The following is a 115,343-nucleotide window of genomic DNA, read 5'->3' on the forward strand; positions in this document are numbered from 1 at the left end:
CAATTCCTCGGATTGAGCCATTTGTTTTTTCAGCGTAGCTGTCAGTTCGCTCATTTTATCCTCGAAGTGGATACCATCGTCTTCCTCTTCTGCTACGCCTACATAGCGACCGGGAGTCAAGACGTAGTCGTTGGCTTGGATTTCGGAGAGGGTGGCGGATTTGCAGTAGCCGGGGATGTCTTGATACCCCCCTTCGCCCCCCTCAAGGGGGGAATCGGGTCCCACTTCCCCCTTCAGGGGGATTGAGGGGGTATAATTACGCCAAGAATGATAGGTATCTGCTATTTTAGCAATATCCTCTTTAGTAAGTTCTTTTTGGGTGCGGTCGATCATGCTGCCGAGTTGGCGGGCATCGATAAAGAGGGTTTCGCCGCTTCGATCCCGAAACTCCTTTTCTGGATTTTCTGGATGGGGTCGCTTTTTCTTATTCTTGGTCACAAACCATAAACAAACCGGAATCTGCGTGGTATAGAAGAGTTGACCCGGTAACGCGATCATGCAGTCCACTAGATCCTTATCCACCAGTTGCTGACGGATCTCGCCTTCACCAGAGGTATTGCTACTCATAGAGCCATTTGCCAAGACAAAGCCTGCCGTTCCATTTTCGGAGAGTTTGCTCAGCATATGCAGAATCCAGGCATAGTTGGCATTTCCGGCTGGAGGTGTGGTAAAACCCGACCAGCGGGAATCATCTTCTAGTTCGTTCTTTTCCCGCCACTGACTTTGGTTGAAAGGTGGATTGGCCATGATGTAATCTGCCTTTAGATCAGGATGCTGATCTTTAAAAAAGGTATCCGCTGGCACATCACCCAGATTGGCAGAAATCCCACGGATGGCAAGGTTCATTTTCGCCAGTTTATAGGTCACGGCAGTATATTCCTGCCCGTAGATAGAAATGTCTTTGGTATTGCCCTGATGACTTTTCACAAAGTCTATACTTTGCACAAACATCCCACCCGAACCGCATGCCGGATCATAGATCTTTCCCTTATAGGGTTCGAGCATTTCTGCGATCAGGTTAACAATACACTTCGGCGTATAAAATTCTCCACCGCCTTTTCCCTCGGCAGCAGCGAAGCGACCCAAGAAGTATTCATAAATCCTGCCCACCACATCTTCCTCAGCATCGCCTACGGTATCGATGTTGTTGATGGTATCAAGCAGGGCAGCAAGTTTGCTGGGATCTAGATTGAGTCGGGAAAAATAATTGTCAGGAAGTGCGCCTTTCAGCGAAGGATTGTTCTTTTCTATGGTATGCAGGGCAGTATCGACGATCAAGGCGATGTTATCCTGTTTGGCATTGTCGATGACATAGCCCCAGCGGCTTTCTGGAGCGAGAAAAAAGACATTCTTCATATTGTAGAACTCCTTCATCTCCAGGTATTTCTCCTTGCCCTCTGCGATCAGTTCTTCACGCCTTTGGGTAAAGGTATCGCTTGCAAACTTTAAAAAGATCAAGCCCAGCACCACGTGTTTGTATTCTGAGCTTTCTACTGTTCCTCTGAGTTTATTGGCCGAATCCCAGAGGCTTTCTTCCATGGATTTGGTATTCTTTTGGGCTGCTTGTTTAGCCATTGGATAATCTTGATTTTAAATTCTAGCTTAAATCTAAGCTTTTGGGTGGAATTTTGGGGCCCAAAATTGAATAGAGACAATTTTTGTCTGGATTTGACCGCTGGATTAACTAGTAAAATCTTGTTGATCATTTAATTTCTTATCAAATGCATTTTACAAAAAGTATCTCGGAGGAAAATACCCAGTACTGGGTATTTTTTAGTTAAGATCAGCTGTTTATATTATTTAATGATTCGTTTGAACTGGCTTTTATTCCATCTTCTGATTGATTCTATTGCACTTTTACCATTGACTACATACTTATAAGCCCGTTCGGGAATGTTTCTGAATGGAACTACAATCCTTTTATTTCTGAGCAATTTCATTCACCCCTCTTGGAGTACTCCTATTGCTAAGAAATTGGGTAGGATTTGTAATTATACGCTTATAATCAAACCAATACGTAATTGGTATTCAACCGTTCCGCTCCCTCTAATTAGAATCAGAAATTGGCCTAAAATTCTTTATTAGATTTGAAAGGAATATAAAAAATTAAAGAAATTCATCTCTTAGTTTTAATTTGACAAATACACTCATATCCTCTTTCAATAATTCTTTATTTGTATTATAAAACTCTTGTAAATTAGATTTTTCAGAAGGGTTAATTCCGTACTTTTCAATAAGGTTTGATAAATAATAGCTTGGCAATTTCAGTACAATTCCTTTTTCATAATAAGACCAAGGGAAAAGTTTGAAAAACTCCAAACCATCAAAATCATTTTTAAGATTAGCCCCTGAAAATAAAAGGTTGAATTGTTTATCATAGATAAGTAAGTAAGATTCATCACCATTTTTTGAAAATGTTGTAACAAAATTTTCGCCTATTGGGAAAAATGAATCCAACATGCCTACAACATTTCCAATATTTTCATAAAAGCTACCATCCTCTTTCATTCTTAATCTTTTTTGGGGATCCAAATTATATGTCCCAAAATCAAATGTAATCTCACTATTCAGCCAACCATTTTTATCAAATTCAAATACGTTGTAAGATAAAGGTAAATCAATATAATACATTCCTGAATTCATACTTTCCATGAATCCATTCAAATGGGTTAATGAGACTCCAGAATACCCTTGCTTTAAGGGAACAAAATATTTTTGAATGTTATCATTTTTTACAAGAAAATTATAAGAGGAATCGGAAGGTAGATTATTAAAAAAATATAAATCAAAACCGGATGTACTTAAAAAATTTTCTGCAGTGGTGTAATTTCTTCTTTCTGAAAGAAATTTTCCATTTTGATCAAATTCTATAAATTTACCCAATACTGCATCCATAATGGTAATTTTTCCATTTTTTACTTGGAAATCCTGAATTTGATCAAACTCCCCTGGGCCACCTCCTGTTGATTCCAAGACTTTAATAAATTCTCCTTTTGAAGAAAAAATAAACAGATTATCCATTTGTTGATCTTCAACAAAAATATTTTTGTCCGAGAAAATAATTTTATAAGGTTGTACCAGGGGATTTTGATCAGAATCTTTCAATAAAATGTATTCTATTGAATCGAATACATCAGAGTAATTCATACTCTTTATTTTGTCTACCTGAATTGATACTGTTTTTACTTCTTCTTTTTCATCACAGGAAAAGATTATACAAATTAGGAAATAAAGAAAGAATTTTGAATTACCCATTAGAAAGCAAATTCTAGGTTAAAATTATTCTACAGCTTGTTTGAGCTGAAGGATCACATTCTGATTCTTGTGAGGGTCTACATCTTTGTTGAAGTGTACCGTCAGCACATCTTTCATCTTTCAATTTATAGCCTTCTGCAAGGGCTGATGTTTCATTAACTACAAAAAAGGAAAACATATTCGCTAGAATACATCCAAGAAGAAATTTTTTCATAATTAATTAAATTTAAGTTCCCTTAAATATATAATAGATTGACTAATTTTAAAAATTTATGACTAATTAGTTTATTAAAAAATTTTTTAATACTCTAACATTATTTTCAAATTGATTTTCTCACTTAATTTTTTCCTGCTTTAAAAAGTTGAATTGCTTCGCTAAGTATTTGATTCTTGCTTTAACTTGAGATAGGTTAAGATTATCTTATTTCAAGAAGACAAATCAAGAAAGAGGTTGATCTAAACTAATCTTATTTAAGTAGATAGGTGGGGGTAACTTAAGGTTTTAAAAATCCTACTTTAAAGGAATTTTTGGACTTACTACTCCACCTGCATCCTAATAGAACCCATCTCCAATTGCAAAAATTAATTGATTTTCATTACCTCACCCCTTCCCTTCATCCTTATTTATTCTTTTCCTTCTGGGACGCATTACGACATTGCCGTTAACCGCAGGTGAGAAAACATTATCATGGATCAGTCTATGTCTTTGTACTCCGGTGGAATTATGGTAGACCACCAGACCACTGTCCTGCACTTGCTTTTTGATATTGCCATTTTCCAAGTGGTAATTCAGTACCGCATAAGCCTGATCCCAGTCATGGCCGTTAAATTTTGTTATTTCTTCAAAAGTGATAATTGGTTCATCCATGGTAGAAAATTCTGTGGGTTACTTAACTAATATCTAAATAATTAGAAATAAACCAACAAATAGTTAATTGAACTGAAGTCTTAAAAGTATAAAAACAAACTAGATTTTTTACTCTTAAACCTATCTTATTGCAAGGTGTTGCTTGGTTCGTAGAACATAGCTAAGTAAGACGCCTTTAAAAATACAACGGTTCATAGCTATTGAAATTATAGTATTCACCTCTCCTTTCCCCTATTCTAAGCCGATTCACCTGCGATGAATGATCGGAAAAGCATCGTAGAAACATCGAAGTAATATCGTAAAAGAACTGAACAGGAAATTTTTATTGCTTCACCTTCATAATCTCTTGCTCCTGGCAATGCATAAATTACTCCTCCCGGACATAGTAAATAAAGCCAAGAATACTTTCCTTTTCGATATAGTATATAGTATCACCTTCTTCAACATCCTGCCCTGACCCGATGACCTGAATAATCTCTTCATCTTCATTAACCACCGTCAATCGACAAGGGTCTTCTTTACTTCCGAACCTGAACTGTAGTAACGCCCTCTTTGCCAATCCAAATTCATGCTTTTTTGCCAGTACACCTCTATGAACTTCAGTTTGATGATTCAGATTAAAAAGAATATAAGCCGTCCCAATGCAGCAAAGCATTAGAAAAGCTATTCCCAACTTTGATAAATTCAGACGTTCCATATACGATAAGATTCGTTCACTTATCAAAATCCATTAGTGATTTAAAAATAACCAGTATAGCCACTCAAGTTGTAATCTCCTCACTTTTGGGAATAGGTAGAATTTGTAACTACCCCTCACCACTTTTTCTCCTTTAGGAGAAGGCGATCAATCCTGCTCAGACTATTAAATGGCAATATCAGAAAACTAAAGTATTAAAAACTTACCTATTACTAGGTATATTTGGCCTAAGCCCCCGCATTCCCCAAGCGGATAATTCCCGAATCACTTCGTTCTCGGGATTAACATCTAGGAATTTAAATCTCCTGAATCATCAAAACATATGAAATAATAGAACAATAAAGTGCACTTTTTTCAACATTTAACTCAATTGTTCAACATCGCAAACAAAGAAGTACACCAAAATTCACTTTTTCAAAATGAACAGGTAAAACGGTTAAAAAGTAAACTCTGAAAGATGCTTAAATTTGGTCATTTATTCCCCTTCCCTCCTTCTCATTTAGGAAACCATTTGAGTGAAATATCATAAAACAGTAAACCCAAGCTAATTCCTGTCTATTTTTAGATCTGATCCTTGCTTTCTAAATTTTAAATAGCTTTTCCAATGTCCAGTGCCCTTCTCGACCATATCCAAAAATTCATTCCTTTAGCACCGGATTCTGCGCTAAAAGTCCCAGAATATTTCGAGCGATTGGAAGTCGGAAAAAAAGAAATTCTCCTACCCGCTAATCATCTCTGTGATCGTTTGTTTTTTGTCGAAAAAGGTTGCCTTCATTCTTATTTCATAGATCAGCAGGGGGTTGAAAAATCCGTGCAATTTGCTCTGGAAAATTGGTGGATCAGTGATCACCAGGCTTTTTATAAAAAGAAGGTTACCGATACAACGATTCAGACAGTGGAAGAATCACTTGTATGGAGCATCTCACGGGAGAAATACACTGCCTTGCTGAAAGACCTTCCTGAAATGGAGTCCTACTTCCGCCAAATGTATGAAATTGGTTATGGGGCAGTGATTACCCGGCTAAAATACCTTTTCAATTACTCCAAGGAGGAAATCTATTACAACTTCAGTGAGCAGTTCCCTTATTTTGTACAGCGTGTACCCCAGTATATACTCGCCACTTACCTGGGGCTGACACCGGAGTATCTCAGTAAACTTCGTGCAAAAAGACGATCTTAAACCAGTTCAAGTTTTTTCGGAATTGCGGGGAATACCTTTGGTCTATGTTTCAACAAAAATGATAAAAACATGGAAACCAGACTGCAAATTGACAAGGTAGAACCAAAAGGATATCAATCACTTTTCGAAATCGAAAAGTACCTCCAGCAATCCGAACTTACTTCCACTCATAAGGAACTGATCAAGATACGGGCTTCCCAGATCAACAAATGTGCTTTCTGTATCGACATGCACACCAAGGATGCTTTAAAACAGGGTGAAAAAATCCAGCGGATTCTTTTACTGAATGCCTGGAGGGAAACGGATCTTTTCTCCCCAGAAGAAAAAATCCTTCTCCAGATTACCGAGGAAGTAACTCTGATCAGTGAGAAGGGACTCAGTGAAGAGTTGTATATACAAGCGGTGAAGACTTTTGGAGAAAACTACCTAGCCCAGGTGATTATGGCAATTATCGCCATCAATGCATGGAACAGGCTATCTGTCAGTACAAACAAGCCCATTCCCTCCGAGTAGCAAAAATGAAATAGGCTGGATTTCCCCTTCTGGAATCCGGCCTTTTCATTTCTGTAGTTCCAAAGATTTAGGATTAATTCAATTAATCTTCCTTATGGACAGGCTCGCCCATCAGATGATTTTCAATTGCATAATTGAATTCAGCCCCAAGCAGAATAATAAAAGTGCTGATAAAAAGCCATAGCATTAGAAATACGACCGCAGATATAGATCCATAGATTTCATTTAAATTCCAGAAATGCCGGATGTAAAATGAAAATGCCGAAGAAGCCAAAAGCCACAAACAGGTTGCGAAAAATGCCCCTGGTATGACCCACTTAAACCCCGGCTGATTTCTTTTTGGTGCAAAATTATAAATCAGTCCCATACTCCCTACCAGAACAAGCCCCATCACAAGCCAGCGCAACCAACCAAAAAGACTTACCATTTGCTCATTTAAACCAATTTTTTCAATGATTACTGGGAAAGCAACAATCAAGGAGGCACTTAAAATGATCAGGATAATTGCTCCAAACGTAAATAATAAAGTAAGTCCGTTGTTTTTGATGATTCCCCGCTTGTTTTCTGTATCATAGGCAATATTTATTCCCCTGAACAAGGATTTTGTCCCTAGGTTCCCAATCCAAACCCCTAGCAGAATACCGAAAAAAGTACCCCAACCAAGAGACTCTCCTTTGCTTTTAATAAATTGATCCACCCGGTATTGAATGATAGCATGGGTTTGCTCAGGCATCATCGAACTGATTTTGGATATATGTTCCTCAATTTGCTGAGAATCCATCATAAAGCCATAGATGGAAATAAGCGCCATAATCGCAGGAAAAATGGCCAAAAAACCGAAAAACGCCACTCCGGCTGAAACGATAACTACATTGTTTTCTCCAATTCGTTTTTTTACTTCTATCAAAATATGCTTCCAATCTGAAAATGATAAGGTTGAAATGAATTGAACAGGTTTGTGCATCATTATAGCTTCCCTTGGATTGTCCCTTAATATACAGGATGCTTTTAATCTCTCTAACTATATCCTACTTTCTTTTTTGAGGTAGAAAAAAAGTACTATTTCATTCATTGAAAAGCCGGGAATGTTCCCAGTCAGATTATAGTCTTAATTTCCATGGTTTCCTGTATTTGCAATCCCTAACCCTTACCTCAAGAATTTCTAATTCCGATAATCTAATACTTTAAAACAGCTTTGGGATATCATGAAATTCTTCTTTGCCGGCTATTTGAAATGTAGGCATCTTCCCGCAATGCTATTCATTTTTAATAGATGAATTTGGTGAGAGGAAATTAATTGCTGATCTATTAACTGCTAATAGATTTGCCACTCTTAAGTTTATTGGTTTGTAAAGACACAAACCACGGCAGAATGCCCGTCTCGCTGAAGTCTAAATCTCCTAGACTCCTCGTTGTATTCGCCCTAATTTATATGATGTAAATGAAAGCTCAGAAAACCAAAAATGCCATTTAATTGAATGCCTTCCTATATAGCCTCGGAGTGAGATTTTCCAAAAAAACAGGGATTTTGGATTTTTTAACCAACTGTCCATTTTGAAATGTCAAACAATAATCCGGAGCCTTTCCATAACTAGAGCTATTGAATAGATGAAGCGTATCAAAAAAACCAAAATATTCATCCAGGTTACTATACCCATCAAAAAAACGTCTCCTAATTTCAACCTCTGGTACAAAGTGCCCTCCATTTTCAACTCTGATTGCAACTCTTTTTTGGGCTTCTTCAATTGAATCCAAACAAAAATAAATCATGTTGATCTTATATCCCTTTGCCTTGAAAATAAAAGGCCAGTACAAAGGGTCAGAATTAAAGTTGGTCTCGTAAGCAAACGACTTCCCGGACTCAATAGCTAGACCGATTTGCACCTCAAGCTTTTGAAAAGTCATATTATGTGCCATCTGATCTTGGAAATCAGTAGGGATTATCGAAGAATAGATCTCAAGAAAATGCTTATCATAATCAAAGACAGGGATTCCTTCTGGAGCCAAAAGACTTGAATAAGAAGATTTACCCGCTCCATTACATCCCGCTATAACCAAGAGCTGGGGGGATTCCATTAGTTAAACTGTGGAGACACTTTAGGATTCTTAGTCAGTGTACCCATGGCAGCCTTCTGTTCATATATGCGGATCTCTTTTTTAATGCGCGGCATCTGACTTTTCATTTTTTTTGTCAAATCTTCTATTTGCGCAGTAAGCTTGTCTTGTCTCTTACCCATAACCCAAAGATACAAATTTTTAAATTTCTCGAAATCTAATTGAAATTATCGAACTGATTTCAGATACCTGTTCCTCAATTTGCTGAAGGTCCATCACAAACCAATAGACGGAAATATGAGCCATAATCGCAGGAAAAATGGCCAAAAAACCGAAAAACGCCACTCCGGCTGAAACGATAACTACATTGTTTTCTCCAATTCGTTTTTTTACTTCTGCCAAAATATTCTTCCAATCTGAAAAAGATAAGGTAGAAATTAATTGAACAGGTTTGTGCATCATTATAGCTTCCCTTGGATTGTCCCTATAATATACAGGATGCTTTTAAACTCTCTAACTAAATCCTACTTTCTTTTTAGTCAAGGAAAAACGTATTCCTCGAAATGGAGCTATTTTAAAAAATGACTTCCCTTAAACCAGGAACTGAATTTTGTATCCACCTTCACAACCTTTTTAAAATACATTGGACAGAAACTTTATATCCTTAGAATTTTTATTTTCTCAATTTTAAAACATGAGATAGATTAATTCAAAAGGAAATGATTTGGTAGCTGATAATTTTATCATGATTTCGGAGTTAATCTCTTGAAGAATTAAACCACCGGAAAGGCACAAAGCTCAAAAAAAAATTTTTTTAACTATTAAACTATAAGTTTCAGCAATCAAACTACTGTCTTCAATAAAAAACCATTGCCTTTCAACACAAAATACCAGTACAATAATTGACATCTATTTCAACAAATTTCCCTGAATTCAGGGATTACCTTTTTTTATTGTTCTCATTTAATTATAAAAAGTTTTTGAAAGGACGGACATCGAAAACGCAGTATTCATTTTCCATCCAATCAAAGTTGTGCTTTTTTTATGGAAGTTGAAGGAAAAAGATCATCAATGGAGTCTCACTGGTCTTTAGTACAAAAAAGATTTTTCAGTCCAAAAATGGAAATTTTTTCCAATTTGAAGTGCAATAGATCTTTCCAATATTAAACCTCATAGGGATGGTTTTAATTTCGTCAATGACTTTAAGAATAATTTTATCAGCGCATTAGACTGGTAAACTGCTGCGGTATGTGGGGGAATGAGTTAAACTGCATTGGATTAATATTTTTCAAGGAGAGCTATACCTACAGATCTTTTTAGGCCTTCTTGAATATGCAGATAGAGAATTTAAAGACTTCCAAAATGTAAATCAAAGTAAACGTTGGATCAATAATTATGATCATACCGTTTCTCTGATTTTAAAAAAGCCGCATCCTGTAAGTAAAATCAAATGTATCACACTTTCCACCACATTTGGGGGAGGATTTGGGGGAGACAATTGGAACCTTCAACAGATCACAGCAAGGGCAAAGGGTTTGGGAGTCAATAAATTACTCTTTAAAAAAGAAGGAAATCCTTTTTTTCGGTTCACTGGAGATAAAAAAAGTATCCAAATCCCAATAGGATAAAACTGAAGAGGATTTTGAAATCATAAAACATTGGGACCCAAGAAGATTGGAAACAAATTCAATTTCCGGGTCCCTTTTTAATCATTAATGGACGAGTTCTAAACCAATTTTAAGCCTTCTAACGGCACCAATTGCTGCAACTTTTTCTCCTGCTTCCACTTTTCGTATAAGCCTATCTTTCCAGAACATGGGGATGGTAAACTTTTCCACTCCTTGCATGATCCCCTCCCAATATCCAGGCAAAAGTGCTGTACCTCCTCCGATTGCTATTACTTCAGGATTCAGAAAATTTACCAGACTTGCCAATCCCATTCCCAAATAATAGCCTCCTTCGTGGATTTGTTTTAGAACTTCTTTATTTCCCTCCATTGCCTGGATGAACATCTCAAGGGAAGTTAATCCCATTTTTTCAGCTAGAAAATGTCCTCCTGACAATTCATCCAACCTCTTTACTCCCGAATCAACTGGAAAAGGAAAATAGCCAAATTCACCAGCCCAGCCGTTGATTCCATTAATTTCTTTTCCATTTGAAATAAAGGCAGCTCCAATAGCTGTTCCCACCATGACTATTCCTCCTGAGAAGTCTGCAGATAAATTGGAAAACTCTCCGAAAAGAGCCGCTTTTATATCATTAAATACTCCTATTTCAGCAGAAATCCCCTTCCACTCTTCTTTTGGAGACCAACCTGTAAAATGGGGTAACACATCACAAAGAACCACTTGGTTATTTTCGACCAACCCAGGTGCAGCAATTCCAATCAATTCAGGATTTATTTGATGGTATTGAATAAACTCCAAAAAAAGATTCTTCAGCATTTCAGGGGTAAAGTCCCTTCCAGTTTTAGCCCTTAACTGGGTTTTTCCTGCTATAAACAATACTTTGGTACCTCCTAAATCAATTCCAATTTCAGTTACATTCATTAATTTCTTTTCATTAATAATTAATTTAACATCATAAATTACTAACAGATTTTACCAAGAAAAGATATCAAAACTGTTGCAATATTTTTTGACTTTATTGTTCTTAATAGAAAGATACCCTGATTCTTTTTTAAAGATGACCTTTCAAAACCATTTCAGGTAATTTTAAGCAAAAGATATTCTACTACCTTAGTTACCGTAAATGCTTTCTGCAAAAGTAAAAATAGAATTCTCAATAAAAGGAATTACGAGATAAGACGTATTCTTTTTTAAAATTCATTCAACTTAAACGTATGCTTTTGGGTATAGTCAAAAGTCATTAAGATTCGATAGCTCCTACTCGCCATTCTCATATCCATTGGGAAAATCTTAGAAAGAAAAAATATCCCTATTGATCAATTGTTCTGAAAGTTAAATTGACCCTTGATTCAGTTACTTTTTTTGTAGGAGGCAACCTGTGTAACCAATGGCTTTGTGTGGATCCTTTCATTACCATTAAACTCCCGTGTGGCAAGAAAATTTCTACTTTCTCATTGGATGTTTTGTGTTTGAATGAAAATTTTCTTTCCGCACCAAAACTCAATGAACCAATAGCTCCACCTTTTTTCAAATCAGTTTCCCCATCGCTGTGCCAGGCCATTCCTTCACTTCCATCATGATAGAGATTGAGCAGACATGAATTGAAAGTCTCAGAGGAAAAATTTTCTACGAGCTGTTTTAATTCCAAGAGTTCGGTTGTCCAAGGCAAAGCAAATTTCGAGTGGTTTGAATAAGAATATTCGAAAGGTTTGTCAGCATGCCAAGCTACCTTGCGTTTGGTGATAATTTCTTTACCGAAAATTATGGCTTTGTCATTCTTCCATGCGATCGTCTCCAATAATTTTTGGAGATAATAATCTGCTCGGGCCTGTTCCAAAATTGGCCCATAATAATTGACTATCCCGTCATAAGGCAGGAGATTTTTACTATCCAAACTCTGATTAAATAAATCCATCCTTCCAATTAGTATATTCCTTATACATACAATGTCCACATGGTCTATAACCATTTTCAAGAGCTTCATTTTCAGAAGAAAAGAAAACCCTGTTTTCCCTTTTCATCCGTTTTCCTGATTTACAGGTTAGGAGTCCATAGATACCAAGTTTCTTATTACCTCCAAACAAGATTTTTTGAGCTTTGATTTTTTTCCATAAATCGGTATTCGATAATTCAGTATGCAATATCATAGTTAATTCAAAGCATCGTGAAATATGATCCCCAGTGTATGTCTCATTCCAGATTTCACCTCACTTACCCCATGTTTCATTTTTACCCGGTAATATCCTTTAGCACCTTTTTCAGGTTTGAAATTGGTCGTAAAAATCAACATCTCTCCTTTTTTGGGCTTTAAGACAATTGCTTTGGATTGTGCCCTGGGAACTTGTTGGGTCAAAACAAATTCACCACCAGTATAATCAATGTCGGGCTCGTCAAGGAACAGGACAACCTGAATGGGAAAGTAAATATCCCCATAAAGATCCTGATGCAAGGTGTTAAATCCACCTTTGGAGTATTTCAAAATCAGAACAGTTGCTTTTTGTTGTCCCTGACTATGACAAACTTCCAGAAATTCTCTGTGCGTTACAGGGAATTCCGTGTCCATCTTCAGAACCTTAAACCAGGAATTGGCAATAGGGGCTATTTTCGGGTAAATATGAGTCCGAAGAGTTTGTATGATATCCGGCAAGGGATAATTAAAATATTTATATTCTCCCAAACCAAAGCGATGCCGTGCCATGACCACAGTTTTACGGTATAGTTTTGATTGATAATAATCTGTTTTCAGCTGATCACATTGTTCCTCGGAGAGCAGTTTTGGAGTGATGGCATACCCTTTCTGATGAATGGACTCAGTGATATCATGCCATTCCAAACATTCTATATTCTCAATAATGGTCTTCATCTGTCAGGAATTAAAGCAAAGAATTGGTTTTCGCACTTTCCCAACCGATGATGGCAGTTTTCCGGGTGTTTCCCCACTTGTAACCTCCAATTTGACCAGAGGATTGAATAACCCGGTGGCAAGGGATCAGAAAAGCAACAGGGTTATTTCCAATGGCAGTTCCAACAGCTCTGTAAGCATTGGGATTACCTATTTTCTCAGCCAACATTCCATACGTTGACAGTTTGCCAATAGGAATTTTGAGCAGACTTTCCCATACCTTCAATTGAAAATCCGTTCCTTTTAGGTGAAGTTTTATTTCACTGAGTTTACTCCAATCGTTTTGAAAAATGAACAGCGCATTTTGTTGAACCAAATCCAATTTGCGATGAAAGGAAGCATTGGGGAATTTTGCAATTAGATTTTGGATTGCAGTTTCTTCATGGTCTTCAAATGACATCGAACAAATGCCCTTCTGGGTTGAAGCAACCAAGATATTTCCAAAAGGGCTTTCCGCAAAACTGTAATTAATCTCCAAATTTCTTCCTCCGTTTTTATACTCTGCCGGTGTCATTCCCTCAATGTTGACAAATAGGTCATGTAAACGGCTAGTACTGGAAAGACCAGTTTCAAAGGCAGTGTCAAACAAGGAAGCCTTTTCTTCTTTCAGAATTTTTTTGGCATGTTCCACACTGATAAACTGAAGAAACTTTTTCGGGCTAGTTCCGGCCCACTCAGTAAATAATTTTTGAAAATGAGCCGGGCTGACATGGACTTTTTCGGCAACCTCATCCAGGTTAGGCTGGGATTTGAAGTTGGATTGAATGTATTCAATCGCTTCGGCAATCCTGTTGTAATTGATTTGATTTTGTGATTCCATTTCTTTGAATTTTCCTGGTCAAAGATCAGAATGAATTTGGCTCTGAAAAATCCGAAACTTGCGATGATTTATTAGTGGAATGGATATCAAAATAGGGCAATTTGACCTGCAGCTCTGGATTTATTTAATCCATGTTTAGTAATCAAATATTACCCTTAAAAAGAATAACTCTTCTTAATTTTCCTACTCTTATTATTATCAATCAAATGTCCTTTTAATTCAGGTCAGGGTATTTTTCTCCTATTCACTCTTCAATACTTTGGCAGGATTAGTCTGGGAAGCTTTAATTGTCTGAGAACCGATCATTAAAAATGCAATCAAAATAACGGCAATCAAACCCGCAAACAGCTCAAACAATCTCACAGGTTCGTGGTAAGGAAAATTTGTAAGAATATACCTTTCGAAAAACAAATAAGTCAACGGAAGAGCAACAAATGCCGATACTGATAAAAGCCAAATAAAATCCTTTGCCAACAAAAAGATAAGGTTCAGGGAGCTGGCTCCCATCACTTTCCGGATACCCACTTCCTTGACCTTGGTTTCGGTAGTGTAAACCACCATCCCAAATAAACCCATGGAAGCAATTGATATGGCCAGAATGGACAGAAATCCAATAATCTTTATCATCACTGACAATTCGCTATAAGCTTGTTCAATAGCATCCTTGTAAAAACTTGCTTGGAAGGGATGGCTTGGATCCACCTTGTTCCAAGCCTCTTTGATTCTGCCCAATGTGCCCTGTATGTCCCCAGGCAATATTTTGGCATTTATCATCAAAGGATTTTCCGGTGTCCAAAACATAAATGCAACCGGTTCGATCTGATTATCTATTTTTCCGTAATGAAAATCCCTGATCACACCTACAATGGTCATTTCTCTGTCTTGCCAGGCATGATTGCTAAAAGTAACCACCTCTCCGATTGCCTGTTCGGGATTATTTCCAGCTATTTGGAATCTCCTGAGCAATTCCTGGTTCACAATGATTTCTCTGACTGATCCGGGATCAACCGGATACATTTTAAAATTTCCTCCAGCCAATAACTCATATTGATGAAGGTTCAAATAATTCTCATCTACCGGATTGGTCATCACCAAAGCTGAATCTTCCCCACTGCTATATTTCATATAGCCACCCCAAGCATTCCCAATACTGGTCACAATGGTGGATTTTGACAATTCCACCACTTCCGGAATCGCTCTCATTTCCTCCATAAAAGACTCGGGTTTATTCCCCTGCATGTTGATATTCAGGATATTTTCCGTGGTGAAACCAAGATCAAATTCAAGGATATTCTTGTATTGGACATACCCAATTACCGTGGTCGTAATAAAAATCAAGGTAAATGTATACTGGATTACCATCAATGTCTTTCTGAACGACATTGGGTTGAAAACCTTAACAGGTGATACATTTTTAAGGGCATCTATTGCATTTACTTTTGAAAAAATCAATGCCGGTACCACCCCTGCAATAACTCCTACTAACAGCGCAAAACCAACAAAAAGGATAAATACCTTCGGGCTCAGATCCAGTTTTATCAGAGTTTGGAGGCCTGGTGCCATATTGATTAATTGAGGCTTTAGGATTAAAAACAGGATCAATGAAAGGAATAGTGCGGATAAGGAGATCATCACAGCCTCTATCAGGAATTGCTGCCAAACCTGGCTTTTATTGGCACCTATAGTTTTTCGAAGTCCTATTTCTTTGAAACGACGCATGGCCCTGGCCAGAGACAAATTGGTATAATTAAAACAGGAAGAGGCAATGACCAAAATTGCAAGGCTGACTAAGAACCAAAGGACTGCAGTAGAAATATGGGGAACTTGATAATGTAACCCTTCAGACCTAGCCAGATCTTCACCAACAACAATTTCATTCATGGGAAGTAATTCAAGGTGAATATCCCTTACAGAATTACCGTTGGGATCAACCAACTGGTTTTCATGATCTGCAATAGTCTGAAGTTCTGAATCCAATAAACGTTTATCTGCATTCTCCTTGAGCAATACAAACACAAAGTTTGAATAGCTATCGGTCCAATTTTCAAAATCTGGTCCATCAACACCAATTTGTTCCAAAGTCGAAAGAGAGGCCAAGGCTTCAAATTTCAGATGGGAAAAGAACGGAATATCCTTGATGATGCCAGTCACCTGATAATCCACCGAATCCAGGTTTATGGCCTTTCCCATCGCAGAACCGATACCGAAAAATTTGTTGGCAGCTGATTCAGTCAATACAACAGAATAAGGATGATCTAATGCTGTTGCAGGATTCCCCTCAAGCATGGGAAAAGTAAAAATATCAAACAGAGAAGATTCTGCCCAAAAACCTTTGATTGGAAAAGAATTATTACCCAAAAGAACATCCCCTGAAAAATCATCCCTCAAGATTCCCACTTTCTCTATTCCAGAAACCTGTTCCCTCAAAATTTTTCCGGTTTTGAGGGAAGTCGTTGGATATTTGATTTCAGGTTCCCCTTTTAAACTTTCCAAATTGGTAACCCTGTAAATTCTATCTGCATTTTCATGAAATTGATCATAAGAATTCAAGTCCATTAAAAAAGAGATCAAAAGCAGTCCAACGGACATGCTGATTGCAAGCCCAATGATATTGATAAAAGAAAAGAGTTTATTCCGCATCAAACTGCGGCCTGAGGTTTTGATGTAGTTGCCTATCATGATGGAATTGGTTATCAAATTAAAAAATTCAGGAGTTTTCACGGTATAACTTCTGAAGAACTTTAGGGCATCGATGACATAAACCAATTGGGCATAACGAAATCCCTTTGAAGCCAAATTTCGTTCAAAGTATTCGTTTAAATCCCCTAAAAGATCTTCCAGGTATTTTGGCTTGCAATACCAGTTGATAAAACGGGTAGCCCATTTGGGAGGCTGGTGTCGGCTCTTAAGATCCATCCTAAATTTTGCTCCAATTGACAGTAGGTATCCTTTCCCAAAGCTGGTCCCTCATTTCCTTTGCCTGAACCAAGGCATTTTTACCTTGTATGGTCAATTGGTAAAAACGCTTTCTTTTCCCTCCCCTTGATTTGGTTGCTTCCCCCAATTCACTTTTTAGCAGTCCTTTTTCTTCCAACCTGTTCAATACTGCATGCACCACTCCCAATTTTACAGTACGCCCCGTGTGTTCGGATAACTCATCACAAACTGATACACTATAAGCATCTTCCATTAAGGCAGCCACCGTTAAAAGGACCAATTCTTCAAATTCACCAATGTTTGTCCCTTTCATTTACTTATTTTTTACTTAAATGTATGTAAAATATTCTCATAATACATACAAAGTAATAATAAATTGCAAAATCCGGTCAAATTGATCTCCGTTAGCCGGAGCAAACTGACCCCCTTGGGTTAATATTTTTTTGGGAATGGAATAGTGGTCTTGCGAATGCTGTTGGTGCAGGATTAAAACCCTGTAATGATGGCTAACCGACCCTTAACCATGAATAAGATTCGACAGTTTTTGAGAGGCCATTTCGAAGGCCGTGGCACCAAACAGCTGAGCCAGATTACCGGGGTAGCCCGTAAAACTGTTAAAAGTTATCTCAAACGGTTCAAAGAAACAACACTGACTCACCAAGAAGTGGAATTGCTGTCTGATGAAGCACTTTCTGAGCTGATTCTCGGCCCTCCTGCTCCCCAGCAGCAAAGTAAGCGACAGGAAATTCTGTCCGCTCTATTGCCCAAGATCTCCAAAGAACTCCGGCGCAAAGGTATGACCCAGCAGCTACTTTGGGAGGATTACATTGCCAAACACCCCCAGGGGTACCGCCCTAGCCAGTTCAAAGCCTATCTGAGCGAATACCTGAAACGGAGGAACCTGACGATGCATTTTGAACACAAGGCCGGGGATAAGGTATTTATTGATTATGCCGGCAATCCTCTCTACATCAACGACCCGGAGACAGGAGAGCATATCCCCGTGCAGGTGTTTGTAGGAGTGCTTGGGTGTAGCCAATACACCTATCTGGAGGCTACACTGACCCAAAAGAAAGAGGATTTTACAGAAAGTTGCCGCAGGATGCTGGAGTACTACGGAGGTGTTCCCAGAGCTATAGTCCCTGATAACCTGAAGTCGGCAGTTCAAAAGGGCAGTAGGTTTTCCCCTATACTTAACGAGACCTATGAATCCTTTGCAGAACATCATGGCACCGCCATTCTTCCCACACGTCCGCGCCAGCCAAGGGAAAAATCACTAGTGGAAGGCGCTGTTAAACTGGTTTATCAGCGGGTCTATATTCATCTTCAGAACAAGGTGTACTTTTCATTGGAAGGGCTCAATGAAGCATTAAAGCCACTTTTGGCTTCCTATAATGAACGTGCCCTCCGTGGAGAAGAAAGCCGCAGGGAACAATTTGATCAGCTCGAACGGGAAAGCCTACAGGCACTTCCAGCTCTGCCTTACCAACTCATGCAGGTCAAAATCTCCACGGTAATGAAAAACACACACATGGTTCTTCATAGTACGCTCGTGGGAATTTATTTAATATCCATAATTATTTTTAGTATCGTCGCATTGGGTCGACACAGCAGCGGGCCAGCATCCGGCAATTGCGGTGGTAGTCTCCAATTAGGAGTAGAATCTTAGCAAAAGCTTAGCCCCTCGGTAGTCTCTATGCTTTTGTAGTTTTCAAAAAATTGTAAACCCATTACTTTCAGATACCTCTTATAGGTGGAAAAAGAGTACCCCATTCTTTAAAGAAGTCTCATTCTTCATTTTCATTTCATCCCAAGAACATATCCAGTAATCCCTTGAATAATGGCAATTTGACCTATATAACCTAACAATTGACATAATAAGCCAAAGCCTTCAAAATCAGGATAAAGATATTCGGGAAGTAATAAACCCGATAATCATGAAAAAAATCTACTTAACAGTATTGTACTTATTTCTGCTGAGTTTCCCCTCTTGGGCTCAGGGAAGTGAAGGGTCCTGTGGACAATTATCCAAATATCTCTATTGGACCGGGGAACAGAATGATGACTTTTTCAATGAAGCCAATTGGCGAATTGTAAATCAACTTCCAGCAGGCCCATCTCCCTCGGGTCAAGCTGAAATTATTGTACCCAATAGTGCAAAACCTTACTGCCTTCCCGGATCAAACAAACTTCCAAATCAGATTTGTCCATCTGAAATCGACCTTACAAAAGACAAATACCCAGATGAGGGGACTTTGGAACCAGGAATGCAAATCTCTTACAACCTCTGGATAGAAAATGCCAGTATTGATATACCTCAGAGTTTAAGCTTTGTTTGTTCGGAAATTGGTTTGACACTAGTCAATTCAGAAATTGGACTTCAGGCTCCACTTCAGAATGGAGTGATTTCCCTAGACAAAAAATCCACGCTTACTGTCCAAGAAAATGGAGTTTTAGGATCAGATGTCTATCTAAATTTTAATGATTTGGACTCTTGGGCAATCTTAAAAAGCACGAATCCAGATCAGTTTCTTTCAAGTATGCAAGACCAAATATGGATTCAAAATTCTAATGGAACACTTGATTTAGATTACAGAATCAATCAATTCTACCAGTCTGGAACATTAATCCGTCCTTATTCAAGTTCTTATGTAGCCTTAGAGATCTATTCAGGGACTAACCTAAGCGGCACTTCAGCTGATATCCATGAGACTGTTATTTATTCTGGATCTGGTATTCCAAATGATATGAATGACATGACTTCTTCTTTCAAATTGAAAAGAGGATTTATGGCTACCTTTTCAGTTGCTGAAAATGGAACAAGTAAAAGCAAAGTTTACATCGCTTCTACAGAGGATTTGGTCATTGAATCACTTCCAGCAGCGCTTCAAAGCAATGTGAGTTTTATTCGAGTTTTACCTTGGAATTGGGTTATCAAAAAAGGTACCGGTGGTTTTACTGAAGAAGTAAATGCCGGCTGGTATTACAATTGGGGAAACAGTAATGAAAGCCAACCAAACTACGAATATGTACCAATGGCTTGGGGTGCTGGCGCTACAGCTCCACAAGTCCTAAAGCGAATCATTGAAAAAGATAAAGTCAATCATTTACTTGGCTTTAACGAATCTGATAATTGCGATGATCAATCGGGACAATTCAATAACCTCTGCAAGATAGAAGTTGCTGTTGGGTACTATGAAAACCTAATGAAAACCGGAATGCGCCTGGGTACTCCAGCTCCAAGGGAAAATGGTCCAACTGGTTGGCTACTTGAATTTGCGGAATTGGCAAAAGCGAGAGACGTAAGATTCGATTTTGTGGCAGTTCACTGGTATGATTGGGGAAGCAATCCTGCTAACAGTCCAAATGCAGATCCGCAGGTTATTTTTAACCGCTTCAAAACTTACTTGGAAAATGTCCATAGAATTTATGGCCTACCTATTTGGATCACTGAATTCAACGCAAACCCAAACAGAGGGAATGCCATTCAGGCAGCTTTCCTAGAGTTGGCCTTACCTTATTTAGAATCATTGGAATATGTAGAGCGCTATGCCTATTTCGAACCAATGAGTGCTAATTCATCTAATCCTGTAGACTCTGCAGACTTAACAGATGAGAATGGTAATCTGACAAATATTGGGGAGATCTATTATAGCCACCTTTCAACACCTTCTATACCAGAAGCTACTTTTGAGTCAGATGGAAATCTCCAAGGATTAAATGATCCTTTCACTCCGGAAACTCCAGAGATCATGAGTTTTGAAGCTGAATGTGCTCTTTATCTAGGGAATAAGTGGGAAGTTATAGAAGATGAAGAAAGCTCTAACGGAAAATATGTAAGAGGTAATAACACTTTGGAAGGGGCATCAGCTTTAGCCTCACAACTTCACTATGAATTGGATTTAAGCGAGGCCAAAATCTTTAAGATCTGGCTTCGGGCAAAGACTTTAGGCGGAACAGGAATTAAAGTAAAAATCGACGACGGAGAATTTGAGACCATCGGAGGGCTAAATACTTCCGAATTTAATTGGCTTCAATTACCAAGATTTTATTCCCTACAAGCGGGCAAGCATAGAATCAGCTTTGAGTACACAAACAACTCCCTTTTGCTAGATCAACTGGCTTTAATCACCACAAGTGACGAGGTAAACTTGGCACCTTCTCCTATCAACTCCTGTATTGAAACTCAGGATAAATGGGGCCAAACAAGTACTGATATTATTTATTGGTTAGAGGCTGAAGCAGGAATTTATGGGAATCAATGGGAAGTCAACAGTTCAGAAACAGCCATAGGAGGGGAATTTTTAGAAGCAATTCCTTCAAGTAGTTCACTGATTAGTCCTCCAGGAACTGATGGGCAGGTTTCTTTCAACTTCGAAATTGAAGAAAAAGACCAATATAGAATCTGGGGTAAAATTCAATCTTTGAGCACTGAGGATAATTCACTCTGGATCAAAATTGACAATGAGCCATTTAGAAAGTGGGATAACTTAGAAAATGATGCCTTTGAATGGTATTGGAAACTCTTCCACTTCTCAGAAGGTGGTGAAGATAGGGCTTTGCCTTTTTTCCTTACCGAAGGAAATCATATCATAACAATTGCCTATTCAACTCAAGAATTCAAAATAGATAGATTAGCGATTGCCTCAGAAGGTAAACTTCCTGCTGAAGAAGATCCTGATGTGGTGAGAGTATTTGGACCAATGGATTATGAAGCTGAAAATGCAGAATTATTGGGCAATGCCATCGCTGTAAATTGTGGGGCATCTTCCAATGGTCAGCAGGTTAATTTCCGGACCGGATTCTCCTCTGGTGTTAGATTCAACCAAGTCATTGCCGCTGAAGCCGGAGCCTATATCTTATCTGTACATTATATGAGTAAAGTTCAGAGGAACTTTAGATTAATAGTAAACGGGGAAAGCTTAGGCTATCAAAAAGTAACTCCATCTGGGAACTGGTGCTTCGAAGGAGGAAATACAGCCATCTATGAGATTACTGTTAATCTGAATAAAGGGGTAAACGTCATCGAAATTTTACGAACAGAAACTGATGCTCCTTTCCTTGACAAAATAAGTCTGAACAAACAAATAGCCTCACTAGAGGCGGAAGAAGCAAGATTGGAAGGTTCTTCAGCTATTGCTAATTGTTTAAGCGCTTCTAATGGAGCTTTGGTAAATATGGGTTTCTCCTATTCCAATGCGATTATTTTCGAAAATGTGAAAGTAACTACTGCCGGAAACTACCAATTAGAAATCTCCTATATCTCAGCAGTGGATAGAACAGCACGGGTGATCATCAATGGTACTACAAGTCAAGTTTCTTTCATGGATTCAGGAGAATGGTGTGGTAACGGCGGAGTTCCAGCTACTAAAGTAATTGAAGTAGAGTTATTGGCTGGAGATAACCAAATCGAAATCCGACCAGCAATGAATGAAGCTCCCTTGATCGATAAAATTGAAATCATTGAGGTAGCAAAAGAGCAGGAAGACTTAATTTCTGCACGAATACTTACAACAGAAGCAGTTGCTACTGTTCCATCTGAATTACTCCTTTCTATAGAAGACTTTAATGTCTACCCGAATCCTGTAAGAAGTTATGAAACAATTAACATCAGCCTTCCAAATCTTCAGGAAAATGGAACATTAAACTTGAGTATTTCCGACATGTACGGAAGAGTTTGGGTGTCAGAAAATCACATAGAGGCTACTGGACAGAAAATTGAGTTAGAGAACAATTTAAGACCTGGACTTTATCTGATTATTATTCAAAATGGCAACCAATTGATCCAGCATAAATTACTTGTAAAATAAGCAAGCATTGGGTTAGAAGTGAAAAATGCGGATCTATTAGATCCGCATTTTTTTTGGTTCATTGACTCTATAGTCCATGAATTTTCAATTTTTTGAAATCCAAGACTGGTTTTATATGAAGATATATTTCACAGTAGCTTAATGATTGCGCAGGAAAGGTGATTCGGTTAAGCAATCATTTGAGGTAGTTATTGGATTAACCTTAGAGGCAATAATAGACTTGATTCATATTTCAAGGTTGATAAAAACAACCCACCCCAATAGCTATAAAAACTCTATATCTTCTACTATCAAAGGGTTAAAGACTGTAAATCCCTATTTATTAGGGCAATAAAAAACTCCCAAAGCGATAGATTAAAAAAAATTCTAAATCAAATCGACTTGGGAGATTATCAGTACTAAGCACCAATTAATTCACACTAGTTTTACTTCAATTCCAATTGTTGAATTTGTCTGTTATTCTGTCCTCTTATCGCCTCAAAACTCTTGACCATTTCGGTTAGTTTCTCAGGATTAGATTCAGCTAGATTCGTTTGTTGTGAGGGATCCTCTTTCAGATTATACAATTGATATTCATTGGAATTCCCTAACTCAATATTCACGTTTTTCTCTACTTCAGGTCCTTTATAAGGTGGGATCATTACCCAATCTCCCTTTTTGTAGGCAGTTCTACTGGTCGCTTCCAAAACGAAATCTTCTCTTCCCTGCTGACTTTTCCCCATCAAAACATCCAAAAGATTTTCACTGTCTCCTGTTTCCACATCACTTCCTACCAATGCGGCCAAGGATTCCAACAAGTCTATTTGGGTAATCATCGCATCAGAAACTGCAGGCTGGATTTTACCCTTCCAATAAGCAATAAAAGGAAGTCTTGTTCCTGCCTCAAACAAACTATATTTCCCTCCGCGATAAGGTCCGGCAGGTGTATGATCTCCAATTTTTTCTACAGCATCATCGTAGTAGCCATCATTCAAAACCGGTCCGTTATCACTCGAAAATATGATCAAGGTGTTTTCCAAAATTCCTTGAGCTTCCAGTTCCTTCAAAAACTCACCAACAATCCAATCTGCTTCCACTATTGCATCTCCTCTAGGTCCCATTCCTGAAGTTGCTTCAAACCTTGGATGTGGAGTCCTTGGCACATGTGGCTGCTGCATTGCATAGTATAGAAAGAATGGTGCATTCTTTTCTGCTTCTTCTTTCACAAAAGCTTTTGCTTTCTCCAAAAAGTGATCTGCCATATCTATATCAGACCATTTTGCTGCTTCACCACCTTTCATAAAACCGATTCTCGGTATTCCATTGACAATGCTATTATTATGGCCATGGTGCCATTTCATCGTAAGCATTTCAGGATTAGTAATTGCAGTGGGTTCTCCATCAAAATTCTTGTTGTAATCTACAAGGATTGGATCATTTGGGTCTAGTCCTACCACTGTTCCGTCTTTGATATATACTGTTGGAACGCGATCTTGTGTAGCTGCCATGATATAGGAATAATCAAAACCGACTTGGTTTGGTCCAGGAGAGATTTCTTGGTTCCAATCTACATTTCCACTCCCCAAACCTAGATGCCATTTACCCACCACACCTGTATTGTATCCAACTTGCTTTAGCATTTTTGGAACCGTCATTTGAGCAGTATCGATTAAAAGCGGAGCTGTACCTGGAAGAATCTTTGCATTTTCATTTCTCCAAGGATATGTACCTGTTAAGATCGCATACCTACTTGGCGTACAAGTAGCTGAGGATGCATAGGCATTGGTAAATCTTATTCCACCATTGGCTAATTTATCAAAATTAGGTGTCTGAAGAGTTCCAGCCCCGTAAGCGCTTACATCTCCATAGCCTAGATCATCCATGTAGATAAATATGATATTGGGATTTTGAGGCTTTTCTACAGTTGTTTCTGCTTCATTTGATTTACAGGCCACCAGATAAAATGAGCAAAAAATCAGTAGGTAAAGCAAACCGAGGTTTAATTTGTTAGTCTTCATTTATAGATCAATTGTTTCTGAAGAATTCAGATATAATATTATTGTGAAAAGCTGTTTTTAAAGTCTATTGAATTTCTTTGACTTGAATGGCACCAATTGAAGGAGTTCCAAAAATTTGATTTCCTAGAATGTCCTTCGTTAAATTCAAGCCTTCCATCAATCCAAAATCATCATTTGGTATAAATGGAATGGTGATACCTTGTTGAACAAGTTCTTTATTTAAAGGGATGTAGTCTTCTAATGCCAATCCGCCAGGATTACTAAAAGATGCATTTCCTATTAGAGATTTATTTTCTAGAATAGCCGCGGAACTAGGCCAAATACCATTTTTCAAGAATAGGTTATTCTCAAAAATTACGTCGATCACTTGTCTGCTTTCGCCATCATCTGGCTTGTACTGATCACCTTCTACCAAAGAAGCTCCCCCCATCAAATGAAAAATATTATTTGCTATCAAAACGCCTCTTGAGCGATTATCAATTGCGATTTTGGAGACATGTTTTTCATTGACAAAAATGGTATTGTTATAAAAATAAGAATTAACAGGACCCTTTCTTGCTTTTTGGTTTCCTTGATACCCACTCAACCAAAACACTTTTCCTTCTTGAAAAGCACCACTTTTGCCCTTCTCACGAAAGCCATCGTTGATGCTTATATTATAGCGATAAGCACAGTTATAATTATTACCTAGAATTTCGCAAAAACCTCCGGCATTATAAGCACTAAGATTATATTGTAAGACGATGTTATCGCAGTTAAAGTCAATATGTGCACCAGCAGAATCACCTGGACCATTGGCATACATAAACTTGTTTTTTTCAATCAAGACCATAGAAGATCCCCAAGTCCATAATCCGCTACCTCTACCCCATTTCCTACTATCGTCATTACTGCCAGAATAGGTCACTTCATTTTCGGAAACATAGACGAATTTCACACCGGACATCTGGATTCCAGGTCCACCGGTTTTTGAGACAGTATTTCGGGAAATGGTCACATTTCTTATGCCTTGATTACTACCACCGGTCAATTTTATTCCGGTATGACTAAGATTGGAAATACGGCAATCTAGAATTTTCACTTCCTCTATCATCCCTGATTCGGTTGAATTCAATAAGCGTATTCCCCAACCATATTTCTGGGTTCCATTTGCAGATCTCACCTCATCTTTTCCTCTCTGAAAACCTTTGTTTTCGTAAAACACATCTTCTATTTCAAGCTTTTCGAGTATGATTCCACGAGCATTTAAATCTTTGGTAACTGATATTAAAACCCCGATTCGCATTGTTCCAGTAGGAGAAGAATCATCGAATCCTGCAGCAGTTATTTTTAAGTTTTTGACAGAAATGTAATTCGAGTTCTTGATCAGTATTCCATTTTCAAGGCCTTTGGCATCAATCTGACTCTTCTTACCCTCTTGAGATAGTGGCTCATAATAAGAATCAATCAAAATTGGATTTTCTACACTTCCATTTTTCCCCGTTAGATCCAAGGTCTCGTAAAAGATCTCACCACCAGCCAACAGAAGCTTATCGCCTCCTTTCAAATCAAGTGAAGCAACTTTCTTCAAACTTTTAAATGCCTGATCTCTAGATTTACCAGTGTTTTGATCGTTTCCCAGTCTCGGATGAAAATAATATTCAGTCGCAAAACTGTTGAAGTTCACCAAAAAAAACAGCGCAACAAGCTGTAGGAATTTGAACCATTTAGGATTTACCAGGCAAGAAATAATTTTAGTATTCTTGTATAAACTAGTCATTTCACCTTATTTGTTAAATCTGTCCGGGTTTAATTTTGAGTACTCTTTATCCTCCATCAAACCCATAAAAACTGGATCCATGATAGATTTTTTCCAGATTTCAATCATTTGTTTTAATTCTTCTACACGATTAGACTCAGTTAAAGCAAGGTTTACTTTCTCCGAAATATCTTTCTGAATATCAAACAGATAATCCTTGTCTTTTTCAAAAATGAGTTTGCTGTCAGAGGTTCTGACCGCAAATCGATTGGCAGAATAATTTCTCCAATACAATTCCTCATGTGGCAAGCCTGAATTTTCACCTGTCAGAAATGGTATTAGATTCACTCCATCTAACTGGTTTTTAGGAGTTACTTTAGCAAGGGCTACTGCGGTAGAAAATATATCCAGAGAAATAACAGGATGATCATAAGTTTTTCCTGCCGGAACAAGGCCTTTCCATTGCATAGCAAATGGAACTCTAATACCTCCTTCAAAAAAATCTCCTTTAAATCCTCTTAATGGGGAATTATCCGATGCATTTGCACTAGTGGGTCCTCCATTATCTGATAGGAAGAAAACCAATGTATTTTCATCAATTCCCAATTCCTCCAGTTTAGTCAAGAGTGCATCCACACCATCATCCACGGCGCTAACCATAGCTGCATAAGTCTTACGCTTGTTGTCTTTTATATTGGGAAAGCGACTAAGGTATTTCTCAGTAGCCTGCATAGGAGCATGAGGAGCATTATAGGCTAAATACATAAAGAAAGGTTCTTTATGATTTCGTTGAACAAAATCAACTGCTTCTCTGGAGAATGCATCCGTAAGATATTCTGTCTCCACTACCCTCTCAGTATTTCTGAGTAATTTTGTTTTATACCCATCGTACTGGGTCTTTGCCTGCTCAATATCCTGCAAGACCAGATTTTCTGGAAAATAATTGTGACCACCTGAGAGAAAGCCATAAAACTCATCAAACCCTCTTTCATTTGGTCTAAGAGTCGGATGTGCACCCATATGCCATTTGCCAATCACAGCAGTAGTATATCCGGCTTTTTTCATCACATCTCCCATTGTCTCTTCACTAAGCGGAAGCCCCATCAAGGGATCCTTTGGAGCCAGAAGTGGATTTTTAGAGAAACCGAATTTATCCTGATATCTACCTGTCAACAAACCTGCTCTGCTTGGTCCACAAACAGCATAGGACACATATCCTGAGGTGAAAACAACTCCATTTTTTGCAATACGATCGATGCCTGGTGTAGGAATTTCAGTGCTTCCATTGAAACCTACATCTGCATATCCCTGATCATCTGTCAAGATGATAATCACATTAGGCTTATCTAAAGCAGACCTATTTTGTGCCTGAGCATAAGTCAACAGAAAAAAAAATACTATAGCTAAGTTTTTCATATAAGATGGAATTAAAACAACACTCCCACCAAAGTTCGGTGAGAGTGATGAATCACTATATTCTATGTTTACTATCTTAATTCCAAACTGGATTTTGCACTAGATTCGGGTTGGCATCAATTTCAGATTGAGGAATTGCAAAGACTTCTGATTGTCTTCCCCTGTACTCAGGATTGTAAGGTCCAACAGGATCAGCACTTGCTCTAGCATAAGCTTCCTCTACTTCTCCCCATCTCTTTACATCAAAGAATCTTAATCCCTCAAATGCCAGTTCAACTCTTCGCTCCAGTTTAACCATTTCCATTAAATCAGCTTGGCTTAGATCTGTCCCATTTACTTCTGTGACAGTTGGCATTCCAGCTCTGGTTCTGATTTGATCAAGCAAGGGATAAACCTCTGCTAACTGACCTGTTTCTGCTAATGCCTCTGCTCTCATTAATAAAACCTCTGCATAACGAATCACATAAAAATCCTGGCCTCCCGGAGATGCCGGGCCAATTCCATCTGCAGATTGATCATCCCTGACATATTTTTTTAAACCATATTTTGTGGCAGTATTACCTCTGAATGGTCTATTTAAATACTTGATGAATATATCTCCTTCGAAATACACAGATGCTCCTAATCTTGGATCTCTGTTTTCCTGCTTATTTGCAGGATCATAAAGTGGAGATTCTGTAATAGGTAATCCATCTATCGCGAGGTATGCATCCACCATATTTGGCATGGGTTGCACATTAACTTTAGGTATTCCTAAAAAGGTTGCAGAGAAAGTTTCCCCGTTGTTTGACTGGTCCTGAATAAAACGAACTGAAAAAACCACTTCTTTTGAAAGTTCCGAGGCCGGTGTAAAAAGCTCCGCATAATTCGGGTACAAATCATATCCCAATCCCATGATTTCTGTAGTCAGCCTTACTACTTCAGGGAAGTTTTTATTATATAATTCAAATCTTGCCAATAAAGCCAAAGCGGCTCCTTTTGTGGCATAACCAAATTGGGAAGCTGGGTAGGCAACCGGAAGATTATCAATTGCCAAATTTAACTCGGTAATGATAAATGACTTCACCTCGTCATATGTATTCTTAGGCACATAAGCTTCTTCCAGAGTCTGAAAGTCTTGAATCAAAGGCACATCTTCGAAATATATGGCCAAATTGATGTAGAATAAAGCTCTCAGAAACCTAGCTTGACCAATTAATTGGTCTCTGGTTTCAGGGTCAATGTTCGTATCAGGAATTCTACTGATATTATCAATGGCAATATTAGCCCGAGCTATTCCTCTATAATTGGATGTCCAAAATGCATTGAAAAATCCGAAGGAAGGATCTGCTCTACCCTCTACAAAATTCCCAGGACCTTCAAACTTGTAATTATTAAAGGTATTATCTGCAAAACTATCGTGCTGTGGCAATCCAGCGGTACCGTTTAGATTTCCACTATAAAGAACTCTGTCCTGTAGATTCTCATAGATTCCATTGATCCCTAATAAGGCATCTTTTTCATTTTGCCAGAAATTACCTTCTGCTAGTTGTGTTAATGAACCTCGTTCTAAATAATCCTCAGAACAAGAAATCAAACAAAATGCACTAAGTATATAGATTAGCTTTTTCATGATGATTAAAATTTAATGTTGATACCTGCAGAAATCACTTTGTACAATGGCGTGGTCTGATCTGTATTACCACCTCTCTGGCGCTCAGGATCAAAGTTTTCCACCTTTGTAAATGTTAGCAGATTTTGTCCGCTCACGAATATTCTGGCTTTTTGAATCAAAACTTTCTTAGAAATAGTACTTGGTATCGTATATCCCAACTCTATATTTCTCAATCTCAGATAGGACATATCTTGAATATAAAAAGTAGAGGTTACTGAATTATTTACCCCACCAATTCTTGGAAGTGTTTCAGATGGATTTTCAGGAGTCCAACGATCAATCCAATAAGAAAGGGCATTATTTCTATCACCATCCATTGGTAACTGTCCGTTACTATTCAATAGTCTGTCAACTTTTCCAATTCCTTGGAATACCATATTCAAATCAAATCCACTGAATTGAAGGTTTGCATTCATACCATAGATCCATCTTGGAAATGGATTTCCAATAATGGTTCTATCCATCGCATTCACTACTCCATCTGGCACGCCTTCCGGCCCTGAAATATCAGCATACTGAAAATCACCAGGAGCAGTTAAATTACTTCCAAACTGTTTTGGTGCATTGTCAACTTCTTCTTGAGTCTGGAAAATTCCCACTACCTGATAGCCATAGTAAGAGTTGAATGGAACGCCAATTCTGATAATCGTATTTCCTCCGATTGTCTCTTCGCCGCCTGGACCCAAATCGGTTACTTTATTATCCGCCATACGAGTCAGGTTGGCAGAAACATTAAATTTCACTTTGCCAATATTCTCTCTATACCCTAGGGATAATTCAAATCCTTTGTTTTCCATTCCAGCTGCATTTTGTGCTGCTAAGTTGGTCACACCAATTGTGTTAGGAATTGGGAAATTGGTATAAAGAATATCTGAACTGGTTCTTTTAAAGTAATCTGCAGTAAGGTTTAACTTATTGGAGAAAAACGATGCATCCACTCCAATATCAAATTGCTCTATGGTCTCCCAAGTGATCAAAGGATTAGACAAAGATGTCAAAGCAACAGCAGGTACAATTACATCCTGACCTAATTGGTAATCAAGGCCTGAATTATAACTCTGTTCGAAGATGTAATTACCAATTCTATCATTCCCACTGATTCCCCAACTTGCACGAATTTTCAATTCCGTTAAAGTTTCTGAAGTATTCAAGAAGTTTTCTCTGGCGATATTCCAACCAGCACTTAATGAAGGGAAGGTTCCATATCGATTAGTTGGACCAAATTTGGAAGATCCATCTCTTCTGACATTAGCTTCAAATAGATATTTCTCTTGGAAATTATAGTTGACTCTAGCAAAAAAGGATTGCCAAGCTTCTTCATTGGCCCCCCCACTTACTGAAGGGTTCAAAACTCCTCCTCCATCAAATTCCTGAATAGCATCCGAAGGGAATCCTTGAAGTGAGCCTGAAAATCCATCCACTTTATCATAAATTACAGAGTGACCAAGCATAAAGCCCAGGTTATGAGAATTATCAATTGTAAAATTGTACCGCAGAATATTCTCATTCATTAACCGATAGTTGAAATTCAGGTTATTGTTCAAATCATTCACATCATTCTGCCCGACAATGTTCCCTTCCCAATCACGAGTAACAAGCGTTGGTCTAAAATTGGAAATATTTGCAAAGTTGATAATCGCACTTCCACTTGTTTCGAAAACGAGTCCTTTAGCGATCTGAGCACTTAGCCCAATTCTTTCACTGATGTTTATGTTGTCGTTTGAGTAGTCACCATAAGTCCCAGTCAATAACACATTGTTGATAGGATATGAAAAATTAACATTTTGATAAGCCCCATCCACAACTGCCAACTCTCCATTCGAATAGTAAACCGGGGCAACCGGAGAGGATCTTTGGAACTGATTGATGATACCAGTTTCACCGGTAATCGCAGATGCACCCCCACTTGGACCTACAAATTTTGACCAAAAGGCATTGGTAACATTAGAGATTGTCAACCATTCATTTGGCTTAATGCTTAGATTAATTCCAAGATTGTATCGATCCGATTTGAATTTGCCTCTAACAACAGCCTCCTGGTTCAAATAACCCAAAGAAAGTCTGAATGTAGTCCTATCAGTTCCTCCAGAAAAAGACAAGTAATGGTTTTGTATAGGGGCATTTCTCAATGCGACATTTGACCATTTTGTATTGGAGAATTGGTCAGGGTTGGTGCCATTTCTAATGGCCTCGATATCAGCTTCCGAAAATCTTAGAGCAGCATTTGGTCCATTGACATTTAAGTCCCGCTCATTTCTAAGCAAAGCATAATTGACAGCATCCAAATATTCGGGAATCACTGTTACTTGCTGAACTCCAAAATAATTATTGTAATCGACTGAGAACTTACCCTTAGTTCCTTTTTTCGTAGTAACTACCAAGACGCCATTAGCTCCTCTAGCACCATAAATCGCAGAAGCCGAAGCATCCTTTAATACAGAAATACTCTCAATATCAGAAGGAGCTAAATTATTGAATTCAGCCAGTCCATCATATTGAATGTTATCGATCACAACAAGTGGATTAGTACCTCCAAAAGAACCGATACCTCTAATTACAATAGATGAACCATCAGAGCCAGGTAAGCCGGTAGACTGTGTCAATTGAACACCGGAAAACTTTCCATACATCAGTTGAGCTGAATTAGTAACTGGCTGATTGACGGCATCATCAAACTTGATGGTTTCCACTGATCCGGTAAGGTTGAGCTTCTTTTGCTCACCATAACCTACTACCACTACTTCATCCAAGAGTGACTCGGACTCTGCCAAAATCACATTTATCTGACTTTGACTTCCCACAGTGATTTCCTGTGATTCAAAACCAATCAAGCTAAAAATCAGTACAGATTCTGCTCCTGGTACTTGAATAGAATATTTACCGTCAACATCTGTAACTGAGCCTTGTGAAGTTCCTTTTACCAGAACTACGACACCCGGGATCGGCAATCCATCAAAATCAGAAGTAACTACACCGGTCACTTGATTTGATGTTTGAAATGCATTTACAAAAGACACTTGAAATGTCAATAGTAAAAGCATTAACAAGGGAAGCTTTAAGGTAAACTTCTCCGACCTTCCCCTCTTTAATAATTCATGCTTTGTAAATGATTTTTTCATTTGAGTTTATTTTGGGTTGTAGACTTTACAATTGATTCAAATTTTACCAATTAATACTTTTAACCGTGGGGGTAGACAGATCAATCAAGAGGTGAAATGGTTCAAAATGAAAAAAGACATCTTGTGGATGTCTCTCTTAGATAGCATAATATGCTCTATTAGGCCTTTTGAAGTATCTTTTGGCGGTACTCTGATGGAAGGCATTCAAACTGCTGCTGAAAACACTTCGTGAAATATTTGTAGTCATTGAAACCAACTTCAAATGCAACTTGACTTAATTTAATATCAGATTGCAAAATCATTTTTGCAGCATGTTTCAACTTCAATGATCTGATAAAACCGGTAAGTGAAAGTCCTGTTAGCGCTTTGATCTTTCGGAAAAGTGTGGACTGACTCATATTGAGTTCATCTACCATCACTTCAATTCCAAAATCTTCATTCTGTAAATTATCGTTTACTAAAGCGATTGCTTTTTCAATAAAAAGGCTGTCAAGGTTATTATCTGAAACAGTAGTTGTTTCAGGTTCGAACCTAACTTTATTTAGAAAATGCTCCCTTAGAATTTTTCTATTGGCCAGAATATTCTGAATCCTGGTTTTTACAATTCCCGGATTAAATGGCTTCGTAATATAATCATCAGCTCCTTCCTGCAAACCATCCATTTCATAGGTCAATGAAGCCCTTGCTGTCAAAAGAATGACAGGAATATGAGAAGTATTGATTTGATTTTTAATCTCATGACATAACCTGATCCCGTCCATATTTGGCATCATCACATCACTGATCACTAGATCCGGAAGCTCTTTCTGCACTAATTCCAAGGCCTTTTGTCCATCTACAGCCTCCATCACATCATATTCCTCAGAAAGGAGAGATTTGAGATATATCCTGATGTCCTCACTGTCATCAGCAATCACAATAGAAAACTCTTTTTTAGATGAAGTGATTTTGAGCAGCTGTTTGTCCTCTAAATCCAATTCACCAGAAAGCTGTAATCCTTGTCCTTCCACTAAGTCATTTGTGGATATTTTCTGAATAGTCTGAATCACTGGCAAAACAATTCGGATACAAGTTCCCTTTCCTTCTTCACTTTCTACTGAAATCACTCCTTGATGCAAATTCACAATGTTTTTTGAAAAAGCCAGACCTATTCCGCTACCCACCAAGTTGGAAGTCTCAGAGTTCTGAACTTGATAGAATCGGTCAAAAATCTTTTGAGATTCGAGATTAGACATGCCAATACCAGTATCAGCGACCGTCATGATCAAATTTTCCTCCTCCTGATGTATTCTTACGTGAATTTTACCATCCTCCTTTGTGTATTTAAATGCATTTGACAATAGGTTCATCAGGACTATCTCCATTTGATTTCTATCGAAATCAAAATACAACTCCTCCAATTCAGTTTCGAAAGTGAATTCAATATTTTTACGAATTGCGAGACTTTTAAAACTAAGGTATACTTCTCGGGATAAATCGATAAAGTTGGAACGGGTAACTTTTAAGAGTAATAGGCCATGTTCTGACTTTCGGAAATCCAATAGCTGATTAATTAATTTCAGCATTCGCTTGGCATTCGACTCTACCAAAAGCAATTTTTCCTTGATCGTCTCTTTCAGGTCATTTCGCTCAATAAGTTCAGTGACAGGACTTAATATTAAGGTAAGTGGAGTTCTAAATTCATGTGAAATATTGGTGAAGAAAGTAATCTTAGCTTCATTCAGTTCATGCTCTTTCTCTTTCTCAATTTGGATAATCCTCAACTCCGCCTTAAGTCTAGCTTGTCTGACAGAAATATATCGGATAATTAGAATAATCCCGATCACCAAAATGAAATATAAAATGAAAGCTATTCCGGTTAACCAAGGCGGAGTTGCAATATGAATCTTCAGTGATTTGACAGGGCTCCAGTCAATGTTGTTTCTACTTGCCCTGAGTAAAATTTCATAATCGCCATGTTGAAGTCCCGTGAAACTCAATTGATTTACTGTACCAAGATTCACCCAGGAATCATTCATTCCTTTTACCTGATAGCTATAAAAGATATTTTCCGGACCAAAAAAATCATTTACAGTAAATGTTAATGAAAGGTGATTTTGGGAATAACCCAAATCAATTTTATCAGTATTATGAATTGAATTCTCAAGAATTACTTTTCCATCCACCTCATCTCCCACATTCAAAGATTTATTATTTACAGTAAGTCTTGTCAAGATTACTTCAGGGATAGTAAAATCATCTGAAATCAATCGCGGGTCAAAAGATATCAAGCCATTTGATCCTCCAAAGTAAATTTTACCATCGCTATCAACAAATGAAGCTCCACTGTGAAATGAGTCTATCATCACTCCGTCTTCCCGGTCAAAATTGACAAAGGTCTTATCCCCAGGTCTGAATCTTGTGATAGAAGTCATGGTGCTCAACCATAAATTCCCTTTGGAATCCTGCTCAACTGCACAAATAAAATCATTGGATAAACCTGAGCTTCTATCAAATGAATCTATAATTTCCAATTTATCTCTTGAATTTCTCAAGGAAATCAAGCCTGTTGGAGTTGCCAAATAACAGGTATCACCTTGGAAATAGAGATCATTAATAATGATGGCTGATAGGTCTTTTACCTTCAGTTCATTTTGAGAAATGAAATTCTGTTTATTCTCATCAAATAGATTGATTCCCGAGTAAGTCCCTAACCAGATTTTTCCAAATTTATCTTCTTTGATCTGGCTAATTCGATTATTTGTTAGGGTATGATTAACCTCAGTTTCTGAAAAAATTGTCCAATTCATGAGTTCAGGGTCAGAATCTAATTTGGTCATTTTCAAACCATACTGTTGGGTTCCCAACCAAAGCCTATTCTTACTATCCTGTAAGATTGCGGTGATTTTTTGCTGCCTGAATAAGTGTTTTGGGTTATCAAAATCCCTGTTTTTGATCACATAAAGCCCTTTTCCAGTACCTACATAAAGGTGATTCCCTTTTTCAAAAACACAGTTTATCCTGGTTTTTTCTATACTTTTTATCCAAGAATAGGAAGCTGATTTATTATCAGAATAAAGTCCTTCCATTAAAGTTCCTTTGTAAGAAACCCCTTTACTATCTTTAAAAAAAGTAGTGATATTATGATCAGAAATCTGCTGATCTGAGGCATTCCTTGCTATTTCGAAGCCTTTATTGGGATACAAAATTAATGCTCCTCCCTGAGAAGTTCCCAGCCATGCAATCCCATTATCATCAATATCTATACTCATGATGATAGAGTAGTTGATATTATTTACATCAGCACCTTGAGGGTTGGTATTTACGCGCTTAAAATTTTTAACCTCTGAATCACTGATAAATAGTCCATCTCCCCAACTCCCAAACCATAATCTATTTTTAGCGTCTAACGCAATGCTTTTGACAAACCTCGCTTCAATCGATATAGGCACTTCTTTAACTTTTTGATCTTCATAATCAAAATTAGATAAGGCAACCCGATTGATTTCCTGATTTCCAATCAACCAAATCTTATTCCGATGAATGTCTTCCACCATGTTGTAAAACGTTTTGGAAGTTGGAAATCTCAGGACACGGGATTCGGAAGGATCAAATTTAAATAACTGTCTACCAGACAAATACCAAACATTTTTATATTGATCTACTAGAATACTGTAAATAGGTGAATTGGACTTGTAATGATGAATTAACTCCTCCTTCAAGGGGTCAATAACGTATAAGCCACTGTTCCAAGTGCCTACCCAGATCATTCCATCTCCATCCTGATTAATAGAAATGACTCGTAGTTTTTTATTGAAGTTGGTTGAAAAAATATGATTCATGTTCTGGATTCTATTCTTTTTGGAATCCAAGACCGATAGTCCACCACCTTTTGTACCTATCCAGATTAAGTTATCCCGATCTTTAAAAAGCGTTTCTATATTTTCATTTTCCAAACCCTGAAAACCCACTCCAGGTCTGAAATCAGTGAAATTATAACCGTCAAATTTCGAGATGCCCCCCTCGGTAGCAAAAAACTTCAAGTTGTTTTCATCGGAAACCACTTTGGTGACAAAATTACTAAGCAATCCTTTTCTGACATTGATCACATCGATGGAAAATTCCTCTTGAGAAAGAATTTCCTGCTCTGCCTTTAAAGCATTATTAAGGGAGAATACGATAAGAAAAGTAATAATTAATCTCACGCTTATTTGGGTCATTGTTTGGTGCATAAGAAGTATCATTCAAAAATCAACCTCCTAACAGTTTTAAATTTAAAACTTTCAAATTGTTATTAGCATTAAAACTATTCATGATAGAAAGAAATTACATGGTTCAATCGGTCAGATAGAAGGACAAAACATTCATTCTATTAAAAATTGTAGCTTTTATAAGCTTTATAAATCAAAGAATTAAACAGAGATTTTATCTCTATCAATTTTCCTTCTACTGAATTCTGGCCTGGTTAAGATAGGTTAAGTGTAAATGGCTATAAACCTTTCTAAATTATGTATTCTCTAGGAAGCCAATTGTATGAAGATATATTTCCTCCAGAAGTCAGTTTTAAATTATTTAAACAGTTGTATCTATTGAAGTTTTACTCTGATGAAGTTTTCTCTTCATGATTAATACTTTATACCTAAAGTCATCGTAAAAAAGGCTGGCGATTAAAATCAAAGCGGCTACAAGCAAGGTTTTTAATCCAAGTTCCGTCTTGGAATAAAGAAATCCACCGATTAACCCACCTAAAAAAAAGGATGAAATAATAGATATCCTGAGTTTAATACCTGCTTTAAGTTTTTCTCTATTGGGATATTCCTTTGGAAAGAATAATTGGGAAATATCAATGCCTAAATCCGTAAAAAGTCCAGTTAGGTGGGTTGTTCTCACCACTGCATTTGAAATTTTGGTTACGTAGGAGTTTTGAAGACCCATTGCAAAAAGTAAGCAGCAAACTAATAAGTCCGGATAAATTTCAACTAGTGTATTACTGAGCCCTCCAACAATGATTAAAATCAGGCCTTCAATCAATGTTGGGATCAGAAAAACATTCAATTTTTTATTTTCCTTAAACTTTTCAATTAAGAAACCAGATAAAAAAGAACCCAGAAGAAAGGAAAAAATATAAAGAAAATAGATCAATCCTTTCCAAAAGGCAAAATCCGCCACATCATTAATAAACAGCGCAAAATGACCTGTCACATTAGTCGTTAATTGCTTAAATGCAAGAAAACCTGAAACGTTTACAATTCCGGCAACCAAAGAAAGAACAATTGCAATCCGCAAGTTATGTTTTAAAGTCCTGCTCTTTCCCTGGTGTCTAAACATTTGGCAAATACCTTCCTGTTTTCTTGAATAATAAAAGTAAAGCTAATTCCTAAGACTGAGTATTTGAGCTTCAAGATAACCAAACAATCACATAGAATTTGAGAAGAATATCTATGTGAAAAATTCAGTCAATAAATGTATTACCCAAGTGAAAAGGGAAACAGGATAAATATTAAAAATTTATTGATTTCAAATTACCTTCTTCTGCCATAAGGCACCCATGTGAAATGCCTCAATGGTATAATTTTTTGATATTTTAAGAACAAAATGACCATTTTTTCTACACTAAAATTATAATTATTCATTCAAAAACTCCATTTAAGAGGTTTTTAGGTGGTTGGCATACCATTGGCAAATAGATAAACAAGTTCTGATGGTAATACATCGGGATCAGGGGTCCGGACTCCAACTAATTAAATTTCAAACACTAATTAACCAACTATCATTATGAAAATGACGCTTTTAATGTCCGCTATGTTATTTGGTGGCGTGGCCATGGCAACTCCACAAATAACGCTTGAGAATCCTCACTCAGAATCAATCTTGTTTCAACAAGAAAAGGTAAAAATTGAAGCTGAATCTTTGCCTGATGCAGTAAAAACCACAATCGGTAATGATGAAACTGTAAAATCATTAAAAATTGCAGAGGCATTTCAAATTACTCAGCTTGATGGAACCTTCCACTATGAAGTGGTCTTTGACGACGGTACCGAAGAAAAACTAACCAAAAAATATGATCAGGAAGGAAATGAAATCAAAGAGGTATAATCCTTTTCCTGCTTAATAGAAAGCATCGGGTTATTCACTCGGTGCTTTTTTTGTACCCCATCCATTCCCCTTATCTATCCAAAAGTCTGGAACAAGGGATATCCATCCTGCTTCAGAAAGTTAATCAATAATTTTAAACCCAAGATTTTTCACTCTTTCTCCATTTAGAAGAGAATAGGGTTCATCAGAGTTTCACCACTTGTTCTGAAAACCTTTTTATGGACTATTATGAGAAAGAAGCAAAGCGATCGAAGAATACATCAATGAAAAAGCAGACATCAATCTTTCTTCAGTTTTTGATCAATACCATAGAGATATCAGGATCTCTATTTCCAGCTATATGTCAAGGATAATAAACTATACTTCCTTAGGCAAAACGTCATTCAAACTTTCAAAATACGCGTAAAAGTAACTCTCAATTCTGGAGAAGAGATGCTTGGCTAAAAGCCACGACTAGGTGGAGTTCCCAGGATCTTCCAAACTCAGAAATACATTTGATCAAAAGTTTAATGTTGGAACTTTAATTATCCCCGGAAAGCAAAAAAGCGGCCCCAAAATGGAGCCGCTTTTCCTTTCAACAAATCATCAACAATTCTATCAACTGATAAGGAGCTTGTACTGTATTGACTTTGTCGTCATTGATCTCCTTGTGAAGCTCATATTCCAGATCGAAAATCAAACCGGATACAAAGACTTTATCCATCTTTAGATCTTGCTCAAAGCGATCGTATTTTCTTTTCCCTTTAAGTGATATCCCATATTGCTGAAATACCTTTTCTATCTTTTTTAGCTCATTATTAGTTTTCATAAGCTTCTTATTTCGGGGAATACCCATTTGACAAATATTCTATTAAACGTATGCTGCAGCCTCAGATTCAAACTCCTCAACATTGGTGTCTTCCAATGCGATATGCGTCTTCTCGCCCTTACCGATTCTTGCCATAAATCGGTCAAACAAGTAATAAATCACAGGTACGACGATCAAAGTCAGGAACATGGATGACATCAATCCCCCGATAATTACCCAGGCCAGACCGTTTTTCCACTCTGCTCCTGCTCCACCTGCCAAAGCAATTGGAAGCATCCCGATCACCATTGCCAAAGTGGTCATCAAAATCGGTCTGAATCGGATCTTCACAGCTTTTTCCAATGCCGCTTTGACCTCAACTCCAGCCTCTTTCAATTGATTGGTGAAATCCACCAAGAGTATCGCATTCTTTGCTACCAACCCCATCAACATGATCAATCCCATGATACTGAAAATACTCAGTGTTCCTTTGGTAAGTGCCAAAGCAAGCAAGGATCCAATCAAAGCCATTGGCAAGGAGAACATAACCACCAAGGGATAGATATAGGAATCATACAATGCGACCATGATCAGATAAATCAAAATAATCGATGCCAAAAGGGCCAATCCCAAACTTCCAAACCCTTCACTCTGGTTTTTCATATCTCCATCATAATTGATCTGAACTTGCTGAGGTAATGTCATTTGATCTATTGCAGCAGTTAACTCTGCTCCGACGGTTCCTGAAGGAACGCCTGCAACTTGGGAAGTGATTTTTACAGAGGAAACCCGGTCTCTTCTCTCCAGCTTGGTAGGACCTTCTGATTGAGTGACGGTAGCAAATTGAGAAAGCTTTACCTGTTGTCCTTTTCTGTTCAAAAACGCTAGATTCTCTACATCCGAAATGGATTTTCTGTCAAATTCATTCAGCTTCACCATGATGTCATATTCGTAGTCACCATCCGTGTATTTGGAATCATCATTTCCATTAAATGCTACCTGAAGGGCTCCTCCGACCATGTCCATGGATAAGTTCAACTCATTCATTTTATCCCGATCCACCTCGATCTTGATTTCTGGGTTACCAGCTTCCAAAGAACTTTCTATTTTCCTCGTCCCTCTTAAATTTGCCAAGATGGACATAATCTTTTCTGAAGTCACGCGAATACTGTCCTTGTCAGGCCCAGAAACAATCACTTGGATCGGAGCATCATTCGCAGTACCCATGATGGAAATCGGGACAGCAGTGTATTCCGCTCCTGTAATGGTTTCTTCCAAGGTATTTTCCACTTGTCGTGCATAGTCAGGACCTGAAAGGCTTCTATGTTTGGCATCTACCAATTTCACCGAAATCTCAGATGTATAAGGAGAAGATTGGGAACCTGTAAACTGCCCACTGGAAACCCCAACTGTGGTAAACACTTCAGTCACCTCTGGAAGTGTTCTCAAATAGTCCTCTACTTCACGAGTCTTGAAGTTAGTCTGCTCCAATGTGGCATCTTTTGGCAATTCCAATCTCAGAATAAATTCTCCTCGATCTCCTTCGCTGACAAATTCACTTCCTATAAACCCTTTGATTACCAAGAAGAAAGAGGAAATAAACAAGACGAAAGTCAAACCGAGCAGTGCGAATTTATGTGCAAAACCCCATCTCAAAATATCCACCAACCAATCCACAAAGCCATCCAATGCACTTTCGAAACCATAGACAATTTTTCCAAAAAAGGAATTCTTATCCAAATGCTCCAGCTTAGAAAAGCGGGAAGTCAAGAGCGGAATCAAGGTAAATGCTACCAACAACGAAATCAATGTAGCCGTGGCGACCGTGATACTGAATTGGGTAAGAATCCCCGCGATCAGACCACCGGTCATTGCCAACGGTACAAACACAACAATAATAACTAGGGTGATAGAAACAACTGTTGATCCTATTTCTCGAATACCATCATAAGAAGCCTGAGCAATGGATTTACCCATCTCCAAGTGACGATAAATGTTTTCAATTACCACAATGGCATCATCGACAAGGATACCTACGACCAAAGACAAGGCGAGTAAGCTCATCAAATTCAAAGTAAATCCTGCCAGATACATTACCGTGAAAGTAGCCACGATAGATGCTGGCACCGCAATCATCACAATGATGGCATTTCTGATGCTATGAAGAAACAGTAACATGATCAAAGCCACCAATAAAATGGCAATTCCAAGATCTTTAATCACATCGTTCGCTGCCTCTAAAGTAAATTCAGAGGTGTTTTGGGAAATCTCAAAAGAAAGACCTTCCGCTCCATAGATATCTTCCAAAATGCTCAATTCATGCTCGATCAATTCAGAAACCTCCACCGCATTGGCATCGGATTGTTTTTGTATTGTCAAACCAATCGCAGCTTTACCATTCAGACGGGTCAGAATCTCTTCATCTTTGTAATCGTCCATTACCTCAGCCACTTCTTTCAATTGAATGGGAGACTGATCGTCACGATAGGCAATGATCAGGTTTTCGATCTGCTCTACGGAAGAAAACTTCCCGGCCAAACGAATCAAAATCTGACTGCTCTCATTCTTTAATCTACCAGTAGGAAAATCAAGATTACTTGCATTGATCGTCTGTGCAATAGTGATTGGCGAGATGCCATACGCTTCCAACTTGTTTCTATCCAGATTGACTTTGATCTCACGCTCTGTACCTCCCAGCATATTTACCTGAGCTACACCACCGATTTTAGCGATGGAAGGTTGGATTTTATTCTTGATCAAATCATAAAACTCAGAAGGATTCAGATTGGAATACACCGCCATTTGCATGATCGGTAAATCATCCAAATCGAATTTCCCAAGACTAGGCGGATCGGCATCTTCCGGTAAATCACCTAAAATCGCATTGATTTTTCTTTGGGCGTCTTGAAGGGAAAGGTCTACATCCTGACCTGCTTCTATTTCTATCGTGATGATGGAGATACTTTCCTGAGAAATGGAATTCATTGATTTAATTCCTTCCAGCGAAGCGACGGCATCCTCTATTTTTTTGGTCACTGAGGTTTCTACCTCAGATGGTGCTGCTCCCGGATACACCGTGGATATGGTGACTACATTGGTTTCCATTTTCGGCAAAAGCTCATAAGACAATTGCGAATAGGAGAATATCCCAAGCAAGGTCAAAACAGTGAAAAGAACGACGACCATGGTCGACCTTTGTATGGATATTTTGGTAATCTGCATCTTACTGAACTTTTACTTTTGTTCCTTCTTTGATATTGATCAAACCGGAGGAAATTACTTCCTGACCTTCGGTCAAACCTTCGATTACTTCGACAGTGCCTTCATCCAAGGTATTGATGGTCACTGGTTGATACACTGCCACTCCGTTTTCAATTAAGTAGACACCTGGGTCTTTCAAACTTCCCACAATGGATTTTCTACTGATTTGAAGCACTTCCTCATTTTGTGCAAATTCAAATTTTGCAGTTCCAAACATACCTGGTTTGATCACATCAGCATCTTTTCCGGTCATTTCCAAAATCACCTCATATTTGAATGAATCATCTGCTTTGTCAGAAATAAAATCCACTTTTCCGGAAAACTCCTGACCATTGATAGCATTGACCGCGACCGGAAGAATATCCCCATTTTTCACCTTGGCTATCTCACTTTCGCTTACTCTTACAGCCAGTTTCAAGGGGTTTTTATTGATGATATCAGCGATCGGCATCCCAGGAGAAACCAAAGTTCCCAGCTCGTAATAGTCTTCATTGATAAATCCTGAAATCGGAGCAGTGATCTGCGTATCTGCCAATCGTTTTTTCAATGCATTAAACTGTGCATCTGCGATTTTGAAACCCTTTTCATTTTCCTCGTATTGCTTTTTTGTAATTGCATCCGTTGCTGCCAAATTTGCATAGCGCTGCAAATCTTTCTCAGCCTGGTCTCTGTTCAATTTTGCGATTTCATAGTCAGCCCGGATCAATCGATCATCCACCTGCACGATCAAGTCTCCACGTTTCACGTAGCTACCTTTCTTCTTCAGGATTTTTACAATAGATCCGGATGTTTCTGACATCAGTTTTAATTCCTGATGTGCTTCGAATACCCCATTTGCCTCAAAATCCCTGTTCACGGTTTTCTTGGCCACTTTTTCAGTCGAAATTGAGATAAACTCACTGGACTTCATCGCCAAGTTTGCCGCCTCATTCATTTCAGTTTTATTGTTATACAGCGTGTAGGCAACTGCCCCTACTGCCATAAAAAGAAAGAAAATAATAATTGCCTTTTTCATTGTTGTCCCTGTTTCGTCTAGTTTAATAGGTTGGTTATTTTTCCAGTGGAATTCAAAATCTCCAATTGGGCTATTCTCACCTGAATGATTTGATTATTGTAGTTTGCCTGAGCGGTTCTTTGGGTGGTTTCAGCATCTAATAAATCTGTTAAAGGACTCAATCCTTCCTTATACAGCAGTTCAGAATCTCTCAAGACATCGTTGGAAAGCTCCAGATTGTCTTTAAGAGAAGAAAGTGTACTCAGAGAATTGTAGTATTTATTGACAGCCGTGTTGTACTCCAACTCAGCGGCATCTTCCGCTTGCATCCTGTCAAGGTTTAATTGCTGGGCACTCACCTTGGACTGAGCAGCTCTAGATTTGGTTTGTAAACCGTCAAAAATTGGGATTTGAAGTTTTAATCCAATCAGAAAACCTTGATACCAAACTTTATTCTGACTCAAGAAATCAAACTCTTGGGCAAATGCATTTTTATTCCAATCTGCAAAACCCACGAGCTGAGGTTGATGCTGAGCTTTGATGTTTTTGTATTCGTACTCGTACAAGGTCTCCTGAACACCTAAAAGCTGAATGTCTTTCCTGTCGAAAATATTGAAATCTGCCACCTCAAAATTCTGGACTCTTTGACTCATATCAGCCACAGATTTATCCAATTTCAGCTCCGTATCAACTGGAATGCCCATGACTAACTTGAGATAACCTTCTCTCTGGTAAATTGAGATTTCAAGGTTTTCCAATTCGCTTTTGACAGAGCTCAAATTCACCTTCACTCTGTTTAGATCCACCTTTCTTGCAAGATCATTTTCGTATTGGGATTGAAGGATCTTCTCCAAACTTTCCAATTGATCGATGTTTGCCTGAAGATTTTCTCTTTGAAGATGAAGCTGAATAGCCCCCAGGTAATTCATGGAAATCTCATGAATGACATCTTCTTCAGATTGCTGGGCCAGAAGTCTATAAAACTCCTCCCCTGTTTTGGCTGCTTTCAATCCTATCAGATATGAATTGCTGTAGATCAACTGGCTCAATTCAAATCCTGCTTTTAAGGATTGTGGCACTCCCAAAGAAATCACTTGAATCTCATTTGGATCTCCACCGAAAATCCCTCCAGGTACAGCTTGAGGAAACACATCAATAAAATTGTTGTACTGGCCATAAGCAGAAAACTGCGGTAATCCAGCACCTCTGATTTCATCTCTGTTGTACTTGGCTTTGCTCTCATCCAAAATGGCCTTTTTCAAGTTCCGGTTGTTTTCAAGACCGATCTCGATGCTCTGCCTCAGTGTCAGCGTATCTGGGTATGCGACCTTTTCTGTATTTAAATCCCCTTGACCAAAGGCTCCTAAAGGACTTACCAGAAACATCAGATATGTAAAATATTTTCTGAACATGGTATTAAATAATAGTTGATTTATAATAATAAAGTTGGTTCTGTTTTTAGTGAACTATAAGAATAAATTTTTTTAAGCCTGTTGTTTTTTAAACCGTTCAAATAAGGCAGGTATCTCCTTTTTAAAGAAATCAAGGAAGTTTGAAAAATCTCTCATTCTACAATTGAATTCAGGGGTTTTATCAGTTCTAACTTCCAATACTTCATCTATAAATTTTTGGATCTCAGCAATGTTTTCAAGCTCTTTGGTAAAATCCTCTTTCCAATCACTCACTTTTAAAGCAAAATATCTTTTTCGGTCACCAGGTCTGGTAGAATAAACACATCTTCCCTTTGCCTGAAGAAAAGTCAGCGCATTACTTACCGCACTTTTACTTACTCCTAATTGCTCAACTATTTCATCAAATGAAACTTCACCTTCGTCATGAACCAAGAGCAGACCGATTATTCTTCCAACCAAAGGTTGCATTCCCTTGTGCTCATGGAAAACTCCGATTCGCTCAATTAATTCCTTATGTTTTTCAGTTAATACCATCGCTTGGATTTACAGTTTTGGGTTTATAACGACACAAATATAGAGAAAGTTCTGTTAGTTCTGCAAATACAGAACTAAAAAAATATATTTTTTATGAAAAAACTTCCTTTCAACATGTTGAAATAGAGCAATACTGGGATATACTCGCCTTTATCAAGATCCCTGAGGTAAAGAGGCTAGCAGAACTAAACAATAAACATTTGATCTCCGGCCTTATGCTAAAAATGAATCCTCTGGCTCTTGTGTTTTAGTTTTTCCCTCGATTTGACTTTGAACTTGCTTAGGCGAAACTCCTGTGATAAATGGCAAGATATGCATCATAAATGAGCGTTTGGGTCATGCCTTTGTATCGGAGCTCTTTGGCAGTATTGGGAAAGGGTGATTATAAGCAGGCTAGAATTTAATGAATAAATGATTCCGAGTTTGATAGAATCTTCTGCAAATAATGGGTCTTATAAGGTGAGGGTTAGGATGTCTCATTCATCCTCAAACTCTTTTGATTTATTATTGAATCTGCTATACCATAAAAAAATGAAAGGTGTGTAAAGGAAATAGGTCATTCCCCCTACTACTGACGCCCAAATAAAAGAAAATTCATTGATAACTAAAGTCAACAATATTGATAGCAACGGCACCATAAACATTATTAACATTCTCGATTTCATTGATTTAGTATAGAATTCCTCGTAGGAATTGAGGTTCAATTCTGTTTTTAGTCTCAAAGCTCTGTGGTAGAATAGATACAAAACAAAATAGAGCGCAAATGCAACAAAGCCGTAATAAATCATTAGGTAAGGAACTTTGTCCCCCGGAATATTTACTGCTATTTCAGTATAAAAAAAGAAGTTGGTAAGGAACAAAGTCAAAAATCGAAGCGGATAAACATAAAAAATAACCAAAGCAATAAATACCGTATTTAGAATGGTAAGTAGTGAATCCTCAAGTCTGTATATTTCCGAAAACCTTAAATGCTCCTTCCAAATTAAAATAATGAAAGAAATGCTCATCAGAAATGCTGGTAGTGTTTTTGTGAAAGTCAATAAGTCTTGGAATGAATTCGGATTTGTTAAATTAAAAATGAGTAAGGTGATTGCAATTCCAAAAACAGCATCAGTCAGGTTGTCAAGCCTTGATGCAGTTTCACCTCTATATCTTATTCTGGGGTCGTGGTTTCTATTCTATATTAATCCATTTCTCATTACTATCTGAATTTAGCATTTTTGCTACTGTTCTTAGTATGGTCTCCTAGCATTCCAAAGGGCACTATGCACCATAGTTTCCATGAAAAAATCCTTTTTGTTATTATTTATTTTTCAATTCATAAATTTTGTCCAAATGTCAATAAATTTTTGTCTGGGTCAAGAATTGAAAATTCCTTTTGTCCCCAAGGTTTGATTTCCAATTTTCCATTTGGGTGAATTTCAATCTGTTTTTCCAATAATGATTTATAAAATTCTTCAATGTTGTCCGTCCGAATATAAACTTGACCATAATTTTCATTTGGGTCTAACTCTTTAAATTCAAAGAAATGAATTTGAATTTGGTCTTTTTCCATCATCAAATAACCCTCAAAATCAGCATGCCCAAATTCCTTAAAACCCAATCGGTATGAGTAAAATTCCCGAGTCACTTTCTTGTTCCGCATAGGTAACTTCGGATTGATGTCGGTTAGGATAGTATTATCTTAAAGTTTAATTTTTCAGTTGTTCAAATCAGTACAATACCCGCAATTACTTTTCCTCATGGAAAAACTTCCCAAAGGACCGCCATTGATTTTGAGTAAGGGTTAGAAACGATAAGTGTTCTAATAATTTCCGTTAATGTACTCAATTAACAAAGCGAGTTGAATGAAGGATTAGGAAATTTAGCCTATAATCCGTTAGAACTTTATTATGGTGAGTTTACCAATGGATAAGAATTATTACTTATTCAGTTGATCAAGAAATTCTTTAATATACTTAATAATCAATTTAGGATCATCGCGATACTCATATCCTACTATTTGAGGGACATCAAGTTTTATAAGTTTTAGATTATCACCGAATGCATTGACAAATTTATTCTGTGCTTCAAAAATCGAAGGGTATATATTTTCCATATGATACTCATAGATCTTTCTCTGTAAACTTTTATCTGCTACGAGATTAAGGAAGTAGTCTCTTGCCAAAGAATCACTGATACTGTTAATTTGTTCCAGTCTGTAAATTGAATCATTCGCCATTCGATCTAAATGAGTTTTTAATAATGATGGAGGGAAAGTCTTTATAACATCATCCATCAATTCTGATCCAATAAAGACCAAACTAGTCACTCCGTTCTCATGACCTTGTCTTCCATTTTGAGCGACAAAAGTTAAGGCCGGCACATTTATTTTAATAGAATCATATTTAAAATGTTTTGGCAGATAAGATTTTCTGGCATTCGTAATAGCTTTTCTATTATTTTTCTCTGAATTCGCTGTTGGACTTGCTCTACTAAACATTTCATCAGCTTTGTATTTATCTGAATTCATTATCCCCCAAGAACCTGCAAGACCACTTAAATAAACTAAACCGGCAGTTCTTTGGGGATAATTTTCTGCAAGGTAAGTTAGTTCAGATGTGACCGATGAATTTCCAATGAATATTGCTTTTTCAATATTCAATGCATCAACAAAAGCGATTAAATGATCACCTTGGAATTTCACCGAATAATCCCCTACATCCGATTGCCCATATCCAGGCCGTGTCATCGCCAAAACCTTATTATTTTGTGTTAAAAGTGGACCAAAATCTTTAAATGTATAGGCATCCCATGCTTCTGAATGAATTAGGATTACCGGAATCCCTTCTCCACCAAAATCAAGGTAATGGGTTTGAAGGCCATTAACCTCTATATATTTGCTTTTTAAACTTTTATCATCCTCATTTTGACTAAAGCAATTACCGATTGAAATAACTAGAAGGGTTGAAATTAATATTTGATTTTTCATCTCAGTTTAGTCTAAAGAGTTAATTTTTAAATACACTAAATCGGTTAAAACATAAAATTTAGCCTAATTATAGGCTGCTTGGATTATATTTATAATGTTGTTTTTTCATTTTATATCACATTCTTTTTCAATCCTTTTTTCTTCATAGCTGATAAAAATATAAGTCCTAAAAACACACCAATCATTCCAAAAAAAGCGTCTGTTTTGTCTGGCGTGTTAAGAATTGAAATAAATAATTCAAAAATCAGGTTTACGATTCCAAAAACGATTCCAATGAAAATTATGTGCTTTAATTTTAAACCTACCATTAAACCAACATATCCAACTGTCGCGAAAATCATTAAAGTCAAAGAAAAGTTTGAAATGTGATAGTAAAATCCCGGCATCATATTTACAAGTGCTCCTATTCTTATTCCCTTAAAGTTTCTGCCAAAGAAGAGAAGTAGGGAAAAGCCCAAGATAGCTAAATAGCATAATGCTGACCATATCTTAGGGACGTATTTTAGCGATTTGATAAAGTTTTCCATTTAGTAACTTCTTAATCCAATCATTCATATTATTGAAAATAAATGGCTTGAATTTGGCCTATGGAAGTTTCGAAGCATTTTCCGATCCATCAAAAGAGGAGATGTCTTAGGAGAAAAAACCTTGGAGATAGCCATTCCCCTGCGATACCTACCTTCATTGTGTTGCAGGTTTTTTAAAGTTCTTTGTAATGTTTAAATACTCCGGTAAGGTAAATAAACCCACTAGAAGCTGAAAGTACCATAAAGAGTAAACTAAAATTCCTCCAAGATTTACCTAATTCCTTTAGCTCTAAGTCAATTGCATTTGAAAATTCGGTTGATAAAAATTCTGTCTGTGTAGGGCTTAACAAAACAAAGCCTACCACTCCAGATAATATCCATACTAAACCTCCACTAAGAACCCACTTTCTTAATGAACTTTTCCAGTTGAATATTAAAGTTAGTACCAGAGTTAACAAAACTAAAGATGGAAATTTCTCCCAAAATATATCTGGATTAAAAGCATAAGGACCTTGGGCAGTAATAAGAGATGCTGGCGGAGATTCTATTAGTATTGAAATATTAACAACAATCGCAAAGAGACTTGCACCTGCTTGCATGAAAGTCAATCCTATTAGCAAAATATATGTTACTATACCTATTTTCTTCATTCCACATTGTTTAATTGTGCTAACAGCTCTGGCTTTAGCAAATAGCAGTTTTAAAAACGTCTTTGTCCACCTAACCAAACCAAGTAACACGATTACTATTGGTCAACACTTTCATTTACCTTTCGACATGCCTGTTATTGGCAACTGCTATATTCTCACTTGAATTTCGCCATTTTTCTCCAAATTGTCAGGTAGCTGGAGTTTTGCCAAATGAAGGAAAAGGGGGCAATTGTTTATCAAAATTTTGTCAACAAAAAATCCAACCAACTCAAGTAAGTTAATTTCCAAGGGCAAATATAGGAGTCAATTTAATCGGCATTTTCATGATTTCAACATGGCTTCCTCTTACGCAACTCAATAAAGGTTATAAAATTACTTTCAAATAGACCCCTAGAAAATCAGCCTATTGTTTCCCACTCCATGTACCATCTATGGTCATGGTCAAATAATAAAACCCTCCTATTTCTGGTCCTCCAGTATATTGAGAGTATCTCTGATTCAATAAGTTTGTTCCTCCGACTTTAAACACTGACTTTATCACCGGTAATTTATAAGTGATCTGAGCATCCAGAGTTTGGTAAGCAGGGACTTCCCCATTTGCTAATGGAGCTTTCCACTCAAAGGCGCTTTGCCATCTCCAGGCAATACTATATCCGATTCTTTTGGTCAATTCCCGATCTGTCAGGTTAAGATTTAGAATGTGTGTAGGTGTATTAAAGGGCGTTTCCAAACCACTGTCTCTATTATCCAATTTACTAAGTTCGGCATGGCTGTAGTTTCCGGAAAACACCATTTTCTTAAAGAAATTGTATGAACTTCCCACTGAAAACCCGAAATTTTGATAGGTACTTTTTGAGTTGGTCCACATTCGATACCTGGTTTGCGTAGCATTGTTATCCATTTCAAACCAAGTTGGATCTACTTCTCCTTCAACATTCCCAATCGTACCTATTTTAGGCACTGCTATCTCTATTTGGTCTATAAAATTCCTGTATTGATTGAAATACATATCCATGTCAAAAAAGAGTCTATTTCCAAGCAGACTCGCTTTATAGCCTAAATCAATTGCTTGGATTTCCTCCGGTTTTAGGTAAGTGTAATCATTTCGTACTAGCAAGCCGGAATTCTTAACAACAGCCTCCCTTGAGTCTACACCACTGTTGACATCCGCAGTATTAGCCTCCTGAAATTTATCCACAGAACTTCTCAGATAGGAATTTTCAAACAGCTGCTGATCCTTGGACATCAGTTCGATTCCCCCATAACGGATTACCCCGCCATTGTTAACTGTACTAAATCCTTCAAAAAGTGTCGGAAATCTAAAGCCATTCTGGATTGAGGCACGGATATGATGAGTTTCACTCGGAGAAAAAACAGCTGCCAATCTAGGATTAAATTTTGCATCAAAATATTGTGTTTTGTCAATTCTGCCAGAGCCTAATATTTTGAGTTTATCTTGTGCGAAACGCTTACTTACCTGAGCAAAACCGCCAATTTTTTTATAGTGCAAGGTTGCAAAAGGATCCTCCCCAATAGGATTGGTAAAACTGTTGCCTTCAGGGTGAATATTAAAATCACGGAAATCAGCCCCAACCAAAATATCCACTGTTTTGATAAGATTTTTAAAATCATACTGTCCTTCGAAGTGATAAAAGCTGTGCTCCATGACCAATTGTGCACCTGTATCCCAATTATTGATATGAGCCAGCTCATCTAGCTTCTTGTCAAAAGAACTAGTTCCTGGAACGAACCGCCCTAAATCTGCCGCATTTCTAGCAGCTAAATGAGCTGAAGCAGCATCTAAACCATTGGAAAAGGATGTATTATAAGAATTGGAATAATCTGAATACCATTCCGCGTCCGATTTGAATGCGCGATCCATATTTTCACCTATAGGACGAAGATTATAAGAATCCAAGGTATGCTCCTGAGTCAGATAGCCCTGAAGGAAGTAATTGTCCCCTTTCAGCGAAAGCTTGTGCTGTTGAATTCGATAATTGTCAAGCCTGATTCTGTTACCTCTTTGATAGATCGCATCAGTGGTGCCTATTCTGTACACATAGGCTGCTTCGGTTTTCTCAGTTGGCTTATAGTGTAAAGCGACGTCAGCCTTCAAATTGCCCACTCCATAATCATTATTCACCAGATCCTGTTCATAATACCCTGTCCTACGAACTTCATATCGTTTGCCATCCGCAAGAGTTAAAGTTCTTCGGTTTGAATTTTCATTGCCATAGGAGTTTAAAGGATCAGATCCTGGATTATCTGCTCCGTAAAGTCCAGTAGAGGCATTTGCATTGGGATTGAGCTCCTGGCTGCTATTTGCCATCCAATCTGTACCCTTCATCCATCCCAGATTTACTTTAAATGCCCATTTCTCATTTATTTTTTGAGCGTAGCGCACTGCAGACTGATTGAAAAGCCGGGGACCAAAAGCACTACTGTTGATATGGTTCACACCAATTTGTCCATAAAAACTAAAACCAGTATATAGAAAAGGAGATTTCGTAATCATATTGGAGGTGCCGTTCAATGCATTCAGCCCGTATAAGGCCGAAGACGCTCCAGGAATGATCTCAATACTTTCAACATCAAGTTCTGTTGGCCCAACAGTATTTGCTATGGAAACTCCTAGACCCGGAGCCTGTGTATCAGCACCATCCACCATGGAAAGGAATCTTGCATTGGTAGTATTGGCAAATCCACGGGTATTTGGCACCTTAAATCCCATGCTCAGTGTTGTCATCTGCACTCCCTTCACTGATTCTATTGCATCGAAAAGTGAGGGAGTGGGTGATTCCCGTAAATCCCGAATGGTAAGCTTCTCAATGGAAATTGGGGATTTCATCACAGACTCTTCCACCCTTGAAGCCGTTACAACTACTTCATCAGTGTTCAGAATCGATGGCCTTAGCTTCACATGAATTTCCTGGCTGACTTCAGTGATTTCAAACTCCTTCAGCAAATATCCCAATCCGTATATAACTAAGGTTAGTGGCACATTTCGGTTGGATCTTAAGGAGAATTTTCCATCTAAATCGCTTGAGGTTCCCTGTTGGGTTCCTTTTACCAATATGGCAATTCCCACAAGGGCTTCTTCAGTATCACTGTCTATGATTTTTCCCTTGATTTCAAGTTGTTGGGAATAGACTGAAGCAACGGTAAAAAACAATAGGGCTAGGTTTGTAAGAGCTGTTTTCATTTTATATCATATTAATTTGGTATGAATAGAATGATACAAATGAAAACAAGAATTTATTTAATTCCTATTATTCCTATTATTTTGGTAGGAAATAGATTTTTATCCATTAATTTTGAATCGAAAGAATTTCAGATAAGCATCATGGCATGGAGAAAATATTAATCAGATTAAAAAGTGAGCCTTTCTGGGCCATGTTTTTTGGTTTTTCACTAATGATCTTTGTCCTGGTGGTAACCCAAACTTTTACTGAAGCGATCACAAGTTGGGATCTGGATGTGGAGTTATTCTTATGGTTTGTATTAGTAGGTTTCTTGGCACAAAGCATTGATGGTGCCCTGGGAATGGCCTATGGTGTGAGTTGTAATTCGATCTTGCTTGGTATCGGCATCCCTCCTGCTTCGGCATCTGCCTGGGTCCATTTTGCCCAGGTCTTTACCAGCCTAGCCTCAGGGATTTCACACTGGAAAATGGGAAATGTGGATTGGAAACTGGCTAAGAAACTTTTGATTCCAGGCGTACTGGGTTCGATAGCTGGCGCTTTTTTACTTTCAAATATTGACGGGGATTTGGTAAAACCTTTGATAGCAGTATACCTTTTTGTGATGGGATTTGTGATTTTAAGTAAGGTGTTTAAGAAGAGAAAACCACAATTTGATCCAAACAGTAGAAGTCTGCCCCTGCTTGCCTCTTCAGGAGGTTTTGCAGATGCAATAGGCGGAGGAGGCTGGGGTCCCATTGTCAACAGCACACTACTCAGTAAGGGAAAAATCCCACGCTATGCTATAGGGACAGGTAATTTTGTAGAATTCTTTGTATCACTAGCCAGTGCCAGTACATTTTTGTTCTTTGTGAAAGAACTTAGCTTAGCTCCAGTTTTAGGATTGATTATAGGAGGAATTATCGCAGCACCCTTTGCAGCTTATATTTGTAAGCTGATCAAACCTAAATACCTGATGGTGATGGTCGGTCTCCTGATAATTTTCTTAAGTATCCGAACCATGTATTTGACACTTGCCTAAACAAGTCTGTTCATTTGATGGATTTTTGTAATTTCAGATTATAAAATCTTTCAAATGCTTTCAAAACGCGCCAAGTACGCTATCAAAACTATTCTCTACCTGCAAGATCATGTAGAAGACAAACCCATCTCTGCAAAACTTATCGCATCCCATGAAAATATCCCCTATAAATTTTTGGAAAATATTTTACGTGATCTGAAAACCCATCAGTTGGTAAAAAGTGTAAGAGGTGCAGAGGGTGGCTATACTTTGGCAAAAGATCCATCTGAAATCACAGTGGCCAAAATTATGAGAATCGTGGATGGTCCCATTGCGTTGACTCCTTGTACATCAGAACGGTTTTATGAATCCTGTGCCGAATGTAATGACGAGGAAACTTGCCGTATCCGGAAATTATTCGCAGAAGTCAGATCCGAAATGATCCCCATTCTGGAAAGACCTATTACAACATTAAAAGAAAAATAACTAAGCTTGTCTTCTTTCTAACTAAGGATAGGATTTTTCAATAACATTAAAAAGATAAATGGTGGAATCTTCAGTCAACCTTCTCAGAACCCTGATTTCTTCTAGTATCATTTAAACCCTTTTTCTCTACTTGCTTTCAAAAAATAGACAAAAAAGACCTGATTTTTTATAGAAAGCAAAGCTGAACTATTGGAAAAAAATTGATCAAATCTTAACTGAATAAAGGGTTCAGAGAATTCTAGACCACGTTTCTATTCTTTATTTTCTTCACCAAAGTATTAATATAAACCCTTCTTTCGATTAATTCATCCAGTTTTGCCTCAAAGGTTTTGGTGTCACCCAATTTAGGCCATGTCCATTTTCCTTTAGCCAGAGAATAGGAAAACAAAAGATTGAAGTAATTATAAACTAAAATGCATTTTTGTAAAAAATCGGTCTGAACGACCTGAAATCCTAATTTTTGGGCAGTCCTCTCATTCATGATATAACTGGAACCACGAATGGTTAGCTTTTCTATTTCCTCCTTTTCAAGGTGATTGATCATATGATCCAACCCTTCAAGATACTGCTGCAGGATAAAATTCATTCTCTTTCTTCCATTCATTTTTCTATCAATCACAAAGACATAATCAAACAAAGTTCCCCCATGGATGATCATTTTGCCCTTCTTTGTTTTTTCGGCTAAAAATAAAGGAGAATAATAGACCAAATCGCCAGTTCTTTTTAGAGCTGGCACATCAAAAAATGGAGCAATGATAGATATGGTTATCGGGATGCAAATAATCAAGGGCAGAAAAAAACTGGTTTTCCAGCAAATCAGAAAAACCAAAAGAAGTAGCAGAATAGAAACAATTCCTATTTTTACCTGTATCCAAACCTGTTCTTTATTGGACTTCAGATAAAATCCATGATTTAACTTCAAGATCGAAAAGTTTTATTTTGATTCATCAGTTGACAGCCTAAAACTAAGCAAGAAGTTGGATAAAGCTTGCCTATCCTTAAAGATTCCATTGTCCAAACGTGGAAAAGTCACCAAAACAATAGAGGATATCAATAAATAAAACACCATCTAAAAATGGAGATTTATCTGCTTACAAGAAGCCTCCAACCAAAGATCAAAATAAACAAGACTTTCCTTTTTTAATCTCCCATTTAACTAGAAATCAATTGACCAGACAGATCATATGCTAGGCAAAACAGCAGGTCAAAAAAGGAATACCATTCAACAAAAAGTCACGATTGAAATTTTAAATGGCCCTTTTCGAAAAAGTAGAAGAAAATTTTAAAAGACACTCATCTTACATTTTTTCAAACTTTAGGAAGTCTTTGAGATGTTTATTGGATCCATATAATACCAATATATCTGTGACCTCGAGTTTTTGATCGGGTGTTGCCAATCCTTGGATGTTCAATTCAGTCTGATTGGATCCAAGTCTGCTTTTTACCTCATGTTGCTTCATAATTGTCAAAACCAATAAGTTGAATTTGCTCCTAAAACCAATTTCCCGGATGGTTTGTCCAACATATTCACGAGGCACCTTGGCCTCAACTATACTAAAGTGTTCATTTAATTCAAATGAATCCACCACGTTTTTTATGCAGAGCTTTTTTGACCATCTCTCAGCAGTTTCTTCTTCGGGGTGGACTATTTCATCCACACCAATTGCTTTCAGGACTTTTTCGTGAAGCGGATTAATCGCCCTACTGATCAGCCGTTTGACTTCCATGTTTTTAAAAATAGCCGTCGACATAATGTTTGCTCCTTGATCCTCGCCGATAGCAACGATCACAATATCGGTATCTTCCAAGGGAAGTCCTGAAACAGTAAACTCATCCGTGGCATCCATGCAGATGGTATGGGAAATTTTCTCTTTATATAAATCCACCTTTTCCATTCTGGTATCTATACCTATTACTTCATTTCCCTGAGCTGTCAATTTTTGAGAGAGGGAAGCGCCAAAGTTTCCAAGACCTACGATGATATACTTCATTTCAATTTTAGTTAATAGTGATTTCTTCTGTTGGGTAGCGATAGTTTTTATGCTTCACCTTATTGAAGACAGCAATGACGATTGATAGCATACTTACCCGACCTACAAACATGATGACTACTAAAACCAATTTGCTGGGTTCGGAAAGAGAAGCTGTGATTCCTAAACTTAATCCAACTGTACTGTAGGCAGAGAAGCATTCAAAGGCAATATCCTTCAAATTCATTCTACTGTCGAATATAGAAATTAACATTATCCCTAAACCAATGATGATTAGGGAAAGAGAAATCGTTGCAAATGCCCTTTTAACGGAGATATCAGCTATTTCTCTTCTAAAGACCTCCAGCCTGGTTTTTCCTTTTGCCAGACTTAAAATATTCAAAGTGGCAATTGCGAACGTACTTGTCTTTATCCCACCTCCTGTAGATACCGGAGAAGCTCCAATCCACATTAATAAAAAAACCATCATGGTAGTGGGAAAAAGCATGGCTGCAGGATCTATTGAATTAAATCCTGCTGTTCTGGGTGTGGTTGCACCAAATAAGGCGGTCACAATTTTTCCAAACCAACTATGTTCCTCCAGGGTATTATGAAATTCCAACACGAAAAATAGCACAAAGGCAACCAGTGAAATACAGGCCGTGGTAATTAAATTAATCCTGCTGTTTATGTTTAAAACCCATGGTCTGGATTCAAAATTCTTGTTCTTGAATAAAACCCTTTTTGATTTATACTTCAGGTAATTTAAAATATTTGAAACAATGGAAAACCCCAGTCCACCCAGTACAAACGTGGCAATAACTATGAGATGAAGAGCGTAGTTAAATTTAAACCCGGATTCATACAAGCTGTTTGGTAAGGTTGAAAAACCTGCATTACAAAATGCGGAAATAGCATGGAATGCAGAGAAAAAGACCTTGCTTAATTGGGGAGGGAAATTCTGCGTATCCAAACTAAAAAAGATTAAAACTGCGGAGAAAAATTCAATTCCAAAGGTAATCAAGATCACATTTTTCAAGGTTGAATAAACCTCTCCCAACTTCTTTGAATTATTCATATCCCCCAATACCAACTGATTCTCATAGGTGGCCCCACCACTAAAAAAATAACTGAAATAGCTGGCGAAAGTCAAAATACCCAATCCTCCTATTTGTATAAGCAACATGATAATTACTTGCCCAAATTCAGTGAAATAGCTTCCTGTGTCCACCACAATCAATCCTGTAACGCATACTGCACTGGTAGAAGTAAAAAGCGCGTCTACAAAGGATAACCCTTCATGGGTGGCATTTGGCAACATCAGCATTCCCGCACCAAAAAAGATGATCAGGAAAAAACTTCCGACAAATAACTGCGCAGGATTCAAAAAAGTCCTGTTGTAAACTACTTTTAATTCAGAAAACTCCCTAATGAATGTTGCCAGCACGGCTACCCTGACCCAGATTGGATTCTCAAGGAGCAAATCCGTTTCAAAAGGAACTCCAACAAAAAGATACATGTAGTAGATCCACAAAGTGAATCCAATTGAAAGTAAATCAAATACAAATACTTTCTTCCTGATTTTCCTCTTTTTACTGAGATATCGGGAGACAGTTGAAACAATACCAACAGCAAGAACAAAAAAGAAAAACCCATCAAAGAATCGTTGGGTTGCCCTTTCCTGAAAAAAACCAAAATCAGAAATGATGGCAAAAATCCCCAGGGTACTAATCCAGAATGCAATTCTGTTTAAATACTTCAAATCGAATTTCATCCGCCAAAGGTATTTAATCAGCATAATTTTCCAACGATAAAAACATTGGTAATTTGTTAAATAGGCGTGGCTTCCAAGAGTAGACTTAAAAAGGAACTAACAAAAATATTATTTATGGCCTATAAAATGGGAGCTTTAAACCTTTCTATCAGACTGAAAAGCATTCATTCTATTCTTGCATTTTCAACTTCTTTTCATTGGTAGTCCGACATTTTATTCAAGTCAATACTTGTATTAGGTCAATTCGCTTATGGAAAATGTGACCCAGAAACTCGCCCCTACACCAAAGGATGAATTAACCCTAATTTTTCCTCCCCTTGCCACCACAAATTCTTGGATATTGCAAACTCGAATTTTGACATTTTCGCAAGTTGGGATCCAGAACCGTCTATACTTGAGAAAATCAATTTCTATACCCCCCACTAAAATATAAAATCACGAAGTTAAAGAGGGAACACTTACTTACAGTTTTAAAAAACCAATCAATCTAGTTTTCAGATCAGATTTAATAATCATCTATAGGCTGATTCAATTTGTTAAAAAAAAAACTGATTTTCTCTTCCTATTGAATTCTAGTGACCTCGTGATTTTTTGATTTTATTTTCACTATCCGGTTCGAGAACAAAGTGACATCCAAATTATAGAAACCAAGATATGGATTGTATGTAATTTAAAGGAAAAAGGATTGGCTTAAAATAATCAGATAAATAGAAATTGATTGTAAAATTTAAGCCACATAACAATGATATTTTTTTGTCTAAAATAATGCATAACAAAAATTTTAAATCACTGTAATCCAAGGCTCTACAACTTAATAAAGGAAAAAAAATCTCAAATAAATTAATAATGTGGTTATAATTTATCTGGGAAATACCATAAAAAATTAATAAATACTGACATATTTATAGATAGGTCTCATAAACAGTCCAAAAAATGAACTTATAATTTCATAATTCCTTTTTATCAAAGAAAAACTATAAAATGCATCAATTCCTAAGTTAATTTGTATGGTCTATCCTCTTCAGAAATTCTTAAGATGGTTAAATTCCAACCTTTCTAAAATTTAAAATTTTGATGACGAAGGTTTCGCTTAAATTTTTCTGCTATTTGCTGTTTTTGTTCCTTTTTGCAAAGCAACCTGTATTTTCCCAATCGGGACCAAGTACTTCATTTGAAAACCCTGAAGTTGCCCAGAACTATGTGATGGAAATTTGGAATAACTCCAAAGGCTTGCCCCAAAATGCAGTTTTTGCCATGGAAATGGACAATTTTGGGTATTTATGGACTGCAACTGAGGAAGGTTTAGCCAGGTTTGACGGGAAAATTCTAACAGTGTTTGACCAGGATCGAAACCCGGAAATGCTTGAACAGACTTATTACAATTTTTTCAAAACTGCTGAAGGTATTTGGGCGGCTGGAGACCGGAGTATTGCATTACTAAACAAAAACATCAAAACAGTTATCGACTGCTCCGAAATAACTGATAATGCTTTAATCAGGGCAATAGCTGAAAATGGAAATGGTGGTTTACTAATAGGAAATCAAAAAGGTCAGATTTTTTCTTTGGATAATGGAACATTCACAGCTCTACCCTTTTGGAACCCCGATGTACCACTTGAAATATTCGGATTTTATCAATTGAAAACCTCAATCTTATTAGTGGGAACCTCAAAAGGAATATATGAACTAAACCAACAGACAAGTCAAGTAAAATTGGTCACGAGGAAGGATTTTTCTGCACTAAAAATTTTCGGCAATTCAAATAGGATTTATGTGTATGCTGATGATGAAGGGATCTTCCAATTAGATGAGGATTACCGTCTGGAAAATATACATTCTTTTAAGCAGTCAAATATGATCTACCCACCAAGTCTCATAGTAGATTCGGAAAATTCAATCTGGGCTAGCTCCATTGAAAGCGGACTAATTAAATTGACAGATGGAAATACCACACAGGTTTATTACCCAGAACTTCAAACATATACTGTTAGAAAAATAATCAAGGAAAAAGAAAATCTTTACCTAGGTACTTTGGGTAAGGGATTTGCAATTGTAAAACCCGCTAAAATCAAGCAATTGAACAGGGAAGTTTTAAAGGAAAAAAACATCAAGCCAATCTATCAGACTTCCGATAGCAGCATTTGGATAGGAACCAAGTCAGATGGAATTTACCGGTTAAAGAATGGAAAAATAAATTCCTGGAAGGATAGTGACGGCTTATTACAAAATAGAGTCAATACTATAGGATCTGCCAACAGAAAAGTTTATGTGGGAAGCATTGCTGGGGTATCAATTATTGATCAGCAAAAAGGTCAAATCATCGGTTACCTAACAAAGGAAAATGGACTTCAAAGCAATTACGTCTATGCCATCTTCCGTGATTCAAAAAATTGGCTTTGGATCCTGACCCGTGCCGGTGGTATTCATTACATCGATGAAAAGGGCAGTTTTCACCAAGTAGAATTGCCCGAAAGATATTCCAGGACCAGTTTTATAAGTATCATGGAACTGGATAACAAACAAGTACTGATCGGATCTGTCAATGAAGGATTTTTTAGGTTTGAAAATGAACAATTAATTGAAAATCAATCCTTGCCCTTACCCATGAGCGAAAACCTTATATACAGCATGTATGAAGATGATGCTGGAGACCTGTGGTTTGCTACCCACGGAGGCATAGTGCTTTACCAACGGGGAGAATTTAAGATTTTGAAAAAGCAAAATGGGCTTAAATCACGTAGTGTATTCAGTATCATTGCTGATGACAAATCTGGTATTTGGACTACTAATAATTTTGGAGTTCAATACTTCCCAAATTCCGAGCTAGAAAAGTTCAAAAACAATACCGAAAAGGATTTTTTCATTGGCAACAACTATTACGATGATAGCCATGGGATGCCCAATTCGGAGACTAATGGCTTGATTTTTCCTTCGGCATTAAAAGACTATTCTGGTGAAATCTGGATCCCCACTGTTGAAGGGGTTGGAATCATTCAAAGTTCATCATTAAAAGATGAAGAGTCCAAGGATTTCCTCTTCACTTGGGATTACGTTCAGGTTGGTGGTCAAAAAATCGATATAGAAAATGAAATTGTCATTCCCAAAGGAGAGCGGATTTTTCAGGTAACCTTTAGCCTGATTGACATAGAAAGTCCGGATAGGTATTCATTTTTCTATCGAATCAGCAAAACCTCGGAGGAATGGCACCCCATCAATGAAAATAGGCTACTAAATTTTACCGGTTTAAAGCCTGGTAATTATACCCTTCAAGTAAAAGTACTTACCCACGGAAAAATTGAACAGATATATTCTTTGCCCATCCAGGTAAAAGCGACTTTGTTTGAAAGTCTAGCTTTCAAAATTTTAGTATTGATAGCTATAGGGATTCTTTTCTACTTCATCGTGAAGTATTATTATACAATAAGGATGAAAAGAAAGCTTGAAAGTATGGTAAATCAAAGAACGGCTGAATTGAGCAACGCCAACGGGAAACTAAAAAAAGCATTGAGTGAAATAGAGCGTAAGAACAAAGTACTAATTGATATCACCTGGCATCAATCTCATTTGGTAAGGGCTCCGTTGACCAAAGCAATGGGAATATCACAGTTACTTAGCCAAAATATAGATTTTCAGGAAATAGATCTTAGTAAAGACGAGTTGGAGCAGGAGCTTTTAAAAACGCTTGAGCAACTCGACCAAATTGTTAGGAATACCCATTCTATGTCCGAAAACATTAAAAACAATGAAAATTAATCCCCTATATGGTATTTATTATAGACGACGATAAAACAACGGTATTCCTTCATAAAATTCTAGTCAAATCACAACTGGTAAGTGAAGGTATACAGACATTTTTTGATCCGAAAGCAGCTTTAGAATCCATCGTTTCCTTGGACAGTGAGGGCCAAAAGATTCTGATTTTTTTAGATATCAACATGCCTGAAATGAATGGCTGGGATTTTTTAGACGAGCTACAGATGCGTGTCAATTTATTGGATATCAAGGTAATAATTTTAACCTCATCCCTGAGCAAGACGGACAAGGATAAATGCTCAGAATATCCCATGGTCATTGATTATTGGGAAAAACCGATGGGCGTAGACCATTTAATACAACTTAAGAAACAATTGGGTGACTGGTTTTCATGAAATTACATTAACTGATTTAGAAAAAGTTCTGATCCCTTTGATAGCCATTAAAAAAATACTCTAGTTTATCATTTTAAACCTACTCAAAAGTTGGTTTTAATTAAGATATGGATGTATAATTTTTAATCCATTGGCTCTTAGGAATTACTTTGTTTTCTAGTGGGTAATTGCGCCAAAAGACAGCTCCCTCTACCCTATTTATACTAGTTTTGCCTTTGATGATCGTTTGTATTGCTGAAAAACCTAGTGTCGCCCGTGAAATCGCCTCAGTCCTGGGAGCTGATAACAGGCATGATGGGTACTATGAAGGGAATGGATATAGCGTAACCTATACTTTTGGACACTTTTGTACCTTATTAGAGCCGAACGATTACGAACCCCATTGGAAAAGTTGGAGCCTCAGTCAACTCCCCATGCTTCCTGAAAAGTTCAAAACTAAAATTGTAAATAACCCAGGAATCCAGAAGCAATTTAGCATCGTAAAAAAACTTTTTGACTCAGCCACACTTGTGATCAACTGTGGTGATGCCGGCCAAGAGGGAGAACTGATTCAACGATGGGTAATTGAACAGGCGGAATATAAAGGGGAAGTCAAACGGCTATGGATTTCATCATTGACTACTGAGGCTATCAAAGAGGGCTTTGATAAATTGCAGCCATCTTCCAAGTATGACAATCTATATTATGCCGGATATTCCAGGGCAATTGGCGATTGGTTGCTAGGAATTAATGCCACGCGTCTGTATACGGTAAAGCATGGTGGATACAAACAGGTACTCTCCATAGGAAGAGTCCAAACACCTACCCTGGCCATGATTGTTAACCGGTTTAAAGAAATTCAAAATTTCCAACCACAACCCTATTGGGAATTGCAGACGGTGTATAGAGAGGCAACCTTTGCGTATGAGGAAGGAAAATTTTTAAAGAAAGAAGATGGAGAGGCCTTTGCCAAGGTGGTCAAAGAACATGACTTTGAAGTGGTCTCCATTGAAAAGAAAAAAGGGAAAGAATATGCTCCAAAGCTATTTGACTTGACTGGACTACAGGTGTATTGCAATACCAAATTTGGACTTTCTGCAGAAGAAACACTTAAAATAGCCCAGCAACTATACGAACAAAAATTAATCACCTACCCCAGAGTTGATACCACCTTTTTACCAAACGATATTTACCCAAAGGCACCGGGTATCCTGGAAAAGTTAACGAATTACACCTCGTTGACTCAACCGATTTTAGGCAAAAAATTAAAAAAGTCAACCAAGGTTTTTAATGATAAAAAAGTAACTGATCACCATGCCATCATCCCTACCGGTATGCAAAGCAGTTTGCATGGGAATCAACTCAAAGTATACGACATTGTCGTTAGGCGATTTATTGCGGTGTTTTATAATGACTGTTCGGTAGACAATACCATTGTATTAGGAAAGGTTGATACAGTTCCTTTTAAAACAACCGGAAAAGTAATCTTGGAAAAAGGTTGGAGGGTAGTTTTTGAAACTGCTGACGGGAAAGCCAAAAAGGAGAAAGACGAGCTCCCGATATTTAAAAAAGGAGAAAAAGGGCCGCATGAACCTACTTTCCTGGAGAAAGAAACCAAGCCACCAAAGCACTATACCGAAGCTACCTTGTTGAGAGGGATGGAAACTGCCGGTAAACAGGTTGACGATGAAGAGTTGCGGGAATTAATGAAGGAAAATGGCATTGGCCGTCCTTCCACCCGGGCAAATATCATTGAAACACTCTTCAGGAGACAGTACATCGAAAGGAACAAAAAGCAAATTTTGCCCACAGCAACAGGAGTGCAATTGATCGATATCATTAAGAATGAACTGCTGACCTCCGCGGAACTGACCGGTCAGTGGGAAAAACAATTGAAGGAAATAGAAAAAGGGAATTTCAATGCAGGTTCTTTTGTGAAGAATATGAAAAGCATGGTAGAGCATTTGGTCTACGAAGTGCTTAACGAGCAAAACTACATAAAAATAGCCCACCCCACTGAAGCCAAAGTTCCGGAAAAAGAAAAGCCATCACCTCCAACTGCACTCGTAGGACATACTTGTCCCAAATGCAAGCAAGGAACGCTCCTAAAAGGAAAATCCAGTTATGGATGCAGTGCCTATAAAACCGGATGCAACTTTTTAATTCCTTTTTCATTTGAAGGAAAGACCATTTCGGAGAATCAGTATTTACGCCTGGTCCAGAAAGGTGCTACAGTCAACTTAAAAGGGTTTAAAACATCGACAGGAGCTAAGGAAGGATTGGTACGTTTCAATGATGAATTTCAACTCGTTTTGGAAGAAAAGAAAGTAGCTAACTCTTCCAAGAAAAGTCCTCCAGTCATTTCCTGCCCCTTGTGCAGAAAGGGCACCATAATAAGAGGTAAAACAGCGTATGGATGTAGTGCATACAAAGAAGGATGTGACTTTAGGTACGCCTTTGATACCCTCAGGGAAAAAGCGCAAAATAAGCCTTTAACCCTAGAGCTAGTGACATCTTTATTCAAGGAAAGTGTGGGTAGCTAATCTGAAATGCGATGATAATGTAACTTTCTTAAATCATCTAGTGTGGCTTCCAAGCTGGTGATCAGCGGAACCTGATAATACATTGAAGTCTTTTCAAAGCTGTCCCTCCATCTCAGTTTAAATCCGCTCTAGCAACCCAGGAAGGTTAAGCATGGAGTTTGTTTTATATTATAAAAGATGATATGAAACTATCCAAAAATAAATTTAATATTCTTTCAGCAGTACTTTCTATTGGAATGGCTGCATTAGCAAAATCAGCAGTAGACAATCGTTATACAGCATTAACTGGAGATCCTGCTCCCAAAAATCCAGAATCTGATAAGGCCTCTTTTGCCGAAGTAGTTGTATATGCAGCGGTAACTGCTGCTGTTGGCGTTTCTGCAAAACTATTGGTGCGGAAATTATTCACCAAACAGTGGAAAAAAATGGATGGTGAAGTTCCAAGACACCTTAAATAAAAATTCTATTACCTAATAATCATTCAAAATCTTTTGAAAATCCTCGACTATATGTTTTATAAATAAAAAGAAAATTGTTTCATATTCAATGAATCATAATTCAAATAGAAAATCAAATACAAACTTAAGGAATACTTCATTTTGACTTAACCTATAGCCCTACCTATTTAGGTATTTTTGAGAAGAAAATAACTTCTACCATGTCCATACCAGTTCGTCCTGTCAATGAATCTTATCTAGGGTTTAATTTTTTTGATTTCCTGGCCAATTTGCCTTCAAATGAGTCATTCGGGAAAATAAGGGAAATCCTTGTCAAGAAAAACGAATATATCTATGACCCTGCCTCCGAGCATCTATACATGTATGAAATCCTGGAAGGTGCGGTAAAATTGGGGAGCTACACGGATGATGGAGAGGAATTTACTTTTGATGTACTCTCTAAGCATGATTTTTTTGGGGATCTAAAATATCTCAACAATCAGTTTTTTGAGTTTTCCAAAGCCCTGGTGGACACAAGGATAAGAATTTACAATCGGGAATTCTTCAAACAAATGGTCTTACAAGGACCCGAAGTATCGGAATGGTTTATTTCCTATCTGGTCAAACGTTGGTGCAGTGCAGAGAAAAAGCTTAAAAAGCTTCATGAAAAAAAGGCTCAAGAAAAACTGACGTTTCTGAACACCTACTTTGACCTGACAATCAAGGATGCCCATGGTGCTTCTTTTGTTTTAATGGATTTGCTTACCCAAAAAGATTTAGGAGACTTGATTGGAGTCAGTAGACAGACAGTTGCAAGTACCTCAAAGCTGAAAAAAAAGTAAGCATTTCCCCTTACTTCATTTGCCCCTTTAGGCCTTAAAAATCCAAGAAAAACGTCCATATTTTTCAATTGTTAACATTCTGTTACGCCTCTTTCACATGTTAAATTTTAACATGTAAGGCTTCAGCAGGCTCCTAGTTTTGAATCAAAATTAAACCATTATTCAAACACTATGAGTTCAAAAATTTCTACCCATCTAATCCGAGGGATCTTTTGTATTTCCTTGCTTTTGGGAATTCGAACCCACGTTTTTTCCCAGGCAACCAATGCCTCTTTCTCGGGAACTGTCAAAGATCCAAGTGGTGAGCCATTGATTGGTGCCACCCTATTGATCAAAAATGAATTGACTGGTTTTACAGCCGCGACAGTAACCAATCTCACTGGCTCATACAATGTTAACCAGCTTCCTTTAGGCACGGATTACTCTGTCACCTGTACCTACATGGGTTACGGAACCAAAGTCTTCACTGGTTATTCACTTAACCAAGGAGAAACCATCAAATTGGACATTGTCCTTTCAGAAGAATCACAGAGTCTTAATGAGGTCACCGTGACAGCCAATTCCTTTAGCAACAGTATCGATAGGTTTGGAAGCTCTACGGCGGTAACAGCCAAGGATATGGCCACTTTACCTGTGAACGGGAGAAATTTCAATTCCCTGGTAGATCTATCTCCTGTATCCAATGGGAGTAATCTTTTGGGTCAATTGTATTCCTCTACGAACTATACTATTGATGGGATGACAAATAGAAGTCCTCTTTCCAGTGGATCAACCAACCGTGGCCCATTTTCCATTTCCATGGAAGCGATCAGAGAGTTTGAAGTGGTCACTAATGATTATGATGTCACCAATGGGCGAAGTGGTGGCGGGATTATCAGTGCAGTTACCAAGACCGGAACAAATACGGTTCATGGCTCTGCTTTTCTATTCAATCGTGCAGATTGGCTTGCCAGCAAATATGATACAAGAGGAAACAAAAGAGAGGATGAATTCTCCATTCAGCAATACGGAGTCACTTTAGGAGGACCGATAATTAAAGACAAAATGCATTTTTTCCTGGCATATGATGGCCAGAGAGATGCAAGACCCTTATATATCGCTGACATCAGAACTCCCGAAGATGAAAACAGATACAACCTATCTCAAGAATCTTTGGACAGATACCTTCAAATAGGTAGAGATCATTACGGACTGGCAGACTCTCCTCAAACAGGAAGTTTTGGTAAAAAGCGCTATTCCCATACTGCATTTGCCAGAATCGATTATCAGATCAACAAAACAAATCTCCTATCCATCCGGAATAATTTCTCCAGAGATCTGAATAGCCAAGGTGTTTCTGATAACAGCTCCATCAACCTATACGAAGTATACGGAGACCATTTATCCACTGCCAATAGTCTTATGGCATCCCTGCGAACGGAAATCAATTCCACATTAACCAATGAATTGAAACTACAATACCTCTATACCTTGGATGATGGTAGACCCAATGCCCAATTGCCAAGCAGCAATATTCCGAGGGCTATCGTTCAACGGGTGGAATCAGAAGTTGATGGAAATACCGTCAATACCACTATCCAATTAGGCGGACAAAGATATCTTCCTGAACGCTTTGAATCCCATGTTTACCAATTGGTCAATAACCTGTATTACACCAAAGGGAAAACCAACTTTACGTTTGGTGCAGACTTGTTGCTAAACAACCTGACATCATTGGCAACCAGCGAATTCAATGGTAGATTCTATTTCACCGGATTAGACAATTTTGAGAACCTAAAGCCATATCGCTATGCAAGAGAAGTGGCTACTGAAGATCCTACTGTAGAACAGTCCATTTTTGGAGGAGGAATCTATGCTCAGGCCGATACGGACCTTGGCAATGGAATGAACCTTGTTCTAGGACTCAGAGGAGATTATACCAGTTACAAAAACAGCCCAACATTTAATCAGACAGTATTTGATGAATTAGGCCTAAGAACTGATGTAAAAACAGGAGGATTTCAGGTACAACCTCGATTCCAATTCACATGGGATATCCAGGAAAAGCAACAGAATATCATCCGTATTGGAGCGGGGGTTTTTGGTTCTGCACTCAATAATTATTCTGATGTAAACAACCTGCAATTCGATGGAACCAAGATTTTTGCCATTGATGTAACCGGTATAAATGTTCCGACCCCCAACTTTGAATCCTACAGAAATGATCCTAGTACAGCACCAGGGGTTGATTTATTAAATCAGCCTGGAATCACCCCGGTAACTACCATCAATATGAACAGTGAAGACCTGAAGGTCCCAACCGTTTATAAAGGAAATGTTATGTACAACAGGGTATTCAATGACAGATTACGTCTGGGAGTCAACTTTATCGCCTCATTGGCAAGGAACAACTACATGTATGTAGATAGAAATATGGTAGACCAACCTTATTTCAGACTTTCAGAAGAAGCTGACCGTGGAGTATATGTCCCTGCGGAAACCATCAGTACCTCCAATGGAAATGCAGATTGGACAAAAGGTAGAAAAACAGATCAAATCGGAAGAGTCTTAGAGCTGAACAGCGAAGGTAAAAACAACACCTATACAATGGTGATTGATGGAACTTATCGGTATTTCAGAGATGGTCAGATCACAGCAAGTTACACTTGGAATGACAGTAAAGACAATACCTCCTATAATGGTAATGTGGCCAACAGTGCCACTTTAAGCCAGATGGTCGTTGATGATCCAAGAGATCTATCTATGATGAGTTATTCCAATGGGCAATATAGAACCAAGGTAGTTGTCTATGGAACCCTTCCCTCCTTTAAAGGATTTACTGTGGGGGTCCGCTATTCAGGAATCGGAGGAACCCGCTATTCCTTGCGTGTCAACGGCAATGTCAATGGAGACTTTGTGAATTCAAACGACCTTGCATTCGTATTTGATCCTTCAGCTCCCGGAGTTTCAGAAACAATGGCTGAAGCGATGAACAATGTGTTGGCCAACCCTGATAATTTGGCCAAAGATTATATCCGTGAAAGCCTAGGAAAAGTGGCAGTGAGAAATGGAGGAGTCAATGGATATTTTGGAAACTGGGATTTAAGAGCCACCAAAAAAGTATTTTTCTCAGGGTCGAGAAAATCCGGAGTAGAACTGGGACTTGACATCTTCAACGTAGCCAATTTGTTGAATAAAGAATGGGGTACATCCAAGACTTTAGGAAATCAAAATCTATTGACCATCAGAAATTTTGATCCTGTAAAAAAAGCCTATGAATATCAAGTAAATCCCAATGTAGGAGTTACTACTCCAGGAGGAACCCCTTACCAATTACAGATTTCAGGCCGCATCTTTTTCTAAAAACACCTTAGAAGAGCTACTGATTCTTTTATGAGTCGGTGGCTCTTTCTTATTCAACATTCCAATGAAAAATATATTTTCAACAATCAATACAAGCTTAGGGATCCTAATTCTATTCCTAGTCATAAGCTTTTCAAATGTAAAAGCTCAAACAAAAAGTCCTTCTGAACACGTGATCCTGATTTCCATTGATGGGTTCAGACCGAACTTCTATTTGGAAGAAAAGTGGCCAGCTCCGAACCTTCAGGCCATGGCCAAAGAAGGTGCTCGATCATTGGGTGTAACAGGAGTTTTTCCTTCCGTAACCTACCCTTCTCATACCACAGTGATTACAGGATATCCTCCTGCCAAACATGGCATTTATTACAATGCACCATTCGAACCCGAAGGACAAACCGGAAAATGGTATTGGGAAACAGAATTAATCCAAGTACCTACCCTATGGCATGCGGTAAGAAAAGATGGGTTGACCAGTGCCAGTTTTCTATGGCCAGTTTCTGTCAATGCTCCGATAGATTATAATCTGCCTGAATATTGGAGTCTTGGAGATGGAGGAAGAATAGAACCCATGCGGGAAATGGAAAACCCAAAAGGATTATTGGCTGAAATGGAATTGAATGTTTTAGGCAAAATGAATGAAAGAACATTCAATGGGGACTATTTAAACCGGGAAGACAGAACCGGTGAAATGGCAGGATATGTTTTGGAAACCTACCGACCAAATCTGATGACCATCCACCTGATTGCAGCAGATCATTTCCAACACAATGAAGGCAGGGAAGGTCCAATGGTCTATAAATCAATTGCTGCAATTGACCGGGCAATAGGTAAAATCATGGAATCTGCCGCTCGTGCCGGAATCCAGGATAAAACTACTTTTATCATCACGGGTGATCATGGATTCGTCAACATCCATAGCTCAATTTCTCCTAATGTCTGGCTGGTGAATGCCGGTTTAATGGAAGACAAAAAAGACAGAGGCAACTGGAAAGCAACATTTCACACCAGTGGAGCCTCTGCATTTTTACATCTCAAAGATCCCAATGACCAAAAGACAATAAAAGACGTAGAAAAGCTATTGGAAGAATTACCCTCTTCAATCAAAAAACTCTTCAGAGTCGTTAATAGAGAAGAATTGGATCAAATCGGGGCTGACCCCAATGCCGTGTTGGCCCTTGCTCCTATTCAAGGAATCAGTTTTTCAGGCGCAAGCAACGGTGCAGTACTGAAACCTGCAAAAGGAGGAACCCATGGTTATTTTCCGGATTTTGATGAGATTGAAACAGGCTTTATAGCCTGGGGAGCAGGAATCAAAGAAAATGTCGAAATACAGGAAATGGGGCTTGTGGATGTGGCTTCAGTTGTCAAATACCTTTTAAACCTTTCCATAGAATTACCTGAGAGCACCCTTTATCCCGGAATAAAAAAATAAGATTTCCAAAGCTATTTATAGTAAATGGGAAGCAAAATTTAAAATTTCCCATTCACTATTTATTGGCCTAATAAAGGGGCAAAAAAAATTAAATGACCTTAAATCCTGAGGAAAATTTGATTTAATATGTTAGAATCAGCAAAAAGAAGAAAATTAAATTAGGTTTTCAATCAGGCTGTAGTGTAAAAGGAATTGGAGGTACTATACCCGATAAAAATAGAAACTCGCCAAAAAACAAGCATAAGATTAGTGCAAACCAATATATAGTAGTGAATAATTCTATGTAACAAAAACTAACATATATTAAGTGAGGATTAAGAAATCCTACTCGGAACAATCTCGATTTTTGGATTAAACACATCATTTAATTCCATTGATAGAAAACAATAACAATAGAAACTGGAGTCAGGCTTTTTAAAAACCTAAGAAAACTGGACATAACATTCCTAAATCAAAATATTTTTTCGCAGAAGAAGCTGGGGCCTGCAAAAGTAAACAGAAATAGCCCTTTTCATTGGTTTCCAACCCTAAACGTTCAGTCTCTCATTTACAAAATGATGCAATTCAAAAAGAAAATCTGAATAAAAATTAGGCTTGTTTTAAGTGCCGTTTCAGAATAGATAGACAATGGAATTAATCAAGTTTAAAATGATCATCTTCAAAAACTTTTATTGAAGATGATCATTGAATTTAATTTGGATGAGTTAATGATCAGTTCTTTAACCAATTCAAAAATGTTTGGTAGCCAACTCCTATCTCTTCTGCAAAGGCACTTTTATTTGATTTCCCCAAGGCTTCAACTTTTTTCCACTCTTCTAAAATCTTACTTTTCTCATTTGGCGTGAAATGTTTTCTTTTTGAAACATTTGGAGAAACTTTCTTAAAACTTAAAATTGAAATCAGTTCATTAAGATCGTTTAAAAACTTAGTGTCTGTTAAAAATAGACCTGCATTTTCTAGTTTCTTTAAAACCTCGTCTTTAGGATGTACAGGAGTTATTGAAATTTTTTTGGCAGCTGCTTCCTCCAAGCTTATTTGTTTCCCTTCTTCTGTTACATAAATAAAACCCTTACTATTTTTTAATTCTAAAATTGATTCTTTAATCAAATCTCTCATCGTAAATTAAATGTTAAAATAAAGTGATATAAATTTTTCGAAAATATTAAATAACTGTGATTTTCTGTTCTAAGGAACTTTATATATTCCATTTTTTTCATAATTGTCTAAAATCAGACAAAAAATTACCACTTTAAAACCTTGCCTTATCAATCATTAAAGAGCTTTAAAAAGAAATCCAAAAACAAAAGAGAAATTAAAAGATCATTTACTTTTGCATAGCTGTAATGGATCAGATTTTTTTAGTGCCATTAAAGAAAACCAACTAGCTATTTCATGAAAAGACTTCGGATTCTCTGTACTAAAAAAGTATCAAGGACATCCCTCCAGGGATCAATTACCCATATCGGAGGAGTGAATGGAACAGGGGAAAAATGGACAGTTTCTACCAAAGAAGCCATCAATGGTATCCTTTCTGGGGAGTATGAGTTTTACTTGCTGGAAAAACGTGATGAAATTCCTGTCCTAATTTCAGGCGAGCAGGAAAAACATCTTTTTGCCATAGGAAAAGAGAGTTTGACTAATCTATTGGAAGAACTGCCGGACTGTCCCTAAAGCCTCAGCTCACATGGAAAGGCAATCAAAAAAAGGGGATATCTCCCCTCTTTTTAAAATGGAGAATCCATTAAAATGTACTCCACTGCTTTTTGGGCTTTATGTGCTGCATGTATTAGCAGCTGCTTGTGTTTCCTGAACTCAGCCATCCAGTTTTGAATATAGGCAACAGAATTATCCAATAAGTCCTCTGATAGTATTCCGGTTTGGTTGTTAAGGAAACCAGCCCCCATTTCTGCGATCAATTCTTCTTTCCTGTATTCTTTGGACCCAAACAGATGAGGCTCTCTTACTCCCTTTCTGTTTAACCTGGATTCATGCCCTGTCGAATGGATCAACTCATGAAACAAAACTCCATAATACCTTTCTATTTTAGCAAACAAATGCTTTTCCGGCATCGTGATTTCATCCAGATCTACTCGATAGTAAGCCTCATTCCCATGGTTTCGAAGTGTGGGTTTATGGAGCATGTTTTCTAGGATTTTTTCACATGGATCGATAGAAACTTCCCTTGACACAGCATCCGGTTTGAGAAAATCCCAATCAATTCCCTCAATTTGTTCAATTGGAAAAACCCGATATTCTTTAAGAAACCCGGACTTTTGAATTTGCTCTTTGGGATAAAATACAAGTTCTTTTTCTGAAATTCTCTTTCCGGTTTCCCGATCACTATAGCTAAAATTCCAAAAACAGATTGGACAGGATTTAGCCCCTTTTCTAACCTTTCCCCCCAATGAATTCACCTGATTAAAGGTTAAATAATAAGGATATTTGTGATCCATGCTAAGCAAGACCCAGAGATTGATTCCTTTATAAGGTCTCCTTGTCAGGTAGTTTGTAGGCATTCCCATTTCATTCCAGGGTTTTCTCCATGGGATAATCCCTTCTTCCATTTTTGCCAAGATCAGATCCGTGAACTTCCGATAAATATCAGACCCATTTCCCCGATCCATTTGTCGGTCTCTTTTCCTGTTTCCTACCCATCCTTTTCTCCTGGAAACTGGCAGATTTTTTACGTGCTTCTTCATTTTCATTTGTGTTTTAGTTTGACAGATACTTATGAAGCTGCACCAGCATGAGTCCGGCACTATTGCAAGAGGAAACGGAATAAATAAGCCGAGGCAAGAGCGCTGGCTTTATGCCGTAGTCTCTTGCCTCCTGTGACGGGATCATGCTTAATTGGCGGAAAAAGGAGTGTGAAAAAAAATTCTATTTTATTCTGATTTTTAAGACCAATTAAAGTCCACACTTGATCAATATGAAGTATTTAAGAAATATTTTAGCAAGTGTTTGAAACTACAATATAGAAGTCCATTCATTTCAACTAAACAAAAAAGACTTTCAAAAACTATCAATCTTGATTCGGCAAATCCCTGTGATATATAGTTCGGTGAGGAAAGGGTATTTCAATATTCAACTCATCAAAACGATTTTTAAGCCTCCGTAAAAACTCTCTTTTAACAAGCCATTGTTTCATAGGTTTTGTCTTTAGCAAAACTTTGATAATGATTGCAGAGTCAGCAAAAGAATCCACTCCCAACATTTCCGGCTCATCAGTAATCAGGTTTTTATATTCATTGTCATTCCTCATACCTTTTGCCACCTTCACGATCACATCCATGACATGGTCAATGTTTTCCTTGTAGGCAATTCCAATTTCAAGAGAAACCCTTGACCACTTGTGAGTCAGGTTACTTACTTTGGTAATCTCGCCATGGGGAATAAAATGAGCTACTCCCTCCAAATCACGTAAAACAGTAGTTCGCAAACTGATGTCCTCAACAACACCTGAAATGTTATCTATCTTGATCACATTTCCTACGCGATACTGATTTTCAGAAAGGATCATAAATCCAGAGAAAAAATCTTTAACCAAACTTTGCGCTCCAAATGCGATAGCCAGAGAAAAAACAGCTGCGCCGCCTAGGAGTACGGATACATTGATACCTAATTCTGATAAAACCGTAAGAAACCCTATAAAAATCACAGCTATCGAAAGTCCACTTCGAATTGCTCGACTTAATGTTTCAAACCGTTCTTCTCGATCCTCCTTTGTTTTATACCCACGAAAGGTCAATCCTCTAAGTATATGACCTATTATCCATTTACCACCTAACCAAATCATAAATAACATTAATAGAATTATTAGGATACGGGGCCCTGTATTTACAAGGAATGAGATTATTCTATGAGGGGCCAAAGGACTTCTTAGGTATTCCAACCATCTATTCTGAGTCAAAATTTTTCGAGTTGCATCAGCCACCTCATTAGTCATCGAGCTTTTTAAACTGTTCAAGTTTGATACCCTACTTTCTATTTGGGTTATTTGACCATCATCCTTTGCTATTAGGCTATCTACTTTACCAATAAACCCATAAGACTGGGCAATTCTATTAGCAATAACCGACTGTAGTCTAGGATTTGAATTGGATTTTTGAAGTTCTTTTAATTGGACTTCTAATTGTTTAATTGTCGATTTCCAATGTGCAAGTTGTTTTTGGGAGTTGAAAGAAAAAGATTCCATTAAATCAAGATCATCTTGGTTGATGGTTGATAGTTGTTCAAGTAACAACCACCTGATTTTAGCCACATCAAATTTGGCTTTTAATAGCTTCAACTCCCTTTCAGCCTCGACAATGCGCCAATTGTATTCATTATCAACTTCATTAATAGATATTTCTTTGTTAAAAAATGTGCTATCCGATTTTAAAGAATCCAAGTTTGAAATATTCTTTGAAATAAATTGGTTCGAGCCCCTCTCTAACAGATCCATTATAATCGAAGAATTCCCCTTCATGGACAATGCAAAAATCTCTTCTTCTTTTTCAATTTTACTTTTTACAATTTTTATCTGTTGATTTAGATTACGTCTCCGTTGCAACATAAATTCCAATCCTTCTTTTAACTTTTCCCATTCCTGGACTTGAAAAGCAAGGTCTACAGGAGGACTCTCCATCTTCTTAATGGAGTCTAAGTAATTGTCTATCTGATAAAATTGAACAGCCGTATTTTGAAAAATAGGTTCCTGCCTAGTACTATCAGATTTTAGGGAAATTAATCTAGATTTATCTTGAATTATTCGCTGGCTCAGTTCAACCAGAAATTCTATATCCGTTAATTTTTCACTACCAACTGATTCTTTTTCGATCTCATTTTGATTTTGAATTACCCTAGCTGCATTGGACAAAGCAGGTATAAACAGGAAAATTATAATGAATGATCCACAAAAATTCCTAAAGGCTTGATTAAATGGATCCATATAAAAAGATGGTTGTTTAGAAGAATTAATTCAACAAATGATAATCTTCGAACTTAATTTTTAGGCTTTCGGAAAATTTATATACCATTTCAATAATCTCGAAATTCTCTAATGGAATTGGTTTTACTTTTCTATTATTCAATGTTTTTACTTACACCTGGAGGTTCCCAAGATCCGTTCATTGCAACCTCTTCTGGCCCATAAATCCTCATCATTAAATAGAACGGTTCGTTTGGAGCAGGCAACCAATTTGATTTTTCATTGGCAGAATCAGGAGCTTCTTTTTGAATATAAATTGTAAGCCCTCCCTCTTTGTCAAAATAAAGTCCTTCTGTGGTGGAGTTGATTAAATAGCGGTCAATCTCATTTTCAACCATATAGCCACCGACTCCATCCGCTTGTTTATTGTAAAGCGTAAGAGACCAAAAATATTTGGCAGGTGGAATTTGATCTTTGTTAAAGTGTATTTTATAGTTAACCTTACTTCCGTCCAAAATATCTCCATCCATATCAACATGGGCAATCGGGTAAAATGCCTCTATTTTATCATTTCCATAGATCCCAACCATTACAGCTGCGGCTCTTAGAAGCCAATCCTGATTAAAAAATTCCCTTGGTCCAAAAGCATTCATCATACTCCAACCGTTTACTTTCCCAGCGATGTTTTCTGCTTTATTCTTAATGGCATTCTGAGCTTCTTTTATCCCTTCATGAATAGAATTTAATACCTCGGGAGAATAGTTAGTAGAATCGAATTTCCCTCCCGGTTCAATTCCAATTTTCCTAAACCTATTTAATGAAGCTGAATCTTCTTGGTGCAAAGGTTCAATCATCGTAAGATAAAAATTGACATATTTTACAAACCTGGCATCTGAAAACTCTTCAGGATTTAAAGGGATCCAATTTAGATCTGAGGAGGGTTTTGGCTCGAATCCTTGAAATACACTCAAAGGCTGAAGTTTATATTGCTTTTGAATAGCCAATACGTTGGATAAATCATCTTTCCCCTTAAGCTGAGTCCGTCCAATAATTGTAACAAACTGACTTTCGCTATGAAAAACCCCCGAAAACTTATCTTTTGGAATTTCTCCCTGGTAGCTAGGTCCAATAAATAAATAGTCCCCACCTTCTGTACCGGTTGTCCGTGTACCTATGTAAGCAAAATTGTGAGTGAAAAGATCCACACATTGGAAAACATAATATCTATCTTCTATGTCAGGAACAGAAAGCACCAAAGGCTCTGCCCTTAGATCAATTCCAAAAGCTGAATAAGGGGTGTCCCCATTCATAGACACTACGTCCTTTCTTGTGTGATCCGCAGGTATAGTATCATTCGAAATTTTATTTAGTGGCCCACGATATCCGGGGCTTTGAGGCATGGTGGTATAAAATTGAGCCTGATACCCCATCAAAAGAGGATAGGAAAAAATGTAGGCTTCTTTGGCAATTTCTTTTGCTTCCGTTGGATCGTCAGTTATTGTGGCTTTTTGAACTGGCTCACAAGAAAAAAGAAAACCGATAAGGCATCTTAAAGAGATGATCAAAAAACGGTTTATTTGCTTAGACATCGTCATCATTTTTGATTCTATTGTTTAGTATAATGGACGTTTACAGATTTAATCTGACCGTTAAAACTAAACGGTGCTTTGTCATAATAGACATCTGATATAGGTGAGCCGAGGTCTGTGCCGATATCCAAACATTCATTAAATGTGAAGGATAAATTTACCAAAGTGGGTACCACCCCAGATGAATAAGGCTTTCCGTTTACTTCGATTTCGACTTTACCTGTGTTTAAAAAAGCATAATCATCTCTTCTTTCTGTACCAAGCTCTATCACTATTTTATTATCTCCCGTAGGTAATTTTGTCTTTCCTTTAATTATCGTTCGTTGGATTTCCATCATATTGTACTCATAGTGTAGAATTCCATCGACTACATAGCAACTCAATCCACCTGAAAATCCACCAAGCGCCAGCAACACTCCATTTGCTTTTTGAGGTACATCAACATCAATTGTAATTCTATTTGGAATTGTCCCCAATTTGGGAGCCGCAATTTCTGGCAATCGGGTAAAATTGCCTGGATAATTAAATTCTGTTGCTGGATTTGATGCTAGGGAATCCGGATGAAGGGCAAGGTACAAACCACCTCCTATTGGTAGATTGTTGTTTTTGGCGGATTCCACCAAAAACTGTTCTTTCATTGCTCGAAGCTTTTCAGGATAACTTTGTGCCAAATCATTGGCTTGGGAAAAATCTTCTTCCAAGTTGTATAATTCCCAATTATCCTTATCGGGAGTCCATTCTGCAAGACCCGGCGTAATGGTCATCCACGGAACCCGGGGACCAAATGTGGCAGCAAACCAACCATCATGATAAATTCCTCGGCTACCCATAATGTCGAAAAATTGGGTATGTTTTTGACCTGGCGAATCTGCATCATTGAATGAATACGCCATACTTGTACCATCAAAAGGTATCTGTTGAAATCCATTCACCATCAAAGGATGTTGGATTTTCAGAACATCATAAATAGTCGGAACCACATCATTCACATGGTGGAATTGAGTTCTGATCTGATTGTCTGGTTTGATTTTTTCAGGCCAAGATACCACTAAGGGTTGTCGTGTCCCACCAAAATAAGCTCCCAAAAGCTTTGTTCCTTTAAAAGGGGTTGATCCTGCCCATGCCCAACCAGCATGGTACATGTTGTCTGTTTTTGGGGTACCTAATATCTCTAATCCACCTAATTCATTAGCCGTCCGAATATGATCCGCCACAGTAGAAGGGATTTGATTTTGCGTAAGCGCTTCACTTATTGATCCTTTTATGCCTTCAGAACTTGATCCATTATCTCCCCATATATAAAAAATAAGCGTATTTTCTCTTATCTCCAAGGATTCTAGTTCTTCGATGATCCGCCCAGCCTCATAGTCAGCCTGTTCTGTAAAACCTGCAAAAACCTCCATCAGTTTTCGTTGAAAAGGTTTCTCATTCTCAGGAATATCACTCCAGGCATCCAATCCTTCTGGGCGTGGAGTTAATTCGGTATTATCAGGAATCCAGCCTGTTTCTTTTTGTCTTTCGAAAACACGGTATCTGTAGGCATCCCATCCATCATCAAATTTACCCTTATATTTATCACTCCATTTCTTTGGTACCTGATGCGGTCCATGGGATGCTCCGGGAGCCCAATATATAAGAAATGGCTTTTCGGGATAGATTGCTTGATGAGTCCTGATCCATTCTATGGCGTTGTCTGCTAAATCTTCAGAAAGAGAATACCCTTCCTCTGGAGATTTGGGAGGATGTACATAGGTGGTATTTTTGATGAGGGTAGGTTCATATTGAGATGTTTCACCTGCCAGGAAACCATAGAAATATTCAAACCCATATCCCACCGGCCAGTAATCAAAAGGACCTGCTTGGGTAGTTTGCCCTCCAGGAGTATTATGCCATTTGCCAAATGCAGCAGTACTATATCCATAATTTTTCAAAACCTCGGCCACTGTAGCTGAAGTTTTGGGAATAAGACCACTGAATCCATCCCAGTCATTGGCAAGCTCAGTTATTTGACCATTTCCAATCCGAGTATGGTTGCGTCCCGTCAATAAAGCAGCACGAGTTGGAGAACACATTGCCGTAGAGTGGAATCTGTTATATGAAATACCTTCCTGGGACAATTTGGTAAATGTAGGTGTATGAACTTCACCTCCGTAGGTATCGGGAAGTCCAGGCCCCGTATCATCCAAAAGAATGATCAAAATATTTGGTGCATTCTCAGGAAGGTGAGAAATATTATTCCTGTTTCTATATATAGATTCATCAATGGTTCGACCTGCGATACTTGCAGTAGGTGTGGGCTTAAAAGGTAAAATCTCCTGGGCTATGGTTACTCCAAAACCAAAAACAAGAAAAAGGATAAGCACCAATGTTGTTTTCATAAAGACAGAATTTTAGATTTTCATTCTTCGGTTTTTATCATACCAGGGATTTTCCATTCTCCTCTGAGAATTTCATCTTTCGGGCCATATAGTCTCATGACACAATAGAAGGGTCCGTCCGGAGCGGGTAGCCAGTTGGATTCCAATTCGGCTCCCGGGGATTCATTTTGTACATAAAAAACCAAAGATCCATTCTCCTCTCTTTTGAAATCATCCAAAGAGGTGGAATTTACGAGGTATTTATCCAAGGGATTATCGACCAAGAGTTGAGATTTGCCATCATACATGGTGATCGACCAAAACGCATTTACCGGAGGTAATTCACCTTCATCAAAAGTAATAGTGTAGTTGTTTTGGGATGCATCCAAGGGCGCACCTTGATTGTCGGTCAGGTACATGGGGTAAGACGCTTCGGTGGCTGAATTCCCGTACAAACCAAGATAGGCTCCCACAGCCCGGATCAGATAAAAATTATCATATCCATAATTCTGCTGGGCACTCTGATTTAAAAATTCCCTTGTACCAAATATTTTGGTGCTTCCCAAAGCGTCAGAAGATCTTTCCTGGATGAATGCTTCCATCTCTGAAAAGCCATCTTTGACACCAGCCTGAATTGCTTCCTGAATTTTTGAGTCAAATCCTGATAAGTCGAATCCTTCTTTTGTACCAATTCCTATGCGATTAAACTTTTGGTATAATAATTCTTCTCCCTCCGGTACTTGAACAAAATCCAAAACAAAATCCAGATAGGTAAATGCCGCTGCAGTAAACTGATCTCCTTCATTCCACTTTGGGAAGTTTGCATCGAGATCTCTGGCAATCGGGGTTTTCCCCAAATACTCACTAAGGGTTTCCACCCGGTATTGGCTTTGCAATGCTGCTACTTTATTCAAATCCTCCTGACCAAAAAGTTGGGTACGGACAATGGTGAAAAACAAGTCTGTCTCAGATCGAATGACCTTATTGATTCCTTCTGGAACCTTCCCTTCCCAATCTTCTAAAGCGATCAAATAGCTTCCGGGTTCGGTGCCTGTAGTTAAGGAACCGATGTAGGCGAAGTTATGGGTAAATAGGTCAATCAATTGAAAACTGTAATATCGGTCTTCACCAACCTGGGGAACTGAAAATACAATGGGTTCCTTTCGGATATCACTCCAAAACATACAATAGGGGGTGTCAGAATTTGGGGTGACGATAGCTTTATCTTCAGGAGAAAATAATCGGGCCTCACAGGATTTTTCATTAAGGTCCCCTTTGTAATCCCCGGAATTTTTATCAATTACATTTGCGTAAAGCGTTTTGTAATTGACGACCAAAGGAAAACCATAGATAAAGGCTTCTTTGGAAATTTGCCGGGCTTCCTCGGGACTCAATTCATTTTCATTGGAACAGCCTATGAAAAGGATTGGAATGACTAAAAGTATCCCTACAGAGTATTTATTCATTTTGGATGTCATAGGCTATATTTATTGATCGACCAAATACTGGGATTTGAAACTGTGAATTTGTCCAGTGTATTTAAATGGAGCTTTGGAATAATAAGCTTCTGATACGGGAGAGCCTAAATCGGCTCCTAAATCAAAGCATTCATTCACTGAGAAGCCTGCCGTGATAATCGTGGGAATTGAGCCTTTGATCATTTCTTCACCATTAACAGTAATGGTAATGTTTGCCGCCTGTAAGAATGCCTTGCTGGCATGAGCTTTTGGCTCAAAGACTAACTCGATGTTCACATCTCCATCAGGAAGCTTTGTGCTGCTCTTAAGCTTAGTACGCTCTATCTCAAAGAGATTATATTCATAATTCAAAATTCCTTCTTCTACGTAAAGAGTAAGGCCTCCTGCATACCCAGCTAAGGCAAAAATTACCCCACTCGAATTACTTGGATTGGTTAATTCTATGGTGGTTTTGTTTCTTACCAGACCTAGTCTCGGGGCATTGGATTCGGGTACTCGAACTGTATTGTTGGGATAGATAAAAGTTGATCTTGGATTTACTTTAAGTTCCTCTGGATGTAGCAATACATATAGTCCTCCTCCAATCGGTAAATTTTTGTTTCGTCGAGACTCTTCCAAGAATAATTGCTTTAACTCTTCCAGTTTTTCAGGATACTCATTGGCCAAATCAATAGCTTGGCTAAAATCATTTTCCAGATTGTGTAATTCCCAGACATCATTTTTAGGGTTCCAGGATTCCAATCCAGGTGTTCGTGTCATCCAAGGTACTCTGGGGCCGAAGGTGGATGCCATCCAACCTTCATGATAGATGGCTCTGCTGCCCATTACATCAAAGAATTGGGTTTTCTTTTTACCTTCTGCATTTGCTTGATCAAATGTATAGGCCATACTGATTCCATCCATTACATCCTGCTCAAACCCGTTGACGACCTTGGGCAAGGGTATATTCAAAACTTCATAAATGGTTGGAGTAATGTCATTGACATGGTGAAACTGTGAGCGCACTATTCCATCGGCTTTAATTTTATCAGGCCATGAGACCACCATGGGTTGTCTGGTTCCTCCAAAGTGTGCGGCAACCAACTTTGTAGATCGAAATGGTGTAGCTCCTGCCCAAGCCCATCCTGCATGATACATATTGTCGGTTTTTGGCCCTCCCAACGCATCTAAGCCACCCAACTCTTGGTTCATTACCCGGATATGATCTGAAATCTCGGTCGGAATTTGATTTTGTGCTAGTAACTCGCTGATGGTGCCGTTTTGGCCTTCAGAACTACTTCCATTATCTCCCCAGATATAAAAAATCAACGTATTATCATCTATGCCTAATTCCTCAACAGCGTCCACAATACGGCCTACATTATAATCGGCATGCTCGGTAAATCCTGCAAATACTTCCATCAATCTTCGCTGAAAATCCTTTTCATCTTCAGGGATCTCATCCCAAGCTGCCATTGTTTCAGGTCGTTCTGTAAGAATGGTGTTTTCGGGGATCCAGCCTAGCTCCTTTTGCCTTTCAAAGACACGTTTTCTATAGGCATCCCATCCATCATCAAATTTTCCTTTGTATTTATCTGCCCATTTGTTGTTTACGTGATGTGGCCCATGAACTGCTCCAGGTGCCCAATACATAAAAAAGGGTTGGTTAGGTTTCAAGGCCTGATGGTTTTCAATCCATTTGATTGCGTCATCAGCCAAGTCATCTGTTAAATGATAACCTTCTTCAACAGTTTTTGGAGGATGGTCAACATACGCATTATTTCTGACCAAAGTGGGCTCATATTGGGAGGTTTCTCCTCCCAGAAAACCATAAAAATATTCAAAGCCATAACCAGTGGGCCATTCATCAAAAGGTCCTGCTTTGGAAGTTGAACCTGGATTGGTATTATGCCATTTTCCAAAAGCAGAGGTACTATACCCATAATTTTTTAAGACCTCCGCTACTGTTGCAGATGTTTTTGGGATTACACCACTAAAACCATCCCAGTCATTAGCCCATTCTGTTATCTGACCATTTCCAACTCTAGTATGGTTTCTACCGGTCAAAAGTGAGGCTCTTGTAGGAGAACACATTGCAGTGGAATGGAATCTGTTATAGGATATTCCTTGATTCGCCAATTTTGTCAAAGTTGGCGTGTGAACCTCTCCACCATAGGTATCCGGCAGCGCTGGTCCGGAGTCATCAATCAAGATTACAATAATATTTGGGGCATCTCCTGGCAGGTAGCTGGGTTGCTGCCGATGTTGATGGGTTGATTCTTCCATTGTTTCCCCAGCGATGCTTGAGGAAGGAACAATAGGAAATGGTAGTATATCCTGAGCGAATGATGTAAATGGATAAAAAAAGCCAAGTAGAATTAAAAATCTATTCATAAAAAACTCCTGATTTAAGTTGTAATTAAACATTAATTAACTTTCAGAATTATGGCTTAAAGTAAAAACCAATAAATTATGATTCATATAATTATAATTATTCTTTGTAAAATCTACAATTTTTAGTTTAAGTATTTTCAGGAAAATGCCTTTTAGATAAAAAATCGCAAGTCAATTCCTTATTATTTTCCGATTACAGAAAGAATTGTTAGAACTATAAAAAGAGTAAATCTCTAATATTTAATTAGCAGAATACAAAACCAATAATCCTTAATTCTACTTTAAAGGCTCTAGAATTCTGAAAAAAATTAGTAGCAGGTACATAAAAAGTAATCTATTCACCTATTGCAAAAACTAGAAAAGGTAATTTTATGAAAAATTGATCAAGAAGATGACAATCTTTATGATCCGAGCAAGCCATTTGAGGTAATAAAAAAATAAGCCCAAATCTCTTTGGGCTAATGAATAAATTTCTCTTGTCTAATTACCAAATCAGAACTTCATTATCGGATCTGCGCGCATTTTCTCGGTACAGATTAAAGACAGCAGTAAACTCATGCGTGTTTCCAGGAAGGTTATATCCTCCACCAGTGGAAAACTCATACAAATAACCTATTCTCAGCCTTTTTGTCAAAACACCCAATTGGGCATTGGTCGCATAATTGATCCTGTTTCCTGCACCTATTCATACCCGGTCCATCAGCAATGCCTTGAGATTAAATTCCAGATTGTCCTTCAGGTCCTTTTGGCTTCTGTATAAAGTATTAAAGAGCGCTGGTTTTATGCCGTAGTCTCTTGCCTCGTGTGACGGGATCATGCTTAATTGGCGGAAAAAGGATTGAAAGTAAATTCCATACTTACCTTTTACCTATTGATTTTATAAATGGAAAAAACTTTGAGTGAGGGTTTAGGAGACAAACTCTTTACAATAATCATCCGGTTTAAATAAATAAGCTTAGAACAAATGCTGGAAATTATAGCTGATAGGACTTCAAAGAATCCAAAATGAAAAATCAATTCTTTATAAATATTTTCAAATGCTTATTTGACTCTCTTATAAGAGAAAACAAACCTATTTCAATTAGAAGTAACATATCATATAAATAGCTATATTTCATTAATAATCAATTAATTATAAAAAATATAATTCAGGTAAAATCTAGTATTTCAACTGAACAAACCTTAAATATGAGTTGAAAATAGTAAGAGATAAATTATACAAATTTCAATAAGAAGACTTCCTCTATCAATCTTAGCTAGACCGAATGATCATTCCCGCCAAAGCAGGAGTATCCAACATTCTTTCCAATTCCGAATCAACCAAAACAGCAATCTCCTCTTTTATCCTTCTGTAATTTTCCAAGACTTCGTCTTCTTGAAGCTTTCTGACCCTAGGAATATCCTGAAAGCTTTTTACATCAGCTGCCAGTTTTTCATGATCATTGATGATTTCACAATGAAATGCTTTTAGCTCAATCTTTTCTTTAGGATCATCTGCTACCATGCCTACAAATTGCCCAGAAGAAAGCTGGGCAATGGTTGCAGGTGGAACCGCTAGCTCCAACTGTTTAGAATGACTGAAAGAAGTATCTCCTGAGTTGATGGACATGCTCTGCCTCTTTTGCATGATTTTACCGATTCGATCAGAAAGTTGCTTTGCTGTATCTCCTAAAACCTGACCTGACACTATATTTCCAACTGTGTTCATGATTACTTCTGCCTGTTCCCTGCCATAATCCTTTTTCAATTGGCTGTAGTCCTGGACTCCTAACGTTGTGGCTACTTTATTTGATCTGGAAGTGGCAATCAGGCTATCAATCCCATTGAAATAAATGGTTGGGAATTCATCAAAAACCAGACTCGATTTGAGTTGGTTCTTTCTGTTGACCAATTTGGTGATTCTGGAAATATAGAGGGAAAGTACCGCTCCGTATACTTGCTGCTTTTGAGGGTTATTCCCCATACAGATGACTTTTGGGGCTTTCGGGTTATTGAGATCCAGGGTAAACTCAGAATGAGAAAGTACATAGTATAATTGCGGGGAAGATAACCTGGCCATCGTGATTTTTGCGCTGGCAATCTGACCTTCCAATTGTTCGGCTGCACCATGCAGGTAAGCTGATACAAAGGGATTGATCAATACCTCAATTTCAGGCTCCAATCGAAGAACTGAGAACAACTTGTCGTAATCCATCTGCATCATTTCAATGACATGAGGCAGGCTGCAATATTTTCCTTTTCGGTATTTCTTTAAAAACCAGATCACTGCTGTCACAAAATTAATGGGGGATTCCACAAAAAAATCTCCTTGCTTTCTGATCCATTCTCTGTTTAAACCCAGCATAATAGTCCTACTGGATTCAGAAGCATCTGTGATATCAAACATGGTAGATGGTTCCAAGGGGTTGCACCGGTGGCTACGTTCCAGGTCATCAAAATTAATGGTAAAGAATTCAGGCTTCACAGGGTACTTTGCTCCATGCTTCAACAGGGAATTATAAGCAATTCGGGACAAGTCATCGTATTTGAAATCATAGATAAACATCGAGAAGCCTTTGCTGATGTGTTGGGTGATGATATGCCTGATCACAAAATAGCTTTTTCCGGAACCCGGAGTTCCTGTCACTAAAATCGCACGAAAAGGATTGATGATATTTAGCCATCCCGGCTTTATTTTCTTATCCAAGCGATAGCGTGTTGGCAGATTGATGGAAAACTCATTTTCAATCAAGCGATCTTCCTGAGGAAATGTCTCATTGAGGTAGTTAAAAATACCCTTATCCCATCCTCCCCATAGATATCGGGAAAGTCTCCCTCCTGCAATAAGTATTAGAAACCATCCTAAAAAAAGCAGGATCAAATAAGATGGAACAAGCAGATGTATAGGCATCATGCGAACACTAATCCATTCGGCATAAAAATATAACAAGAGACCAGCTATCCCCTGCAGTCCAATCCAGCTCAATTTCAGATGAATTGATTTCTTACCCTTTGCCCCCAATAAGGAAATGAGCAACAAGCCCAATGAAAATAAGAGAGTCTTGCTTTTACTATCAAACAGCCCTGTTCTAACCAATAACTCTATGAATTTATCAACCCATTCATGAGTCCAAGCTAATTGTGCAAAAAAATCATACCCTACTAAATAACCATGAATTGCCAGTGTTAATACAGAGGCTAATCTGGTAAAGTCCAGAATCTTTTTAAGGCCTTCTAAATTCTCTCCTGTGCCCATTACCCCTTAGTTTCACTGCTCCCACTATCTTTTCTTTTCCTTCGTTTCTTTTTCGGATAAACAGGTCCTTGATAAGGGGAATCAGAAATATCCCCCACATCGATAATCAAAGAATCTTGCAACAGCTCAGGTATTGGTGAAACTGAATCCAAAGCGGGGTGCTCCACCCTAACTGGTCTCTCCTTCTGATCAACTGAAGAAATGGTATCCTTCTTAGTAGCTAGGGATCCTCCTGCCAATCCAAACCTAGCTACCAAGGCATTTGCCGCAAATACCTTCCCCAACTCAGAACCTTTGAAAACACAACCCGATTGATGATCGATATAAGTCACCCCATACAATCTACCACTAGCGTTATAAACCAAATGAATTGCAATCCTTTGTCGAAGCAGGTCTTTTATAAACTTCTCCAAAGCTTTGGGATCGGATGCTTTCTGATTTCCCAGAACTCCTTCTACGATTGCTGAAACCGCTTCCTTATTCAGTTTCTTTCGAGTCAAAGCCCGATTAAATCGTTTTTCCAAACGATCCAAGGTAGGTTTAGAATAAAAAGAACTGGCTTTAATTGGCACTCCTCTTCTTTTGCGTTTGTCATCCAAAAAATGAAATACAAGTCCTCTGTTTTGGTAACGCAGCGATTCCTTTTCACCTCTAGATGCAGTGACGTGAAACAAAGCCAAAACAGCATTGAAATCTGTGAAAGAGGAAAAATAGTAATTGGCCAAGACATGATTGATCACGGAATTCAAGTATGCTTTTGTAGGGACTTCTCCATACTTAGGATCTATAAGAGATTTTAAGTCTGCCCCTGTGTAATGCTGTCCCTCTGCCCTGATCAATCCATATTTTACTTCCAGGAATTTTCTCGCTTCTTCAGATTTGGTTTTCCCCAAATTATGGGTTTCGATTCTCTTGCCATTGCGATCAATATTAGTCGTGACGATATGCACATGCGGATGGGCTGCATCGAGATGTTGATATATCAGGTAGGGTTGTGTTCCAAATCCAATCCCCTCCATGTAATCCCGAGTTATCTCCACCATCCTTGCTGAAGACAACTTATCTCCTGGAGCGAAATTCAAAGAAAGGTGCAAGGTATTCGTGTGAGTCCTGCTGTTTCTCTGCTGTAGAGACTTGAACCTTTTGTATAGTTGTCCTTCGGTCATTCCACTCACTTCACCCAAGAACCCTTCCCCATGAATCAGATTTGCAAGCCCCTGCTCCCTTTTCAACTCATTGTATCGTAATACCCCCCTGACATTCTTCCCTGTCATAATTCTGACAACCATTTAGATTGGATTTTCGCCAAATTAGTTTCAAGCATTTTCATCTGATTCTTCACTGATTTCAATTGTTGGCTTAGCTTTTTACCCATCAAAATCTGATGCATGGCATTTTTGGAGCCATTAAAATTCTTGGTTACCTGATTGATATTGATCCCGATACGGTTGATTTCCTGATGTATAAGCACCAGTTCCTCCATCCAATCATCAAAAGAATGATCCTGATAACGGATCAATAACTTTTTGTTTTCCAAAATCTCGCGAACCAAGGAACTCATGGAATGATTATCAGAACTAGTCAAAAGCTCACAGAGTTGCTTGAAAGTCTTGGAAGAAACACGGGCTTCCACCCGATGGGGAAAGCCCTTGGATTGATTTCCTTTGCTCAATTGTCCAGATTCCATAGCCAATCAGAGGCCGCTGCTTTCCAATCCGTCACATCATTCCCTCGTTCATTTCTCCAATCCATACTCTGGTAGTAGAAGTAAAAAACTTCTCCCTCTTCCACTGGATACCCTTTTTCACAAAAGAAATCCTTCACTTCTTCCATGCTGGGTCCAAGATGCCGATGCACCTGAAAATCAATTTGTGCCTGTAACATATCTCCCTGGTCTTGATGAGCAAACAAGGTGAAAAACAAGAGGATTTTTATTTCACATCCTTTTGATGACTTGGTAAAAATTGACCAGAAACCAAAAACCAAATCCAACTCCTCAAAAAAATGGACCTAAAATCAAAAGTAAAAGTACGCAGGTCTCCAGATCCAACTTAAAAAACTATAAAACAGCGACTCCGGAGCAAGTTCGCAAGGTATTGTTGTAGACAATACTACATCTTGCTTACTGCACCACAGCGCAGTACTTTCCCCTTCAGGTCTAAAGCCAATAATTGGAACTATCCCAAGGCTTTCAAATAATCCTAATGTAAGCAGAAGTCTTAATCATTGAAAGCTGCCTTCTACCAATCCAATATTGGTTTTCAATTTTCAAAACCCCATCGCTCTTAATTGTAGTAATTATAACAGGACTATTTCAACTCAAAGAAAGTCCTGAGTTCAAAAATCTTTTTAACTATTTCCAGTTCTGAATTAAAAGGAATACACATTCACTAAAAAAAAATGATTTAAAAAAAAGATCCCAAAACCATTGTTCCGGGATCCATTTTTAAAAATATCAAGACAGATTCAATATGACCAAACCATTCCTATTCTTTAAAAACCAATTGCAGATAGGTTGCTCGGGAATATAATCCTTCTTCAAACAAGTTCTAATCATATTTAGGAACAACCTTGAATATGAATTCTATTTCTGATTCATCATGCCTACAAGTCGCAGAATAGGTTCGATTGGGATCCACTTCATTTGGCTTTAATGAAAAAGTATCGTCATCAAAATCATCATTTGGACCAACATCATATTCAAGAATATCAACCCGAAATGCAATTTTATTGATCGGGTTACTTTCTTTCATAGGGAATGAGATGGATTTGTTCACGGAAACGTATCTATTTTCTTTTAAAACAAGCGGAGCGTTTTCTGATCCTTTTATAAAAGTCCAAAATGGGTTACGTATTTTTGGCTCAACTTGATTCATCAAATTAATGTGATGGATTACGTTGGAATTAATTCTGTCTTCATCCATAATATCCTTTCCTTTTTTATCCAAGGCACGGATTCTAACAAACGCTTTTACTTGTTCATTGTCTCCCCCATCATCGTTTACCCTACAACTGATGCTGTCCCAAATCACCTGATACTTAGTTGGCACCGGATGGCATTGCCTACTTTTGTAATCCACAAAAAGATGAGTTCCAACCATCTGATTGTCAATTGTACTTAAAGAATATGAAATAGGTACTTCATCATTTTTCGTATTAAAATATTCCTTAATTGAATCTCGGATACTTTTCGTTTCTGTCCCTAACAAAACAGGAGCAATCAAAGGCGTGCCCCCAATGGAAACAATCTGCATGGAAACCTTTTGATCCTTTACCTTTTCCTTTATCCGCTCATTCAACTCTATTCCTACCGCCAAATAATCAGCGTATTGCTTTAGATCAATATCCATCCCCTGGTATGATTCATCACTTTCAAAAACAAAAAACAGCATCCTACCATATCCTACTGAATCAACATAAACCCAATTCGGGTTTACCAAAGCATTTGGTACAGCTCCATCTTTATCTGGATCATCCTCTTTTAAAAAGAAAAAATCATCAGGCTCATGCAGATCATTATTAACACTCATTCGATAATATTCCTGCTTTACTTCCAAGTAAAACTTATGGGTTTTTCGATTTGAATCAAAAGAGATTTTATGACTGCCTCCAAAACCAAGGTAATGTCCGCTCCCACTAAAATTTGTCAATAGAGATGAAAAAGAATCAAACTGACTGATTTTGCCAATTGTTAAGGCTATGTCGGGAAAATCTTTACTTCGAATCAATCTGTTGACTGCATCCCTGACATTCAGTTTTGTGGGATTCTCAACAATCGCTGTTGCTGTTTTAAAATGATGGCTATCAACCATGATTCCAATTGGTTTTCTTGCATAGGGCAAGGTATTCGCATTTCCAGCTACCAGGTCCTTTATATCATATACCCCTCCCAAAAATATTTTGGAAATAGCATAGTTATTTTCGACTAACTGATCAGAGCTGGCTGTTCCGGACATATGATTGATACTACATTGCCAACCGCTTAATTTTTCAGTTTCTTGAGATCCAGGAACAACATTGTATGATGGATCTAAATTCCTTTCATAAGTCATAATTGCCTTATCAGTGGGACTAAAAATAACCTCTTTCGAAAAAAGACGATTAGACGGGAGTACTTTAAAATTAAACTTTGGTTTAACTTTCTTAAACTCCATACGGGAAGAAGGTTCCACTTTTTTAAAAATCATTTTTTTTGCCATTGTACTTTTATTTGATTTCCATAAAAGTACCAGTCGTTAAATATTAAAAAGGGTATAAAAACGACATTCAAAAAAATCTTTTAAAAAGCCTAATACCTCAATTGTCCATGAATTAAAACAGAATTTTGAGAGACAACCTCTTTTAGTTTAGCCAATTGTTTTCCTGTAAAAACTTTAAATTCCTTTTTTAAATGTCTCTGGTCATAATAATTACTCTTATATGCCAGATCTGTCCAATTCTCGTATTCTTTTCTTTCTACACTACTGTAGGCTTTAGAAAACCGAATTATTTTTTCATAAAGTTTAGGTCTCATTCCCAACCTCAGAAGACTCAATCTCTCAAATTGCCTCAAACTCAGGTTACAAACTTTTGCTATTTCACAAATCCTTTTTGGGTTTGGATCCTTCCAGAGAGAATGCATTTGAGCATCCAGCTGATGTACTTTTAAGGATTTTGGCATGAGCTTAATCAAAAACTGAACGATTGCCTCTAAAATAATTTCCGGCTCACTAGTCAAGGCTAACTCCTTATTTAACCCAAGAATATCGTCTCCAAAAATTTCCGCCGCATCAAAACTTTGATCGACCATCAAAACCTGTGATATTGAGGTCAACCGATATAAAGCACCAGGTAAAAGACCAACTCTAACATGGGAATACGGGTTTTCTGAAAAAATAACGACTGGTGAAGTCTGGGGACCGACAACAACTGTTTGAGGCTGCGTTTCAGACTTATAAAAACCCTTTTTCAAGACACTCATATTTCCATTTAAATGAAAACAAAATCCCGTTTGCGGAGTGGGCGGATGATAATAGATAAACTTCTTTTTATCTGGTAACTCCTCATGCATATACATGATGCAACTTACAAGATCCTTTAATTCTTCGGGAATAGCTTTTTCAATGCACTTCATCTCAGACACCTATTAAAAAATAAACCATTTAATCTAATGATTAACAGATGATTAAACAAGCCAATTAGATGAAAAATGAGCCAATCTAATTTTTGCTAGTTTTTTTCAAGCAGTTCAGATTTATTCTTTTCCCTGAACCCAGGTGTGTTATTAGAATTAAAATTATCCAGGTTTTGCACCTTTTTTTACAAACAGAACAAAATAATGAAGTAGAATTCCCAACTATGTCAAACAAATAAAAAAGAATGACTTTAACAAAATGAGTTTCTTACTTCCACAAAAAAATGGAACGACAGAAGAAGAATAAAAAGCTTTAATCAAGGGAATTCAAATACTGCTGAGAATTGGATAGTAATCTAACAAAGACTAAAAAATAATAGCCAAATCTATTATTCAGACCAATAAAAAGGAATTTAAAAATAAGTGACAAGCTAAAAAAGCCCCATCAAAAACTCGAGATCTCAGACATATTGCATTTATGAATCCAATAAATAACTCAAAGTCTTCCTAAAGTTTGCAAAGGTGAAATGACACTTAGTATTTAACCCAAATTGCCTAATACTTATTTTTAAATTATAGCCATGGCAATTACTCTCAAGTTGAGTGTACTGCCTTTTCCCTATCTGTCATATCCAATTTTTCCTTAAGTAGATTGTATATCTATTTGATTGAAAAACTTTTTCGCTATCCCCAATTCTCTGAACAACAACCTGTTCTTCATCTTCAGGCTTCGACTTCTGCTCGCTATGCCCCTAAGAGTCTTCAATACCTCTAGGGTATGTTCCCCCTTATTGATCATAATGCATTCGGCTAAAGAGGCCCTTCCTGCATCTGTAATTTCCGCCCGTGAAGCAACTCCTGATTTATGAAGGTTCTCCAATACCTGGGTAGCCCAGATCACTGGGGTATGTGCAGCTTCACATAACCAGGATATTTCCTCCTGTATTTCCACCAATCGTTCAAAGCCAATTTCAACAGCTAAATCCCCTCTTGCTATCATAATTCCAAAATGAGGTTCCTTCATTCCTTCAAACAGCAATTCAGGGAAGTTATCTACTGCCTCCCTTGTTTCAATTTTTAAAATAACGGGAGGAATATCTCCGGAAAAAGACGAAAGTTCACGTCTCAGTTCAGTAAGATCTGAGGCTTTACGGACAAAGGAAAGACCAACTGTATCTGCATGGCTCATCACAAAAGGAATACAGGCTAAGTCAAACGGAGTCAAGGAAGGGATCGGCAGATCCGAGTCAGGAAAATTGATCCCTTTTTCTGCTTTGATCTTAGATTTTTTGGAAGAGTCTCTAACGATTTTCAATCGAACTCCATGATCCAGCACTTCTTCAACTTTGGCCATAATCAACCCATCATCAATAAATACCCGGTCCCCTACTTTCAATGAGTTGATGAGTCCTTCTTCTCCAGGGCTGATTACAATGTCTTTTTTGGAAAAATTATCCGTGGAATCTGCCAACCAGACACTTTGCCCCTGCTTGATTGATACTTTGCCCTATTCTTTACCTTTTTTAAGTAATCCTACTCTCAGTTTCGGACCTGCCAAATCCAAATGGATTTTACATTCTATGTTTTCTCTTGCACTCTCAATTCTGATTTTCCGGATCAGCTTTTCCCAGACAATTTCATCATCGTGGGCACAGTTGATCCTTGTTACAGCCATTCCGTTTCTTAGCAAATTTCGGATGGCATTCCTTTTCTGAAGGAAAGACGAATCCATCGTGACCATAATGGAAGACGGCCATTCCTGATGCGTATGCCCAAATAAAATTTCACTAGTTTGTGCAATCTTTTGCGAGGCATATTCAGATGTACTTAAATCTTTATTTTTAAACTTAACTCCAAGCCTCTCCAAAGTTGATTGGACTTGGAAATGTGTATGGCTTTCACAGCTGGCTAAAGAAGAAAGACCCTTCGAATGCAAATCATTTTGTAGTTGTTGAATATCAGTATTCCTTAAAACCAGATATTTCAGGAGGTTTTTGGCCGATACCTAAGAATCAGGGTGAATCTGAGATAACTTATCTGCATACTTATCAGGAACATTTTCCATTTTGGTTTCCAGATCAGCTAATTTTTTAGTGATTTCTATAAATTCCTGAAAAATAAATTATAAAAGAGAAGGTTATGACTTTAATACCAATTTGAATGTTGTTCCCTCACCTTTTGCACTATCCACTTTAATCGCCGCTCCGATACTATCTGCAAAGTCTTTGGTCAACATCAAGCCAATTCCGCTACCTTTTTCGCCCTTGGTACCTTCTGTAGAGATTTTATTTGAAAAAATATTCTTTACCTGTAATGCATCCATTCCTATTCCATTGTCTTGAACCAGAATTGTATTCCCCTCAATGGAAATCATTACTCTACCACCTTCCTCGGTGAATTTGATGGCATTGGAAATTAAGTTTCTTAGAATTAAAGTCAATCGATCAGGATCTGATAAAATGCTCGTCGATTCAGGTATCAAGTTTAAAAATTCAATGTTTTTTTGTTGGATTTGCAACTGGAAAGTTTTTTTGATCTCATCCACAATTAACCTAGGAGATACTTGGAGAAAATTCTTTTGGTTTTCATCCATCTGGGTCCTGGCCCAGGTAAGTATACTGTCGAGCAAATTTGAAGCATTGGAGGTCTCTTTTGAAATTAATGAAACAATGTAAGTCATATCCCCACTTTCCAAAATTCCGGATTTCCATAAATCCAAGGTACTTTTCAGGGAAGACAAAGGGGTTTTCAAATCATGCGAAATTATTGAAAACAGTTTTTCCCTAAACCTGTTGGATTCTTCCAGTTCAAGAGACTGCTTTTTGATTATTTCATTGTTTTCTACCAGCTTTTTATTGGTCAAAGAGATTTTTCGGTTGAGTTTCCATTGTCGAAATACCAGCACCAATAAAATTAAAGCAATCAGGATTGAGGCAATCAATAGTTTTTTTTGGTATTTGATTTTCATAACAGCCAATTCTTCCATATTTGCCAGTTTTTGAAGGTCCAGTTCCTTTTTCTCGCTTTCGTATTTTATGGAAAGTTCTTCCCTTATTTTTTCCCTGCTGTCATTATAAATAGTATCAGAATAACTATCTGTAATCGATAAATAATCAAATGCTTTTTTATAATCCCCCAGGACGGCATACAGGGAACTTAGTTGGTCTGCTGCAATGGAAATTTGAAATGGAGAGCCAATTTCATTGGCAAGCTGAAATGCTTCTTCAGATACTTTAATTGCCTTCCTGATTTCCCCTTTGCTTCTGTGCACAGCAGAGAGCCTATTTAATGAAGATAGAATTCCTTCATTGTTTTTGTTTTTTCTACTCAGTTCCAATGCACGAAAAATGAGTTCTGCAGATAGGTCAAAATCACCCTTTTCCTCATACAATTCAGATAATTGAATCAGAGTTTGGGTTTCCCCTCCCTCATCACCAAACTTGGTCTTGTAATCCAAGGATTTCTCCAGGTAATACATGGCCGAATCCAGCTCAACTTTCCGTTTATAGGTTGCCCAAACATCTCTGTAATAACTCCCAATGTTATTATACAGCAAGCCTAGTGCTTTTTCATGATTCAACGCTAATGCAATTTTCAGGGAGGTTTTAAATTTTTCCACCGCATTGGGAAGATCCTTTAATCGATAATATATGTTTCCTAGATTTAAATAGGATTCCATAATCCCTGTAGAGTCAGAAAGACTTTCCCTGATTCTTAATGCCTGATAGTGGCTATCAAGGGATTTTTCAAAATCACTCTTAATCAAATAACAGACTCCGATCAAATTATAAGCAGAGGCTTGTAGCTTCATCAAGTCCTCGCTTCTGGAAATTTCCAGACTTTGATTGGATAACAATAAAGCTGTATCCTGATCTTCTGCATAATAGCTTTTTGCCAGATCAAGTAGCAAAGCTGATTTTAAAGAATCTTTTTCTGCCTGCTTAATATCCTGAATTAATTTCTGTCTTGGGTTTGAATTCAACTCCTGAAAAGGAAGAAAAAAGGCTAAGAAAATAAATGAGAATATTGACACTTAGACAAATAGGTTAGTGAACACAAATAAAATGAATCTTTAAAGACTAACACCTACTTAACAAATACAATCTTACCACTCATAAAAAATCTCAAAGGGTCTAATTATATCCAGCCTTATCCAATGAACAAATTTTTACTTTAAAACAGATTACCAAACCAATAATATACATTAAAACAATCAATTCATTTTCCTCAATACCAGATACTTACACCATTTTTAAAAGAATAAATGCGATTCTTTTTTTCAGAGCTACATTAAAAATTATTTGTGTCTCTGCATAATTGCGCGTATTGGTATATACAGGGAAGAACCAATCTAGCCTACAATCTTTCACCAAAATATCTTCTGTTGAGCTTATTGGCTGCCTGCAACTATATGGATACATATATCTAATATTCAGAAAATCGAGTAATTTACTATAGGAATTTAAAAATCAACTATTAGCTGTAGCAGATACGAGAAATGTTTCGTCTTTGATTAAAACCTTTTGAATATTTAAAAAACTTCAATTCATTTTTTAAAAATCAATTTTCCCTTTTTCCATTTAACCAAAAATTATATGAAAGCCAGAATATTAATAAGCTTAATCTCCCTTACTGTTTTCTTTTCATGTCAAGAAATTGAAGAAGTCAGCCCTTATGCAAAAATGGAAGGAAGATGGGAACAGATTTTTGATGTGAATGGCCTTTATGAAGGCTACCACATTTTTGAGTTCAAAAAAGATGGTACTTATATTGGTGAAATGTCAGCTAGAACACTCGATACAAAAGAACTTATCGGCTATAGAGGTATTGAGGAAGGGCTTTATGAGATAAACGAAAATAAGATTACTTTGACCCGAACAAAAGCATTCTCACGAGATGTCAATGATCCGTCTTTTGTAGATGACAATTCTCCCTTTCCAACTTTTGTACCAAAAGATGCCCTTATCCCTGACAACTGGCCACAGGAGATTGCTTATTGGATAGCAGATGATTTTTCAGAATTACGATTTATCTGTCCTGAAAATTCAGCCGATTACTGTGTAGAATTTACTACTTATGTCAAAGTGACTAACCCTTGACAACTATTGGTATATAAAATCCTTTCTATTGTTCATTCATATTGAATAAAAGTAGAATCCGCTGCTATAATCAGGTAAAAGGGATTTTATCCTTTATCTATAAAAAAATTCAAATCAATCAATCCACTTAAAATGTTCAGAGGAAATTTTGCTGATCATTAGTTAACCTGAATTGAATAATTCTGTTGTTTTTGGAAATCAATACTCAAGTTATCAAACAGAACATTTGCAAATTTTTCCCCTCCTTTCCTATCGAGGTGATCCAAATCTCTAAAGAGGGAATCTTGTTCCAGATAAATGCTATCCATATCAATGATTGGAAGATGGTTTGCTTTAAAAATACTGTCTGCATTAAAACTTTCCTCATCCAGTATGTCTACATAAGTCCTGGAAAGGGAAAACCTCAATCCGACCAGTTCAATTTTATGGGATTTACAAAGTGCAATAATCCGCTTCAATGAGTCAGACATTTTACCTGAAGGATTTTCGGGCTGAAAATAATTTCTAATCCTTTCTTTCGTCTTTTGATGCTGTTCGTCTAAACTCAATTTTTCCCATGAAGTTTTTGACCTAACTCCCCCCCATTTTGAAAAAGCAAACAGTTCCTTTTGAATGAAATTTTTAATAATCAAGCTATACCGATCATTTAAAAAAACGCAATAATAATTCAGGTATTTATCACGGAAGTAATGCCAAAAGTTAGGGTAATCCTTCCTAACGGTATAATAGGAAGAACGGTCAAGGTTATTTTGACTTTCCCTTGTGGGAGAAAGTGTATGATCATCTACGCTGATAATAACTTTTTTTACAGGAGTGTTACGAATTAGAAAATTCAGTTTCCTTTCCATTTCAAGATAAGAATCACTTTGTCCCGAAAAATTGTGAACCAAATAGTTTTCCGTATAATCTCCCAATGCCTCCCCATGAGAATCTGCTAGTAAATAGTTTTAATAATCAAGGTCTACTTCATCATAATCTTTTATGTAAAACCCCCTGATCATTAAAAACAACAGAAAATTCAAGGCAGTCAAAAACAACAAAAATGTGATTAACTTTTTTAAGAATAGTCCAGTCATAGGGTCAAAACTGAAAATAAATGAATTCGATTTCTTCAGAAGTATTTCCAAAAATGTCAATGATAAATATCAGAAGGAAATAAAACGACCACCGCTGCCATTTTTTGGGTATTTCTTTTAATCCCTCAATTCCAAATTCCAGACGCCTTCCCTTCCATTCCACCCATAAAAATGCCAAAATCAAAATAATCAAGGTAATTGAGCCTGGAAATAATGAAAAATTAGGAAGGGTAAATAGGGAAATAGAAAATAAGCCGGAAATATAATCTAAGGCATGGAATATATTTTCTGACCTGAAAAATATCCAAGCAAATACCGTAAGAAAGAAAGTAAGGATCATTCTAGAGAATTCACGAAGATCTGGAAATCCTCCATTTTCGTTCACTACATCCAAATTATTCCTGTTTTTCCCCAACAGCAACAAGGGAAAAAATAGACAGCATTCAAAAGTCCCCAAATAACAAAAGTCCAATTGGCACCATGCCACAAACCACTGAGAAAGAAAATGATACATTCCTGACTTGCTGCCTTTTCCCACATTTACTCCCTCCCAAAGGGATATACACGTAGTCCTTAAACCAAGAAGAAAGCGAAATATGCCAGCGCCGCCAAAATTCTGCTATATCCCTTGAAAAATAAGGAAAAGCAAAATTCTTCATCAAGTTGAAACCAAAAAGGCGGGATGTTCCGATTGCTATATCAGAATAACCGGAAAAATCACCATAAATCTGAAATGTAAAAAAAACAGCCCCAAGCAAAAGAGTGCTTCCTTCGTAGGATGTGGAATTATTGAATATCTGATTTGCAAATTTTGCACAATTATCGGCGATTACGATTTTCTTAAACAAACCCCATAATATTTGACTTAAACCGTCTGCTGCCTCACTGTTGTTAAAGGTCCTTTTTGTAAGGAATTGTGGGAGTAAATTGGAAGCTCTTTCAATTGGCCCTGCAACCAATTGTGGAAAAAAGCTTATGAATGCCATAAATGCAGGCAAATCCCTTGTGGCCTTCAACTTTCCTTTATAGATATCCAGCGTATAGCTGAGTGTCTGAAAGGTATAAAAACTAATCCCCACAGGAAGAATAATATTCAGGGAATTCGCTTGAATTGGGACTCCAAATATGGAAAATACATTTACAAAATTCTCAAAGAAGAAATTGTAATATTTGAAAAACCCAAGCGTACCGAGGTTGAAAAAAAGGCTAAAAAACAATAAGATTCTTCTTTTAAAAACATCTTTTTCCTGATCCAACAAAATCCCTATTGTGAAATCCACCAGCGTTCTGAAGAAGATTAAAATCAAAAATTTCCAATCCTACCAGCCATAGAAAATATAGCTTGCCACCAAGAGCAAAATATTCTGCGATCTGTGGTGTTTCTTCAAAATAAACCAATAGAGTAAAAACACGATTGGTAGAAATATTGCAAAATCGAAGGAATTGAATAACAAGGTGAGAGATGTTAATTTCCAGTAGGTAAGTAGATTTAGTAACTAGCTCAATCGACAAACATAATAGATTGATCCTTTTAGAAAAAAAGAGACTTCAAAAAAACCACCATTATTTGAGATGTATTGTTTCTAGAGCAAAGCGTTCATGAAACTGTCCGAGCCAAAACCAAAAAAATCAAAACTTTAATTTCGATTCCAAATAGGTCTAAATTAAGCATTCGGCTAGTATTTAAAAAGGATCGAAAGAATTTAGAAGGCTCTATAATTAATATCACTTTCAAGTTATTCTTAAGATGAAATCGTTTTAATATTATACTTGAACAAGTAGAATGGTTCATTATTGTGAAATTCTTTATTGAGATTTTAATTCAATTAAAACTGAATAATGAGAAATTAGCTTCAAATTCATATCCTTTTGAATCAATCAGTTTCATTCAAGCTTTCTTCTATCAGTCCATTAATCTATGCACCTGTACACTTCAATTCTTATACTTTTTTTCTTTGTTTATAATGGGTTAATCCAACTAAAAAACAAAGAGGCAGTTTCAAAGGCTGATCAAATCACCTTTATTTTGCCAGAAAGTAATAACCTTCAATGGATCAATTTTTACGTGGCAGTAGGGGCAGGATTTATTGATGATTCTATTCAATTAAAGTACCCAAAAAATAAGCGCTCCTTTGATGAGCTTTTTGATGCTGAAGGTCCTTCCATCACGATTTTGCCAAGACCCCTTTTAATCGAATTTGCATCCGAAGGGAAGGAAATCAAAGCCATTGCCAACCTACTTGAAAATGATCCGGTAAACTTGATCGGAAATTCAACTGTGGTTCAGGATCGTCAGGTTGACAGTTCCCAAACAGTTGCCCAAATTTTAGAAAAACTTCAAGGCTTACGAATTGGAGTGGCTCCTGGGCCTGTCACCAGATTAAAGAAGCTCTTGGAATTTTACGGGTTTGATCCTGAAAATCACTTTAAAATCTCCATTACTGGTGGAAGACAACAAAATGCCGCATTTGAAAAAAATGAAATAGATCTTTTGTATGCTCATACACCATTTTTGGAAGATGCACTCGTCAATCAAAATGGTAATCTACTAATCAACCAATCCAATGGATCCGTTCCTGCATTAAGCGAAAGGGCAATCCATTTTTTAGCAGTAAAATCAGATCAGCTAGAGGCTAATCAGGCTCAAATTCAATCGGTAGTCTCCGGTATTTACCGAGCACAGGTATTATTAAAAAACGATCCAGAGGAAGCTTTCAGGGCTTTGATGAAATCTCCAGTAAAATATGCTTCAGAAAAAGAGCTAAGGACCATATTTGACATCTATAAAAATGCTGTCCCAAGTACTCCATTGATCAACCCTGATTTCTCAAAGGAACTGGATTTGTTGCCGGGACACAGTCCTGTTCCTTCATCCAAAGACATCAATTATGAGAATTTTATAGATAATCGATTTGCCCAATTTGCAATTGATACCCTATAACTCTTACCAGTTATACCCGAAATAAATTTGAAAATCTCTTCCTATTCCAGGAACATTGATCCCAAAAGGAACATAATATTCATCTGTCATATTCTTTACTTCCATCCCTAAGTTCATAAAGTTCTTTTTGTTTGTTATTTGGGCTTCAATTTTTGCATTTAAAAGGTGATATGCCTCAGAGGGTCGGATAGCCCAAGTTTGGCGAATTGTTCCCTCGGGCAATTGATCAAAAGCAAGAACAAATTCATGTTGAATTTCAGAATGAATTGAAATCTTTGAGTTCAAGATTTGAGAATAAACAACTTTAGCGGAACTTTTTCCTGGAGGTATTCCAAACAAAGGCGTTCCTCCCTTAAAAAATCCGGCTTCAGAAATATCCATTCCACTCATAATCTGAAATCCATGGATCAAATAAATGGAATATTGATTGTTTCTGTTCCAGATCAAATAATCCAACTGTGTCTCAAACCCCATGGATCTAGCTTTCTCTGTATTTTCATAGCTGTAATACCCAATCTCCATGGGAATTTCTGTGATTCTGTCCAATTGAAACGCTAGCCAAGAATTCCATTTAAATTGAAGACGGCCTATCCTGCCTTCAAAAATCCAATCCAATTGATAACTTTTCTCAGGAAGGATATTTTCATTGCCAAGAAAAATCCCCCTGCCTCCGAAAAACTCCCCAGAACTTTCCTGAAATGTCGGCCATCTAAAATACCTTCCTAATGTCCAGACGGATTTAACATGATCCGAAATCTTCCAATTAAGAGAGGTAGCACCCGTTACAATACCTCTCCATTGGACTTTAGATTTCCCTAAGGAATTCAGATCTGCCCTTATTCCAAAATCCAGATTCAGTTTCGATTCAGCTCTATACTTGCCTGTCATAAAAACTCCTGTTCTGGATTGCATCCCTGCCAGACTTTTTTCTTCAAATTCTATCACATCATCCAACAGATTTTCCAGCATCCCACTTTCAAATTGTCTGATCCATAAAAAATCCGTCCCTATTTTTCCTGTCAGTTTTTTATTTATCCGGATAGGCCTTTGGTATTTATGTCCAAAAGAAAGTTGATCATATTCCCGGATTTCTTTGAAATTTAAACGACTGAAGTCCAGATGATAACTATCCCTGAATTGGCTGGATTTCTGAAAAGTTGTCCAGATATTTTCCTGATTTTTTAAGTCTGACCCCCAAAAGACCTTGATATTTCCTTGGTAATTAATATGATCTTTAAATGACCTTAACTCATTAGGATTATTTTGAAATCCCTGTGGCCTTTCCCAATATCCATTGGAAAAGCTTTGATTCCATTGAATTTGAAAACCCTCATTTTTTGATAAGAAGGAGGATAGAGATAAGTTGTTTTGGGAAGATGAAGAGTTTTGAGCCTCTTCTTTTTTTGCATAAGAATAATTCCCTGAAGTTTGAGTCCGGACTCTTATTTTGAACCCCTTGATAGAATCCCCTACTCCCCATCTACCTCCAAGGGTATGAGAATTGGAATTTGACCCAAAGTGGTAATAAAGTTGATGGGATTCATCTAAAGTTGGAGGTTTCATTTGGATATCGATGACTCCTCCCATGGCTCCACTTCCATAAACGACCTTTTCCATTCCTTCTACGAGGTCAATTTCCAAAAGCTCATCCGGATTGATATCATTTCCAAAATAGCCTTGGTTGAGAATCCCTAATTTTGTAGCTCCGTCCTTTTCTATACGTAGTCGGTTTGAAGTCATCCCTCTGTAAATAATAGGATAACTATTATCATGGATCCTAAAAATGCCCGGTAAATTCGCAAGAATATCCATTGCCCTGGGTTTAGTCCCAGAAATCTTGATAGTATCAATTTCCGTCTTTCCTAATACCAAAACTTCTTCAAGATTCAACTCATTTACTTTGGTAGGTAGTGTTTGGGCAAAAGTCTTTAAAGCAATCAACTGGACCACCTGTATATACCAAATATATTTGACTAGCTTTTTGAGCATTTATTTAAGCCTTGCCCATCGGATGGTAACAGCTCCACCTCCTTCTCTGGATACATGCTGAAACTTATACATCTTTCCTTCTCTAGTTTGAATCAAAAATACTGGTTGATCAACCTCATCCAACCGCACTACTTTATCTCCAATTACCAAAGCAGAAAAAGCATCCTCTAAAATTTCCAATATAGGTCTACCCTGAGCATCCAGATCTACTTCAGGTTCAAAATCAAATACCCCATCAGGCTCCAGAGCATTGATCATTTCGGCGGTTATTTCTTGAAAATTTTGAAATGCAATTGGCTCTGTTCCAATTTCAGAAAAGCTAGAAATATCAAGTGCCATTACTGAAGAAGCATTGGTCTCATCTCCGAATAAGAACACTGCTGGCCTTCCCCCTTCTGCAGTTCGGTAGGCTATTATTTTAAGATCAAATTGAAAAGATGCAGCTGTATCCAATTGAGCAATTTGCCCTGTTTCATTCGCATCAAAATCTATCCCCCCGCCAGAAGGAAAATTCTGAGGATTTGTCTGTATAACTCCCTCATAAACTTGAGTGTCTATTGGATCTAAATCATCATTTTCACAGCAAATAAAAAAAAGGGATATGAGAATTAATAGGAGAAAATAGTTGAGTTTCATTCTTGGAATTCATTTCGATATATATTTATAAATATATCGAATTACACTTTCCTTTTACTTAATTAAATCAAACAATTAAAAAAGCTTTCAATTATCAGTACTTTAATCCTATGAAGGAAATAAGAATTCGCTGTTGGCTTGAACATGACGGACAAAAGTTTTTTGGTCCTGGGCCCTATCAATTAATGAACATGATAGATCGGAAAGGCTCCATTTCATTGGCTGCAAAGGAAATGAATATGTCCTACAAAAAAGCTTGGGATATGATCCACCGAATCAATGAAATCAGCAAATCACCAGTGATTGTTTCCCAAAAAGGAGGGAAAATGGGTGGTGGTGCTGAGGTAACCCCTTTTGGGAAAGAAGTGCTATTGAAATATGAGCAACTAGTTGAGAAGCTGAATCAAGTAGTAGAAGTAGAATCTGAACTGAGAAGCTTGTTTGAACAAGGTATTTAATAGAAATAAGAATTTCTATTAAATACCAAGGCTGATTAAATGATGCCAAGGTTTTTCTTGATTGGTTCAATAAAAACCATTGTATCGGATGCCCGTTTTCTATTTAGGTTTTTTAAGCACGAGATAGAAACAATAGCAGGTCATTCCTACCACAGCTAATTGGACAAGAACGGAAAGTAGTAAGGCGGAATTATTCATGGGAAATAGATTTACGTTTTACTCCTGAAAACCAGACAATGACTGAGATAAATACAAACAGGACCACTAATTGGATTCTTGCCAAATTGGAGAAAAAGACTCGGTCTGATAACCAATTACCATCTTCAGTCCCCTCTTTTGCCTCCAAGGAATGCTTCAGGTCTTCATGGCTAATTTTTGCGATCAGTGAATGGGCATCAAGCTTCCAACCCTCTCCTTTCCATAAACCTGTGAAAGCTTCCTGCCAGTCATTTCCCTCAGGTGTAAGCATGGCTCCAAGTAATACAAACAGAAGCAAAACTGGTGTAACATAACACATGACCCATTTGAAGAAAGCAGGAACCTGAATATCAGCTCCGGAATTCAATTCCTCCCAACCCCTGTTTATTCCAAAAACCCAGGCAAACAAAATCATTTCAAGAAAGGCAAATATGACCAGACTGACAGTTCCTGCCCAGTAATCGTATTCCTCGAAGTAACCATATTGATAAAAAAGGATAGTTGGTGCGCCCATAATCAAAGCCAAAAGCCCAAAACTGAGAGCTCCTTTCACTTTGCCCCAGCCAAACTCATCTTTCATAAAGCCCATCCAGGGTGTTCCCATGGCGAGGGATGAGGTGATTCCTGCAAAGAACAACAAGCCAAACCAGCAAACCCCGGCAATGGTACCAAAAACTGCCCCCCATTGTTGGAACAAGTAAGGCATGGTTTGAAATGCCATTCCAAATCCTGCATTGTTCAGAACCCAATCCATTCCTAGGAATCCAGCAGCTATGGGGATAACAATGGCACTTCCCAAGACGATCTCCACAAATTCATTGGTAAAACCTGAAGTAAGGGAATTGAGGGCAATATCTTCATTAGCCTTGAGATAGGAAGCATAGCATTGGATGGAACCCATGCCAACTGAGAGAGTGAAAAAGATCTGACCCGCTGCCGCTAACCATACTTTTGGGTCCCATAATGAGCTGAACTGTGGAGTCCAAAGAAAATTTAATCCATCCCAAGCATTGGCATCGGGAATTAGTTCTGTCGCATTTTCAGCGCCCATCGACCAGCCTTTTACAGCCAGAATAACCCCAAATAAAATCAAAAGTGGCATGCCGATTTTGGCCACTTTTTCTATACCTCCCAATCCTGTGGAAAGAATATAACAATTGATTCCCAATACGATAATATAGATCCACAAAGGGAATAAAGGGATACCAAAATCCGATCCTGTCAGATTCACATACTGTAGAAAATACTCGCTTACGGCAGTTTGTGAAAGGTCAGAAAAGGTTCCGAATAAGGTATGGAAGACGTAGATCAGCGTCCATGATTCGATGTAGGTGTAATAAGCAACAACAGCGATGTTGGTGAATATCCCAAAGACCCCGATGTATTTCCACCAAGATCCTTTACCCATGGCTTCTAAGATATAAGGGGTACTGTGATTTCCGGATTTACCACCAAATCTTCCAATAGACCATTCGGTAAACAATAAGGGAATCCCCAATAGGACAAAACAAACCAAATAGGGAATGATGAATGTACCTCCCCCATTCTGGATGGCCTGTACCGGAAACCTCAGAAAGTTCCCCAACCCTACTGCATTACCCGCCATGGCAAGTATCAAACCGGTCCTGGATCCCCAGGTCTCATTTTTAATTTCCATCTTCATAGAAAACATCAAAAGTGGCTGTCTCAAATCTGTCTGCCTGAGCGTAGTTGAAGGCCTAATTGACAGGAATAAGAAACAGCCACTTCCCTTAGGAATGAACTTGATTTTTAAGCGTTTGATACCACTTATCCGCTAATACGGTCTCTCCCTGAAGGTCTGTGAAATGATCCGCATGGTAAAATTCAAGCTGATGGAGGTCTGAGCTTTCAAGCCTTGGCACTAATTCCAAAACCACTGATTCAGGAATGCGGTAGTTTTGGTTGGCCTGTTTCTCATCAGAATATTTCTTTATCAGGTTTACTTTTCGGTATTCATTCAGGTTAAAACTTTTCAGGGATAGGTCTTGTCCATCCTGCAAATAGACCAGTACCTTTTTCTTGGAATCAAACCCTATCCCATACCGGAATCTCCAGGTTTCAACTTCCGAAAGATTTGCTCCAGCAGAATTAGCCTGCTCATGAAGCTTGGAGATAAGGAGCTTATTTTTCTTTTTGTTCTTTTGGCTATAATAAATGAATGGCGCACAAAAAGTGCACATAAATAGTGTGGACACAATAAGTGTCACAGGTTCAATATCAAACATGTGTAATTGAATTAGAGGAAGATTTTTTTAAGACAGAGCTATTTGCTCACTTGAGAAAAATCAGTCTCTCTACCAGGGATAAAAAAAATGAATGAAAGTCTGCTTAACGTCGAAAAATGGAATGGTTTCACTTCCATTCCCTAAGAAGTAAGGCTTAACTTTCTTGGTTAAAAACAAAAATTCAGGCCAAGCTGAACAGAAATTCGACCATAAAGTCCAGTCAATTGAAAAACCGGGAATGATAGGTTTACTTACTGAAACCAGTGCAGAAATACCAGGAAAAGAAGCTTCATTTATTTCCTCTAACCTATCTGTTTGTTGATTCTCAATGATGGGTTGGGAAGGAAGAAAAAATACAGGAGTCTGGTTTAAAAACCAGACAAGCACCAAAAAAAGTACTATTCCTTTTTTGCCCATTTTGAAAGCCAAATTCTTCCGAAAGTTAGTTGAAATAAAATTCAATTTCCAAAAACTTTTAGATCATATAATTTTCCTTGGCTAACGAATATCAGTAATACCAATACCTTAAAAAAATCTTGAATTACCATCCACTTCCTCTTTAAACTCGAAATATCGAAAAATAAATTTTCCCGAAAACTATAGGGTAAAAGTCATTCTAATAAAAATGATTATTAGGAATAGGGTAAAATTTTTGATCTGAGATAGTTCAAACTGAAAAACATTGTAAGATTCTCAATTGAGTAATTACACAAGTTTTTTTTGTGCAGGCGATTTTTTCTGAGTTGTAGCCAAAAGTTTCGAATATAAACGGGTCGAGCTGGTGAGCTTGATTGTCCACAGGACATCAAGTGTTGCAATCGATGAGGAAATTTCGATCCAAGATAGGGTTAGGTTTGTATAATGAATTGCAAAATTAAATATCCTCCAGAATTGCCATTTCGAGCTTAGAAATATTACCCTCGCTATAACCGTCGATTATTTCAACAACTTTTGAATCTTTTATTACAATGTGTTTTGGAAAGCTATAAACATTATAATCATTCCCATTAACTATAACCACATCATAATTGAAATTGTATTTAGTTAAGAATTTGTCCTTAAGGTAATCAACATCAATATCAGAAATGGGAGCAACAAAATTGACTTTGGGGTACTTAGTTACCAGTTGATTCAATTCAGGAATTTCTTTGATACACGGGGCACATGTTGTATGCCAGAAGTTTAGAACTATTATTTGATCTGAAATTTCACGAGTTTTAATTTCTTTGCCTGAAATACTTATCCACTCTAAATCCGGAATCCTTTCTCCTGCTTTAAATCGAATAACATTTTCCCATCCTGGTTCAATCAGATCATAAAAAGAAGTGTCTAACTCAGGTATTTTTTGGGTAATTTGATCAATTCTCATATTGGAACTGAATAAGGTCGAGAATTTTAAGATATTATCGGAATCTGTCCTACCTATAAAAAAAGTTGATGAGTTACCGTGATCTGCAGAGAAAAGTAGCTGAGTTTGATCTTCTTTTTTAACGAAGTGGATGATTTGGACGTTACTCAATTTTCTTTCATCACCTTCCAAAATCCTATTATAAGCTTCAACTAAATTGGTCTTATATTCTTCGTTATTACCGTATTCCGCAGGAATTAAGAAATTAACATAATCTGTAATATTCCGACTGTTGAACGCTTGAACGTAATTATTGACTTCGTCTGTAAAATCCTTTTCTGATTGACAGCTGAAAGAAATTGCTAAAACGAGAAAAAAGGCTGTTATATTTTTCATAGTATAATATTGCAGTACACATGTATAAACCCCAGTCCTACAAGTCTATTGGGTATATATTCGCTTTGCTCGCAGGGAATGGGATGTTATAGTAAGCAAATTAAGAATTTCGTCAATCCTATCCACCACAAGCTTTGAATGTTTTTATTTTGATAGGAAGTAAATGAATTTCAGTCTCGAAGGTCTTATTACTTTCAATACTCAACAATATTTTGTGTTGTCAGCACCCTATAAAAAAGGAACCGTCTTACTCCAGCCGGGTCTTTTCCAAAAAAAAAAAGTCTAATAGGTATGAAATAGACACCAAATTTTAAGCCCTTTTCGGGTTTAACAAAAAGGTTGATTGAGGTTTCTTTCAGTTTCCATTTTCTTGTTTTCTTGGTCATTTCATTCAGGCTCGTTTCTTTCTGTTGGTATAGGTCCTAGTTCATGGCCAAATAATGATAAAACCTGATTGACTTTATCAATCATTAATGATTTCTTTCCTTGTTCTAGATCACGCACAAATCGTAGTCCAACGCCAGCTTTAAACGACAGGTCTTCTTGTGTTAACCCCAGTTTTTTACGTCTTTCTTTTACAAATCGGCTCAGCTTTTCCATAATAAAATTATACCCTTTCGGGTATAAATAAAGTGATAAAAACAAAAAAATATACCCAAACGGGTATAAAAATGATTTTCTTAGCAAAAATATACCCGTACAGGTATAAATAATAAGCCTAAAACAGAAAGTATACCCGATTAGGTATAAATTAATTAGCTAACGATTAAGTATAAGAGCTGTTGCGGATTTCAGGGCAATTACCGGTCCGCCACCCCAAAAGTTTATTAAATGTACAGGCCTTGATTTTACCACTTCACCCGCTATTGCTCTTATACAATGTTGTGACACGTTCTTTGTGAACTGATTAGTTGCAAAAACTCCTGATTTTGTTTGATTCTTTAACGCCTTCAAGGCCTGCATATTCAAAATTATCACTAAAGTAATAATAGACCGTACCATTTGGTAATAAGAATACTCTGATTCCACCATAACCACTCATATAAGGAATCAATTCGGATTCTGACACTAAACAATTTCCGAAAGATTGAATCTCAGATAGATCCAGCAGCCAAAACCCTTTGGAATATTTAAGGGCATTCCAGCTAGTACTCAAAACGCTGGAGGTGGAGGCATTCATTACATCTGATAACATCTTTGTATCAAGTATTTGTTCTCCGTTAATAATACCACCGCTAAGCAAAAAATGTCCGATTTTGACGATATCATCAGGTAAAAAAACCAATCCATATCCAGAAAATGGCTGGGCTACTGAGTCATATGTCCTTGCAATTTCCCAGCTGCCAGGGCTGGTTCCAATCGGTTTCAAAATATCTTCAACAACCAAATCACGAAAATAATCTGCTTTTGGACTGTTTCTAATAGATCTTAAATAAGCATTCATGGCTGTTCCGAGCAAATAGGTATCTGAAGTATGATAGGCAAACTGTTCTCCGGGAGTACTTTTCCTTGGAAATCGATTTATGGAAAATGAAAGTTTTGATTGATGATCTAAATCCAAAAAGAAGTTAAGGCCCTCCCATTCTGTTTCTAAATAGATGTCTTCATCATTCGTGTCACGGGATTCCAAATAATTACCGGTAGCCATATCCAAAGCATTTACAAACGTAACATCAGCCCAGTTCCCGCTTTCAACGCTTTCAGGAACGACCGAAGCAATTGTTGTTGATGAACTGCCCGAATACAATTTCTCCATACGCATCAATCCTATCCCTGCGGCTATGCTTTTTGCAGTGGAGTAGGAAGGAATACTCAGTGATTCAGGAAATGGGTAGGTCCCATAACGTGTTTCGGGTGTACTCAGGTAATGTACACCATCAATCAAGAAGCCATAGATTGTCATATCCTGAGAATTCACCTCTGTGGGAGAACTAAATTGAATAGGGTCCGCTCCAGGATAATCCTTTTCTAATTCGGAAATCGGTTTTACTGGTATGCGTCCCTTCACTTCACGAATGTATTTCTCGATGTACTGCTCTTTTTCGGGAATGGGATAGGGTGTGTAATCAGCTTTGACAGTACCCCAAATATTGACTTTGCGGTAAGGGCATGTTTCACTTGCTGTCTGGAACACAAGTGAGGAAGTAGAGCCATCGTTTTTAAATAAGAATGACATGGCACCGTTATAAATACAATTTTGATTTTTTTCCTTCAGGGCAAATGGAATTGATACTCTACTGTAACCATTATCTCCATTTTCGTCCCAAACCCGACCGGGCTCAACAATGAACTCATAATACGTGCCTTCGTTCATTTGAAAGCCCCTCTTTAGTGGAATGATGTAAGAACCTTGTTGAATAAATTCAAAGTCAAATAACAGAATATCGGCCCATTCGTCCTGCGAAATTGCACTGGTGCTATCCTCGATTATAAATTTATTTGTCCCTCTGCGGCCCAAATCACCAAATCGTAATCTGCCTTCAAAGGTATTAGTCGGGAAGGCGGCTTGTTCTGGAACAGCATAATGCTGAAAGTCAACGATGGTATCAGTCTTGGCAGTATTTAGAAACTCATAGGTGAAGGTGCTGCGATAAACCACTCCGCTGCCATTTAATGATGGAATTTCAGAATCGAGGCCCTTACCTGTTTTGTTATTTATGGAACATCCAAAAACACTAATAGCAAGAATCAGCTTCAAACAAATCCGGATCGAATATTTTTCTATACCTATATCCATGATGTTGTCAATGTTTCACAACGTAAAGAGTTTTAAACACATTCCGCCAAAAAATTAACCACACTAGTTAACGTCAACCGGATGTGGTTAAAACCGTGTTGGACCAAACCGACCTTCTTATGGGCATTGATCTTCACAGGTTTTCGGGATTTGTCTCTTTTTTGTTTTTTATCTTTTTGGTCCTGGGCTCCAGGTATCTTCTTTTTCCCTTGTCAGCGATTCAATCAGGCATAGGATTCCCCGGGAGTTTTGTACCCAAGATAACAGTTTGAAGCTATTCAAAGAACTTGCATGCCTACTTTATTTAAGAACTGTTCTGATGTATGCTTGGCACCACATAGACCATCCTTCCTTTTCTGCAACAGGGGCATCTGAACATTTCTTCTCCCAAAATACCCACCAACAATCCGTAGGTACTATATCCAAGGTACTGCGACTCTTTTTTCTGGCTTTTCAGCAAGGCAAAGCAGTCTATCCTGCTACCTGTTGCCGGGGAAAGGATCCCGTAATACCGGATCTTGTAAAAGCCGGTGGGAAGGATGTGTTGAAGAAACCTTCGGATAAACTCTGTGGTGGACAGCTCCATCAATCCAATCCTGTTGGTCCGGTAATCTTTGTATCGGAACTTCACAGATGTTTTGTCAACCTCTTGGATCCTGCTGTTGCTGATAGCCACCCGATGGGTATATCTTCCCAGGTAACTGACAACCTGCCCCGCTCCCCGGAAGGTCTTTTTGATATAGACATGCCAGTTCTTTTCATAGAGTAGCTTTCTGAGCGCTTTTCTGTCCTCATAAAGCTCCCTTTCCCGATCAGGCAGTGTGAGTTCGCCATTGTTCAGGTGTTTTTCCAGACCGGAAAAAAGCAGGCCCCGGAACACAGGTGACAGTGCCTTGACGGGAACGAAAAACTTCCGGTGCGAGTAAACCCATTCCATCCCATCCTGATCCACTCCTCCTGCAGGGATGAGCATATGGATGTGGGGATGGTAGCTCAGCGATTGTCCCCAGGTATGCAGTACTGATAAGTTTCCTGTTTGGACTCCCAAAAATGAGGGGTTTGAACCTGTTTTCCTGACCGCCTCGGCAGAGGATGCGAACAACAGGTCATAGCACTTCTTCTGGTTCAGGTAGAACAGGGGGCGCAACACCTGGGGAACCGTGAACACCACATGAAAATACCGCACAGGCAGAAGCCTCGACTTAAGCCTTTCCACCCACAGCAACTGCCGCACATACTGGCATTTGGGGCAGTGCCTGTTCCTGCAGCTGTTGTAACAGGTTTTGACGTGATCACAATCCTCACAGATCAACCGATGACTGCCTTGGATACTGGTCCTACAGGTGACTATTGCCCGGAATGCTTTGTGCTGGTCAGCAGTGAGACGGTGCCGGGAAAGATAATCCTGCTGACAGTTCCTGAAAACGTCTGCCAGCTCGGGGCCAGAGGACCGTTTGTTTACCGTTTCCATTTAAAGTCTGTCCAATGGACTTTCTATTTGGGAAGGCTCAAACTTGCACACGTGGAGATAGACCGTAGTGGTCTGCAGGGAACGGTGTCCCAACAGTTCCTGGATCATACGCACATTCACACCCGATTCCAGCAGGTGTGTGGCAAAGGAATGGCGCAGGGTATGGAAGGAAGCATCCTTGGTGATATGGGCTTTCACCATCGCCGCTCTAAGTACCGTCTGGGCACTGGTAAAGCTGTAGGGTTTTCCGGCAAACCTCCCCTCAAACAAAAACTCCTTCGGACGATAGAGACGGTAATAGTCCCGGAGTCTGCCCAATAATTCCCGGGGAAGAAGCGTGTACCTCCCCTTGTTGCCTTTTCCTGATCTCACCCGAATCTGCATTCGGTCACTGTCAAGATCATCGGGTCTTAAATGGACCACTTCACTTAACCGAAGCCCAGACCCATAGGTCAAGGCCACCAGACAATAATGCTTCCGGTTCTTCAGGACATCCAATATCCGGCAGATCTCTTCCTTCGAAAAAACAACCGGTATGGGCTTGGGCTTTTTGGGACGTCGGATTTTTAGCTGTTCCCAGTCACTTCCCAGAACCTCCATGGTCAATATCCTAAATGCACTGATGATTAAATTGGTACTGGAGGGAGAAAGCCCCTCACCGTCGATCCTCTTGAGCAAATAACCCTTCAGTTCCTCCGAACTGATCAGATCAGGACTTTTGGACAGATTCCTGCTGACCAATGAAATACAACTCAGGTAGGACTTGATCGTTCTGTCTGAATAATTCCGCAAACGCATCGCTTCATACATGCGCTGACGGAGGTTTTTTTTTCCATGTTTTTAAAAATTAAAATGAAACATGGATAAAATTAAATGGTACAACCTGATTTACAGGGGATTGATCAATTAAAAAACTACCGACAAAGTCGGTTTAGTTCAACACCTCGCTAAACCTAAAGATTCCGAGTCTATAGCGTTTATATCGCTTTTATCCACAGAGGTATTAGGTGTTGTTGAAACCAAATTAAGAATTTCGTCAATCCCATCAAGCGGGCTCTGAATATTTTTATTTGAGATAGAAAGTACATGTGTATAAATCTCTGTGGTCTTACTGCTTTCATGACCTAACAATACCTGAACGTAGCGCAGATTCGTTCCTTTTTGAAGTAGATGCGTGGCAAAACTATGTCTTAATGAATGCACCGTTGCCCATGGATTTGAATTGCTTTTTTCTACTGCCCTTCGAAATACAGCCTGGATACTGGTTGCGGAATATTGTCCTCCCTCCTGCCCTTCAAAAAGCCAATATGAAGGTTTATAAGCTAAGTAGTATTTTCTCAAGAGAGTCAGTAACACAGGAGATAGAACCGTTTTCCGGTCTTTTTTACCTTTTGCACCTTTGATGAAAATATAACCTTCATCCGAATGTATGTCCCGTACTCTTAATTTGATGGCTTAACTTATCCTTAAACCAGCACTATAAATTAACATCAGAACAGTGCGATGCTTCAGGTTTTCTACACTTGCCAAGATGGCTTTGATTTCTTCCTGGCTCAGGATATTTGGAAGAACAAGGCTTTTTTTAGGTCTTTGAATATCATAAATGGTCCGCTCCCTACCCAAAACATGTTCATAATAAGCCTTGATAGCGTTGATCAAAGTATTTTGCGCACTTTCTGAAATCTTGTATTTACTGATTTGGTGGTACACGAAGGATTCAATGTCCTCCTTGCTGAGATCCTTCAGTTCTCTGGCTTCAAAAAATGAAAGAAATGGCCTCAATGCTGAGCAATAACCCTTAATAGTGGATTGGCTAAAAGCCTTTAAGATTAGCTTTTGTTTCAACGCAATTAAGATGGATTCAGAAGATTCATTTAGGTTTTTAGATGGAATAATTGATTTTTTTACCGATTCCTCAATAGTAAAAATTCCATTAAAAATAGCTTGAAGTAGCTTCCAATTTTCCTCAGTATGGACAATGCTCCATAGTTTCTGGGTAGGATGATAAAAGCTGGTATTCAGTTTTTTGAATTTTTCTCTTTCATTTTTAAGCTGAAATGGAATATAAACTTTAATCCTTCCAGCTTTGGGCAATGGCCTGTAAATAACTATGAATTGATTCGATTCCATGGCTTTTTGAAAGGCATATTAAAAGAACCATTTCTAAGTAGTCAGTTGATAATCGTTTATAGTCGTTTGTTGTCATTTACAATCGTTTGTTGTCGGTTAGAAAAATAAAACTAAAAAAACCTCAGGACACTAGTTTTTAAAAAAAAGTAAATTAATTTTGTTGTACTTTTAAATAAGGACATATAATTCCTAAAAGGTACATTTTTTTGTACCTCACCTATTGTAAACAATTCATTTTCAATCATTTCATTTTTCTGCATTGGTAAATAAATTTAAAAAATGATTTGAGGCGAACCTGCCTGCCGGTAGGCAGGTATCTTCTCCAAATTCTGTATCGGAAAGTAACCTAAAGAATTGCTAAACAGCAGTTAAGAAAGCGTCTAAGGTATTATCAAAGGCTCGACTATGAGTATTTGCGTGGTTTAGCATTAAACCTTGAAAGTACACACCAAATTGAAAATCCTGGGGAATGTTCAGAATTAAGCGAAAACAAGCAATTACTTATAGCCATTGTTAGCTGCAGTTTTACTATTTCGAAAATTCAACAATAATTTTATGCTTACTAAATGCGAATAAAGTACAATAGGTACAATTACAGCAGGAAGCCAAAC

Annotated in this window: 84 protein-coding genes and 1 pseudogene (2 of these 85 only partly in view); 18 read left to right on the plus strand and 67 right to left on the minus strand. The window is 37.8% G+C overall.

From position 1 onward, the window contains the following. The 4 genes from J0A69_RS15930 to J0A69_RS15945 all read right to left on the minus strand — a co-directional run. Window positions 1-1,575 carry the 5' portion of a class I SAM-dependent DNA methyltransferase gene (locus tag J0A69_RS15930; protein ID WP_206587588.1) on the minus strand. Its footprint begins 45 nt before the window's first position, so only the first 1,575 of its 1,620 coding nucleotides appear in the window; the start codon lies at window positions 1,573-1,575; its stop codon lies beyond the left edge, outside the window. A 531-nt stretch (window positions 1,576-2,106) separates the two neighbouring features. Continuing rightward, entirely contained in the window at window positions 2,107-3,255 is a 1,149-nt protein-coding gene (locus tag J0A69_RS15935; RefSeq protein WP_206587589.1) for a 6-bladed beta-propeller, read from the minus strand. Between the two features lie 601 nt (window positions 3,256-3,856). Beyond that, window positions 3,857-4,123 carry a hypothetical protein gene (locus J0A69_RS15940; protein WP_206587590.1) on the minus strand — a complete coding sequence of 89 codons (267 nt, stop codon included), beginning with the start codon at window positions 4,121-4,123 and terminating at the stop codon, window positions 3,857-3,859. Window positions 4,124-4,490: 367 nt separating this feature from the next. Further along, window positions 4,491-4,820 carry a hypothetical protein gene (locus J0A69_RS15945; protein ID WP_206587591.1) on the minus strand — a complete coding sequence of 110 codons (330 nt, stop codon included), beginning with the start codon at window positions 4,818-4,820 and terminating at the stop codon, window positions 4,491-4,493. Window positions 4,821-5,424: 604 nt separating this feature from the next. Here J0A69_RS15945 and J0A69_RS15950 point away from each other — a divergent pair. Both J0A69_RS15950 and J0A69_RS15955 read left to right on the plus strand, forming a co-directional pair. Further along, entirely contained in the window at window positions 5,425-6,000 is a 576-nt protein-coding gene (locus J0A69_RS15950) for a Crp/Fnr family transcriptional regulator (protein WP_206587592.1), read from the plus strand. A 69-nt stretch (window positions 6,001-6,069) separates the two neighbouring features. Then, window positions 6,070-6,513, plus strand: coding sequence for a carboxymuconolactone decarboxylase family protein (locus J0A69_RS15955; RefSeq protein WP_206587593.1), 444 nt, complete (start codon window positions 6,070-6,072; stop codon window positions 6,511-6,513). Between the two features lie 82 nt (window positions 6,514-6,595). On the opposite strand, the gene J0A69_RS15960 is transcribed toward J0A69_RS15955, so the two are convergent. From J0A69_RS15960 to J0A69_RS16005, 10 genes are all read right to left on the minus strand, one after another. Then, window positions 6,596-7,480 carry a YihY/virulence factor BrkB family protein gene (locus tag J0A69_RS15960; protein WP_206587594.1) on the minus strand — a complete coding sequence of 295 codons (885 nt, stop codon included), beginning with the start codon at window positions 7,478-7,480 and terminating at the stop codon, window positions 6,596-6,598. Window positions 7,481-7,983: 503 nt separating this feature from the next. Further along, the gene (locus J0A69_RS15965) at window positions 7,984-8,589 is read right to left on the minus strand and encodes a zeta toxin family protein (RefSeq protein ID WP_206587595.1); all 606 of its coding nucleotides are present in this window, start codon (window positions 8,587-8,589) and stop codon (window positions 7,984-7,986) included. A gap of 180 nt (window positions 8,590-8,769) precedes the next feature. Beyond that, window positions 8,770-9,030 carry a hypothetical protein gene (locus J0A69_RS15970; protein WP_206587596.1) on the minus strand — a complete coding sequence of 87 codons (261 nt, stop codon included), beginning with the start codon at window positions 9,028-9,030 and terminating at the stop codon, window positions 8,770-8,772. Between the two features lie 1,250 nt (window positions 9,031-10,280). Then, window positions 10,281-11,117 carry an ROK family protein gene (locus tag J0A69_RS15975; protein WP_206587597.1) on the minus strand — a complete coding sequence of 279 codons (837 nt, stop codon included), beginning with the start codon at window positions 11,115-11,117 and terminating at the stop codon, window positions 10,281-10,283. Window positions 11,118-11,505: 388 nt separating this feature from the next. Next, window positions 11,506-12,111 (minus strand): alpha-ketoglutarate-dependent dioxygenase AlkB family protein, encoded by a 606-nt coding sequence (locus J0A69_RS15980; RefSeq protein WP_206587598.1) that lies wholly within the window; start codon window positions 12,109-12,111, stop codon window positions 11,506-11,508. Next, a complete protein-coding gene (locus tag J0A69_RS15985; protein WP_206587599.1) occupies window positions 12,098-12,343 on the minus strand; it encodes an Ada metal-binding domain-containing protein in 246 nt (81 codons plus the stop codon). The genes J0A69_RS15980 and J0A69_RS15985 overlap by 14 nt, the downstream gene beginning before the upstream one ends. A 2-nt stretch (window positions 12,344-12,345) precedes the next feature. Continuing rightward, complete coding sequence (locus J0A69_RS15990) at window positions 12,346-13,059, minus strand: 2OG-Fe(II) oxygenase (RefSeq protein ID WP_206587600.1); 714 nt, start codon at window positions 13,057-13,059, stop codon at window positions 12,346-12,348. Between the two features lie 10 nt (window positions 13,060-13,069). Continuing rightward, window positions 13,070-13,918 (minus strand): bifunctional helix-turn-helix domain-containing protein/methylated-DNA--[protein]-cysteine S-methyltransferase, encoded by an 849-nt coding sequence (locus tag J0A69_RS15995; RefSeq protein ID WP_206587601.1) that lies wholly within the window; start codon window positions 13,916-13,918, stop codon window positions 13,070-13,072. Between the two features lie 240 nt (window positions 13,919-14,158). Further along, window positions 14,159-16,834 carry an ABC transporter permease gene (locus J0A69_RS16000; protein ID WP_236032919.1) on the minus strand — a complete coding sequence of 892 codons (2,676 nt, stop codon included), beginning with the start codon at window positions 16,832-16,834 and terminating at the stop codon, window positions 14,159-14,161. A 1-nt stretch (window position 16,835) separates the two neighbouring features. Next, window positions 16,836-17,168 carry a PadR family transcriptional regulator gene (locus tag J0A69_RS16005; RefSeq protein WP_206587602.1) on the minus strand — a complete coding sequence of 111 codons (333 nt, stop codon included), beginning with the start codon at window positions 17,166-17,168 and terminating at the stop codon, window positions 16,836-16,838. Between the two features lie 210 nt (window positions 17,169-17,378). On the opposite strand from J0A69_RS16005, the gene istA reads away from it, so the two are divergent. Next, window positions 17,379-18,524 carry an IS21 family transposase gene (istA, locus tag J0A69_RS16010; protein WP_206587603.1) on the plus strand — a complete coding sequence of 382 codons (1,146 nt, stop codon included), beginning with the start codon at window positions 17,379-17,381 and terminating at the stop codon, window positions 18,522-18,524. A gap of 268 nt (window positions 18,525-18,792) precedes the next feature. Next, the gene (locus J0A69_RS16015; protein ID WP_206587604.1) at window positions 18,793-22,665 is read left to right on the plus strand and encodes a glycosyl hydrolase; all 3,873 of its coding nucleotides are present in this window, start codon (window positions 18,793-18,795) and stop codon (window positions 22,663-22,665) included. Window positions 22,666-23,090: 425 nt separating this feature from the next. Here J0A69_RS16015 and J0A69_RS16020 read toward each other — a convergent pair whose 3' ends face one another. The 7 genes from J0A69_RS16020 to J0A69_RS16050 form a co-directional block, all read right to left on the minus strand. Further along, window positions 23,091-24,662 (minus strand): sulfatase family protein, encoded by a 1,572-nt coding sequence (locus J0A69_RS16020; protein ID WP_206587605.1) that lies wholly within the window; start codon window positions 24,660-24,662, stop codon window positions 23,091-23,093. A 64-nt stretch (window positions 24,663-24,726) separates the two neighbouring features. After that, window positions 24,727-26,421: a right-handed parallel beta-helix repeat-containing protein gene (locus J0A69_RS16025; protein ID WP_206587606.1), complete on the minus strand. Its 1,695-nt coding sequence runs from the start codon at window positions 26,419-26,421 to the stop codon at window positions 24,727-24,729. A 6-nt stretch (window positions 26,422-26,427) separates the two neighbouring features. Then, window positions 26,428-27,816 carry a sulfatase-like hydrolase/transferase gene (locus J0A69_RS16030; protein WP_206587607.1) on the minus strand — a complete coding sequence of 463 codons (1,389 nt, stop codon included), beginning with the start codon at window positions 27,814-27,816 and terminating at the stop codon, window positions 26,428-26,430. 76 nt (window positions 27,817-27,892) lie between these two features. Then, entirely contained in the window at window positions 27,893-29,428 is a 1,536-nt protein-coding gene (locus J0A69_RS16035; RefSeq protein WP_206587608.1) for a RagB/SusD family nutrient uptake outer membrane protein, read from the minus strand. Between the two features lie 5 nt (window positions 29,429-29,433). Beyond that, window positions 29,434-32,589: a SusC/RagA family TonB-linked outer membrane protein gene (locus J0A69_RS16040; protein WP_206587609.1), complete on the minus strand. Its 3,156-nt coding sequence runs from the start codon at window positions 32,587-32,589 to the stop codon at window positions 29,434-29,436. A gap of 158 nt (window positions 32,590-32,747) precedes the next feature. Beyond that, complete coding sequence (locus J0A69_RS16045) at window positions 32,748-36,788, minus strand: hybrid sensor histidine kinase/response regulator transcription factor (RefSeq protein ID WP_206587610.1); 4,041 nt, start codon at window positions 36,786-36,788, stop codon at window positions 32,748-32,750. 352 nt (window positions 36,789-37,140) lie between these two features. After that, window positions 37,141-37,854, minus strand: coding sequence for a YoaK family protein (locus tag J0A69_RS16050; protein ID WP_236032920.1), 714 nt, complete (start codon window positions 37,852-37,854; stop codon window positions 37,141-37,143). Window positions 37,855-38,343: 489 nt separating this feature from the next. Here J0A69_RS16050 and J0A69_RS16055 point away from each other — a divergent pair, with 489 nt between their 5' ends. Continuing rightward, window positions 38,344-38,664, plus strand: a complete 321-nt coding sequence (locus J0A69_RS16055) for a hypothetical protein (protein ID WP_206587612.1) — start codon at window positions 38,344-38,346, stop codon at window positions 38,662-38,664. 574 nt (window positions 38,665-39,238) lie between these two features. Here J0A69_RS16055 and J0A69_RS16060 read toward each other — a convergent pair. From J0A69_RS16060 to J0A69_RS16110, 11 genes are all read right to left on the minus strand, one after another. Beyond that, window positions 39,239-39,472 (minus strand): acyl carrier protein, encoded by a 234-nt coding sequence (locus tag J0A69_RS16060; protein ID WP_206587613.1) that lies wholly within the window; start codon window positions 39,470-39,472, stop codon window positions 39,239-39,241. A gap of 42 nt (window positions 39,473-39,514) precedes the next feature. Then, the gene (locus tag J0A69_RS16065) at window positions 39,515-42,673 is read right to left on the minus strand and encodes an efflux RND transporter permease subunit (protein WP_206587614.1); all 3,159 of its coding nucleotides are present in this window, start codon (window positions 42,671-42,673) and stop codon (window positions 39,515-39,517) included. Between the two features lies 1 nt (window position 42,674). Then, window positions 42,675-43,727, minus strand: coding sequence for an efflux RND transporter periplasmic adaptor subunit (locus tag J0A69_RS16070; protein ID WP_206587615.1), 1,053 nt, complete (start codon window positions 43,725-43,727; stop codon window positions 42,675-42,677). Between the two features lie 17 nt (window positions 43,728-43,744). Further along, window positions 43,745-45,118 carry a TolC family protein gene (locus J0A69_RS16075; RefSeq protein ID WP_236032921.1) on the minus strand — a complete coding sequence of 458 codons (1,374 nt, stop codon included), beginning with the start codon at window positions 45,116-45,118 and terminating at the stop codon, window positions 43,745-43,747. A gap of 72 nt (window positions 45,119-45,190) precedes the next feature. Then, complete coding sequence (locus J0A69_RS16080) at window positions 45,191-45,652, minus strand: GbsR/MarR family transcriptional regulator (RefSeq protein ID WP_206587616.1); 462 nt, start codon at window positions 45,650-45,652, stop codon at window positions 45,191-45,193. A 476-nt stretch (window positions 45,653-46,128) separates the two neighbouring features. Next, window positions 46,129-46,809 carry a TMEM175 family protein gene (locus J0A69_RS16085; RefSeq protein WP_317194879.1) on the minus strand — a complete coding sequence of 227 codons (681 nt, stop codon included), beginning with the start codon at window positions 46,807-46,809 and terminating at the stop codon, window positions 46,129-46,131. Window positions 46,810-46,970: 161 nt separating this feature from the next. After that, window positions 46,971-47,297 carry a bleomycin resistance protein gene (locus tag J0A69_RS16090; protein WP_236032922.1) on the minus strand — a complete coding sequence of 109 codons (327 nt, stop codon included), beginning with the start codon at window positions 47,295-47,297 and terminating at the stop codon, window positions 46,971-46,973. A gap of 276 nt (window positions 47,298-47,573) precedes the next feature. Then, window positions 47,574-48,623: an alpha/beta fold hydrolase gene (locus tag J0A69_RS16095; RefSeq protein ID WP_206587617.1), complete on the minus strand. Its 1,050-nt coding sequence runs from the start codon at window positions 48,621-48,623 to the stop codon at window positions 47,574-47,576. Between the two features lie 110 nt (window positions 48,624-48,733). Beyond that, the gene (locus J0A69_RS16100) at window positions 48,734-49,150 is read right to left on the minus strand and encodes a hypothetical protein (RefSeq protein WP_206587618.1); all 417 of its coding nucleotides are present in this window, start codon (window positions 49,148-49,150) and stop codon (window positions 48,734-48,736) included. A gap of 173 nt (window positions 49,151-49,323) precedes the next feature. Further along, window positions 49,324-49,800, minus strand: a complete 477-nt coding sequence (locus J0A69_RS16105; RefSeq protein ID WP_206587619.1) for a hypothetical protein — start codon at window positions 49,798-49,800, stop codon at window positions 49,324-49,326. A gap of 403 nt (window positions 49,801-50,203) precedes the next feature. Next, window positions 50,204-53,002, minus strand: coding sequence for a TonB-dependent receptor (locus J0A69_RS16110; RefSeq protein ID WP_206587620.1), 2,799 nt, complete (start codon window positions 53,000-53,002; stop codon window positions 50,204-50,206). A gap of 146 nt (window positions 53,003-53,148) precedes the next feature. On the opposite strand from J0A69_RS16110, the gene J0A69_RS16115 reads away from it, so the two are divergent. Together J0A69_RS16115 and J0A69_RS16120 are read left to right on the plus strand one after the other, a co-directional pair. Further along, a complete protein-coding gene (locus J0A69_RS16115; RefSeq protein WP_206587621.1) occupies window positions 53,149-54,021 on the plus strand; it encodes a sulfite exporter TauE/SafE family protein in 873 nt (290 codons plus the stop codon). Between the two features lie 54 nt (window positions 54,022-54,075). Next, a complete protein-coding gene (locus J0A69_RS16120; RefSeq protein ID WP_206587622.1) occupies window positions 54,076-54,486 on the plus strand; it encodes an RrF2 family transcriptional regulator in 411 nt (136 codons plus the stop codon). Window positions 54,487-54,724: 238 nt separating this feature from the next. On the opposite strand, the gene J0A69_RS16125 is transcribed toward J0A69_RS16120, so the two are convergent. The 3 genes from J0A69_RS16125 to J0A69_RS16135 form a co-directional block, all read right to left on the minus strand. After that, complete coding sequence (locus J0A69_RS16125; protein WP_206587623.1) at window positions 54,725-55,408, minus strand: hypothetical protein; 684 nt, start codon at window positions 55,406-55,408, stop codon at window positions 54,725-54,727. Window positions 55,409-55,784: 376 nt separating this feature from the next. Further along, complete coding sequence (locus J0A69_RS16130; protein WP_206587624.1) at window positions 55,785-56,477, minus strand: potassium channel family protein; 693 nt, start codon at window positions 56,475-56,477, stop codon at window positions 55,785-55,787. Between the two features lie 7 nt (window positions 56,478-56,484). After that, a complete protein-coding gene (locus tag J0A69_RS16135) occupies window positions 56,485-58,230 on the minus strand; it encodes a TrkH family potassium uptake protein (RefSeq protein WP_206587625.1) in 1,746 nt (581 codons plus the stop codon). Between the two features lie 1,074 nt (window positions 58,231-59,304). Between J0A69_RS16135 and J0A69_RS16140 the strand changes: the two genes are divergently transcribed. From J0A69_RS16140 to J0A69_RS16170, 7 genes are all read left to right on the plus strand, one after another. Further along, on the plus strand, window positions 59,305-61,983 hold the full coding sequence (locus J0A69_RS16140; protein ID WP_206587626.1) for a ligand-binding sensor domain-containing protein: 2,679 nt from the start codon (window positions 59,305-59,307) through the stop codon (window positions 61,981-61,983). A gap of 8 nt (window positions 61,984-61,991) precedes the next feature. Continuing rightward, window positions 61,992-62,378 carry a response regulator gene (locus tag J0A69_RS16145; protein ID WP_206587627.1) on the plus strand — a complete coding sequence of 129 codons (387 nt, stop codon included), beginning with the start codon at window positions 61,992-61,994 and terminating at the stop codon, window positions 62,376-62,378. Window positions 62,379-62,596: 218 nt separating this feature from the next. Further along, on the plus strand, window positions 62,597-64,900 hold the full coding sequence (locus tag J0A69_RS16150) for a type IA DNA topoisomerase (RefSeq protein ID WP_206587628.1): 2,304 nt from the start codon (window positions 62,597-62,599) through the stop codon (window positions 64,898-64,900). 182 nt (window positions 64,901-65,082) lie between these two features. Then, the gene (locus J0A69_RS16155) at window positions 65,083-65,358 is read left to right on the plus strand and encodes a DUF4235 domain-containing protein (protein ID WP_206587629.1); all 276 of its coding nucleotides are present in this window, start codon (window positions 65,083-65,085) and stop codon (window positions 65,356-65,358) included. Window positions 65,359-65,558: 200 nt separating this feature from the next. Beyond that, window positions 65,559-66,179, plus strand: a complete 621-nt coding sequence (locus J0A69_RS16160; protein WP_206587630.1) for a Crp/Fnr family transcriptional regulator — start codon at window positions 65,559-65,561, stop codon at window positions 66,177-66,179. 171 nt (window positions 66,180-66,350) lie between these two features. Next, the gene (locus J0A69_RS16165; protein WP_206587631.1) at window positions 66,351-69,521 is read left to right on the plus strand and encodes a TonB-dependent receptor; all 3,171 of its coding nucleotides are present in this window, start codon (window positions 66,351-66,353) and stop codon (window positions 69,519-69,521) included. Window positions 69,522-69,585: 64 nt separating this feature from the next. Next, window positions 69,586-70,953 (plus strand): alkaline phosphatase family protein, encoded by a 1,368-nt coding sequence (locus J0A69_RS16170; protein WP_206587632.1) that lies wholly within the window; start codon window positions 69,586-69,588, stop codon window positions 70,951-70,953. Window positions 70,954-71,664: 711 nt separating this feature from the next. On the opposite strand, the gene J0A69_RS16175 is transcribed toward J0A69_RS16170, so the two are convergent. Continuing rightward, entirely contained in the window at window positions 71,665-72,069 is a 405-nt protein-coding gene (locus J0A69_RS16175; RefSeq protein WP_206587633.1) for a hypothetical protein, read from the minus strand. Window positions 72,070-72,345: 276 nt separating this feature from the next. Here J0A69_RS16175 and J0A69_RS16180 point away from each other — a divergent pair, with 276 nt between their 5' ends. Next, window positions 72,346-72,624, plus strand: a complete 279-nt coding sequence (locus J0A69_RS16180) for a DUF3892 domain-containing protein (protein ID WP_206587634.1) — start codon at window positions 72,346-72,348, stop codon at window positions 72,622-72,624. Between the two features lie 53 nt (window positions 72,625-72,677). Here J0A69_RS16180 and J0A69_RS16185 read toward each other — a convergent pair whose 3' ends face one another. From J0A69_RS16185 to J0A69_RS16255, 15 genes and pseudogenes are all read right to left on the minus strand, one after another. After that, window positions 72,678-73,652, minus strand: a complete 975-nt coding sequence (locus tag J0A69_RS16185) for an ArdC family protein (protein ID WP_206587635.1) — start codon at window positions 73,650-73,652, stop codon at window positions 72,678-72,680. A gap of 323 nt (window positions 73,653-73,975) precedes the next feature. After that, window positions 73,976-75,883, minus strand: coding sequence for a mechanosensitive ion channel domain-containing protein (locus J0A69_RS16190; protein ID WP_206587636.1), 1,908 nt, complete (start codon window positions 75,881-75,883; stop codon window positions 73,976-73,978). 134 nt (window positions 75,884-76,017) lie between these two features. Beyond that, window positions 76,018-77,451 (minus strand): DUF1254 domain-containing protein, encoded by a 1,434-nt coding sequence (locus J0A69_RS16195; RefSeq protein ID WP_236032923.1) that lies wholly within the window; start codon window positions 77,449-77,451, stop codon window positions 76,018-76,020. A 17-nt stretch (window positions 77,452-77,468) separates the two neighbouring features. Continuing rightward, the gene (locus J0A69_RS16200; protein ID WP_206587637.1) at window positions 77,469-79,829 is read right to left on the minus strand and encodes an arylsulfatase; all 2,361 of its coding nucleotides are present in this window, start codon (window positions 79,827-79,829) and stop codon (window positions 77,469-77,471) included. Window positions 79,830-79,849: 20 nt separating this feature from the next. Continuing rightward, window positions 79,850-81,286, minus strand: a complete 1,437-nt coding sequence (locus J0A69_RS16205) for a DUF1254 domain-containing protein (RefSeq protein ID WP_206587638.1) — start codon at window positions 81,284-81,286, stop codon at window positions 79,850-79,852. A 9-nt stretch (window positions 81,287-81,295) separates the two neighbouring features. Further along, window positions 81,296-83,659 carry an arylsulfatase gene (locus tag J0A69_RS16210; RefSeq protein WP_206587639.1) on the minus strand — a complete coding sequence of 788 codons (2,364 nt, stop codon included), beginning with the start codon at window positions 83,657-83,659 and terminating at the stop codon, window positions 81,296-81,298. A 484-nt stretch (window positions 83,660-84,143) separates the two neighbouring features. After that, on the minus strand, window positions 84,144-84,344 hold the full coding sequence (locus J0A69_RS22615) for a type IX secretion system membrane protein PorP/SprF (RefSeq protein ID WP_317194880.1): 201 nt from the start codon (window positions 84,342-84,344) through the stop codon (window positions 84,144-84,146). Between the two features lie 567 nt (window positions 84,345-84,911). Continuing rightward, a complete protein-coding gene (gene mobC, locus J0A69_RS16220; protein ID WP_206587640.1) occupies window positions 84,912-86,894 on the minus strand; it encodes a conjugal transfer protein MobC in 1,983 nt (660 codons plus the stop codon). Next, window positions 86,894-88,183 (minus strand): relaxase/mobilization nuclease domain-containing protein, encoded by a 1,290-nt coding sequence (locus J0A69_RS16225; protein ID WP_206587641.1) that lies wholly within the window; start codon window positions 88,181-88,183, stop codon window positions 86,894-86,896. The genes mobC and J0A69_RS16225 overlap by 1 nt, the downstream gene beginning before the upstream one ends. Next, window positions 88,165-88,581, minus strand: a complete 417-nt coding sequence (locus J0A69_RS16230) for a plasmid mobilization protein (protein WP_206587642.1) — start codon at window positions 88,579-88,581, stop codon at window positions 88,165-88,167. Before J0A69_RS16230 ends, J0A69_RS16225 begins: the two co-directional genes overlap by 19 nt. Further along, complete coding sequence (locus J0A69_RS16235; RefSeq protein ID WP_206587643.1) at window positions 88,563-88,778, minus strand: hypothetical protein; 216 nt, start codon at window positions 88,776-88,778, stop codon at window positions 88,563-88,565. Before J0A69_RS16235 ends, J0A69_RS16230 begins: the two co-directional genes overlap by 19 nt. A gap of 665 nt (window positions 88,779-89,443) precedes the next feature. Further along, window positions 89,444-91,093, minus strand: a complete 1,650-nt coding sequence (locus tag J0A69_RS16240) for a thiol-activated cytolysin family protein (protein ID WP_206587644.1) — start codon at window positions 91,091-91,093, stop codon at window positions 89,444-89,446. 89 nt (window positions 91,094-91,182) lie between these two features. Continuing rightward, a complete protein-coding gene (locus J0A69_RS16245; protein WP_206587645.1) occupies window positions 91,183-92,007 on the minus strand; it encodes a helix-turn-helix domain-containing protein in 825 nt (274 codons plus the stop codon). A 643-nt stretch (window positions 92,008-92,650) separates the two neighbouring features. Continuing rightward, window positions 92,651-93,748: pseudogene (locus J0A69_RS16250) on the minus strand (pyruvate kinase). A 396-nt stretch (window positions 93,749-94,144) separates the two neighbouring features. Beyond that, window positions 94,145-96,040 carry an ATP-binding protein gene (locus tag J0A69_RS16255; protein WP_206587646.1) on the minus strand — a complete coding sequence of 632 codons (1,896 nt, stop codon included), beginning with the start codon at window positions 96,038-96,040 and terminating at the stop codon, window positions 94,145-94,147. A gap of 562 nt (window positions 96,041-96,602) precedes the next feature. Between J0A69_RS16255 and J0A69_RS16260 the strand changes: the two genes are divergently transcribed. Next, entirely contained in the window at window positions 96,603-97,106 is a 504-nt protein-coding gene (locus J0A69_RS16260; protein ID WP_206587647.1) for a hypothetical protein, read from the plus strand. A 158-nt stretch (window positions 97,107-97,264) separates the two neighbouring features. Here J0A69_RS16260 and J0A69_RS16265 read toward each other — a convergent pair whose 3' ends face one another. The 3 genes from J0A69_RS16265 to J0A69_RS22740 form a co-directional block, all read right to left on the minus strand. Next, the gene (locus J0A69_RS16265; protein ID WP_236032927.1) at window positions 97,265-97,954 is read right to left on the minus strand and encodes a hypothetical protein; all 690 of its coding nucleotides are present in this window, start codon (window positions 97,952-97,954) and stop codon (window positions 97,265-97,267) included. A gap of 232 nt (window positions 97,955-98,186) precedes the next feature. Then, window positions 98,187-98,576, minus strand: a complete 390-nt coding sequence (locus J0A69_RS22735) for an MBOAT family O-acyltransferase (protein ID WP_317194874.1) — start codon at window positions 98,574-98,576, stop codon at window positions 98,187-98,189. A gap of 49 nt (window positions 98,577-98,625) precedes the next feature. Further along, window positions 98,626-99,489 carry an MBOAT family O-acyltransferase gene (locus J0A69_RS22740; protein WP_317194875.1) on the minus strand — a complete coding sequence of 288 codons (864 nt, stop codon included), beginning with the start codon at window positions 99,487-99,489 and terminating at the stop codon, window positions 98,626-98,628. Window positions 99,490-100,100: 611 nt separating this feature from the next. On the opposite strand from J0A69_RS22740, the gene J0A69_RS16275 reads away from it, so the two are divergent. Next, window positions 100,101-101,123, plus strand: coding sequence for an ABC transporter substrate-binding protein (locus J0A69_RS16275; protein ID WP_206587648.1), 1,023 nt, complete (start codon window positions 100,101-100,103; stop codon window positions 101,121-101,123). Window positions 101,124-101,126: 3 nt separating this feature from the next. Here J0A69_RS16275 and J0A69_RS16280 read toward each other — a convergent pair whose 3' ends face one another. Further along, window positions 101,127-103,112 (minus strand): TonB-dependent receptor plug domain-containing protein, encoded by a 1,986-nt coding sequence (locus J0A69_RS16280; protein WP_206587649.1) that lies wholly within the window; start codon window positions 103,110-103,112, stop codon window positions 101,127-101,129. Then, the gene (locus J0A69_RS16285) at window positions 103,113-103,748 is read right to left on the minus strand and encodes a hypothetical protein (protein WP_206587650.1); all 636 of its coding nucleotides are present in this window, start codon (window positions 103,746-103,748) and stop codon (window positions 103,113-103,115) included. Between the two features lie 110 nt (window positions 103,749-103,858). Between J0A69_RS16285 and J0A69_RS16290 the strand changes: the two genes are divergently transcribed. After that, complete coding sequence (locus tag J0A69_RS16290; RefSeq protein ID WP_206587651.1) at window positions 103,859-104,206, plus strand: winged helix-turn-helix domain-containing protein; 348 nt, start codon at window positions 103,859-103,861, stop codon at window positions 104,204-104,206. A gap of 190 nt (window positions 104,207-104,396) precedes the next feature. On the opposite strand, the gene J0A69_RS16295 is transcribed toward J0A69_RS16290, so the two are convergent. The 11 genes from J0A69_RS16295 to J0A69_RS16345 form a co-directional block, all read right to left on the minus strand. Beyond that, window positions 104,397-106,076, minus strand: a complete 1,680-nt coding sequence (locus J0A69_RS16295; protein ID WP_236032929.1) for an SLC5/6 family protein — start codon at window positions 106,074-106,076, stop codon at window positions 104,397-104,399. 79 nt (window positions 106,077-106,155) lie between these two features. After that, window positions 106,156-106,650, minus strand: a complete 495-nt coding sequence (locus J0A69_RS16300) for a hypothetical protein (RefSeq protein WP_206587652.1) — start codon at window positions 106,648-106,650, stop codon at window positions 106,156-106,158. Between the two features lie 874 nt (window positions 106,651-107,524). Further along, on the minus strand, window positions 107,525-108,394 hold the full coding sequence (locus J0A69_RS16305) for a TlpA family protein disulfide reductase (RefSeq protein ID WP_206587653.1): 870 nt from the start codon (window positions 108,392-108,394) through the stop codon (window positions 107,525-107,527). Between the two features lie 387 nt (window positions 108,395-108,781). Further along, window positions 108,782-108,994, minus strand: coding sequence for a helix-turn-helix transcriptional regulator (locus tag J0A69_RS16310; protein WP_206587654.1), 213 nt, complete (start codon window positions 108,992-108,994; stop codon window positions 108,782-108,784). Window positions 108,995-109,301: 307 nt separating this feature from the next. Further along, window positions 109,302-111,131 carry a serine hydrolase domain-containing protein gene (locus tag J0A69_RS16315; protein WP_206587655.1) on the minus strand — a complete coding sequence of 610 codons (1,830 nt, stop codon included), beginning with the start codon at window positions 111,129-111,131 and terminating at the stop codon, window positions 109,302-109,304. A 304-nt stretch (window positions 111,132-111,435) separates the two neighbouring features. Continuing rightward, the gene (locus tag J0A69_RS16320) at window positions 111,436-112,602 is read right to left on the minus strand and encodes an IS91 family transposase (protein ID WP_206587656.1); all 1,167 of its coding nucleotides are present in this window, start codon (window positions 112,600-112,602) and stop codon (window positions 111,436-111,438) included. Further along, a complete protein-coding gene (locus tag J0A69_RS16325) occupies window positions 112,603-113,412 on the minus strand; it encodes a tyrosine-type recombinase/integrase (protein ID WP_206587657.1) in 810 nt (269 codons plus the stop codon). A 126-nt stretch (window positions 113,413-113,538) separates the two neighbouring features. Next, the gene (locus J0A69_RS16330) at window positions 113,539-114,054 is read right to left on the minus strand and encodes a tyrosine-type recombinase/integrase (RefSeq protein WP_206587702.1); all 516 of its coding nucleotides are present in this window, start codon (window positions 114,052-114,054) and stop codon (window positions 113,539-113,541) included. A 3-nt stretch (window positions 114,055-114,057) separates the two neighbouring features. After that, a complete protein-coding gene (locus J0A69_RS16335; RefSeq protein ID WP_206587658.1) occupies window positions 114,058-114,732 on the minus strand; it encodes a tyrosine-type recombinase/integrase in 675 nt (224 codons plus the stop codon). Beyond that, entirely contained in the window at window positions 114,674-114,808 is a 135-nt protein-coding gene (locus J0A69_RS22785) for a DnaD domain protein (protein WP_206587659.1), read from the minus strand. The genes J0A69_RS16335 and J0A69_RS22785 overlap by 59 nt, the downstream gene beginning before the upstream one ends. Window positions 114,809-115,229: 421 nt before the next feature. Then, window positions 115,230-115,343, minus strand: the 3' end of a protein-coding gene (locus tag J0A69_RS16345) for a hypothetical protein (protein ID WP_206587660.1). It continues 591 nt past the right edge of the window; only the last 114 of its 705 coding nucleotides appear in the window; the start codon falls outside the window, past its right edge; its stop codon occupies window positions 115,230-115,232.

Source organism: Algoriphagus pacificus, assembly GCF_017254845.1.
GTDB lineage: Bacteria > Bacteroidota > Bacteroidia > Cytophagales > Cyclobacteriaceae > Algoriphagus > Algoriphagus pacificus.

Bases quoted from the DNA above. Each gene is read 5' to 3' on its own strand.
- J0A69_RS16295 (WP_236032929.1), bottom strand. From the start codon at position 106,076: ATGTTTTCTATGAAGATGGAAATTAAAAATGAGACCTGGGGATCCAGG.
- J0A69_RS16225 (WP_206587641.1), bottom strand. From the start codon at position 88,183: ATGGTTGTCAGAATTATGACAGGGAAGAATGTCAGGGGGGTATTACGA.
- J0A69_RS16165 (WP_206587631.1), top strand. From the start codon at position 66,351: ATGAGTTCAAAAATTTCTACCCATCTAATCCGAGGGATCTTTTGTATT.
- J0A69_RS16030 (WP_206587607.1), bottom strand. From the start codon at position 27,816: ATGAAAAACTTAGCTATAGTATTTTTTTTTCTGTTGACTTATGCTCAG.
- istA (WP_206587603.1), top strand. From the start codon at position 17,379: ATGAATAAGATTCGACAGTTTTTGAGAGGCCATTTCGAAGGCCGTGGC.
- J0A69_RS16075 (WP_236032921.1), bottom strand. From the start codon at position 45,118: ATGTTCAGAAAATATTTTACATATCTGATGTTTCTGGTAAGTCCTTTA.
- J0A69_RS16200 (WP_206587637.1), bottom strand. From the start codon at position 79,829: ATGAAAACAACATTGGTGCTTATCCTTTTTCTTGTTTTTGGTTTTGGA.
- J0A69_RS16145 (WP_206587627.1), top strand. From the start codon at position 61,992: ATGGTATTTATTATAGACGACGATAAAACAACGGTATTCCTTCATAAA.
- J0A69_RS16290 (WP_206587651.1), top strand. From the start codon at position 103,859: ATGAAGGAAATAAGAATTCGCTGTTGGCTTGAACATGACGGACAAAAG.
- J0A69_RS16135 (WP_206587625.1), bottom strand. From the start codon at position 58,230: ATGAAATTCGATTTGAAGTATTTAAACAGAATTGCATTCTGGATTAGT.
- J0A69_RS16105 (WP_206587619.1), bottom strand. From the start codon at position 49,800: ATGAAGAAAATAGGTATAGTAACATATATTTTGCTAATAGGATTGACT.
- J0A69_RS15985 (WP_206587599.1), bottom strand. From the start codon at position 12,343: ATGATATTGCATACTGAATTATCGAATACCGATTTATGGAAAAAAATC.
- J0A69_RS15940 (WP_206587590.1), bottom strand. From the start codon at position 4,123: ATGGATGAACCAATTATCACTTTTGAAGAAATAACAAAATTTAACGGC.
- J0A69_RS16190 (WP_206587636.1), bottom strand. From the start codon at position 75,883: ATGGATCCATTTAATCAAGCCTTTAGGAATTTTTGTGGATCATTCATT.
- J0A69_RS16185 (WP_206587635.1), bottom strand. From the start codon at position 73,652: ATGAAGAAGCACGTAAAAAATCTGCCAGTTTCCAGGAGAAAAGGATGG.
- J0A69_RS16160 (WP_206587630.1), top strand. From the start codon at position 65,559: ATGTCCATACCAGTTCGTCCTGTCAATGAATCTTATCTAGGGTTTAAT.
- J0A69_RS16305 (WP_206587653.1), bottom strand. From the start codon at position 108,394: ATGAAAAATATAACAGCCTTTTTTCTCGTTTTAGCAATTTCTTTCAGC.
- J0A69_RS16120 (WP_206587622.1), top strand. From the start codon at position 54,076: ATGCTTTCAAAACGCGCCAAGTACGCTATCAAAACTATTCTCTACCTG.
- J0A69_RS16280 (WP_206587649.1), bottom strand. From the start codon at position 103,112: ATGCTCAAAAAGCTAGTCAAATATATTTGGTATATACAGGTGGTCCAG.
- J0A69_RS16170 (WP_206587632.1), top strand. From the start codon at position 69,586: ATGAAAAATATATTTTCAACAATCAATACAAGCTTAGGGATCCTAATT.
- J0A69_RS16025 (WP_206587606.1), bottom strand. From the start codon at position 26,421: ATGACTAGTTTATACAAGAATACTAAAATTATTTCTTGCCTGGTAAAT.
- J0A69_RS22785 (WP_206587659.1), bottom strand. From the start codon at position 114,808: ATGACAACAAACGACTATAAACGATTATCAACTGACTACTTAGAAATG.
- J0A69_RS16040 (WP_206587609.1), bottom strand. From the start codon at position 32,589: ATGAAAAAATCATTTACAAAGCATGAATTATTAAAGAGGGGAAGGTCG.
- J0A69_RS16130 (WP_206587624.1), bottom strand. From the start codon at position 56,477: ATGAAGTATATCATCGTAGGTCTTGGAAACTTTGGCGCTTCCCTCTCT.
- J0A69_RS15990 (WP_206587600.1), bottom strand. From the start codon at position 13,059: ATGAAGACCATTATTGAGAATATAGAATGTTTGGAATGGCATGATATC.
- J0A69_RS15995 (WP_206587601.1), bottom strand. From the start codon at position 13,918: ATGGAATCACAAAATCAAATCAATTACAACAGGATTGCCGAAGCGATT.
- J0A69_RS16205 (WP_206587638.1), bottom strand. From the start codon at position 81,286: ATGACATCCAAAATGAATAAATACTCTGTAGGGATACTTTTAGTCATT.
- J0A69_RS16315 (WP_206587655.1), bottom strand. From the start codon at position 111,131: ATGGATATAGGTATAGAAAAATATTCGATCCGGATTTGTTTGAAGCTG.
- J0A69_RS16180 (WP_206587634.1), top strand. From the start codon at position 72,346: ATGAAAAGACTTCGGATTCTCTGTACTAAAAAAGTATCAAGGACATCC.
- J0A69_RS15945 (WP_206587591.1), bottom strand. From the start codon at position 4,820: ATGGAACGTCTGAATTTATCAAAGTTGGGAATAGCTTTTCTAATGCTT.
- J0A69_RS16240 (WP_206587644.1), bottom strand. From the start codon at position 91,093: ATGGCAAAAAAAATGATTTTTAAAAAAGTGGAACCTTCTTCCCGTATG.
- J0A69_RS16005 (WP_206587602.1), bottom strand. From the start codon at position 17,168: ATGAAAGGGACAAACATTGGTGAATTTGAAGAATTGGTCCTTTTAACG.
- J0A69_RS16245 (WP_206587645.1), bottom strand. From the start codon at position 92,007: ATGAAGTGCATTGAAAAAGCTATTCCCGAAGAATTAAAGGATCTTGTA.
- J0A69_RS16210 (WP_206587639.1), bottom strand. From the start codon at position 83,659: ATGAATAGATTTTTAATTCTACTTGGCTTTTTTTATCCATTTACATCA.
- J0A69_RS16265 (WP_236032927.1), bottom strand. From the start codon at position 97,954: ATGGAAAGGAAACTGAATTTTCTAATTCGTAACACTCCTGTAAAAAAA.
- J0A69_RS16045 (WP_206587610.1), bottom strand. From the start codon at position 36,788: ATGACCCAAATAAGCGTGAGATTAATTATTACTTTTCTTATCGTATTC.
- J0A69_RS16235 (WP_206587643.1), bottom strand. From the start codon at position 88,778: ATGTTACAGGCACAAATTGATTTTCAGGTGCATCGGCATCTTGGACCC.
- J0A69_RS15975 (WP_206587597.1), bottom strand. From the start codon at position 11,117: ATGAATGTAACTGAAATTGGAATTGATTTAGGAGGTACCAAAGTATTG.
- J0A69_RS15970 (WP_206587596.1), bottom strand. From the start codon at position 9,030: ATGATGCACAAACCTGTTCAATTAATTTCTACCTTATCTTTTTCAGAT.
- J0A69_RS15980 (WP_206587598.1), bottom strand. From the start codon at position 12,111: ATGGATTTATTTAATCAGAGTTTGGATAGTAAAAATCTCCTGCCTTAT.
- J0A69_RS16150 (WP_206587628.1), top strand. From the start codon at position 62,597: ATGATCGTTTGTATTGCTGAAAAACCTAGTGTCGCCCGTGAAATCGCC.
- J0A69_RS16300 (WP_206587652.1), bottom strand. From the start codon at position 106,650: ATGTTTGATATTGAACCTGTGACACTTATTGTGTCCACACTATTTATG.
- J0A69_RS16100 (WP_206587618.1), bottom strand. From the start codon at position 49,150: ATGGAAAACTTTATCAAATCGCTAAAATACGTCCCTAAGATATGGTCA.
- mobC (WP_206587640.1), bottom strand. From the start codon at position 86,894: ATGGGCACAGGAGAGAATTTAGAAGGCCTTAAAAAGATTCTGGACTTT.
- J0A69_RS16320 (WP_206587656.1), bottom strand. From the start codon at position 112,602: ATGGAAACGGTAAACAAACGGTCCTCTGGCCCCGAGCTGGCAGACGTT.
- J0A69_RS16285 (WP_206587650.1), bottom strand. From the start codon at position 103,748: ATGAAACTCAACTATTTTCTCCTATTAATTCTCATATCCCTTTTTTTT.
- J0A69_RS16110 (WP_206587620.1), bottom strand. From the start codon at position 53,002: ATGAAAACAGCTCTTACAAACCTAGCCCTATTGTTTTTTACCGTTGCT.
- J0A69_RS16015 (WP_206587604.1), top strand. From the start codon at position 18,793: ATGAAAAAAATCTACTTAACAGTATTGTACTTATTTCTGCTGAGTTTC.
- J0A69_RS16260 (WP_206587647.1), top strand. From the start codon at position 96,603: ATGAAAGCCAGAATATTAATAAGCTTAATCTCCCTTACTGTTTTCTTT.
- J0A69_RS16140 (WP_206587626.1), top strand. From the start codon at position 59,305: ATGACGAAGGTTTCGCTTAAATTTTTCTGCTATTTGCTGTTTTTGTTC.
- J0A69_RS15965 (WP_206587595.1), bottom strand. From the start codon at position 8,589: ATGGAATCCCCCCAGCTCTTGGTTATAGCGGGATGTAATGGAGCGGGT.
- J0A69_RS16325 (WP_206587657.1), bottom strand. From the start codon at position 113,412: ATGTATGAAGCGATGCGTTTGCGGAATTATTCAGACAGAACGATCAAG.
- J0A69_RS16080 (WP_206587616.1), bottom strand. From the start codon at position 45,652: ATGGTATTAACTGAAAAACATAAGGAATTAATTGAGCGAATCGGAGTT.
- J0A69_RS15950 (WP_206587592.1), top strand. From the start codon at position 5,425: ATGTCCAGTGCCCTTCTCGACCATATCCAAAAATTCATTCCTTTAGCA.
- J0A69_RS16115 (WP_206587621.1), top strand. From the start codon at position 53,149: ATGGAGAAAATATTAATCAGATTAAAAAGTGAGCCTTTCTGGGCCATG.
- J0A69_RS16275 (WP_206587648.1), top strand. From the start codon at position 100,101: ATGCACCTGTACACTTCAATTCTTATACTTTTTTTCTTTGTTTATAAT.
- J0A69_RS16000 (WP_236032919.1), bottom strand. From the start codon at position 16,834: ATGGATCTTAAGAGCCGACACCAGCCTCCCAAATGGGCTACCCGTTTT.
- J0A69_RS16055 (WP_206587612.1), top strand. From the start codon at position 38,344: ATGAAAATGACGCTTTTAATGTCCGCTATGTTATTTGGTGGCGTGGCC.
- J0A69_RS16095 (WP_206587617.1), bottom strand. From the start codon at position 48,623: ATGAAAAATCAAATATTAATTTCAACCCTTCTAGTTATTTCAATCGGT.
- J0A69_RS16070 (WP_206587615.1), bottom strand. From the start codon at position 43,727: ATGAAAAAGGCAATTATTATTTTCTTTCTTTTTATGGCAGTAGGGGCA.
- J0A69_RS16310 (WP_206587654.1), bottom strand. From the start codon at position 108,994: ATGGAAAAGCTGAGCCGATTTGTAAAAGAAAGACGTAAAAAACTGGGG.
- J0A69_RS16065 (WP_206587614.1), bottom strand. From the start codon at position 42,673: ATGCAGATTACCAAAATATCCATACAAAGGTCGACCATGGTCGTCGTT.
- J0A69_RS16195 (WP_236032923.1), bottom strand. From the start codon at position 77,451: ATGTCTAAGCAAATAAACCGTTTTTTGATCATCTCTTTAAGATGCCTT.
- J0A69_RS16060 (WP_206587613.1), bottom strand. From the start codon at position 39,472: ATGAAAACTAATAATGAGCTAAAAAAGATAGAAAAGGTATTTCAGCAA.
- J0A69_RS15935 (WP_206587589.1), bottom strand. From the start codon at position 3,255: ATGGGTAATTCAAAATTCTTTCTTTATTTCCTAATTTGTATAATCTTT.
- J0A69_RS15960 (WP_206587594.1), bottom strand. From the start codon at position 7,480: ATGATGCACAAACCTGTTCAATTCATTTCAACCTTATCATTTTCAGAT.
- J0A69_RS16090 (WP_236032922.1), bottom strand. From the start codon at position 47,297: ATGCGGAACAAGAAAGTGACTCGGGAATTTTACTCATACCGATTGGGT.
- J0A69_RS16335 (WP_206587658.1), bottom strand. From the start codon at position 114,732: ATGGAATCGAATCAATTCATAGTTATTTACAGGCCATTGCCCAAAGCT.
- J0A69_RS15955 (WP_206587593.1), top strand. From the start codon at position 6,070: ATGGAAACCAGACTGCAAATTGACAAGGTAGAACCAAAAGGATATCAA.
- J0A69_RS16175 (WP_206587633.1), bottom strand. From the start codon at position 72,069: ATGAGAGATTTGATTAAAGAATCAATTTTAGAATTAAAAAATAGTAAG.
- J0A69_RS16230 (WP_206587642.1), bottom strand. From the start codon at position 88,581: ATGGAATCTGGACAATTGAGCAAAGGAAATCAATCCAAGGGCTTTCCC.
- J0A69_RS16035 (WP_206587608.1), bottom strand. From the start codon at position 29,428: ATGAAAAAGCTAATCTATATACTTAGTGCATTTTGTTTGATTTCTTGT.
- J0A69_RS16155 (WP_206587629.1), top strand. From the start codon at position 65,083: ATGAAACTATCCAAAAATAAATTTAATATTCTTTCAGCAGTACTTTCT.
- J0A69_RS16020 (WP_206587605.1), bottom strand. From the start codon at position 24,662: ATGAAGACTAACAAATTAAACCTCGGTTTGCTTTACCTACTGATTTTT.